The organism is Streptomyces sp. NPDC059906 (assembly GCF_042730645.1).
GTDB lineage: Bacteria > Actinomycetota > Actinomycetes > Streptomycetales > Streptomycetaceae > Streptomyces > Streptomyces rubrogriseus.
In genome coordinates, this window is sequence record NZ_JBHWKU010000001.1 from 374,909 (window position 1) to 489,413 (window position 114,505).

Annotated in this window: 100 protein-coding genes and 1 riboswitch (2 of these 101 cut by a window edge); of the genes, 61 read left to right on the plus strand and 39 right to left on the minus strand. The window is 72.9% G+C overall.

Features of this window, described 5'->3' with window-relative positions; all coding sequences use genetic code 11:
• Window positions 1-59: the end of a 30S ribosomal protein S9 gene (gene rpsI / locus ACFV9J_RS01890; protein ID WP_003974238.1), read on the plus strand. Its footprint begins 454 nt before the window's first position; only the last 59 of its 513 coding nucleotides appear in the window; its start codon lies off the left edge, out of view; it ends in the stop codon at window positions 57-59.
• A gap of 223 nt (window positions 60-282) precedes the next feature.
• Window positions 283-1,641, plus strand: a complete 1,359-nt coding sequence (glmM, locus tag ACFV9J_RS01895; protein ID WP_385348313.1) for a phosphoglucosamine mutase — start codon at window positions 283-285, stop codon at window positions 1,639-1,641.
• 85 nt (window positions 1,642-1,726) lie between these two features.
• On the opposite strand, the gene ACFV9J_RS01900 is transcribed toward glmM, so the two are convergent.
• Window positions 1,727-2,668, minus strand: a complete 942-nt coding sequence (locus ACFV9J_RS01900; RefSeq protein WP_385348316.1) for a DUF389 domain-containing protein — start codon at window positions 2,666-2,668, stop codon at window positions 1,727-1,729.
• A 71-nt stretch (window positions 2,669-2,739) separates the two neighbouring features.
• On the minus strand, window positions 2,740-3,729 hold the full coding sequence (gene coaA / locus ACFV9J_RS01905; protein ID WP_385348319.1) for a type I pantothenate kinase: 990 nt from the start codon (window positions 3,727-3,729) through the stop codon (window positions 2,740-2,742).
• Between the two features lie 234 nt (window positions 3,730-3,963).
• On the opposite strand from coaA, the gene ACFV9J_RS01910 reads away from it, so the two are divergent.
• Both ACFV9J_RS01910 and glmS read left to right on the plus strand, forming a co-directional pair.
• Window positions 3,964-4,770, plus strand: a complete 807-nt coding sequence (locus tag ACFV9J_RS01910) for a hypothetical protein (RefSeq protein WP_385348321.1) — start codon at window positions 3,964-3,966, stop codon at window positions 4,768-4,770.
• Between the two features lie 110 nt (window positions 4,771-4,880).
• The gene (gene glmS / locus ACFV9J_RS01915; protein ID WP_385348324.1) at window positions 4,881-6,728 is read left to right on the plus strand and encodes a glutamine--fructose-6-phosphate transaminase (isomerizing); all 1,848 of its coding nucleotides are present in this window, start codon (window positions 4,881-4,883) and stop codon (window positions 6,726-6,728) included.
• Window positions 6,729-6,748: 20 nt separating this feature from the next.
• Here the strand turns inward: glmS and ACFV9J_RS01920 are convergent, their stop codons facing one another.
• Complete coding sequence (locus ACFV9J_RS01920) at window positions 6,749-7,231, minus strand: ASCH domain-containing protein (protein WP_385348326.1); 483 nt, start codon at window positions 7,229-7,231, stop codon at window positions 6,749-6,751.
• Window positions 7,232-7,273: 42 nt separating this feature from the next.
• Complete coding sequence (locus tag ACFV9J_RS01925; RefSeq protein ID WP_385348329.1) at window positions 7,274-8,731, minus strand: NAD(P)H-hydrate dehydratase; 1,458 nt, start codon at window positions 8,729-8,731, stop codon at window positions 7,274-7,276.
• An 80-nt stretch (window positions 8,732-8,811) separates the two neighbouring features.
• Between ACFV9J_RS01925 and ACFV9J_RS01930 the strand changes: the two genes are divergently transcribed.
• The gene (locus ACFV9J_RS01930; RefSeq protein ID WP_385348332.1) at window positions 8,812-9,420 is read left to right on the plus strand and encodes a helix-turn-helix domain-containing protein; all 609 of its coding nucleotides are present in this window, start codon (window positions 8,812-8,814) and stop codon (window positions 9,418-9,420) included.
• A 38-nt stretch (window positions 9,421-9,458) separates the two neighbouring features.
• Here the strand turns inward: ACFV9J_RS01930 and ACFV9J_RS01935 are convergent, their stop codons facing one another.
• Complete coding sequence (locus tag ACFV9J_RS01935; protein ID WP_385348336.1) at window positions 9,459-9,830, minus strand: holo-ACP synthase; 372 nt, start codon at window positions 9,828-9,830, stop codon at window positions 9,459-9,461.
• Window positions 9,831-9,962: 132 nt separating this feature from the next.
• Here ACFV9J_RS01935 and alr point away from each other — a divergent pair, with 132 nt between their 5' ends.
• The 4 genes from alr to ACFV9J_RS01955 all read left to right on the plus strand — a co-directional run bounded on the left by alr (window position 9,963) and on the right by ACFV9J_RS01955 (window position 13,528).
• Window positions 9,963-11,138: an alanine racemase gene (gene alr / locus ACFV9J_RS01940; RefSeq protein ID WP_385348339.1), complete on the plus strand. Its 1,176-nt coding sequence runs from the start codon at window positions 9,963-9,965 to the stop codon at window positions 11,136-11,138.
• Between the two features lie 140 nt (window positions 11,139-11,278).
• The gene (locus ACFV9J_RS01945; RefSeq protein WP_385348342.1) at window positions 11,279-12,529 is read left to right on the plus strand and encodes an alpha/beta fold hydrolase; all 1,251 of its coding nucleotides are present in this window, start codon (window positions 11,279-11,281) and stop codon (window positions 12,527-12,529) included.
• Window positions 12,530-12,619: 90 nt separating this feature from the next.
• Entirely contained in the window at window positions 12,620-13,162 is a 543-nt protein-coding gene (gene tsaE / locus ACFV9J_RS01950) for a tRNA (adenosine(37)-N6)-threonylcarbamoyltransferase complex ATPase subunit type 1 TsaE (RefSeq protein WP_385348345.1), read from the plus strand.
• Window positions 13,163-13,309: 147 nt separating this feature from the next.
• Window positions 13,310-13,528 (plus strand): hypothetical protein, encoded by a 219-nt coding sequence (locus ACFV9J_RS01955; RefSeq protein ID WP_385348347.1) that lies wholly within the window; start codon window positions 13,310-13,312, stop codon window positions 13,526-13,528.
• Window positions 13,529-13,572: 44 nt separating this feature from the next.
• On the opposite strand, the gene ACFV9J_RS01960 is transcribed toward ACFV9J_RS01955, so the two are convergent.
• A complete protein-coding gene (locus tag ACFV9J_RS01960) occupies window positions 13,573-14,127 on the minus strand; it encodes a hypothetical protein (protein WP_385348350.1) in 555 nt (184 codons plus the stop codon).
• A gap of 183 nt (window positions 14,128-14,310) precedes the next feature.
• Here ACFV9J_RS01960 and tsaB point away from each other — a divergent pair, with 183 nt between their 5' ends.
• The 8 genes from tsaB (at window position 14,311) to ACFV9J_RS02000 (ending at window position 21,041) form a co-directional block, all read left to right on the plus strand.
• Window positions 14,311-14,964, plus strand: coding sequence for a tRNA (adenosine(37)-N6)-threonylcarbamoyltransferase complex dimerization subunit type 1 TsaB (tsaB, locus tag ACFV9J_RS01965; RefSeq protein ID WP_007443956.1), 654 nt, complete (start codon window positions 14,311-14,313; stop codon window positions 14,962-14,964).
• A complete protein-coding gene (gene rimI, locus ACFV9J_RS01970) occupies window positions 14,961-15,494 on the plus strand; it encodes a ribosomal protein S18-alanine N-acetyltransferase (protein ID WP_385348354.1) in 534 nt (177 codons plus the stop codon). The genes tsaB and rimI overlap by 4 nt, the downstream gene beginning before the upstream one ends.
• Window positions 15,487-16,623 (plus strand): tRNA (adenosine(37)-N6)-threonylcarbamoyltransferase complex transferase subunit TsaD, encoded by a 1,137-nt coding sequence (gene tsaD, locus ACFV9J_RS01975; protein ID WP_385348357.1) that lies wholly within the window; start codon window positions 15,487-15,489, stop codon window positions 16,621-16,623. Before rimI ends, tsaD begins: the two co-directional genes overlap by 8 nt.
• Window positions 16,620-16,928: a hypothetical protein gene (locus ACFV9J_RS01980; RefSeq protein ID WP_385348360.1), complete on the plus strand. Its 309-nt coding sequence runs from the start codon at window positions 16,620-16,622 to the stop codon at window positions 16,926-16,928. The genes tsaD and ACFV9J_RS01980 overlap by 4 nt, the downstream gene beginning before the upstream one ends.
• 84 nt (window positions 16,929-17,012) lie before the next feature.
• Window positions 17,013-18,080, plus strand: a complete 1,068-nt coding sequence (locus ACFV9J_RS01985) for a LacI family DNA-binding transcriptional regulator (protein ID WP_109034271.1) — start codon at window positions 17,013-17,015, stop codon at window positions 18,078-18,080.
• Between the two features lie 138 nt (window positions 18,081-18,218).
• Window positions 18,219-19,256: an LCP family protein gene (locus ACFV9J_RS01990; protein ID WP_385348364.1), complete on the plus strand. Its 1,038-nt coding sequence runs from the start codon at window positions 18,219-18,221 to the stop codon at window positions 19,254-19,256.
• A gap of 110 nt (window positions 19,257-19,366) precedes the next feature.
• Window positions 19,367-19,723: a YciI family protein gene (locus ACFV9J_RS01995; protein ID WP_385348366.1), complete on the plus strand. Its 357-nt coding sequence runs from the start codon at window positions 19,367-19,369 to the stop codon at window positions 19,721-19,723.
• Between the two features lie 61 nt (window positions 19,724-19,784).
• The gene (locus tag ACFV9J_RS02000) at window positions 19,785-21,041 is read left to right on the plus strand and encodes an RNA polymerase sigma factor (protein ID WP_385348369.1); all 1,257 of its coding nucleotides are present in this window, start codon (window positions 19,785-19,787) and stop codon (window positions 21,039-21,041) included.
• On the opposite strand, the gene ACFV9J_RS02005 is transcribed toward ACFV9J_RS02000, so the two are convergent.
• On the minus strand, window positions 21,038-22,219 hold the full coding sequence (locus ACFV9J_RS02005; protein ID WP_385348371.1) for a methyltransferase domain-containing protein: 1,182 nt from the start codon (window positions 22,217-22,219) through the stop codon (window positions 21,038-21,040). The two genes, ACFV9J_RS02000 and ACFV9J_RS02005, sit on opposite strands and share 4 nt — an antisense overlap.
• Window positions 22,220-22,309: 90 nt before the next feature.
• Between ACFV9J_RS02005 and ACFV9J_RS02010 the strand changes: the two genes are divergently transcribed.
• From ACFV9J_RS02010 to groL, 4 genes are all read left to right on the plus strand, one after another.
• The gene (locus ACFV9J_RS02010; protein WP_385348374.1) at window positions 22,310-23,230 is read left to right on the plus strand and encodes a polysaccharide deacetylase family protein; all 921 of its coding nucleotides are present in this window, start codon (window positions 22,310-22,312) and stop codon (window positions 23,228-23,230) included.
• Window positions 23,227-23,985, plus strand: a complete 759-nt coding sequence (locus ACFV9J_RS02015) for a polysaccharide deacetylase family protein (protein ID WP_385348377.1) — start codon at window positions 23,227-23,229, stop codon at window positions 23,983-23,985. The genes ACFV9J_RS02010 and ACFV9J_RS02015 overlap by 4 nt, the downstream gene beginning before the upstream one ends.
• A 322-nt stretch (window positions 23,986-24,307) precedes the next feature.
• Window positions 24,308-24,616, plus strand: coding sequence for a co-chaperone GroES (gene groES, locus ACFV9J_RS02020; RefSeq protein WP_003974211.1), 309 nt, complete (start codon window positions 24,308-24,310; stop codon window positions 24,614-24,616).
• A gap of 130 nt (window positions 24,617-24,746) precedes the next feature.
• A complete protein-coding gene (gene groL / locus ACFV9J_RS02025; RefSeq protein ID WP_385348381.1) occupies window positions 24,747-26,366 on the plus strand; it encodes a chaperonin GroEL in 1,620 nt (539 codons plus the stop codon).
• Between the two features lie 79 nt (window positions 26,367-26,445).
• On the opposite strand, the gene ACFV9J_RS02030 is transcribed toward groL, so the two are convergent.
• The 4 genes from ACFV9J_RS02030 to ACFV9J_RS02045 all read right to left on the minus strand — a co-directional run bounded on the left by ACFV9J_RS02030 (window position 26,446) and on the right by ACFV9J_RS02045 (window position 30,126).
• Entirely contained in the window at window positions 26,446-26,922 is a 477-nt protein-coding gene (locus ACFV9J_RS02030; protein ID WP_385348384.1) for a hypothetical protein, read from the minus strand.
• Between the two features lie 293 nt (window positions 26,923-27,215).
• Window positions 27,216-28,487, minus strand: a complete 1,272-nt coding sequence (locus tag ACFV9J_RS02035) for a hypothetical protein (protein ID WP_385348386.1) — start codon at window positions 28,485-28,487, stop codon at window positions 27,216-27,218.
• A gap of 142 nt (window positions 28,488-28,629) precedes the next feature.
• Window positions 28,630-29,403, minus strand: a complete 774-nt coding sequence (locus tag ACFV9J_RS02040) for an SDR family NAD(P)-dependent oxidoreductase (RefSeq protein ID WP_385348389.1) — start codon at window positions 29,401-29,403, stop codon at window positions 28,630-28,632.
• Window positions 29,404-29,457: 54 nt separating this feature from the next.
• Entirely contained in the window at window positions 29,458-30,126 is a 669-nt protein-coding gene (locus ACFV9J_RS02045) for an MOSC domain-containing protein (RefSeq protein ID WP_385348392.1), read from the minus strand.
• A 96-nt stretch (window positions 30,127-30,222) separates the two neighbouring features.
• Between ACFV9J_RS02045 and ACFV9J_RS02050 the strand changes: the two genes are divergently transcribed.
• Window positions 30,223-31,143, plus strand: coding sequence for a LysR family transcriptional regulator (locus ACFV9J_RS02050; RefSeq protein WP_385348395.1), 921 nt, complete (start codon window positions 30,223-30,225; stop codon window positions 31,141-31,143).
• Between the two features lie 47 nt (window positions 31,144-31,190).
• Here the strand turns inward: ACFV9J_RS02050 and ACFV9J_RS02055 are convergent, their stop codons facing one another.
• On the minus strand, window positions 31,191-31,529 hold the full coding sequence (locus ACFV9J_RS02055) for a WhiB family transcriptional regulator (protein WP_385348398.1): 339 nt from the start codon (window positions 31,527-31,529) through the stop codon (window positions 31,191-31,193).
• 381 nt (window positions 31,530-31,910) lie between these two features.
• Between ACFV9J_RS02055 and ACFV9J_RS02060 the strand changes: the two genes are divergently transcribed.
• From ACFV9J_RS02060 to ACFV9J_RS02080, 5 genes are all read left to right on the plus strand, one after another.
• Entirely contained in the window at window positions 31,911-32,522 is a 612-nt protein-coding gene (locus tag ACFV9J_RS02060; RefSeq protein WP_003948568.1) for a response regulator transcription factor, read from the plus strand.
• A 287-nt stretch (window positions 32,523-32,809) separates the two neighbouring features.
• Window positions 32,810-33,397: a sigma-70 family RNA polymerase sigma factor gene (locus ACFV9J_RS02065; RefSeq protein ID WP_003974204.1), complete on the plus strand. Its 588-nt coding sequence runs from the start codon at window positions 32,810-32,812 to the stop codon at window positions 33,395-33,397.
• A gap of 151 nt (window positions 33,398-33,548) precedes the next feature.
• Entirely contained in the window at window positions 33,549-35,054 is a 1,506-nt protein-coding gene (gene guaB / locus ACFV9J_RS02070) for an IMP dehydrogenase (RefSeq protein WP_385348402.1), read from the plus strand.
• A 135-nt stretch (window positions 35,055-35,189) separates the two neighbouring features.
• Window positions 35,190-36,314, plus strand: a complete 1,125-nt coding sequence (locus ACFV9J_RS02075) for a GuaB3 family IMP dehydrogenase-related protein (protein ID WP_052839813.1) — start codon at window positions 35,190-35,192, stop codon at window positions 36,312-36,314.
• Between the two features lie 226 nt (window positions 36,315-36,540).
• Window positions 36,541-37,791 (plus strand): RNA-guided endonuclease InsQ/TnpB family protein, encoded by a 1,251-nt coding sequence (locus ACFV9J_RS02080; RefSeq protein WP_385348407.1) that lies wholly within the window; start codon window positions 36,541-36,543, stop codon window positions 37,789-37,791.
• Window positions 37,792-37,893: 102 nt separating this feature from the next.
• On the opposite strand, the gene ACFV9J_RS02085 is transcribed toward ACFV9J_RS02080, so the two are convergent.
• Window positions 37,894-39,111 carry a nucleotide sugar dehydrogenase gene (locus ACFV9J_RS02085; RefSeq protein WP_161376401.1) on the minus strand — a complete coding sequence of 406 codons (1,218 nt, stop codon included), beginning with the start codon at window positions 39,109-39,111 and terminating at the stop codon, window positions 37,894-37,896.
• 302 nt (window positions 39,112-39,413) lie between these two features.
• On the opposite strand from ACFV9J_RS02085, the gene ACFV9J_RS02090 reads away from it, so the two are divergent.
• The 8 genes from ACFV9J_RS02090 to ACFV9J_RS02125 all read left to right on the plus strand — a co-directional run bounded on the left by ACFV9J_RS02090 (window position 39,414) and on the right by ACFV9J_RS02125 (window position 55,210).
• Window positions 39,414-41,120: a glycerol-3-phosphate dehydrogenase/oxidase gene (locus ACFV9J_RS02090; RefSeq protein ID WP_385348410.1), complete on the plus strand. Its 1,707-nt coding sequence runs from the start codon at window positions 39,414-39,416 to the stop codon at window positions 41,118-41,120.
• A 100-nt stretch (window positions 41,121-41,220) separates the two neighbouring features.
• Entirely contained in the window at window positions 41,221-43,416 is a 2,196-nt protein-coding gene (locus tag ACFV9J_RS02095) for a serine/threonine-protein kinase (RefSeq protein WP_385348871.1), read from the plus strand.
• Between the two features lie 173 nt (window positions 43,417-43,589).
• Window positions 43,590-46,559, plus strand: coding sequence for a protein kinase (locus ACFV9J_RS02100; protein ID WP_385348413.1), 2,970 nt, complete (start codon window positions 43,590-43,592; stop codon window positions 46,557-46,559).
• A gap of 145 nt (window positions 46,560-46,704) precedes the next feature.
• Window positions 46,705-48,507: a serine/threonine-protein kinase gene (locus ACFV9J_RS02105; RefSeq protein WP_385348416.1), complete on the plus strand. Its 1,803-nt coding sequence runs from the start codon at window positions 46,705-46,707 to the stop codon at window positions 48,505-48,507.
• 82 nt (window positions 48,508-48,589) lie between these two features.
• Window positions 48,590-49,744 carry a serine/threonine-protein kinase gene (locus tag ACFV9J_RS02110; protein WP_385348874.1) on the plus strand — a complete coding sequence of 385 codons (1,155 nt, stop codon included), beginning with the start codon at window positions 48,590-48,592 and terminating at the stop codon, window positions 49,742-49,744.
• A 92-nt stretch (window positions 49,745-49,836) separates the two neighbouring features.
• Window positions 49,837-51,552: a serine/threonine-protein kinase gene (locus tag ACFV9J_RS02115; RefSeq protein ID WP_385348419.1), complete on the plus strand. Its 1,716-nt coding sequence runs from the start codon at window positions 49,837-49,839 to the stop codon at window positions 51,550-51,552.
• A 139-nt stretch (window positions 51,553-51,691) separates the two neighbouring features.
• Window positions 51,692-53,305: a succinic semialdehyde dehydrogenase gene (locus tag ACFV9J_RS02120; RefSeq protein WP_385348422.1), complete on the plus strand. Its 1,614-nt coding sequence runs from the start codon at window positions 51,692-51,694 to the stop codon at window positions 53,303-53,305.
• A 99-nt stretch (window positions 53,306-53,404) separates the two neighbouring features.
• Window positions 53,405-55,210 carry a GMC oxidoreductase gene (locus tag ACFV9J_RS02125; protein ID WP_385348424.1) on the plus strand — a complete coding sequence of 602 codons (1,806 nt, stop codon included), beginning with the start codon at window positions 53,405-53,407 and terminating at the stop codon, window positions 55,208-55,210.
• A gap of 591 nt (window positions 55,211-55,801) precedes the next feature.
• Here ACFV9J_RS02125 and ACFV9J_RS02130 read toward each other — a convergent pair.
• Window positions 55,802-56,089 (minus strand): chorismate mutase, encoded by a 288-nt coding sequence (locus tag ACFV9J_RS02130; protein WP_162495231.1) that lies wholly within the window; start codon window positions 56,087-56,089, stop codon window positions 55,802-55,804.
• Between the two features lie 354 nt (window positions 56,090-56,443).
• Between ACFV9J_RS02130 and guaA the strand changes: the two genes are divergently transcribed.
• The gene (guaA, locus tag ACFV9J_RS02135) at window positions 56,444-58,024 is read left to right on the plus strand and encodes a glutamine-hydrolyzing GMP synthase (RefSeq protein ID WP_385348428.1); all 1,581 of its coding nucleotides are present in this window, start codon (window positions 56,444-56,446) and stop codon (window positions 58,022-58,024) included.
• Window positions 58,025-58,039: 15 nt separating this feature from the next.
• Here the strand turns inward: guaA and ACFV9J_RS02140 are convergent, their stop codons facing one another.
• Window positions 58,040-58,525: a pyridoxamine 5'-phosphate oxidase family protein gene (locus tag ACFV9J_RS02140; protein ID WP_385348431.1), complete on the minus strand. Its 486-nt coding sequence runs from the start codon at window positions 58,523-58,525 to the stop codon at window positions 58,040-58,042.
• Between the two features lie 127 nt (window positions 58,526-58,652).
• Between ACFV9J_RS02140 and ACFV9J_RS02145 the strand changes: the two genes are divergently transcribed.
• From ACFV9J_RS02145 to ACFV9J_RS02155, 3 genes are all read left to right on the plus strand, one after another.
• Window positions 58,653-59,456: a class II aldolase/adducin family protein gene (locus tag ACFV9J_RS02145; RefSeq protein WP_385348434.1), complete on the plus strand. Its 804-nt coding sequence runs from the start codon at window positions 58,653-58,655 to the stop codon at window positions 59,454-59,456.
• Window positions 59,457-59,666: 210 nt separating this feature from the next.
• Window positions 59,667-60,962, plus strand: a complete 1,296-nt coding sequence (locus ACFV9J_RS02150; protein ID WP_385348437.1) for a hypothetical protein — start codon at window positions 59,667-59,669, stop codon at window positions 60,960-60,962.
• Window positions 60,963-61,116: 154 nt separating this feature from the next.
• On the plus strand, window positions 61,117-61,644 hold the full coding sequence (locus ACFV9J_RS02155; protein ID WP_385348440.1) for a DoxX family membrane protein: 528 nt from the start codon (window positions 61,117-61,119) through the stop codon (window positions 61,642-61,644).
• On the opposite strand, the gene ACFV9J_RS02160 is transcribed toward ACFV9J_RS02155, so the two are convergent.
• Together ACFV9J_RS02160 and ACFV9J_RS02165 are read right to left on the minus strand one after the other, a co-directional pair.
• Window positions 61,641-61,868, minus strand: coding sequence for a hypothetical protein (locus tag ACFV9J_RS02160; protein WP_385348442.1), 228 nt, complete (start codon window positions 61,866-61,868; stop codon window positions 61,641-61,643). The two genes, ACFV9J_RS02155 and ACFV9J_RS02160, sit on opposite strands and share 4 nt — an antisense overlap.
• Window positions 61,855-63,276 carry a PspC domain-containing protein gene (locus ACFV9J_RS02165; RefSeq protein WP_385348445.1) on the minus strand — a complete coding sequence of 474 codons (1,422 nt, stop codon included), beginning with the start codon at window positions 63,274-63,276 and terminating at the stop codon, window positions 61,855-61,857. Before ACFV9J_RS02165 ends, ACFV9J_RS02160 begins: the two co-directional genes overlap by 14 nt.
• Before the next feature lie 190 nt (window positions 63,277-63,466).
• Here ACFV9J_RS02165 and ACFV9J_RS02170 point away from each other — a divergent pair, with 190 nt between their 5' ends.
• Complete coding sequence (locus ACFV9J_RS02170) at window positions 63,467-64,759, plus strand: PspC domain-containing protein (protein WP_385348448.1); 1,293 nt, start codon at window positions 63,467-63,469, stop codon at window positions 64,757-64,759.
• Window positions 64,756-65,511, plus strand: a complete 756-nt coding sequence (locus ACFV9J_RS02175) for a LuxR C-terminal-related transcriptional regulator (RefSeq protein ID WP_385348451.1) — start codon at window positions 64,756-64,758, stop codon at window positions 65,509-65,511. The genes ACFV9J_RS02170 and ACFV9J_RS02175 overlap by 4 nt, the downstream gene beginning before the upstream one ends.
• A gap of 42 nt (window positions 65,512-65,553) precedes the next feature.
• Here ACFV9J_RS02175 and ACFV9J_RS02180 read toward each other — a convergent pair whose 3' ends face one another.
• The gene (locus ACFV9J_RS02180) at window positions 65,554-66,291 is read right to left on the minus strand and encodes an SDR family oxidoreductase (RefSeq protein ID WP_385348453.1); all 738 of its coding nucleotides are present in this window, start codon (window positions 66,289-66,291) and stop codon (window positions 65,554-65,556) included.
• A gap of 93 nt (window positions 66,292-66,384) precedes the next feature.
• Between ACFV9J_RS02180 and ACFV9J_RS02185 the strand changes: the two genes are divergently transcribed.
• Window positions 66,385-67,224, plus strand: coding sequence for a LysR family transcriptional regulator (locus tag ACFV9J_RS02185; protein WP_385348456.1), 840 nt, complete (start codon window positions 66,385-66,387; stop codon window positions 67,222-67,224).
• A gap of 167 nt (window positions 67,225-67,391) precedes the next feature.
• On the opposite strand, the gene ACFV9J_RS02190 is transcribed toward ACFV9J_RS02185, so the two are convergent.
• On the minus strand, window positions 67,392-68,444 hold the full coding sequence (locus ACFV9J_RS02190) for an NlpC/P60 family protein (protein ID WP_385348458.1): 1,053 nt from the start codon (window positions 68,442-68,444) through the stop codon (window positions 67,392-67,394).
• 308 nt (window positions 68,445-68,752) lie between these two features.
• Here ACFV9J_RS02190 and ACFV9J_RS02195 point away from each other — a divergent pair, with 308 nt between their 5' ends.
• Complete coding sequence (locus ACFV9J_RS02195) at window positions 68,753-69,106, plus strand: hypothetical protein (RefSeq protein WP_385348461.1); 354 nt, start codon at window positions 68,753-68,755, stop codon at window positions 69,104-69,106.
• Here the strand turns inward: ACFV9J_RS02195 and ACFV9J_RS02200 are convergent.
• Both ACFV9J_RS02200 and ACFV9J_RS02205 read right to left on the minus strand, forming a co-directional pair.
• The gene (locus tag ACFV9J_RS02200; protein ID WP_385348464.1) at window positions 69,084-70,100 is read right to left on the minus strand and encodes a tellurite resistance/C4-dicarboxylate transporter family protein; all 1,017 of its coding nucleotides are present in this window, start codon (window positions 70,098-70,100) and stop codon (window positions 69,084-69,086) included. The genes ACFV9J_RS02195 and ACFV9J_RS02200 overlap by 23 nt on opposite strands.
• Window positions 70,101-70,127: 27 nt before the next feature.
• A complete protein-coding gene (locus ACFV9J_RS02205; RefSeq protein ID WP_385348467.1) occupies window positions 70,128-71,321 on the minus strand; it encodes an NlpC/P60 family protein in 1,194 nt (397 codons plus the stop codon).
• A 6-nt stretch (window positions 71,322-71,327) separates the two neighbouring features.
• A riboswitch (cyclic di-AMP (ydaO/yuaA leader) is annotated at window positions 71,328-71,510 on the minus strand.
• Between the two features lie 254 nt (window positions 71,511-71,764).
• Between ACFV9J_RS02205 and pcrA the strand changes: the two genes are divergently transcribed.
• Window positions 71,765-74,260, plus strand: coding sequence for a DNA helicase PcrA (gene pcrA, locus ACFV9J_RS02210; protein WP_385348469.1), 2,496 nt, complete (start codon window positions 71,765-71,767; stop codon window positions 74,258-74,260).
• 47 nt (window positions 74,261-74,307) lie between these two features.
• Here pcrA and ACFV9J_RS02215 read toward each other — a convergent pair whose 3' ends face one another.
• Window positions 74,308-75,840, minus strand: a complete 1,533-nt coding sequence (locus ACFV9J_RS02215; protein WP_385348472.1) for a M23 family metallopeptidase — start codon at window positions 75,838-75,840, stop codon at window positions 74,308-74,310.
• A gap of 196 nt (window positions 75,841-76,036) precedes the next feature.
• Window positions 76,037-77,032 (minus strand): esterase/lipase family protein, encoded by a 996-nt coding sequence (locus ACFV9J_RS02220; protein WP_385348474.1) that lies wholly within the window; start codon window positions 77,030-77,032, stop codon window positions 76,037-76,039.
• Between the two features lie 395 nt (window positions 77,033-77,427).
• Between ACFV9J_RS02220 and ACFV9J_RS02225 the strand changes: the two genes are divergently transcribed.
• Window positions 77,428-77,844 carry a cobalamin B12-binding domain-containing protein gene (locus tag ACFV9J_RS02225; protein ID WP_003974171.1) on the plus strand — a complete coding sequence of 139 codons (417 nt, stop codon included), beginning with the start codon at window positions 77,428-77,430 and terminating at the stop codon, window positions 77,842-77,844.
• 21 nt (window positions 77,845-77,865) lie between these two features.
• Here ACFV9J_RS02225 and ACFV9J_RS02230 read toward each other — a convergent pair whose 3' ends face one another.
• Both ACFV9J_RS02230 and ACFV9J_RS02235 read right to left on the minus strand, forming a co-directional pair.
• Complete coding sequence (locus tag ACFV9J_RS02230; protein ID WP_385348477.1) at window positions 77,866-79,710, minus strand: DUF5691 domain-containing protein; 1,845 nt, start codon at window positions 79,708-79,710, stop codon at window positions 77,866-77,868.
• A gap of 35 nt (window positions 79,711-79,745) precedes the next feature.
• Window positions 79,746-80,795, minus strand: coding sequence for a hypothetical protein (locus tag ACFV9J_RS02235; protein ID WP_385348479.1), 1,050 nt, complete (start codon window positions 80,793-80,795; stop codon window positions 79,746-79,748).
• Between the two features lie 182 nt (window positions 80,796-80,977).
• On the opposite strand from ACFV9J_RS02235, the gene ACFV9J_RS02240 reads away from it, so the two are divergent.
• From ACFV9J_RS02240 to sucD, 6 genes are all read left to right on the plus strand, one after another.
• Entirely contained in the window at window positions 80,978-82,099 is a 1,122-nt protein-coding gene (locus tag ACFV9J_RS02240; protein WP_385348481.1) for an AAA family ATPase, read from the plus strand.
• 102 nt (window positions 82,100-82,201) lie between these two features.
• Window positions 82,202-84,655 carry a DUF5682 family protein gene (locus ACFV9J_RS02245; RefSeq protein WP_385348484.1) on the plus strand — a complete coding sequence of 818 codons (2,454 nt, stop codon included), beginning with the start codon at window positions 82,202-82,204 and terminating at the stop codon, window positions 84,653-84,655.
• A 92-nt stretch (window positions 84,656-84,747) separates the two neighbouring features.
• Window positions 84,748-85,944, plus strand: coding sequence for a VWA domain-containing protein (locus tag ACFV9J_RS02250; RefSeq protein WP_385348487.1), 1,197 nt, complete (start codon window positions 84,748-84,750; stop codon window positions 85,942-85,944).
• Between the two features lie 170 nt (window positions 85,945-86,114).
• Entirely contained in the window at window positions 86,115-87,083 is a 969-nt protein-coding gene (locus tag ACFV9J_RS02255) for a hypothetical protein (RefSeq protein WP_385348489.1), read from the plus strand.
• A gap of 737 nt (window positions 87,084-87,820) precedes the next feature.
• Entirely contained in the window at window positions 87,821-89,005 is a 1,185-nt protein-coding gene (sucC, locus tag ACFV9J_RS02260; protein WP_087807670.1) for an ADP-forming succinate--CoA ligase subunit beta, read from the plus strand.
• A 28-nt stretch (window positions 89,006-89,033) separates the two neighbouring features.
• Entirely contained in the window at window positions 89,034-89,918 is an 885-nt protein-coding gene (gene sucD / locus ACFV9J_RS02265) for a succinate--CoA ligase subunit alpha (protein WP_007444052.1), read from the plus strand.
• Window positions 89,919-90,030: 112 nt separating this feature from the next.
• Here sucD and ACFV9J_RS02270 read toward each other — a convergent pair whose 3' ends face one another.
• Complete coding sequence (locus ACFV9J_RS02270) at window positions 90,031-91,146, minus strand: helix-turn-helix domain-containing protein (RefSeq protein WP_385348493.1); 1,116 nt, start codon at window positions 91,144-91,146, stop codon at window positions 90,031-90,033.
• A gap of 96 nt (window positions 91,147-91,242) precedes the next feature.
• Here ACFV9J_RS02270 and ACFV9J_RS02275 point away from each other — a divergent pair, with 96 nt between their 5' ends.
• Complete coding sequence (locus tag ACFV9J_RS02275) at window positions 91,243-92,940, plus strand: DUF6350 family protein (protein ID WP_385348496.1); 1,698 nt, start codon at window positions 91,243-91,245, stop codon at window positions 92,938-92,940.
• Window positions 92,941-93,069: 129 nt separating this feature from the next.
• Here the strand turns inward: ACFV9J_RS02275 and ACFV9J_RS02280 are convergent, their stop codons facing one another.
• Entirely contained in the window at window positions 93,070-93,867 is a 798-nt protein-coding gene (locus ACFV9J_RS02280; RefSeq protein ID WP_385348499.1) for a hypothetical protein, read from the minus strand.
• Window positions 93,868-94,162: 295 nt separating this feature from the next.
• Here ACFV9J_RS02280 and purN point away from each other — a divergent pair, with 295 nt between their 5' ends.
• Window positions 94,163-94,810 (plus strand): phosphoribosylglycinamide formyltransferase, encoded by a 648-nt coding sequence (gene purN / locus ACFV9J_RS02285; RefSeq protein WP_385348502.1) that lies wholly within the window; start codon window positions 94,163-94,165, stop codon window positions 94,808-94,810.
• Window positions 94,807-96,378: a bifunctional phosphoribosylaminoimidazolecarboxamide formyltransferase/IMP cyclohydrolase gene (gene purH / locus ACFV9J_RS02290; protein ID WP_385348505.1), complete on the plus strand. Its 1,572-nt coding sequence runs from the start codon at window positions 94,807-94,809 to the stop codon at window positions 96,376-96,378. Before purN ends, purH begins: the two co-directional genes overlap by 4 nt.
• Window positions 96,379-96,455: 77 nt before the next feature.
• On the opposite strand, the gene ACFV9J_RS02295 is transcribed toward purH, so the two are convergent.
• The 4 genes from ACFV9J_RS02295 to ACFV9J_RS02310 are packed head-to-tail and all read right to left on the minus strand — an operon-like array spanning window position 96,456 to window position 98,195.
• On the minus strand, window positions 96,456-96,911 hold the full coding sequence (locus ACFV9J_RS02295; protein WP_385348507.1) for a peptidoglycan-binding protein: 456 nt from the start codon (window positions 96,909-96,911) through the stop codon (window positions 96,456-96,458).
• A 25-nt stretch (window positions 96,912-96,936) separates the two neighbouring features.
• Entirely contained in the window at window positions 96,937-97,521 is a 585-nt protein-coding gene (locus ACFV9J_RS02300; protein ID WP_385348510.1) for a peptidoglycan-binding protein, read from the minus strand.
• Between the two features lie 30 nt (window positions 97,522-97,551).
• Entirely contained in the window at window positions 97,552-97,992 is a 441-nt protein-coding gene (locus ACFV9J_RS02305; protein ID WP_385348512.1) for an ATP-binding protein, read from the minus strand.
• Complete coding sequence (locus tag ACFV9J_RS02310) at window positions 97,989-98,195, minus strand: hypothetical protein (RefSeq protein WP_385348515.1); 207 nt, start codon at window positions 98,193-98,195, stop codon at window positions 97,989-97,991. The genes ACFV9J_RS02305 and ACFV9J_RS02310 overlap by 4 nt, the downstream gene beginning before the upstream one ends.
• Before the next feature lie 122 nt (window positions 98,196-98,317).
• On the opposite strand from ACFV9J_RS02310, the gene ACFV9J_RS02315 reads away from it, so the two are divergent.
• Together ACFV9J_RS02315 and ACFV9J_RS02320 are read left to right on the plus strand one after the other, a co-directional pair.
• Window positions 98,318-99,178 (plus strand): helix-turn-helix domain-containing protein, encoded by an 861-nt coding sequence (locus tag ACFV9J_RS02315; RefSeq protein WP_385348518.1) that lies wholly within the window; start codon window positions 98,318-98,320, stop codon window positions 99,176-99,178.
• On the plus strand, window positions 99,150-99,371 hold the full coding sequence (locus ACFV9J_RS02320) for a DUF397 domain-containing protein (RefSeq protein WP_385348521.1): 222 nt from the start codon (window positions 99,150-99,152) through the stop codon (window positions 99,369-99,371). The genes ACFV9J_RS02315 and ACFV9J_RS02320 overlap by 29 nt, the downstream gene beginning before the upstream one ends.
• Here the strand turns inward: ACFV9J_RS02320 and ACFV9J_RS02325 are convergent.
• The 8 genes from ACFV9J_RS02325 to ACFV9J_RS02360 all read right to left on the minus strand — a co-directional run bounded on the left by ACFV9J_RS02325 (window position 99,343) and on the right by ACFV9J_RS02360 (window position 108,446).
• Complete coding sequence (locus tag ACFV9J_RS02325; RefSeq protein WP_385348524.1) at window positions 99,343-99,990, minus strand: hypothetical protein; 648 nt, start codon at window positions 99,988-99,990, stop codon at window positions 99,343-99,345. The two genes, ACFV9J_RS02320 and ACFV9J_RS02325, sit on opposite strands and share 29 nt — an antisense overlap.
• 11 nt (window positions 99,991-100,001) lie before the next feature.
• Window positions 100,002-102,152, minus strand: a complete 2,151-nt coding sequence (locus ACFV9J_RS02330) for a glycoside hydrolase domain-containing protein (RefSeq protein ID WP_385348527.1) — start codon at window positions 102,150-102,152, stop codon at window positions 100,002-100,004.
• Between the two features lie 155 nt (window positions 102,153-102,307).
• A complete protein-coding gene (locus ACFV9J_RS02335) occupies window positions 102,308-103,642 on the minus strand; it encodes a protein kinase (RefSeq protein ID WP_385348531.1) in 1,335 nt (444 codons plus the stop codon).
• On the minus strand, window positions 103,639-104,382 hold the full coding sequence (locus tag ACFV9J_RS02340) for an FHA domain-containing protein (protein ID WP_385348534.1): 744 nt from the start codon (window positions 104,380-104,382) through the stop codon (window positions 103,639-103,641). The genes ACFV9J_RS02335 and ACFV9J_RS02340 overlap by 4 nt, the downstream gene beginning before the upstream one ends.
• A gap of 191 nt (window positions 104,383-104,573) precedes the next feature.
• Window positions 104,574-105,044, minus strand: a complete 471-nt coding sequence (locus ACFV9J_RS02345) for a hypothetical protein (protein ID WP_385348537.1) — start codon at window positions 105,042-105,044, stop codon at window positions 104,574-104,576.
• 97 nt (window positions 105,045-105,141) lie between these two features.
• A complete protein-coding gene (locus tag ACFV9J_RS02350; protein ID WP_385348540.1) occupies window positions 105,142-106,974 on the minus strand; it encodes a serine/threonine protein kinase in 1,833 nt (610 codons plus the stop codon).
• Window positions 106,971-107,717 carry an FHA domain-containing protein gene (locus ACFV9J_RS02355; protein ID WP_385348543.1) on the minus strand — a complete coding sequence of 249 codons (747 nt, stop codon included), beginning with the start codon at window positions 107,715-107,717 and terminating at the stop codon, window positions 106,971-106,973. Before ACFV9J_RS02355 ends, ACFV9J_RS02350 begins: the two co-directional genes overlap by 4 nt.
• 141 nt (window positions 107,718-107,858) lie before the next feature.
• Window positions 107,859-108,446, minus strand: a complete 588-nt coding sequence (locus ACFV9J_RS02360; RefSeq protein ID WP_385348546.1) for a hypothetical protein — start codon at window positions 108,444-108,446, stop codon at window positions 107,859-107,861.
• A gap of 295 nt (window positions 108,447-108,741) precedes the next feature.
• Here ACFV9J_RS02360 and ACFV9J_RS02365 point away from each other — a divergent pair, with 295 nt between their 5' ends.
• The 5 genes from ACFV9J_RS02365 to ACFV9J_RS02385 form a co-directional block, all read left to right on the plus strand.
• Window positions 108,742-109,596, plus strand: coding sequence for a bifunctional methylenetetrahydrofolate dehydrogenase/methenyltetrahydrofolate cyclohydrolase (locus ACFV9J_RS02365; protein WP_385348548.1), 855 nt, complete (start codon window positions 108,742-108,744; stop codon window positions 109,594-109,596).
• Window positions 109,586-110,215, plus strand: a complete 630-nt coding sequence (locus ACFV9J_RS02370) for a DUF3017 domain-containing protein (RefSeq protein WP_385348550.1) — start codon at window positions 109,586-109,588, stop codon at window positions 110,213-110,215. Before ACFV9J_RS02365 ends, ACFV9J_RS02370 begins: the two co-directional genes overlap by 11 nt.
• A 392-nt stretch (window positions 110,216-110,607) precedes the next feature.
• Entirely contained in the window at window positions 110,608-111,912 is a 1,305-nt protein-coding gene (locus tag ACFV9J_RS02375) for a DUF2690 domain-containing protein (RefSeq protein WP_385348553.1), read from the plus strand.
• Window positions 111,913-112,307: 395 nt separating this feature from the next.
• Complete coding sequence (locus ACFV9J_RS02380; RefSeq protein WP_385348555.1) at window positions 112,308-113,297, plus strand: malate dehydrogenase; 990 nt, start codon at window positions 112,308-112,310, stop codon at window positions 113,295-113,297.
• A gap of 244 nt (window positions 113,298-113,541) precedes the next feature.
• Window positions 113,542-114,505, plus strand: partial view of an aldehyde dehydrogenase family protein gene (locus tag ACFV9J_RS02385; RefSeq protein ID WP_385348558.1) — the 5' portion only. 566 nt of this gene lie beyond the right edge of the window; only the first 964 of its 1,530 coding nucleotides appear in the window; it begins with the start codon at window positions 113,542-113,544; the stop codon falls past the right edge of the window.

Genomic DNA, 114,505 nt, shown 5'->3' on the forward strand with positions numbered 1-114,505 from the left:
AGCGCAAGAAGGCCGGTCTGAAGAAGGCCCGCAAGGCCCCGCAGTACAGCAAGCGCTAAGTCGTACCGGCTGGTCCGGCTGTACTCCGAACGCCCCGGCGGCACGCCACTGTGCTGCCGGGGCATTCGTTTATCCCTGCCGTTGGGCGTATAACGGCACAAGACGTTCTAAGGCTTATGTGATCGTTGGCCGGGCGATGCGTGCCCGAGTCTTCGGGAGCCGACTGCGTGGGCCGACTCATCGGCAGCCGCTTCCGGAATTGACGTTTCCTCAGGAGGACAAGTGGGACGACTCTTCGGCACGGACGGCGTGCGCGGCGTCGCCAACGCGGATCTGACGGCCGAGCTGGCGCTGGGCCTCTCCGTCGCCGCGGCGCACGTACTGGCCGAGGCGGGCACCTTCGCCGGGCACCGGGCGACCGCGGTGGTCGGCCGGGACCCGCGCGCCTCCGGGGAGTTCCTGGAGGCCGCGGTGGTCGCGGGCCTCGCCAGCGCCGGTGTGGACGTGCTGCGGGTCGGCGTGCTGCCGACGCCCGCGGTGGCCCACCTCACCGGCGCGCTCGGCGCCGACCTCGGCGTGATGCTGTCCGCCAGCCACAACGCCATGCCCGACAACGGCATCAAGTTCTTCGCCCGCGGCGGCCACAAGCTCGCCGACGAGCTGGAGGACCGCATCGAGTCCGTCTACGCCGACCACCGCACCGGCGCCCCCTGGGACCGCCCGACCGGCGCCGGGGTCGGCCGCGTCCGGGACTACGACGAGGGGCTCGACCAGTACGTCGCCCACCTCGTCGGGGTCCTGCCGAACCGCCTCGACGGACTGAAGATCGTCCTCGACGAGGCGCACGGCGCGGCCTCCCGGGTCTCGCCGGAGGCGTTCGCGCGGGCCGGTGCCGAACTGGTCACCATCGGCGCGGTGCCCGACGGCCTCAACATCAACGACGGCTGCGGCTCCACCCACCTCGACCTGCTCAAGGCCGCCGTGGTCGAGCACGGCGCCGACCTGGGCATCGCCCACGACGGCGACGCCGACCGCTGCCTGGCCGTGGACCACACCGGTGCGGAGGTCGACGGCGACCAGATCCTCGCCGTGCTGTCCCTGGCGATGCGGGAGCGCGAGGCGCTGCGCTCGGACACCGTCGTCGCGACCGTCATGTCCAACCTTGGCTTCAAGCTCGCCATGGAGCGCGAGGGCATCCGGTTCGTGCAGACCGGGGTCGGTGACCGGTACGTGCTGGAGGAGATGAAGGAGCACGGCTACGCCCTCGGTGGCGAGCAGTCCGGCCACGTCATCATCCTCGACCACGCCACCACGGGTGACGGCACGCTGACCGGCCTGATGCTGGCGGCGCGGGTCGCGCAGACCGGGCGTACGCTGCGGGACCTCGCGTCCGTGATGGAGCGGCTGCCGCAGGTGCTGGTGAATGTGCCGGACGTGGACAAGTCGAGGGTGAGCACCTCTGCCGAGTTGGCCGCAGCGGTGTCCGAGGCGGAGCGGGAGCTTGGCAGCACCGGGCGGGTGTTGTTGCGTTCCTCCGGGACGGAGCCTCTTGTGCGGGTGATGGTGGAGGCTGCGGATATCGAGCAGGCTCGGGCTGTGGCGGGGCGGTTGGCCGACGTTGTGAAGTCCGCGCTCGGTTAGTTCTTGATGCCGGGTTCGGGGTGGGGAGTTCTGTGTGATGCGGGGTGCGGGTTCGTTGTGGCTGGTCGCGCCGTTCCCCGCGCCCCTAGGTGGGTTTGCTCATCCGGGCTCGTTGGGTTGACCAGAGTGCCTTCTGGGCCAGCAAGGTCAGGGTTCCGGCGACCACGATGCCTGCCAGGTTGAGCAGGAGTTGTTCGGTGGAGCCGACCGTCTGGTCGGTGTCGCCGAAGCTCAGGGCGACGGCGGCGTTCGCGGCCGCCGGGACCGTGGTGACCGAGATGGCGACGCCCACCAGGGCGCCGGACTTCGCCGAGGTGAGGGACAGCGTGCCCGCGATGCCGGCCAGGACCGCCACCACGAAGGAGAAGGCGTCGGGGGCGTAGACGAAGCCGGTGTTGGGCCGGTCGCCCTCCAGCTTGCCCTCGCTGAAGAGGTCGAAGCCGTCCATGATCCAGCTGAAGCCCACCGTCACCGCCATCGCCACGGCGAAGCCCACCAGCAGGGCGATCGCCGAGCGCAGGGCGAGCCGCGGGGCCCGCTGGACGATCGCCGTGCAGATCCCGGCCAGCGGGCCGAACTCCGGGCCGACCGCCATCGCGCCCACGATCAGGATCGCGTTGTCGAGGACCACACCGCAGGCCGCGATCATCGTGGCGAGCGTGATGAAGGCGACGTAGGTGATGGAGAGCGTCGACTCCTCGTGCGTCGCCTCCTCCAACTGCTCCCACAGCACCGCGTCGGCGGCCTCGCCGGGCGCGTCCCGCTCGGCCTGGTCGGCGCGCTCGGACAACGACAGGTCGATGTTCTCGGCGGTGATGGCGCCGCAGCTGTCGATGCCCAACGCCCGCAGGCCGTTGATGAGTTCGTCCCCGGCCTCGCGGGCCACGTCGCACATGACGACGTCGCCCTCGGGTTCACGGGCGGCGCCCGGCAGGACGACGAGGTGGGTGGTGCCGACCGTACGGTCGATCAGGCGGACCACCTCGTCGGTGCGGTCGGCCGGAGTGATCAGGCGCAGATGCAGCATCCGGTATTTCTATCGCGCCGACGGCCCCACCCGCGCCGACGGCCCCACCCGCGCCGCCGGCCTCGCCCGCCTCACAGCTTGCGCAGGCTCAGGCGCTGGACCTTGTGGTCGGGGCCCTTGCGCAGCACCAGGGTGGCCCGGCCCCGGGTGGGGGCCACGTTCTCCACCAGGTTGGGCTTGTTGATGGTCCGCCAGGTGGTGCGGGCGTAGTCGAGGGCCTCCTCCTCCGAGACCTGCGTGTACTTGCGGAAGTACGAGGAGGGGTTCTGGAAGGCGGTCGCGCGCAGCTTGCGGAAGCGGTTGAGGTACCAGCGCTCGATGTCCTCGGCGCGCGCGTCGACGTACACGCTGAAGTCGAAGTAGTCGGCGAGGCCGACCCTGGTGCGGCCGTCCTTGCCGGGCAGCGCGGGCTGGAGCACGTTGAGGCCCTCGACGATCAGGATGTCGGGGCGGCGGACGACGAGCCGCTGGTCCGGGACGATGTCGTAGATGAGGTGGGAGTAGACGGGGGCGGTCACCTCCGCCTTGCCCGCCTTGATGTCGGCGACGAACCGGGTGAGCGCCCGGCGGTCGTACGACTCGGGGAAACCTTTCCGCGACATCAGGCCGCGCGCCTCCAGCTCCCGCGTCGGCAGCAGGAAGCCGTCGGTGGTGACCAGCTCCACGCGCGGGTGCTCGGGCCAGCGGGACAGCAGCGCCTGGAGCAGGCGGGCGACGGTGGACTTGCCCACCGCCACCGAACCGGCGACCCCTATGACGAAGGGGGTGCCGGACTGGGAGCCCTGCTCGCCGAGGAACGTGTTCAGCGCGCCGCGCAGTCCGTCGGTGGCGCCGACGTAGAGGTTGAGGAGCCGGGACAGCGGGAGGTAGATGTCCCGCACCTCGTCGAGGTCGATGACGTCGCCGAGGCCGCGCAGCTTCTCGACCTCCTCGGCGGTCAGCGGCAGCGGCGTCTTGTCGCGCAGCGCGCTCCACTCGGGGCGGGTGAGGTCGACGTAGGGAGTCGCCTCCGGCCGCTGCCGGTGGGCGCTCCGGGGGATCGAGGGGACCGGAGAGATCACAGTCCATTGTTAACGGAGTACGAACGGGGCGGCAGGTGGGGTGCGTCACGCCCCGGCAAGATCACGGTCGGGTCTCGGCTGGCCGGTTTCGATCGTACGTGCGATTGCCGTAGGTAAGGTGCGGGCAAAGTCGACCGGATCTCATCACCGGCCCCGACGTGACTCGACAGATTCCGACGCGAGTCGACATCCCCCGAAGTGAACCGACGAAAGAGTGCCGCCGTGAGTGCCGCCGTGAGTTCGACCGCTGTCCGCCGTACCGCCCTCGCGGCCTCCGCCGCCGCCCTGGCCCTGCTCGCCACCGCCTGCGGCGGGTCGTCCGACGACGACGGCGCGGCCGGGGAGGAGACGGCCAAGACGGAGCAGTCCGCCCCGGCGGAGGGTGCCGAAGAGTCCGCACCGGCGGGCAAGGCGCTGACCGCCGCCGAGCTGGAGAAGGTCGCCCTGGCCCAGGCCGACGTCAAGAACGGCGAGGTCGCCACCGAGCTGTCGGCGGACGACCAGGTGGCAAAGGACCAGATCTCGGCGGACGACAAGGCCTGCCTGCCGCTCGTCTACGTCCAGGGCGCGGTGGCCCAGGGCGAGCCGGCGGCGGACGTCCAGCGCTCCTGGCAGGGGCAGTCGGAGTCGCCCTCCGAGAGCAAGGGCCCGGACGGCCAGGACATGACCGACATCGACGTCAACAAGATCCTGCTGAACGTCGCCTCCTACGCGGACGGCGGCGCCGAGCAGGCGGTGGCGGGTCTGAAGGCGGCCGTCGAGAAGTGCGCGGGCGGCTTCGTCGCCACCGTGGGCAGCGACAAGATGCAGGTCACTGAAGTGAAGGCGGCGGACGCCCCCAAGGGCGGCGACGAGGGGCTCACCGTCGACATCGGTGTGGCCACCGGCGGGGACAGCAGCGGGCTCATGAAGCTCGTCGTGGTCCGCAAGGGCGCCACCCTCGCCACCTTCGGCGCCGTCAACCTCTCCTCGATGATGACCGGCGCGGAATTCGAGGTCCCCGCCGAGGTCGTCGACGCGCAGGTCGCCAAGCTCGGCTGACCTCCGGCCCGCGGACGGCGTTCGTACCCCGGTGGGAATTTCCGATATCGGGCACAGGAAGCCCGCTTTGCGGCCACCGCGCGGCCGATCCTGCTCGTAGGCTGCCGCTTATGTGCGGAATCGTGGGATACGTAGGGCCTCAGCCGGCACTCGATGTCGTGATGGCCGGACTGAAGCGGCTCGAATACCGGGGATACGACTCGGCGGGCGTCGCCGTGCTCGCGGACGGCGGCCTCGCCACCGCCAAGCGGGCCGGCAAGCTCGTCAACCTCGACAAGGAACTGTCCGAACACCCGCTGCCGTCCGCCGCCACCGGCATCGGCCACACCCGCTGGGCCACCCACGGCGGCCCCACGGACGCCAACGCCCACCCGCACCTCGACAACGCGGGCCGGGTGGCCGTCGTCCACAACGGCATCATCGAGAACTTCGCACCGCTGCGGGCCGAGCTGGCCGAGCGCGGCCACGAACTGCCGTCCGAGACCGACACCGAGGTCGTCGCCCACCTGCTCGCCGAGGAGTACTCGGCCCGTGCCGACCTCGCCGAGGCGATGCGGCTGGTGTGCGGGCGGCTGGAGGGCGCGTTCACGCTGGTCGCGGTGCACGCGGACGCGCCGGACGTGGTCGTGGGCGCGCGCCGCAACTCGCCGCTCGTGGTGGGCGTGGGGGAGGGCGAGTACTTCCTCGCCTCGGACGTCGCGGCCTTCATCGCCCACACCCGCAACGCCGTCGAGCTGGGCCAGGACCAGGTCGTCGAGCTGCGCCGGGACGGCGTACGGGTCACCGGCTTCGACGGCACCCCGGCGGACGTCCGCTCCTACCACGTCGACTGGGACGCCTCGGCCGCCGAGAAGGCCGGCTACGCCTCCTTCATGCTCAAGGAGATCGCCGAGCAGCCCAAGGCCGTCGCCGACACCCTGCTCGGCCGCATCGACGGCTCGGGCACGCTGAGCCTGGACGAGGTGCGCATCCCGCCGGGGGTGCTGCGGGAGGTCGACAAGGTCGTCGTCGTCGCCTGCGGTACGGCCTTCCACGCCGGGCTGATCGCCAAGTACGCCATCGAGCACTGGACGCGGATCCCCTGCGAGGTGGAGCTGGCCAGCGAGTTCCGCTACCGGGACCCGATCCTCGACCAGCAGACCCTGGTCGTCGCCATCTCCCAGTCCGGCGAGACCATGGACACCCTGATGGCCCTGCGCCACGCCCGCGAACAGGGCGCCAGGGTCCTCGCGATCTGCAACACCAACGGCTCGACGATCCCCCGCGAGTCCGACGCCGTGCTCTACACCCACGCGGGCCCCGAGGTCGCCGTCGCCTCCACCAAGGCCTTCCTCACCCAGCTCGTGGCCTGCTACCTGGTCGCCCTCTACCTGGGTCAGGTGCGCGGCACGAAGTACGGCGACGAGATCGGCGACGTCGTCCGCGACCTGTCCGGCATCTCCGGCGCCGTCGAACGGGTCCTGGGGACCATGGACCCGGTGCGTGAACTGGCCCGCTCCCTCGCCCACAAGAACACGGTGCTCTTCCTCGGCCGGCACGTCGGCCACCCCGTCGCCCTCGAAGGCGCCCTCAAGCTCAAGGAGTTGGCGTACATGCACGCCGAGGGCTTCGCGGCGGGCGAGCTGAAGCACGGGCCGATCGCGCTGATCGAGGAGGACCTGCCGGTCGTCGTGGTCGTGCCGTCCCCGCGCGGCCGCTCGATCCTGCACGACAAGATCGTGTCCAACATCCAGGAGATCCGCGCCCGCGGCGCCCGCACCATCGTCATCGCCGAGGAGGGCGACGAGGCGGTCGTCCCCTACGCCGACCACCTCGTCCGGATCCCGGCCACCCCGACGCTGCTGCAACCCCTGGTGGCCACGGTGCCGTTGCAGGTCTTCGCCTGCGAACTGGCCACGGCCCGCGGCAACGAGGTGGACCAGCCGCGGAACCTGGCGAAGTCGGTGACGGTGGAGTAGGCGTAGGCCCGGAGGGGCCCTCAGCCGGCGGTACCGGGCAGCACGGTGACGACCCGGAAGCGTTCCAGGACCGCCGGTGTCGCGTCGTCCACCGTGAACCCCGGGTCGCCCAGTGCCGCGCGCATCTCCTCGCCGTGCCAGAACCGCTCGTGGTCCGCGCGCCACTCGGCCACGCTCGTGTGTCCCTCGCCCTCGTCGACCGCGTGGGCGAGGTCCACCTCGGCCAGCGGGACGACGCGCACCTGTGTCACCTCGATGACCGCGACCGGGCGGCCGGACGAGTCGACGACCACCTCACGGTGCCCGGGCCGCGGCAGCGGATCGCCGTCGTGCTCGTAGTCGGCGACCAGGCCCGTCGTCGCGGTCTTCGAACCGTCGAGGATCGCGGCGACGAGCCGGTCGCGCAGTGGACCGGGGAACGCGAACTCCGCCTTGGGGAGCGCGTCGAGGTCCGGGAGGGCCGGGTCCGGGAGGGCCGGGTCCGGGGCCGGTGCGGCGGTCATGTGCTCACCGTACCGGCGAGGCCCGCACCCGGCCCCGCGGTCTCATTCCCCCCGCACGTCCCGCCAGGCCCGCGGGATCGCCGCCGCCACGTCGTGCGCCCCCGCCGGGGCCCCCGCCGCGGCGAAGCGGCCCGCCAGACCGTGCAGGTACGCGCCCACGCTCCCCGCGTCCACCGCCGACAGGCCCGCCGCCAGCAGCGACCCCGCCAGGCCGGACAGCACGTCCCCGCTCCCGGCCGTGGCGAGCCACGACGTCCCCGTCGCGTTGACCCGGACGGGACCGCCCTTCGCGCTGGCCACCAGCGTCGTCGAGCCCTTCAGCAGCACCGTCGCCCCGTACCGCGCCGCCAGCTCGCGCACCGAGGCCAGCCGGGCCGCCTCGACCTCCTCCCGGCCCACCCCGAGCAGCGCCGCCGCCTCCCCGGCGTGCGGGGTCATCAGCGTCGGTGCCGTGCGCGCCCGTACCGCGTCCGCCTCGGCCAGCCGCAGGCCGTCCGCGTCGATCAGCACCGGTACCTCCGCCGCCAGCACCTGGGCCACGGTCGCCGCGTCGTCACCGGCACCCGGTCCGACCACCCAGGCCTGCACCCGCCCGGCCCGCTCGGGCCCCTGGTCGGACACGAGCGTCTCCGGGAAACGGGCGATCACCGCGTCCCCCGCCGGACCGACGTACCGCACCGCCCCGGCCCCGCCCCGCAGCGCGCCCGCGACGGCGAGTACGGCCGCGCCGGGGTAACGGGCCGACCCGGCGGCGATGCCCACCACTCCGCGCCGGTACTTGTCGCTCTCGCCCGCCGGGACCGGCAGCAGCCGGGCCACGTCCGGGTGCTGCAACGCCTCCAGCTCGGCCGCCTCGCCGGGCAGCGGCAGACCGATGCCCACCAGCCGCACCGAACCCGCGTACTCCCGCGCCGGATCGATCAGCAGCCCCGGCTTGTGCGTCCCGAACGTCACCGTCAGGTCGGCCCTGACCACGTCCCCCCGCACCCGGCCCGTGTCCGCGTCGACCCCGCTCGGCAGGTCGACGGCGACGACGGCGGCCCGGGACCGTGCGGCCGCGTCCGCCAGCGGAACGGCCTCCTTGCGCAGCCCGCCCGCGCCGCCGATCCCGACGATGCCGTCGAGGACCAGATCGGCCCGCGCGATCAACTCCTCGGCGGAACCGGAGGCCCCGCCTTCCGCGACCCGTCCGCCCGCGCGCCGCAGCGCCGCCAGCCCGCCGCCGTGCGCCCGCTCCGGCGCGAGCAGCACCGCCGTCACGCCCGCGCCCCGCCGGGCCAGCCGCGCGCCCGCGTACAGGGCGTCGCCGCCGTTGTCACCGCTGCCGACCAGCAGCACCACCCGGCTGCCGTAGACCCGCCCGGCCACCCGGGCCAGCACCCGGGCGCAGGCGGCGGCCAGCCCGGCCGCGGCCCGTTGCATCAGCGCCCCCTCCGGCAGCCGTGCCATCAGCTCCCGCTCGGCGTTCCTGACCGTTTCCACGCTGTACGCAGTCCGCATGCCGTCGAGTCTTCCCCGTACGCCGGGAACACGCACGGCCCGCCGCTCCCCGGAATCCGCGATGGGGGACAGTGGGTCCCATGAGCGGCGGCGACGACGAGACGGCACAGGTGATGACCTCGCTCGGGGCCCGCCTGCGCGCCATCCGGCAGGCCCGCGGGCTCACGCTGGCCCAGCTCGCCGCCGCCACCGGCATCTCCGTGAGCACCCTGTCCCGGCTGGAGTCGGGGCAGCGCGAGCCGGGGCTGCGGCACCTGCTGCCGCTGGCCCGCGCGCACCGGCTGCCCCTGGACGAACTCGTCGGCTCGCGCACCGGCGACCCCCGCGTCCATCCCCGCCCCTTCACCCGGCACGGGCAGACCTGGGTCCCGCTCACCCGGAACCCCAACGACGGGCTGCACGCCTACAAGCAGATCCTCCCCGCCCCGGCCACCCCGCGCACGGAGTGGACACCGCGCCCCGAGCAGGGGACGCACGAGGGCCACGAGTGGCTCTACGTGCTCTCCGGCCGCCTGCTCCTCGCCCTCGGCGAGCACGACCTCGTCCTGACGGCCGGGGAGACGGCGGAGTTCGACACCCGCGTCCCGCACGGCATCGCCAACGCCGGGGACCAGCCCGTCGAGTGGATCGCCCTGTACGGCGCGCAGGGCGAGCGCATGCACATCCGGGTCCGGCCGACCGCCGGCTGACCCCCGGGGCCGGGGCCGGGGCCGGGGCCCGCCCGCCCCTATCCCTCCGCGATCACCACCGCCGACGCGATCCCCGCGTCGTGGCTCAGCGACACGTGCCACGACGCCACGCCCAGCTCCGCGGCCCGCCCGGCCACCGTCCCCGTGACCCGCAGCCGCGGCCGCCCGCCGGCCTCGACCCACACCTCGGCGTCCGTCCACAGCAGCCCCGCCGGTGCGCCCAGCGCCTTGGCCAGCGCCTCCTTCGCCGCGAACCGGGCGGCGAGTGAGGCCACGCCCCGGCGCTCCCCGCCGGGCAGCAGCAACTCGCTCTCCAGGAACAGCCGCCCCGCCAGGGCCGGTGTGCGCTCCAGCGCTGCCCCGAACCGCTCGACCTCGGCCACATCGATCCCGACCCCGATGATGCTCATGCCGGAAACCCTAGCCACAGCCACAGCCACAGCCACAGCCACAGCCACGGCCACGGCCACGGCCACGGCCATAGCCACAGCCAGGCGCCGTGCGGCCGGGGTGGCCGGGTGCTCTGAGAGACTGGGGGCACGATGAGCGAGACAACTGCTCGGCGGGACGCGGACGCGGTACTGCGCGCCCGGGCCGAGATCGACCTGGCCGCCCTGCGGGCCAACGTACGCGCACTGCGCGAACGGGCCCCCGGGGCGGCTCTCATGGCCGTCGTCAAGGCGGACGCCTACGGCCACGGCGCGATCCCCTGCGCCCGCGCGGCCGTCGCGGCCGGTGCGACCTGGCTCGGCACCGCCACCCCGCAGGAGGCCCTCGCCCTGCGCGCGGCGGAGCCCGGACTGCCGGACGACGTACGGATCATGTGCTGGCTGTGGACGCCCGGCGGGCCCTGGCGGGAGGCGGTCGAGGCCCGTCTCGACGTGTCCGTCAGCGCGATGTGGGCCATGGAGGAGGTCACCGGGGCGGCACGGGCGGCCGGGGTGCCCGCGCGCGTGCAGCTCAAGGCCGACACCGGGCTCGGGCGGGGCGGCTGCCAGCCCGGCGCGGACTGGGAGCGGCTGGTCGGGGCCGCGCTGCGGGCCGAGGAGGAGGGGCTGCTGAGGGTCACCGGCCTCTGGTCCCACTTCGCCTGCGCCGACGAGCCCGGCCACCCCTCCATCGCCGCCCAGCTCACCCGTTTCCGGGAGATGACGGCCTACGCCGAGCAGCAGGGTCTGCGCCCCGAGGTGCGGCACATCGCCAACTCGCCGGCCACCCTCACCCTCCCCGACGCCCACTTCGACCTCGTACGGCCCGGCATCGCGATGTACGGCGTCTCACCGAGCCCCGAGATCGGCACCCCGGCCGACTTCGGGCTGCGCCCGGTGATGACGCTGGCCGCCTCGCTGGCGCTGGTCAAGCAGGTCCCCGGCGGCCACGGCGTCAGCTACGGGCACCACTACACCACCCCCGGCGAGACCACCCTCGGCCTCGTCCCGCTCGGCTACGCGGACGGCATCCCCCGGCACGCCTCCTCCACCGGCCCCGTGCTGGTCGACGGCAAGTGGCGCACGGTCGCGGGGCGGATCGCGATGGACCAGTTCGTCGTCGACCTGGGCGGGGACCGGCCCGAGCCGGGCGCCGAGGCGGTGCTGTTCGGACCGGGCGACCGCGGCGAGCCCACCGCCGAGGACTGGGCCCAGGCGGCGGGCACCATCGGGTACGAGATCGTCACCCGGATCGGAAGCCGAGTCCCGCGCGTCTACGTCAACGAATGACGGTCAACGAATGACGGTCGACGACTGGACGCATGACGGTCAACGCATAGCGGTCGACGAGTGACGCGCGCGGGCCGCGCGTTCAGGTGAATCAGTGGCCGGCGGGCGTCCGCACGGCCCGGCGAAGAGGAGCGGTGCACGTGAGCGAGAGCAACGCGGAGGCCGTCGCGGCGGCCGTCGCCTCCGCCACGGAGGCCGCCGCCGGCGGCTGGCGCCGGGCGACCGGCATCGCCGGGGTCGCGATAGGCGTGGTCGCGGCGGGCGCCGCGGCCGGCGTGGCGATAGAACGGCTCACCGTCGGCCGCGGGATGCGGCAGAGGGCCCGCCTCGCCCTCGACTCGACGGGCCCCTACGGCGGACTGCGCGGCACGCCCGGCAAGGCGTACGCCGAGGACGGCACCGAGCTGTACTACGAGGTCGACGAGGTCGACGAGGTCGACGGCCTCGGCCCGGAGGCCGGGGCCGACCCCGCCCCGCGCCGCAGGCGGCTGTTCGGCCGCAAGGCGCCCGCACCCGTCACCGTCGTCTTCAGCCACGGCTACTGCCTCAACCAGGACTCCTGGCACTTCCAGCGGGCGGCCCTCAGGGGCGTCGTCCGCACCGTCTACTGGGACCAGCGCAGCCACGGCCGGTCCGGGCGGGGCGTGGCCCAGACGCGGGACGACCGGCCGGTCAGCATCGACGAACTGGGCCGCGACCTCAAGGCCGTCATCGACGCGGCCGCGCCCGAGGGGCCGATCGTGCTGGTCGGCCACTCCATGGGCGGCATGACCGTGATGGCGCTGGCCGACGCCTTTCCGGACCTGGTCCGCGAGCGCGTCGTCGGCGTCGCTCTCGTCGGCACGTCGTCCGGGCGGCTCGGCGAGGTCAACTTCGGGCTGCCGGTGGCCGGGGTCAACGCGGTGCGGCGGGTGCTGCCGGGCGTGCTCAGGGCGCTGGGGCAGCGGGCCGAGCTGGTGGAGAAGGGGCGGCGGGCGACGGCCGACCTGTTCGCGGGGATCATCAAGCGGTACTCGTTCGCGTCCCGGGACGTCGACCCGGCCGTGGCCCGGTTCGCCGAGCGGATGATCGAGTCGACGCCGATCGACGTCGTCGCCGAGTACTACCCGGCCTTCAACGACCACGACAAGACCGAGGCCCTCGCCCACTTCGCAAGCCTCCCAGTCCTGGTGCTGGCCGGGGTGCGGGACCTGGTGACGCCGAGCGAGCACAGCGAGGCGGTCGCCGACCTCTTGCCGGGCGCCGAGTTGGTACTGGTGCCGGACGCCGGGCACCTGGTCATGCTGGAGCACCCGGAAGTCGTCACCGACCGCCTCGCTGATCTGCTCGCCCGCGCAGGGGCGTTCCCGTTCACGGCTACCGTGGACGGCTGTGACTCCGCCTCTTCCTGAGAGGAAGCGGCTTCCAGCCTTCCGGCTGCGGTCCAGCCCGGACCGGCCCCTTGCGGGGTGTGACAAGTGTACTACTGCGAGTGAGTGACGATGGAAGAGTCCGCAAAGCCGCACATCCCGGCGGAGCCCGCCGGAGCCGCCGAGCCCGCGCCCGACGTCGAGATCACCGTCACCTCGCCCGAGCGGATGCGGGAACTGGGCCGCAGGCTCGCGGGGCTCCTGCGCGCCGGTGACCTGGTGATGCTCAGCGGGGAGCTGGGCGCGGGCAAGACGACGCTGACCCGCGGTCTCGGCGAGGGGCTCGGCGTGCGGGGCGCCGTGACCTCCCCGACCTTCGTGATCGCCCGCGTGCACCCCTCGCTCGGTGACGGTCCGCCGCTCGTCCACGTGGACGCCTACCGGCTCTCCGGCGGCCTCGACGAGATGGAGGACCTCGACCTCGACGTGTCCCTGTCCGACTCGGTGATCGTGGTCGAGTGGGGCGAGGGCAAGGTCGAGGAGCTGACCGAGGACCGGCTGCGGCTCCGGATCGACCGGGCCGTCGGCGACACCACGGACGAGGTGCGGCACGTGACGGTGACCGGCCTGGGCGAGCGGTGGGCCACGGCCGACGTGAGCGTCCTCGCCGGCTGAAACCGGCCCGGCGCGGTCCTCCCGCCGGATTTTCCGACAAAGCGTCGGCAAAAGATTGCGTTCCGGGTCTTGCGCGTGGTCACATGGTACTCGGCTCGTAGTTAGGCATGCCTTACTGCGCCCGCCCCCGAGCTTCAGGAGGCGCCCATGTCGTCCGTGTCCCAGGCCCAGCCGCAGGGCCGTCCGAGCCACCAGCCGCCCGCGCCCGCCAGGGTGTCGATGCGTGACCTGCTCGCCTCCTGTGCCGCCGCGACGGCGGTCTCGACGCCGCCCCGCGCCCCCGAGCCGGAGGCGCGCGGACCGGTCCGCGACCGGCAGAGCGGGCAGGGCCGGCAGGACCGTCGGAGCCACCGCGAGGCCGCCTGACGCCCGCGCGGAACCGTACGTACCGCACGTACCGCGCGGCGTCGTCAGGGGACGACGACGACCTGCCGTCCGATCGTCGCGAACTTCCACATCGCGTCGCCGTCCGCGCGCGACTCGCGGATGCCGCCGGTGGGCCGGTCCGGGTCGGGCGCGGCCGTCGAGCCGTCGACCGCCGCGCTGAACCCGATGGCCACGCCCTCGGCGCCGGTGAAGCGCACCACGTGCTCGACCGGGATGCCGTCGGACCCGGTGACCCGGTTGGACCGGGACGTGACCGTGTAGGCGCCCGGTGCCGGATCGACCGTGCTGGGCGTGACCTCGAAGGTGCGCCGCACCTTGTTCCCCGGGCCGACCAGCCACACGCGGTCGTCGTCCACCGAGTACACCACCCGTTCACCCTGTCCGGACATGGCGGGCAGCGCGTCCGGATGCCGCCGGTCGCGCGGTGCCTTGGCGGCGCCCGGGGCGGGGCTGGTGGTCGCGTGGGTCCGGCCGAGGCCGGCGGGGACGCTGACGGAGGCCTGGTGGGCCAGGACGCCGATGGTCACGAGGGCCGCCGTGGTGAGGCCGGTGACGATACCGGCGCTTCTGCTTGCCACTGGCGACCACCTCGTCGTCGTACTCGTGCGTCCTGCGTGCCGTACCCCGCCGGGCGACGGTAGCAGTACGTGAGCGTATGGCTGCGTTGTGCGACACGGAGTGGCCGTTCCGGGCCCGGTGGGTGTCCCCGGGTTGTCCACAGGGCGTCCGACGCGGGCCCCGCGGCGCCGTAGGCTGTTTGCGTGCTCTTGCTCGCTCTGGATACCGCCACGCCCGCCGTGACCGTCGCGCTGCACGACGGTACGGACGTCATCGCCTCGTCGAGCCAGGTCGACGCACGCCGCCACGGTGAGCTGCTGCTGCCCGCCGTGGACCGGGTGCTCGCGGAGGCCGGTCTGCGGCTCGACGCCGTCACCGCCGTCGTCGCCGGGACCGGCCCCGGCCCGTATACGGGGCTGCGGGTCGGCCTGATGACCGCGGACGCCTTCGGGCTCGCGCTCGGCGTGCCCGTGCACGGCGTGTGCACACTGGACGGCCTCGCGTTCGCCGCCGACCTGGAGGGCCCCTTCGTGGTGGCGACCGACGCCCGCCGCAAGGAGGTCTACTGGGCGCGGTACGCCGACTCCCGCACCCGGCTCACCGACCCGGCCGTCGACCGGCCCGCCGACATCGCCGGCCAGGTGGCCGGGCTCCCGGCCGTCGGCGCGGGCGCGCTGCTCTACCCGGACACCTTCCCGCGGGCGCACGAGCCGGAGCACGTGTCCGCCGCCGCCCTGGCCCGGCTGGCCGCCGAGAAGCTGGCGGCGGGGGAGGAGCTGCCCGCGCCCCGGCCGCTGTATCTGCGCCGCCCGGACGCCCAGGTCCCCAAGAATTACAAGGTGGTCACCCCGAAGTGACCGAGCCAGCCACTGCCGAGTCCGCATCCGCCGCGCTGCGCGAGATGCGCTGGTGGGACATCGACCCCGTGCTGCGCATGGAGCGGGAGCTGTTCCCCGAGGACGCCTGGTCGCGGGGGATGTTCTGGTCCGAGCTGGCGCACGCGCGCGGGCCCGGGGCGACCCGGCGCTACCTGGTCGCCGAGGAGGACGCCCACGTCGTCGGCTACGCGGGCCTGGTCACCTCCGGCGAGCAGGCCGACGTGCAGACCATCGCCGTCGCCCGCGACCACTGGGGCACCGGCCTCGGGGCGCGGCTGCTGACCGAGCTGCTGCACGCGGCGACCGACTTCGAGTGCACCGAGGTGCTCCTGGAGTGCCGGGTGGACAACACCCGCGCCCAGCGGCTGTACGAGCGCTTCGGCTTCGAGCCCATCGGCTTCAGACGCGGCTACTACCAGCCGGGCAACGTGGACGCCCTGGTGATGCGCCTGACCGACCCGTCCACCTCCGTACCGGGAACCGAACGAGGAACCGACAACCATGGCTGACTCACGCGACGAGCCTCTCGTCCTGGGGATCGAGACCTCCTGCGACGAGACCGGCGTCGGTGTCGTGCGCGGCACCACCCTGCTGGCCGACGCCGTCGCGTCCAGCGTCGACGAGCACGCCCGCTTCGGCGGCGTCGTTCCGGAGGTGGCCAGCCGCGCCCACCTGGAGGCGATGGCGCCGACGATCGACCGCGCCCTGAAGGAGGCGGGGGTGAGCGCGCGCGACCTCGACGGCATCGCCGTCACCGCCGGGCCCGGCCTCGCGGGTGCCCTGCTGGTCGGCGTCTCGGCGGCGAAGGCGTACGCCTACGCGCTCGGCAAGCCCCTGTACGGCGTCAACCACCTCGCCTCGCACATCTGCGTCGACCAGCTCGAACACGGCGCGCTGCCCGAGCCGACGATGGCCCTGCTGGTCTCCGGCGGGCACTCCTCGCTGCTCCTGTCCGCGGACATCACCTCGGACGTCCGCCCCCTCGGCGCCACCATCGACGACGCGGCCGGCGAGGCCTTCGACAAGATCGCCCGCGTGCTCAACCTGGGCTTCCCCGGCGGTCCGGTCATCGACCGGTACGCGCGCGAGGGCGACCCGAACGCGATCGCCTTCCCGCGCGGGCTGACCGGCCCGCGCGACGCGGCGTACGACTTCTCCTTCTCCGGACTCAAGACGGCCGTGGCCCGCTGGATCGAGGCGAAGCGGGCGGCGGGGGAGGAGGTGCCGGTGCGCGACGTGTCGGCGTCCTTCCAGGAGGCGGTCGTGGACGTGCTGACCCGCAAGGCGGTGCGGGCCTGCAAGGACGAGGGCGTCGACCACCTGATGATCGGCGGCGGCGTGGCCGCCAACTCGCGCCTGCGGGCGCTGGCCCAAGAGCGCTGCGAGGCGGCCGGGATCCGGCTGCGGGTACCGCGCCCCAAGCTGTGCACGGACAACGGCGCGATGGTCGCCGCGCTCGGCGCCGAGATGGTCGCCCGGAACCGGGCCGCCTCCGACTGGGACCTCTCCGCGGACTCCTCCCTGCCGGTGACGGAGCCGCACGTGCCGGGCCAGGGCCACCCGCACGGCCACGGCCACGGCCACGGTCACGACCACGACCACGTGCATGAGGTCAGCAAGGAGAACCTCTACTCGTGACCGTCGCGCTGATGTGGGAGGCGCGGGCCGTGCCCGGCCGGGGCGGGGAGCTGCTGGCCTGGGCGCGGCGGCAGGAGCTGCCCCGGCGGCCGCTGCGCCGGGAGACCCTGCGCGCCCCGCAGGACCGTGTCCTCGTCATCACCTGGTGGGAGGCCGCATACGACGCCGCACTCCCGGAACTGCCCGAACCGGACGGGAATCTGGTGACGCGGGCGGTGCACCGCTGGCGATTCGAGTCGGTGGAGTCGGTGGGGCCGGTCGTGTCGGGCCGGAGCGACGATGACGGCGGCCGCCGGATCGAATGATTCGGCGTCAACGTCGAATGTTCCGAGGGGTCTCGGTTCGTCGGCCCCTTCGCCAGGCGGCCTCATGGGGTTACGATCGCCGCCATGACATCCCCGCAGCCCGCTGAAACCCGGACGCAAAAGCGGTCCGCCCAGACCGCGACCCTCGCCGAGATCGCGCGCGAGGCCGGTGTGTCGGCGCCGACTGTTTCGAAGGTGCTCAACGGCCGCGCCGACGTCGCCCCGTCGACCCGTGCCCGCGTCGAGGAGCTGCTGCGCGCCCACGGCTACCGGCGCAGGCGGGCCGAGTCCACCCGCTCGCCCCTGATCGACCTGGTCTTCCACGAGCTGGAGAGCGCCTGGGCGATGGAGGTCATCCGCGGCGTGGAGAACGTGGCCAGGGACGCCGGGCTCAGCGTCGTGCTCTCCGAGAGCGCGGGCCGCCTCACGCCCGGCCGGACCTGGGCCGACCAGGTCGCCGCCCGCCGCCCGCACGGCGTGATCCTGGTCCTGTCCGGCCTCGACGAGTCCCAGCGTGCCCTGCTCACCAGCCGCTCCATCCCGTTCGTGGTGATGGACCCGGCCGGCGACCCGGGCGCCGACGTGCCGTCCATCGGCGCCACCAACTGGCAGGGCGGCCTCGCCGCCACCCGGCACCTGGTCGACCTCGGACACACCCGCATCGGCGCCATCAGCGGACCCACCCGCATGATGTGCAGCCGCGCCCGCGTCGACGGCTACCGGGCCGCCCTGGAGACGGCGGGGCTGCCGGTCGACCCCGGCCTGATCGTGACCGGCGACTTCCACCACGAGGCCGGCTACCGGCAGGGCCTGGAACTGCTGCGCCGCCCGGACCGCCCGACCGCCGTCTTCGCCGGCAACGACCTCCAGGCGCTCGGCCTGTACGAGGCGGCGCGTGAGCTGGGGCTGCGCATCCCGCACGACCTGAGCGTGGTCGGGTTCGACGACCTGCCGGTCGCCCGGTGGGTGGGGCCGCCGCTGACGACCGTACGGCAGCCGCTGATGGAGATGGCCGAGGCGGCGGCGCGGCTGGTCCTGGACCTCGGGCGGGAGGACCGCTCCTCGACGGCGACCCGCGTGGAGCTGGCCACCAGCCTGGAGGTGCGCAGCAGCACGGCGCCGCCCCGGGAGGGCCAGGCCGTCGCGGGATGAGCGGATAAGCCCCCAGTCTGAGAATTTCCGCAGAAGCCCGACCCACCTGTTCCAGTTTCAATAATTCGGACTTATGTTCCTTCCGGCGGGGCATTCGGGTGGGGACCCGAACGAGACGGGCAGGGCGGGGGCTGACGCATGGCGGCGCGGGGCGGGCAGGACGGCCGGGACGGCCGCCGGAAGGGGCTCAGGGCGGCCGGCCTGGCCCTGACCGGCGCCCTGCTGCTCGGCGCCGGGGCGGCGGGCTGGGCCTACCTGCACCTGAACGGCAACATCAAGAGCGTCGACATCAACGGCGCGCTCGGCGACGACCGCCCCGCCCGCCCCGTCACCGTCCCCTCCGCCTCGCCGTCCGCCTCCCCGGTGCCCACCGGCGCCCTGAACCTCCTCGTCCTCGGCTCCGACTCGCGCACCGGCGAGGAGAACCAGGAGCTGGGCGGCGGCGACAGCGGCGGAGCCCGCTCGGACACGGCCATGGTCGTCCACCTCGACGCGGGCCGCACCGCCGCCACCGTCGTCAGCATCCCGCGCGACACCCTCGTAGAGCGGCCCTCCTGCCCGCTGCCGTCCGGCGGTACGACCAGGGCGGCGAGCGGCGCGATGTTCAACACCGCCTACGAACTGGGCGGGCCGGTCTGTGCCGTGAAGACCGTCGAGTCGCTCACCGGCGTGCGCATGGACCACTACGTCGAGGTCGACTTCTCCGGCTTCGCCGACCTGGTGGACGCGCTCGGCGGGGTCACCGTCACCACGGACGTCGACATCGACGACGACAAGAGCCACCTGCACCTGGACGCCGGCACCCACCACCTGGACGGCACCGAGGCCCTCGGCCTGGCCCGCACCCGCTACGGACTGGCGGGCGGCAGCGACCTCGCCCGGATCGAGCTCCAGCACAAGCTCGTCAAGGCGCTCCTCGAGCAGGTTTCCGCCACCGACCTGCTCACCGACCCCGCCAGGCTCTACCAGGTCGCCGACGCGCTCACCGGCAGCCTCACCACCGACACCGGCCTGGACTCGCTGGGCGAGCTGACGGACCTGGGCCGCAGCCTCGGGGGCCTCGCCGCGGACGACGTACGCACACTGACGATGCCGGTGCTGCCCGCGCCCTCGGACCCCAACCGGGTGGTGGCCGACCAGCCGGACGCCGCCGACCTGTGGGAATCGCTGCGCTGAGAGAGATCCCGGAAATCTTCCCGGCGTGTGTCGATCCGCGGCCGGCCCGTTCGACGCAAGGGTGAGAGGCCGGGAGAAGCCCGGCAGCGGAATCAACCCGAGGAGCCACCATGCCCCGCTACCTGTCCCTCATCCGCATCGAGGAGTCCGACGCCCTCGCCGGCGGCCCCAGCCCCGAGCTGATCCAGCGGATGGAGCAGCTGATGGAGGAGATGACCAAGGCCGGCGTCCTGCTGGACACGGCCGGACTGACCCCGACCGCCCAGGGCACCCGCGTCCACTACGAGGGCGGGCAGCTCTCCGTCACCGACGGGCCCTTCACCGAGACCAAGGAGGTCATCGGCGGCTACTCCCTCCTCCAGGCCAAGGACCTGGCCGAGGCGGTCGAGTGGACCAAGCGGTTCCTGAAGGTGCACGAGGACTACTGGACGGTGACCTGCGAGGTCCGCGAGCTGATGGAGGGCTGAGCCGACGCGGGGCACCGGTTCCGCTTTGTCCCGGCGCCCCGAGGGTGTTGCATGGTGGGCTGTGGAAGCACAGCCCGCCGCGGCCTTCGAAACCGTCTTCCGGCTCGAGTCGCCCCGCGTGATCGCCGGCGTCGCCCGACTCGTCCGGGACGTCGGCATCGCCGAGGAACTCACCCAGGACGCCCTGGTCGCCGCCCTGGAGCAGTGGCCGAGGGACGGCGTGCCCGACAACCCGGGCGCCTGGCTCATGACCACCGCCCGCCGCCGCGCCGTCGACCTGATCCGGCGCCGGGAGACCTACGCCCGCAAGCTCGCCGAGATCGGCCGGGACCTGCCCGTCTCGGCGCCCCCGCCCGAGGAGCCCGCCGACCCCGAGGACATCGACGACGACCTGCTGCGGCTGGTCTTCACCGCCTGCCACCCGGTGCTGTCCGCCGAGGCCCGCATCGCCCTCACCCTGCGCCTGCTCGGCGGCCTGACCACACCGGAGATCGCCCGCGCCCGCCTCGTACCCGAACCCACGGTCGCGCAGCGCATCGTCCGCGCCAAACGCACCCTGGCCAGGAAGAACGTCGCCTTCGAGGTGCCGTACGGACCGGACCGCGCGGCCCGCCTCGGCTCGGTCCTGGAGGTCATCTACCTGATCTTCAACGAGGGCTACGCGGCCACCGCGGGCGACGACTGGCTCCGCCCCGCCCTGTGCGAGGACGCCCTGCGCCTGGCCCGCGTCCTGTCCGCGCTGATGCCGAAGGAGCCCGAGGTCCACGGCCTGACCGCGCTGCTGGAGTTCCAGTCCTCCCGCACCGCCGCCCGCACCGCCCCCGACGGCGAGCCGGTGCTGCTGCGGGACCAGAACCGCCACCGCTGGAACCGCCTGCTCATCACCCGCGGCGTCACCGCCCTCGGCCACGCCCACGCCACCACCGGCGCCGGAGGGCCGGGCCCGTACGCCCTCCAGGCCGCGATCGCCGCCTGCCACGCGACGGCCCGCACCTACGAGGAGACCGACTGGCCGCGCATCGCCACGCTCTACGGCCTGCTCGCGGCCCGCACCCCGTCCCCGGTCGTCGAACTCAACCGCGCCGTCGCCGTCTCGATGGCCGAGGGCCCGGCCCCCGCCCTGGCCCTCGTCGACGCCCTCGCCGCGGAACCGGCCCTGCGCGACTACCACCTGCTCCCCAGCGTCCGGGGCGACCTCCTGCTCCGCCTGGACCGCACGGCGGAGGCCCGCGAGGAGTTCGAACGGGCCGCCTCCCTGACCCGCAACGCCCGCGAACGCGCCCTCCTGCGGCGCCGGGCGCGGGAGGCGACCGGTTAACGCGCCGGGCGCCCGATCAGCATCGTCGGCGCCCCCGCGACCCGCGTCAGGAACACGGTCGCGGCGTTCGGCCCCTGGGGTTTGACCTTCTTCCGCAGCTCCTCCGGCCCGACCGCCGAGCCCCGCTTCTTCACCGTCAGCGTGCCGACCCCGCGCTCCCGCAGCAGCGCCTTCAGCTTCTTGACGTTGAACGGGAGCTGGTCGGTGATCTCGTAGGCGGTGGCGTACGGCGTGCGGTGCGCTTCGTCGGCGGTGACGTAGGCGATGGTCGGGTCGATCAGCCCGCCGTCCAGGTCCTCGGCCACCTCGGCGACCAGGTGGGCCCGGATGACGGCGCCGTCCGGCTCGTACAGGTACCTCCCGACCGGGCGGGCTTCGGGGTCCGGCAGCATGGTCGCGGGCGTCGCGTAGATCCCCGCCCCGGCGGGCAGCAGCGTCGCCCGCCGCGCCCCCGGCGTCACGTCCGGGCCGAACCACAGCACGGCCTCCTTGACGTCCCCGCCGTCCGAGACCCACTCGGCCGTCGCCTCCGGGGGGATCGCCTCGTGGGGAATGCCGGGCGCGATCTTCAGCAGGCCGAGCGGCGCCCCGAGGGCGGCGGACACGGCCCAGGACAGGGGCGGGGAGTACGCCTCCGGGTCGAAGATCCGGCCGCGCTTGGAGGAACGCCGGGCGGGGTCGACGAACACGGCGTCGTACCCGGCCGTGTCCACCTCCGTCACGTCGGCCTCGCGCACCTCGATCAGGTTGGTGAGCCCGAGCGCGTCGGCGTTGGCGCGGGCCGCCGCGGCGGTGACCGGATCGTGGTCGACGGCGAGGACCCGGATCCCGGCACGGGCGAACGCGAGCGCGTCGCCGCCGATCCCGCAGCACAGGTCGGCGACGGACCGCACCCCGAGCGCCCGGAGGCACTCCGCCCGGTACGCCGCCACGCTCGCGCGCGTGGACTGCTCGACCCCGTTGGGTGTGAAGAACATCCGCCCGGCGTCCTCGGCCCCGAACTTCGCCACCGCGCGCTGCCGCAGCCGCGCCTGCCCGAGCGCCGCCGACACCAGCTCGGCGGGATGCGCGCGCCGCAGCCGGGTGGCGACCGCCAACTCCCGGGCGGGGTCGGTGTCGCGCACCTCGTCGAGGAGCGCGCGGCCTTCGGGGGTGAGGAGGAAGTCGAGGTCGTTCACCGGGTCATTGTGGGCCAGTCGGTGGATGGTGTGCCTCCGGCGCGGTGTCGGGCCGGGTTCGGCCGCGGGGGACTGCGAGGATCCGGCACCATGCGAGCAGTCGTACAAAATGACAAAAGTCGGGCATCGCGTCGCGTGTCCCGTGCCTCTCGTGCCACCGCCGTCCTCGCCGTCGCCGCCCTCGCCGCCGGCTGTGCGCAGGCAGCGGACCAGAGCGTGCGGGGCGCCCCCGGCCAGCAGGCACCCCCGGCCCGCGCGGCCGACGCCGCGGCGAAGGCTCGCGAGGCCCGGGCGGCCCTGGCCGCCGCCGCCAAGCGCTGGGACCTGAAGAAGGTCCCGCTGACGGCCCCCGCGCCCCCCGAGAAGAAGCCGGAGATCAAGGCGCGCGAGGGCTTCGAGGTCGACGGCCAGGAGGAGGACGGCCTCCCGCCGGTCTTCACCACGGTCCCCACCAAGGAGAAGGTCGTCTTCCTCACCATCGACGACGGCGCCGAGAAGGACCCGGCGTTCCTGAAGATGATGAGCGAGCTGAAGATCCCGTACACCGTCTTCCTCACCGACGAGGAGATCAAGGACGACTACGGCTACTTCAAGAAGATGCAGGCCCGCGGCATCACCCTCAACAACCACACCCTGAGCCACCCCTACCTTCCCGCGCTCTCCTACGCGGAGCAGAAGCACGAGATCTGCGGCATGCAGGACGTGATGGAGAAGCGCTACGGCAAGCGCCCCGTCCTCTTCCGCCCGCCCTTCGGCAACTACAACCGCGACACCCTGCGCGCCGCCAAGTCCTGCGGGATCAAGTACGCCCCGATCTGGAGCGAGGAGGTGTACGTCGACCACTGGGAGTACCGCGAGTGGGACCAGGACCTGCACCCCGGCGACATCGTCCTCACCCACTTCCGGGGCGAGAACGACTGGGACGGCACCATGACCGACATGGTCCGCCGCTTCCTGGACCGGATCACCGCCGACGGATACGCGGTGGCCCGCCTGGAGGACTACCTGTGAGGCGAGGGCGGTCCCGCCTGCCCGGCGCCGCCCCGGCCGCCCTCCTGCTCCCGCTGTTCCTGCTGCTCCTGCTGTTCCCGCTCACCGCCTGCGACCGGCTCGCCGCAGCCCCCGCCGAGCACGCTGCGGCGGCCGGGGACCCCGCCCAGGACGCCGACCGGGGCCGTCGCCTGCCGCCCGTCGTGGACCACGTCCGCACCGACGACCCGGTCGTCTTCCTCACCTACGACGACAGCGCCGAGCGCGACCCCGCCTTCGCCGGCCTGATCCGGGAACGGCGGCTCCCGGTCACCCTGTTCCTCACCGACACCGTCGCCGGACCGGCCTACGGCGACCTCGCCCGGCTGCGCCCGTTCGGCGCGAGCCTGCAGAACCACACCCTCGACCACCGCACCCTGCGCGGCCTGCCGTACGCCGGCCAGCGCGCCGAGATCTGCGGCCAGCAGACCAAGCTCAGGTCCCGCTTCGGCGTCCGCGCCCACCTCTTCCGCCCGCCGCACGGCGCGTACGACACCACGACCCTGCGCGCCGCCGCCGACTGCGGCATCACGGCCCTGGTCCTGTGGCGCGCCACCCTCGACGCCGACGGCACCCTCACCTACACGCGCGGCGACCACCGCCTCCACCCCGGCGACATCGTGGCCGTGGACCCGGACCACCCGACGGCCACGAACCTGACGCCCCGCACGGAACGTTTGCTGGAGACGATCGAGGAGCAGGGGCTGAGGGTGGGCAACTTGGAGGACTACCTGTAGTCGCAGCCCGTCCGGCGTTTGAGGACGAGGCCCGTTCAGGGCCGAAGCGGGGGCCTGGGGGCGGCAGCCCCCAGCGAGCCCGGCACCGACGCTGGGTGCCTTCCGCCAACCGGCGTTCACCCGAAATCCCCGCCGACGCGCCGCCGGCATTGGCACTCCGCTTGACCGAGTGCTAATCGCAGTCATAGTCTCGGGTCTGGCACTCCCCACTGGAGAGTGCCAACTACGCGACGGGCAGGTCCGGCACCCGCGACGACGGATCCACCTGGTCGCCACCTCAGACAGTTAACCCCGTGAGATCTCCGAAGGGGGAGGTCGGATCGTGACGACCACCAGCTCCAAGGTTGCCATCAAGCCGCTCGAGGACCGCATCGTGGTCCAGCCGCTCGACGCCGAGCAGACCACGGCTTCGGGCCTGGTCATTCCGGACACCGCCAAGGAGAAGCCCCAGGAGGGCGTCGTCCTGGCCGTCGGCCCGGGCCGCTTCGAGGACGGCAACCGCCTTCCGCTCGACGTCAGCGTCGGCGACGTCGTGCTCTACAGCAAGTACGGCGGCACCGAGGTGAAGTACAACGGCGAGGAGTACCTCGTCCTCTCGGCCCGCGACGTGCTCGCGATCGTCGAGAAGTAGAAGTACCACTTCACTTCGAAGCACCTTGCTTTCCAGCTGCGCCCCTGGCTCCCGCGACCATAAAAAGCCGGGCGTCGGGGGCGCAGTTGCCGTATAACCCCAAGATTTCCGGAAGAGGGCTCACGCTCCCATGGCGAAGATCCTGAAGTTCGACGAGGACGCCCGTCGCGCCCTCGAGCGCGGCGTCAACAAGCTCGCCGACACCGTGAAGGTGACGATCGGCCCCAAGGGCCGCAACGTCGTCATCGACAAGAAGTTCGGCGCTCCCACCATCACCAACGACGGCGTCACCATCGCCCGCGAGGTCGAGGTCGAGGACCCGTACGAGAACCTCGGCGCCCAGCTGGTGAAGGAGGTGGCGACCAAGACCAACGACATCGCGGGTGACGGCACCACCACCGCCACCGTGCTCGCCCAGGCGCTCGTGCGCGAGGGCCTGAAGAACGTCGCCGCCGGTGCCTCCCCGGCGCTGCTGAAGAAGGGCATCGACGCGGCCGTCGCCGCCGTGTCGGAAGACCTTCTCGCCACCGCCCGCCCGATCGACGAGAAGTCCGACATCGCCGCCGTGGCCGCGCTGTCCGCCCAGGACCAGCAGGTCGGCGAGCTGATCGCCGAGGCGATGGACAAGGTCGGCAAGGACGGTGTCATCACCGTCGAGGAGTCCAACACCTTCGGTCTGGAGCTGGACTTCACCGAGGGCATGGCCTTCGACAAGGGCTACCTGTCGCCGTACTTCGTGACGGACCAGGAGCGCATGGAGGCCGTCCTCGACGACCCGTACATCCTGATCAACCAGGGCAAGATCTCCTCCATCGCGGACCTGCTGCCGCTGCTGGAGAAGGTCATCCAGGCCAACGCCTCCAAGCCGCTGCTGATCATCGCCGAGGACCTGGAGGGCGAGGCGCTCTCCACCCTCGTCGTCAACAAGATCCGCGGCACGTTCAACGCGGTGGCCGTCAAGGCCCCCGGGTTCGGCGACCGCCGCAAGGCGATGCTGCAGGACATGGCCGTCCTCACCGGCGCCACGGTCATCTCCGAGGAGGTCGGCCTCAAGCTCGACCAGGTCGGCCTCGAGGTGCTCGGCACCGCCCGCCGCATCACCGTCACCAAGGACGACACCACGATCGTCGACGGTGCCGGCAAGCGCGACGAGGTCCAGGGCCGCATCGCCCAGATCAAGGCCGAGATCGAGAACACGGACTCCGACTGGGACCGCGAGAAGCTCCAGGAGCGCCTCGCGAAGCTGGCCGGCGGCGTGTGCGTGATCAAGGTCGGCGCCGCCACCGAGGTGGAGCTGAAGGAGCGCAAGCACCGTCTGGAGGACGCCATCTCCGCGACCCGCGCCGCGGTCGAGGAGGGCATCGTCTCCGGTGGTGGCTCCGCGCTGGTCCACGCCGTCAAGGTGCTCGAGGGCAACCTCGGCAAGACCGGCGACGAGGCCACCGGTGTCGCGGTCGTCCGCCGCGCCGCCGTCGAGCCGCTGCGCTGGATCGCCGAGAACGCCGGCCTGGAGGGCTACGTCATCACCTCCAAGGTCGCCGAGCTCGACAAGGGCCAGGGCTTCAACGCCGCCACCGGTGAGTACGGCGACCTGGTCAAGGCCGGCGTCATCGACCCGGTGAAGGTCACCCGCTCCGCCCTGGAGAACGCCGCCTCCATCGCCTCCCTCCTGCTGACGACCGAGACCCTGGTCGTCGAGAAGAAGGAAGAGGAAGAGCCGGCCGCGGCGGGCCACGGCCACGCCCACTGAGCGCTGCGCTGAGCTGAGCTGAGCGAACGGTGCCCGGTCCCCTGCGGGGGGCCGGGCACCGCGCGTTCACCCACCCCGGTCAGTAGGCCTTGGCCCGCTCGAACCCGGTGATGTTGATCTTCACGTCCGGCGTGCGCAGTGTGGTCGGGGACTCGCCCGTCGCCGTCTGACCGGGTTGTACGTCGGTGACGTACTCGGTCGAGTTGTAGAGGCGCTTTCCGTCCGGGTCGACGGCTTCCCACTCCCAGCTGTAGTTCGACTTCTCCGAGCTCTGGTTCTTGATCGTCCACGTGACCCAGATGTCCCGGAAGCCGGCCTGCGACCGGTCGTCGACCTCGAACGCAAGAAGGTCGTCGCGCTCGCCCTGCCCGGTCTCCGTCCGGCCACCCTGCGGGTCCGCGCCCCCGTCCTCTTCCGCCTGCTGCTGCCCTTCGGTCCGGGACTCCTGGGACGGGGCCGAGGTAGAGCTGTCGTCCGCGGTCGAGCAGCCGGCCAGGGCCGGACCGACCACTGCGGCCACTGCCGCGAGGGCGGCGACCACGCCATGTCGTCTCATGATGCGCCCCTTCGAACTGATATGGCATGTATACCCCCATTTGGGGCAACATGCAGATCGCCGCCCGGCGGCACAATCGATCCGAAGGGCGCGACGTACTCGCGTCCGATGCCCTTCCGGAACGGGTGCGGGCACACTTCTCGGCCGTCAAGACCGTAGGCTTCCGCGCCGACCAGGCGTTCCGGCCCTACGGCGGCAGCTGTAGCGGTCGGTACGGCTGCTGTCGGGGTGGTCGGACCGTAGGCGGCCGGGCTGCTCCGGCGACATGAAGGTGTCGCGTCACCCGGGGGCGGTCACAGCAGCCCGCTCAGCGGCAGCACCCGCTCGGCGAGCCGTCCCCGCAGCCGCTCCCCGGCTGTGTCGACTTCCTCCGCGAGCCAGCCCGCGGCGACCAGCAGTCCGGCGTGCTCGGCGACGTCCTCGGGCCGCAGGCCGCAGAAAGCGGCCACCGTGTCCAGCGCGAGCCCGTCACCGTCCTCGCCGGCGCCTCCGAGGCGCCCGTCGGGACGGCTGTGGGCCGCGGTGTACACCGCGAGGAGCCTGGTGGGGGTCCCCGCCTTCTTCTTCCGCAGCTTGCGGTCGCCCACCACCTTCTGCGCCCACCCCGAGAGCCGGGCCCGGGTGACCTTGCCGAAGAAGAACGGGCGGGGCTGGGTGGGAATCAGCGTGGGCACCGTGATCTGGGCGGGTTCCTCGGGCCGGGACATCAGCGCGTCGTCGGCGGTGACGTCCTCCGGCAGCAGCAGCCAGCCCACGTCGACGAGCTCCTGGAGCACCCGCTCGGCGTCGCCCTGCAACCAGCCGCCGAGATCCTGCCCGGTCACGTTCCCGGTACCGGCGCGCGCGGCCCGCAGGGTGAGCATCAGCACCGCGAGCCGCGCCTCGGCCTCGGGGAGCGGGGAGCCGACCCGGACGTGCTCCAGCACATCGCGGAGGTGGACGCCCTGACCTCGGGTCAGCAACCGCTCCACCAGCGGTCCGTCTTCGCCCACCGGGACACCGTGCCGGTTGGCGTCCATCTCACGGGTGGTCTGCGCGGCCGCCGCAGCCCGGTCCGCCTCCTCCTGCAGGGACGTGTCGCCGGTGACGTCGGCCCACCGGGCGAAGGCGCGGGCCTTGCGGTCGTGCAGTTCGGCGAGGACGGCGAGGTCCGGTTCCGGGCGCCGCTGGTACGCCCGGAACGCGTCCCCGAGCTCGGTCAGCTCCACGCGCAGCACCTCGGGCTGGAGGTCGTCCGGCACGATCCGCTGCGCGACCTTCGCCCACTGCCCCGCCTTCCGCGCCTTCCGGGACTTGGCAGGGACGCCGTCGGGCCCGGGGCGCGGGGTGGGCCGAGCGCGAGGGACGGAGGCAGCCCTGGCACCGGCGGCGTCGGAGGCGGCACCGGGACGGCGGCCCCCGGCCGGGACCGCCGGGGCCGGCCCACTCCCACCGCCGGGAGCGTCGGAAAACATCACCGTCCCCCCGCCGGTCGCCGCCCCCCGGCCCGCCTTCACCCTGTCCGTGCGCCCCCTGTCGGAACCGTCGACGAACAGCTCGTCCCCGTCACCAGTGCCCGCGTTCACGCGATGCCGCCCTCTCCCTCACGAAACCTGCGACCTCCCGCCCGCTGCGGGCGCAGCCACCCGACGCTAAGTCGCACCAGCGCCTCGCCAGGAGCAGACGGGGATAGACCACACGTTCGGGTGACGAGCCGGTCGGCGTCCCCTACTGCGGCCCGTACTTGCGCCCCGTCCGCGACGTGATCCCGCCCAGCAGCCCCCGCGGTACCAGCTTCGCCGCGCCCATCAGGGTCTTGTAGCGGGGGTCGGGGATCGACAGGGACTTGCCGCGGGACAGGTCGGCGAGGGCCGCCGCGACGACGTTGTCCGCGTCCAGCCACATCCAGTTCGGGATGTTGTCCGTGCCCATGCCGGCCCGCTCGTGGAACTCCGTGCGCACGAAACCGGGGGCCAGGGCCATCAGGCGGACGCCGCTGCCGGCCAGGTCCTTGGCCACGCCCTGGGTGAACTGGACGACCCACGCCTTGGAGGCGCCGTAGGTGCCGCGCGGGACGAAGGCGGCGACCGAGGCCACGTTGACGACGCCGCCGCGGCCGCGCTCCCGCATGCCCGCCACCGCCGCCGAGGTCAGCCGGAGCACCGCCTCGCAGTGCACCTTGAGCATGGTCAGCTCGTCGGCCATGGAGACGTCGAGGAAACGGCCCTTGTTGCCGAAACCGGCATTGTTGATCAGGAGGTCGACGGGGTTCCTGGGGTCCGACAGCCGGGCGGCCACCGCTTCGATGCCGGCGTCCGCCGACAGGTCCGCCGTCAGCACCTCCGCCTCGATGCCGTGCCGGTCGTGCAGCTCCGTGGCCTGCCCGCGCAGCCGCTCGGTGTCACGGGCCACCAGCACCAGGTCGTGTCCGTCGGCCGCCAGCCGCCGCGCGAACGCGGCGCCGAGGCCCGCCGTCGAGCCCGTAATCAATGCCGTTGTCATGGCGCAAGGTTAGGGCGCGCGACCACCGGTGCGGACCGAGCACGTCCGCTTCGCTCAGGCGCCGTACTGCGCCACGTACTTCCGCGCCGTCGCGAGCGCCTCCGGGTGCAGCGCCTCGCCCGCCGCGAGCAGCCGGGGGAGCAGGTCCCGCTGGGTGGTCACCGCGCGGAACTGCAGCGCCACCGTCACCTCGTGGGAGGGGCGGTGCACGATCCGCACCGGGTCGCCCGCGAGGATCTCACCGGGCTCCAGGACGCGGAAGTAGGCGCCCGGCGCGCCCTTCTGCGTGAAGCGCTTCACCCAGCGCTGTTCACCCATGTGGCCCTGGAAGGTGCGGCAGGGGATGCGCCCGGACGTCACCTCGAGGAGTACCTCGGGACCGACCCGCCAGCGCTCGCCGATCAGGGCCCCGGCGAGGTCCAGGCCCGTGGTGGTGAGGTTCTCGCCGAACGAGCCGTTCGGCAGCTCGCGGCCCAGCGTGCGCTCCCAGTCGTCCAGGTCCTCGCGCGCCATCGCGTAGACCGCCTGTTCGTCGCCGCCGTGGTGCCGCGTGTCGCAGACGGTGTCGCCGGCCAGGCCGCTCGCCCCGAAGCCCTCCGACCCGGGCACCGCCACCCGCACCGGCCCGTCGGCCGGCCGCTTGTCGATGCCGGTGACGCCCTCGGGCTGGTCCGTGTACGGCACCGCCTTCGCGCGTCCCAGGTTGACGGACAGGAGCCTCATGGCGGAAGGGTGCATGCCGGAACGGTAGGTCATGCGCGATCAAAGCGGCTACGCGTTATTCGGCGTCCGGTCAAAGGGTCGCTTATCCTCGGCGGTGTGATCGAGGCCCGTCATCTCCGCGTGCTGCGCGCCGTGGCATCCACCGGTTCCTTCTCCGCCGCGGGGCGCGAGCTGGGCTGCACCCAGCCCGCCGTCAGCCAGCAGATGAAGGCCCTGGAGTCCTCCGTCGGCACCCCGCTGCTCGTGCGCACCGGGCGCGAGATGCGGCTCACCCAGGCCGGAGAGGCACTGGTGCGGCACGCCGCCGGGATCATCGCCGGGCTCACCGCGGCCGAGGAGGAGGTCGCCGCGATCGCGGGGCTGCGCGCCGGGCGGGTCCGGCTGGTCTCCTTCCCCAGCGGCAGCTCCACCCTCGTACCGACCGCCCTGGCCGCGCTGCGCGCCGCGCACCCCGGCACCCGGGTGTTCCTGGAGGAGGCCGAGCCGCCGAAGTCCGTGGAGCTGCTGCGCGAGGGCGACTGCGACGTGGCGCTCGCCTTCCGCTACGAGGGCGCGGCCGGTGCCGAGGAGTGGGACGACCTCGTCGTACGGCCGCTGCTGACCGACCGGCTGGTGGCGCTGGTCCCCGAGGGGCACCGGCTCGCCCGGGCGGAAGGGGTCGGATCCGTGGCGATCGGGGAGCTGGCCCGGGAGTCCTGGATCGCGGGCTGTCCGCGCTGTCGCGGCCAGTTGGTCGAGGTGTGCGAGGGGGCCGGATTCACCCCGCGCATCGACTTCGCGACCGACGACTACCCGGCGGTGGTCGGCCTGGTCGGCGCGGGCCTCGGTGTGGCCGTGCTGCCCCAGCTCGCCGTCGAGTCCGTACGGCCGCGGGGCGTGCGTACGGTCACGCTGGAGCCGGTCGTGCGGCGGGAGATCGTCGCGCTCACGCTGCCCGACCTGGCGCAGGTGCCGGCGGTGACGGCCACCCTGGACCAGCTCGCCCGGGCGGGGGCGCGCCAGTCGGCGACGCGCTGACCGCGTCGGGGAGCCTTTGCTTCGCGTTCGTCCAGAGAAACGTTCCTTCAGTGAGGTGCGGCCGCCTCCCCGCCGGCCGACGCCGAGGCCGTCGCCGCCATCAGGCGGTTGCGGGCCCGTCCCATGAGTTCTTCGCGCTCGTCCTCGGTCAGCCCGCCCCAGACGCCGTACGGCTCACGCACCGCCAGCGCGTGCGCCGCGCACTCGGCGCGGACCGGGCACCTCATGCAGACCTCCTTGGCCGAGTTCTCGCGAGCACTCCGTGCCGCACCGCGTTCGCCTTCCGGATGGAAGAAGAGCGAGCTGTCCACCCCGCGGCACGCAGCCAGGAGCTGCCAGTCCCACAGGTCCGCGTTCGGTCCGGGAAGGCGGGAGAAATCTGCCATTGCGTGACCCCTTGTAGCCGTTCTGGGTGGATACGGTGTCCACGACCGTACAACTACGATCTAAGGAGATGAAAATATGACTCATTGCGAATCTAGCCGCAGACACCAGCGAAGTGGAAGAAAAGCGGCTGAATGGGGCACCGCTTGTGATGAAACGGCGCGGGTCCCACCCGCATGTCTGCTGCGTGGCCGCCCCCTCACGTAGAGTGCCGAAGACGACACACAGCCCCGTAACTCTTTCGAGTGACCATCGTTGAGAGTGCGGAGGCGGTTGAAGGAACAAGTGCTCGGGCGGGCGTCCGGGACGGTCGACCGCACAGGTGACGATTTCGTACCAGCCTGGAGGCTCAACGTGACGCGCATCAGCTGCGGAGGACGGCCATGACTTCCGTCCTCGTCTGCGACGACTCCCCGCTTGCCCGAGAGGCGCTGCGCCGCGCGGTCGCGACCGTGCCCGGCGTCGAGCGCGTGACGACGGCCGCCAACGGCGAGGAAGTCCTCCGCCGCTGGGGTGCCGACCGCTCGGACCTGATTCTGATGGACGTGCGCATGCCCGGCCTGGGCGGCGTCGAGACGGTACGGCGGCTGCTGTCCGCCGACCCCGGCGCGCGCATCATCATGCTCACCGTCGCCGAGGACCTGGACGGCGTGGCCCTCGCGGTCGCCGCCGGCGCACGCGGCTATCTGCACAAGGACGCCTCGCGCGCCGAGCTGCGCGCCACCGTGACCCAGGCACTCGCCGACCCGACCTGGCGGCTCGCCCCGCGCCGGCTGCGCTCGGCCGAGATGGGCGCCGCGCCCACGCTCACCGCGCGGGAGATCCAGGTCCTGGAGGGCATGAGCCACGGCCGCTCCAACGCGGAGATCGGCCGCGAGCTGTTCCTCTCCGAGGACACCGTCAAGACCCACGCCCGTCGGCTCTTCAAGAAGCTCGGCGCCTCGGACCGGGCGCACGCCGTGGCGCTCGGCTTCCGGTGGGGCCTGGTCCGCTAGGTCCTGGGGAGCCCCCGTGCGTGGGAGTCCGAGAGGGCCCGTCGGGAAGTCGGCGATCCCCGCTTATCGCGAGGTGAGCGGGGGTGACAAGGCGACCCGCCGGGTGCCCGCTGCTCGTTTCGCCGCGGATGACGCATCCTTGAGGTGTGGAGTTCCTCGGGGACGAGTCGGTCGAGCGGAAGGGGAGGGCGCAGGGGATGAGTTCCGGCGCACCTGCTCATAACGCTTCGGTGCACAACAACGGGCACGGAGCCACGGATCGGACGGCCGCAAGGCACCATGGACCGATGCGTGACGACGATGCGCCCCCGGACCAGGGGACGGTCGGTGGGCTCGTCCACCGCGCCGTGGACGGGGACGAGCAGGCCACGCATGACCTGCTCGCCCATGTCCACCCCCTGGCGCTGCGCTACTGCCGCACGCGCCTGTCCCGGCTGCCCGGCGACGCCCGGCACTTCGTCGAGGACCTCGCCCAGGAGGTCTGCGTCGCGGTGCTGCTCGCGCTGCCCCGCTACAAGGACACCGGACGCCCCTTCGAGGCGTTCGTCTTCGCCATCGCCGCCCACAAGGTCGCCGACCTCCAGCGCGCCGCGATGCGCCACCCCGGCTCGACGGCCGTCCCGTCCGACGAGATGCCCGAGCGGCCGGACGACTCGCTGGGCCCCGAGGAGCGGGCGCTGCTCAACAGCGACGCCGCCTGGGCCAAGAAACTGCTGGCCAACCTCCCCGAGAACCAGCGCGAGCTGCTCCTGCTGCGCATCGCGGTCGGGCTCACGGCCGAGGAGACCGGACAGATGTTGGGAATGTCACCGGGGGCCGTGCGGGTGGCCCAGCACCGGGCGCTGAGCCGGCTGCGGGCGCTGGCGGAGCAGTAGTCCGGGCGGCGACCCGCGCGGCGACCCGCGCGGCGGCCCCTCTCGTACGAAAGCACGAAGGTCGCACGCTTCCTTGATCGTGGAATGAGCCACGTCCACTTCCCGTTAGCATGGACATCCGCACCGATCAAGGCCATTTGGGGAAGGTGTCATGACTGCCAACGTCGACGGAGTGCCCGAGAAATTCGCGACACTCGGGCTGACCTACGACGACGTGCTGCTGCTGCCGGGCGCCTCCGCGGTGCTTCCGAACGCGGTCGACACCTCGTCCCGCATCTCCCGCAACGTGCGGGTCAACATCCCGCTGCTCTCCGCGGCCATGGACAAGGTGACCGAGTCCCGGATGGCCATCTCCATGGCCCGCCAGGGCGGCGTCGGCGTCCTGCACCGCAACCTGTCCATCGAGGACCAGGCCAACCAGGTCGACCTGGTGAAGCGCTCCGAGTCCGGCATGGTGGCCAACCCCATCACCATCCATCCGGACGCCACCCTCGGCGAGGCCGACGCCCTGTGCGCCAAGTTCCGCATCAGCGGCGTCCCGGTCACCGACGACGCGGGCAAGCTGCTCGGCATCGTCACCAACCGCGACATGGCCTTCGAGACCGACCGCACCCGGCAGGTGCGCGAGGTCATGACGCCGATGCCGCTGGTCACCGGTCAGGTCGGCATCTCCGGCGTGGACGCCATGGAGCTGCTGCGCCGCCACAAGATCGAGAAGCTTCCGCTGGTCGACGGCGACGGCATCCTCAAGGGCCTGATCACGGTCAAGGACTTCGTCAAGGCCGAGCAGTACCCGCACGCCGCCAAGGACGCCAAGGGCCGCCTGCTCGTCGGCGCCGCCGTCGGTGCCAGCCCCGAGGCGCTCGACCGCGCCCAGGCGCTCGCCGAGGCCGGGGTGGACTTCCTCGTCGTCGACACCTCGCACGGCCACAACAGCAACGCGCTGAGCTGGATGTCGAAGATCAAGTCGAGCGTCGGCGTCGACGTCGTCGGCGGCAACGTCGCCACCCGCGACGGCGCCCAGGCCCTGATCGACGCCGGTGTCGACGGCATCAAGGTCGGCGTCGGCCCCGGCTCCATCTGCACCACCCGCGTCGTCGCCGGCATCGGCGTCCCGCAGGTCACCGCGATCTACGAGGCCTCCCTCGCCGCCCGCGCCGCCGGGGTGCCCCTCATCGGCGACGGCGGCCTGCAGTACTCCGGCGACATCGGCAAGGCGCTCGCCGCCGGCGCCGACACCGTGATGCTGGGCAGCCTGCTGGCGGGCTGCGAGGAGTCGCCGGGCGAGCTGCAGTTCATCAACGGCAAGCAGTTCAAGTCGTACCGCGGCATGGGCTCGCTGGGCGCCATGCAGTCCCGCGGCCAGGGCCGGTCGTACTCGAAGGACCGGTACTTCCAGGCCGAGGTCGCCTCCGACGACAAGCTCGTCCCCGAGGGCATCGAGGGCCAGGTCCCCTACCGGGGTCCGCTGGCCAACGTCCTGCACCAGCTCGTCGGCGGCCTGCGCCAGACCATGGGCTACGTGGGCGCCGCCACCATCGAGGAGATGGAGTCCAAGGGCCGCTTCGTCCGGATCACCTCCGCGGGCCTCAAGGAGAGCCACCCGCACGACATCCAGATGACGGTCGAGGCGCCGAACTACAGCCGCAGCAAGTAAGCACACGGGTAGAAACACGGGCAGCAGCCTCCCGAGGGCGGCTCCGGAGCATCCGGGGCCGCCCTCTGCGGTGCCCCGGCGCACCCGTCGGGGATACTGGAAGGCGCTGCAACGCATCAGGGAAAGGCCACAGACGTGACTGAGATCGAGATCGGGCGCGGCAAGCGCGGCCGCCGGGCGTACGCCTTCGACGACATCGCCGTCGTCCCCAGCCGCCGCACCCGGGACCCGAAGGAGGTCTCGATCGCCTGGCAGATCGACGCCTACCGCTTCGAGCTGCCGTTCCTGGCCGCTCCCATGGACTCGGTCGTCTCCCCGGCCACCGCCATCCGCATCGGCGAACTGGGCGGCCTCGGCGTCCTCAACCTGGAAGGGCTCTGGACCCGGCACGAGGACCCGCAGCCGCTGCTCGACGAGATCGCGGAGCTGGACACCGACAACGCGACCCGCCGCCTCCAGGAGATCTACGCCGCTCCCATCAAGGAGGAGCTGATCGGGCAGCGCATCAAGGAGGTGCGCGACTCGGGCGTGGTCACCGCCGCCGCGCTCTCCCCGCAGCGCACCGCCCAGTTCTCCAAGGCCGTCGTGGACGCGGGCGTCGACATCTTCGTCATCCGCGGCACCACCGTCTCCGCGGAGCACGTCTCCGGCTCGCACGAGCCGCTGAACCTGAAGCAGTTCATCTACGAGCTCGACGTCCCGGTGATCGTCGGCGGCTGCGCCACCTACACCGCCGCCCTGCACCTGATGCGCACCGGCGCCGCGGGCGTCCTCGTCGGCTTCGGCGGCGGCGCCGCCCACACCACGCGCAACGTGCTGGGCATCCAGGTGCCCATGGCCACCGCGGTCGCCGACGTGGCGGCGGCCCGCCGGGACTACATGGACGAGTCCGGCGGCCGGTACGTCCACGTCATCGCCGACGGCGGCGTCGGCTGGTCCGGCGACCTGCCCAAGGCCATCGCCTGCGGCGCCGACTCCGTGATGATGGGCTCCCCGCTGGCCCGCGCCACCGACGCGCCGGGCAAGGGCAACCACTGGGGCATGGAGGCCGTCAACGAGGAACTGCCGCGCGGCAAGAAGGTCGACCTCGGCACGGTCGGCACCATCGAGGAGATCCTCACCGGCCCGTCCCGCAACCCCGACGGCTCGATGAACTTCTTCGGCGCCCTGCGCCGCGCCATGGCCACCACCGGCTACAGCGAGCTGAAGGAGTTCCAGCGCGTCGAGGTCACGGTCGCGGACTCGCAGCACCGGCGGTAGTCGCCACGGCATGTGAAGGGGCCGGGCACCTGATGGGTGGCCGGCCCCTTTGGCGTGCTCGGGGGACTCCCACGGGAACCGTTCGAAGCGAACACGTGTACTTGTGATCACTGGCCGGGGTGACGGTTGCGGGATCATCGGGTGCGTGTGCGGCTGTCGTACGTATGGTCCTTCGCAGGGTTCGGGACGGCACGGTGTCCGGGCCAGGCCGTGAAGGGGGGGCGAGATGACGCAGTCGGGGACGGGTGAAAAGGGCGGTCATGCCCGGTACACCTACCGGTTGCGGGTGTCGTCCGCGGCTCGCGTCCTGCTGGCGGCGGAGTGGGGGCGGTGCCGCTGGGTGTGGAACGAGTGCGTCGCCAAGTCGAGGGCGGTGCATCTGCGCAACAGGGCAACCGGCCAGAAGGCCACGTGCGGACCGGCGCAGTTGGACAGGATGCTGACCGAGGCCCGCGCCCGTACGCCGTGGCTGCGGGAGGGCTCCTCGGTTCCCCAGCAGCAGATCATCCGCGACTTCGGTCGCTCCCGTGCGAAAGCGCACAAGGACATCGCGGAGCGGTTGCCCGTGGGGCGCCGGGCCGGGATGCCGACGTGGAAGACCCGGCGTGAGTCGCCGGCGACCCTGAACTACACGCGGCGCGGGTTCCGGCTGAAGGGCGGCCGGCTGCACTTGGCGGGCGGGATCGTCGTGAACGTGGTGTGGTCGCGGGAGCTGTCGGCCGAGCCGTCCTCGGTACGCGTGTACCGGGACAGCCTCGGGCACTGGTACTGCTCTTTCGTCGTCCCCGCCCAGGTCCAGGCCCTGCCTGCGACGGGCCGGGTTCTCGGTGTCGACTGGGGTGTGCGGGAGACGGCGACCACCACGTCCGACGCGCACGACCTGCCGCACCCCGCACACGGTGGGAAGGCGAAGGAGAAACTCACCCGGTACGACCGGATGATGGCCCGCCGCAGGCCGAAGAGGGGGACGGCCGGATCGAGGGGCTACCGTGCGGCGAAGAAGTTGCGGGGGAAGGCGTACAAGAAGGTCGCCCGGCAGCGTGCGGACACCGGCCGCAAGTGGGCGAAGAAGGTGGTCCGCGACCATGACGCCGTCGCGGTGGAGGACTTCCGGCCGAAGTTCCTGGCCCGGTCGACGATGGCCCGCAAGGCCGCGGACGCCGCCATCGGCGTCACCAAGGCCGCTCTGATCGAGATGGGGCGCAAGCACGGGCGGGACATCCGTCTGGTCCACCCCGCGTACACCACGATGGACTGCGCGCAGTGCGGAGCGAGAGCCAAGCACTCCCCCACTGCCTTAAGGGCGTGGGGGGACCCCCAGCCGCTGGGTGAACGCACCCACACCTGCACCGCCTGCGGAACCGTCTCCCCACGGGACAAGAACTCCGCACGCGTCATGCTCGTCCGGGCTGGTCTCAACCCGGCTGGTGCCGAAGGCGGAAGACCTCCTGGAGCGCCGCTCCAGGAGGCAGCCTGAGCCAGGAATCCCCTCCCCCTTCAGGGAGGGGAGGATTCAATTCTCTGGAGCCTGCCTTAACAAAACGGCTCCGTGGCACGGTCACCCCCGTGCGCCCCCGTCTCACAACCGGTGCGCCGCCCCCGTGGGTGTGGCGCCCCGCGTGTCCAGGAGGAGCTGGGCCTTGACCGACAGGCCCTGGAGGTCGTACGTGCGGTGCTGCTGGAGGAGGATCGTGAGGTCGGCGTCGGCGGCGGCCTCGTAGAGGGAGTCGGCGCGGGGGACGGGGCGGTCGGCGACGTTCCAGGACGGGATGTGCGGGTCGTGATAGCTCACGGCGGCGCCCATCGACATCAGGCGGGTCGCGATCTCCTCGGCCGGGGTGGCCTGCTGGTCGGCGAGGTCGGCCTTGTAGGTGACGCCGAGGAGGAGGATGCGGGCGCCGCGCGCGGACTTGCCGTGCTCGTTGAGGAGGGCGGCGGCGCGCTGGACGACGTAGCGGGGCATCTGGGCGTTGACCTGCTGGGCCAGCTCCACCATGCGCAGGCTGTGCGGGGCCCGGCCGGTCAGGTCCTGGGGGACGGAGTGGCCGCCGACACCGGGGCCGGGGCGGAAGGCATGGAAGCCGAAGGGCTTGGTCTCGGCGCAGCGCAGGACGTCCCAGAGGTCGACGCCGAGGTCGTCGCAGAGCACGGCCATCTCGTTGACCAGGGCGATGTTCACGTGCCGGAAGTTGGTCTCCAGGAGCTGGACCGTCTCCGCCTCCCGCGGGCCCCGCGCGCGGACCACCTTGTCGGTGAGGCGGCTGTAGAAGGCCGCGGCCGACTCGGTGCAGGCGGGGGTGAGGCCGCCGATGACCTTGGGGGTGTTGGCCGGGGTGAAGTCGCGGTTGCCGGGGTCGACGCGGCTGGGGGAGTAGGCGAGGTGGAAGTCGCGCCCGGCGCGCAGCCCCGAGCCCTGCTCCAGGAGCGGGCGCAGGAAGTCCTCCGTCGTCCCGGGCCGCACCGGCGACTCCAGGATGACGGTGGTGTGCGGGCGCATGTGGGCGGCGAGGGTGCGGGCCGCGGCCTCCACCTGGGTGAGGTCCAGGCCGCCGTCCGCGCCCGGCGGGGTGGGCGCGCAGATGACGGCGGTGCGGACCCGGCCCAGCTCGGCCGGTCCGGCCGGTCCGGCCGGGGTGCGGAAGCCCGTGGCGAGCATCCGGCGCACCTCGGCGGGGGTGAGCGGGTCGGCCTCGGGGCCGGTGCGGTAGCCGAGGGTGGGGATGCCGGCGGCGACGGCGGCCTGGGCCAGCGGCAGGCCGTACGGGCCGAGTCCGATGACGGCGAGATCTGCGGGCATGGCGTGGGCCGTCCTTCCCAGTAGCCGAAGCGGGACAGGTGCGCAAGCCCGGTGGACAGGACGGGCGAGCACAACGTCAGACTAGGAGTAAATATGACCGATTTGCGGTATTGATCTGCGGAGTTTCGGCGAGTGTCGACGGCGCGGTGCCTGCCGGTACCGGCAGGTGGGGAAGTTGTCCACAGGTTCGGGCCCGCGGCTGCCGAAGTCGGGCAGGCTGGTCAGAACCTGGGCATGGTGGGTACCAGGAACGGGGCTCGCCCGACGGGTGCGGCCGACGCGACCGACAGCGGGAGGCAGCAGTGAGGACAGCGACCCTTGGACCGGCGCAGCGCGCCGAGTCGCTCGCGGCCATGGCCGAGCGGGAGCTCGACGTGCTGGTGGTGGGCGCCGGCGTGGTCGGTGCGGGCACCGCCCTCGACGCCGTGACGCGCGGCCTGTCCGTCGGCCTGGTGGAGGCGCGGGACTGGGCCTCGGGCACCTCCAGCAGGTCCAGCAAGCTGATCCACGGCGGCCTGCGCTATCTGGAGATGCTCGACTTCGTGCTCGTGCGGGAGGCGCTGAAGGAGCGCGGACTGCTGCTCGAACGGCTGGCGCCGCACCTGGTGAAGCCGGTGCCGTTCCTGTACCCGCTCCAGCACAAGGGGTGGGAGCGGCTGTACGCGGGCTCGGGCGTCGCGCTCTACGACGCCATGTCCATGGCCCGCGGTCACGGCCGCGGCCTGCCGCTGCACCGGCACCTGAGCCGACGTCACGCCCTGCGCGTGGCGCCCGCGCTGAAGAAGGACGCGCTGGTCGGCGCGTTGCAGTACTACGACGCCCAGATGGACGACGCCCGTTACGTCGCCACGCTGGTGCGCACCGCGGCGGCGTACGGCGCCAAGGTGGCCAACCGCACGCGGGTCACCTCCTTCCTGCGCGAGGGCGAACGGGTGGTCGGCGCGCGGGTGCAGGACGTCGAGGCGGGCGGCGAGTACGAGGTCCGCGCCAAGCAGGTGGTGAACGCGACCGGGGTGTGGACCGACGACACCCAGGCGATGGTGGGCGAGCGCGGCCAGTTCCACGTCCGGGCCTCCAAGGGCATCCACCTGGTCGTGCCCAAGGACCGCATCCACTCCAGCACCGGCCTGATCCTGCGCACCGAGAAGTCCGTGCTGTTCGTCATCCCCTGGGGCCGGCACTGGATCATCGGCACCACGGACACCGACTGGGACCTCGACAAGGCCCACCCGGCCGCGTCCAGCGCCGACATCGACTACCTGCTGGAACACGTCAACTCGGTGCTGTCGGTGCCCCTCACCCGCGACGACGTCGAGGGCGTGTACGCCGGGCTGCGCCCGCTGCTGGCCGGCGAGTCGGACGCCACCAGCAAGCTGTCGCGCGAGCACACCGTCGCCCACCCGGTGCCCGGCCTGGTCGTGGTGGCAGGCGGCAAGTACACGACGTACCGGGTGATGGCCAAGGACGCCGTGGACGAGGCCGTGCACGGGCTGGACCTGCGGGTCGCCGACTGCGTCACCGAGGAGACCCCGCTGCTCGGCGCCGAGGGCTACCAGGCGCTGTGGAACGCGCGGGCCCGGATCGCCGCCCGCACCGGACTGCACGTCGTGCGCGTCGAGCATCTGCTGAACCGGTACGGCGCCCTGACGGAGGAACTGCTCGAACTCGTCGCCGCCGACCCCTCCCTGGGCGAGCCGCTCACCGGCGCCGACGACTACCTGCGCGCCGAAGTCGTCTACGCCGCCTCGCACGAGGGCGCGCGGCACCTGGACGACGTACTCACCCGGCGCACCCGCATCTCCATCGAGACCTTCGACCGGGGCACGCGCTGCGCCCGCGAGGCCGCCGAGCTGATGGCGCCGGTGCTCGGCTGGGACAAGGGCCAGGTCGACCGGGAGATCCAGCACTACGAGAAGCGGGTCGAGGCCGAGCGCGAGTCGCAGCGCCAGCCGGACGACCTGACGGCCGACGCGGCGCGGCTGGGGGCGCCGGACATCGCGGCGCGGTAAGGAGGGCGGGGAGGGAACCCTGCGGGCACCCTGGGCGTAGAGCACTTGTCGGGTGAGGGACAATGAAGGCTCTGTCAGGGCGGGTTGCATGAGGGGACGCATGTCGGAGGCGGAGCGGGCGGGGACATCCCGTACGGACAAGAGCGCACGTCTCCTCGCCGGGCGGTACCGGCTGGGAGACGTGCTCGGCCGCGGCGGCATGGGGACGGTGTGGCGGGCGGAGGACGAGACCCTCGGACGCACGGTCGCCGTCAAGGAGCTGCGGTTCCCGGGGAACATCGACGAGGAGGAGAAGCGGCGCCTGATCACGCGCACGCTGCGCGAGGCCAAGGCGATCGCGCGGATCCGCAACAACAGCGCCGTCACGGTCTACGACGTGGTCGAGGAGGACGACCGGCCGTGGATCGTGATGGAACTCGTCGAGGGCAAGTCGCTCGCCGAGGCCATCCGTGAGGACGGACTGCTGGAGCCCCGGCGCGCCGCCGAGGTCGGCCTCGCGGTCCTGGACGTGCTGCGCTCGGCGCACCGCGAGGGCATCCTGCACCGCGACGTGAAGCCGTCCAACGTGCTGATCGCGGAGGACGGCCGGGTCGTGCTCACCGACTTCGGCATCGCCCAGGTCGAGGGCGACCCCTCCATCACCTCCACCGGCATGCTCGTCGGCGCCCCCTCCTACATCTCCCCCGAGCGCGCCCGCGGCCACAAGCCCGGACCGGCCGCCGACCTCTGGTCGCTGGGCGGACTGCTGTACGCCGCCGTCGAGGGCACCCCGCCCTACGACCGGGGCTCGGCGATCGCGACGCTCACCGCGGTGATGACGGAGAACCTGGAGGAGCCGAAGAACGCCGGCCCGCTGCGGGACGTCATCTACGGGCTGCTCACCAAGGACCCCGACCAGCGGCTCGACGACGCGGGCGCCCGCGCGATGCTGAACAAGGTCATCCACGCCCCCGAGCAGGCGGCGGGGACCGAGCCGGTCGACGCCACCAAGGTCGTGCCGCTGCCCCCGCAGCCGGACGGGCGCAGGCGCCGCGGCGGTGCCCAGGGCTCCGGCGGCAAGCTGGGCGAGGAGGCCGGGGAGAAGCTCCGCGGAGCGCTGCGTTCCGTGCGCAAGGCCGCGGTCGGGGCCGGTGCGGCGGGCGCTGCGGCCGCCTCGCGGGCCAAGCCCGGCGACGGCGGCCGGAGCGCGGCGGGAGCCGCAGGGACGCCCACCGCTCACGGATCCCCCGGCCACGGATCCCCCGGCCACGGATCTCCCGCCCACGGGGCCACAGCTCAAGGGGCCACCGCCCACGGGACCGCAGCCCACGGTTCGGCCGCCCACGGATCCGCCGGGACGGCCGCCGCCCCGCCGGCGCCGAGGGCGGGATCGGCCTCGGGACCTGGCGTGGGCGCGGGTGCGGGCGCGGGTGCGGGCACGCGTCCCGGTGCCGTCGGCCCGGGAGCCGGTGCGGCGAACGCGGCCGGGGGAGCGCGCAGCTCCGGCTGGCCCGTCGTACCGCCGCCGGACCTGCCCGCCCGGCCCGTGCCCCGGGCCCCGCTCACCGACGTGGTGCCGCGCCGGACGTTGATCATCATCGCCGTGGTCGTGGCGCTGGCCGTGCTCGGCACCGTGCTGGCGCTCACGCTCGGCGGTGGCGACGACGACAAGGGCGCCGAGGGCGGCAGCGGCGGCAAGGCCGTCGCCTCGGCTGGCGCGAGCGGCGACCCCAAGCAGGACGAGGAGAGCGGCACCGGTACCGACGGCGCCGCCTCCGACCCGGCGGCGAGCGGGGACGCGACCGGCGCCCCGGACGCCGGGGCGAGCGCGTCCGGCAAGACCGACGGCGAGTCGGACGACGCCGGGAAGTCCGACGACGACGAGGACGTGTCCGCCACCCACCAGGGCGGCCAGGGCTACCGCATCGGCTTGCCCGAGGGCTGGAAGTTCGCCTCCACGGGCTCCTCGGGCGACCGGTTCACCGGGCCCCGCGGGCAGAAGCTGCTGGTCGCCTGGACCTCCACACCCAAGGGCGACCCCGTCGCGGACTGGAAGAGCCAGGAGCGGTACATGGTCCGCGCGAACTACCAGAAGGTCCGCATAGAGAAGGTGGGCTACCGCAGCTGGAACGCGGCCGACTGGGAGTTCACCTACACCGACGACGGCACCAAGTTCCGCACCGTGGACCGGGGGTTCGTCGTCAACGACCACCAGGGCTACGCGCTCATGTACACCGCGAAGGCCGCCGACTGGGGAGACGACCTGCGCCGCGACACCTGGCGGACCCTGTCGAAGACCTTCGAACCCAAGTCCTGAGCGCAGGGGCCCGGACCCCGGGACGACGGGGCCCGGGTTTGAGCCGCCCGAGATCTGGCATCAGCTCATTGCGGGTTGCCTCCGGCACGTATCGTGAGTGGTTGCGGACCGTACGCAGCCGGAACGGCCCGCCGGACGAACGGAATTGACCGACGGCTGCCGGGGGTGGCGACGTGGACGACTACGCGGGACGGGTACTCGCCGACCGCTACCGCCTGCCCCTGCCGCCGTCCGACGAGTACGAACTCACCGAGACCCGGGCCTTCGACACCTACAGCGGCCAGGAAGTCCTGGTCCGCCAGGTGCCGTTGCCGGAGGTCGTCGAGGCCGAGGTGCTCGACGCGGACGGCCTGCCCGACGGCTTCACCGCCCGGGACGGCGGTGTCCGGCACCCCGGCAGGAGGCCCCCGGCCACGGGCGGCGGGCCCAGGCGTCCGGCCGACCCGGTGGTGCGGCGTGCCGTCGAGGCCGCGCAGGCCGCGGCGGCGGTGCCCGACCATCCGCGCCTGGACCAGGTCTTCGACGTCTTCGCCGAGGGCGGCTCGCTGTGGATCGTCAGCGAGCTGGTGGCCGCGAGGCCGCTGGCCGCGCTGCTCACCGAACAGAGCCTGACGCCGTACCGGGCGGCCGAGGTGGCCTCCGACGTCCTCCTGGCCCTGCGGGTGCTGCACTCGTACGGCTGGGTGCACCGCAACATCACCGCGCGCACCGTGCTCGTCTGCGACGACGGGCGGGTCATGCTGACCGGCCTGGCGGTCGGGGCGGCGGAGGAGGCACTGTGCGGATACGACCCGGTGCCCCCGCCGCCCGACGGGGAACCGGACGCCGCGCCCGAGCCCGGCACAATCCCCGGTGCGGGCGGCGGCGTCCCCCGCGCCGGGGTGTTCGGTCCGGGGGACGCCGACCCCGAGGCCGCCCGGCGGGCCGCCATCGAGGCGCGGGGCGTCGGCGGGCTCCCGGTACCCGGGACCCCGATGCCCGGGACCCCGGTGCCGGGCACCGCCCCCGCCGGACTCGCGCCCGCCTCGCTCGACGCCGCTGCGGACGCCCGCGCCGCCCGGGCCGGCGCGATCGCCGCCTACCGCGCCGGAGCCAGGGCCGCGGCCCGCGTCCAGGAGGCCCAGAACGGCCGCGCGGCCCTGCCGGGCGCCCGCCCCGCCCCCGACGGCGCCACGCAGGCCGGGGGCCCCGGCGCGAGCGGCGGGCGCCCGGGCCTCGCCAGCGGTGCCGGCTCCTCGTCCGGTGGCGGCGGCGACGGCTGGTCGCCGCACGGCACCGCACCCGGCGGGGCCCGGCCCGGCCACGGCGTCGAGGCGGGCGGTGGCGCGCCGGGCGCCCGGCCCGGCCCGGGAAGCGGCCGGGCCGCCTTCGCCGCCGGTTCCGGCCAGGCGCCGTATGCGATAGGGCCCGACGCCGAGTCCGGCGCACCCTGGGACGAGGAGCGCGTCGGCGACCCCGCCGCGTCCGGTGCCGCCGTGCCGCCGGGGCAGATCACGGACCCCTACGGAGTACGCACCACCGCCTGGCACGGCGCCGCGCCCCGTACCCCCGGTGATCCGGCGTCCTCCGCCGCACGTCCCACGGGCGACCCGGCGTTCCCCGCCGCACGTCCCACGGGCGACCCGGCGTTCCCCGCCCCCCGCCCGGCCGGTGAACCGGCGGCGGGGCGGGCCCTGCCCGGCGCGCGGCCGGAGGACACCGCGGGGCCCGCCGCCCCGTGGCGGGAGACCGCCTCCGGGCCCGCCGCACGGTCGCGGGAGACCGCGTCCGAGGCCGCCGCCGGGCCGTGGCGGGCAGCACCCTCCGGGACGGCCGACCCGGTACGCGAGGGCGGGTCCGGGCCCGCCGCGGGCTGGGACGACCTGGCCGGACGTGCGCCGGGGCGGCGAAATCCGGCCACCGCGCTCGCCGCCGAGCGGGCCCGGCAGACCCGGATGGCCGTGGTCGGGCCCGTGACCGAGCGCTGGGCGCCGGAACAGGCCGGACCCGTGCACGAGAACTGGCAGCTGGCCGCGCCCATCGGCCCCGCCACCGACCTGTGGGCCCTCGGCGCGCTGCTCTTCCGTGCCGTACAGGGGCACGCGCCCTACCCGGAGGAGTCGACCGCCGAGCTGGTGCAGATCGTGTGCGCGGAGCCGCCCGCGTTCGCCGAGGAGTGCGGACCGCTCCGGCCGGTCGTGGAGTCGCTGCTGCGTCAGGACCCCACCGAGCGCATCGACTTCGAGGAGCTGAGCGGCTGGCTGCGCTCCCTCGTCCGGTCCGCGCCCGAGCCGGAGGCCGGTCTGCACGTCATCTCGGCGCCCCCCGTCGAGACCGGCCGGCTGCCCATCGTGCGCCGCCGCGGCGAGCTGGTACGCAGGCGGCGCGCCGGACTGCCCGCGCACCACGGACGGCACAAGCGGGGCAGGGCGGAGACCGACCGCTCGCCACGCAGCCTCGGCCGCACCCTGCTCCTGCTGATACTGCTCGCGATGGCCGGAGCGGTCGCCTACGCCATGTTCTTCATGCCGAAGAGCGACACGAGCGGGGCCGGGGCCACCGACCGCACCGGCGCCGCCGGCGAGGCGAGCCAGGCGCCGCCCGCGAAGTCACCGGACGCCGGCGGCGAGCCCCGGCCGGACCGCAGCTCCCCGGCACCCGACCCCGACGCCTCGCGCACGGCGGGCGGTTCCACCGAGCCCCAGTCCAACGTCGCCGAGGGCTTCACCCTGCGCAAGGACGCCGAGGGCTTCCGCGTCGCCGTCGCCGAGGGCTGGAACCGCACGCCCCGCAACGGCAGCGGTCAGGTCGTCTACGGCAAGGGCGACTTCGAACTGATCGTCGTGCCGGGCCGCGACCGCGCCTCGGAGTTCGGCGACGACCCGATGACCTACCAGCGCGACAGCGAACCCGAGTTGGCCTCGTACCGCGCCTCCAGCTGGGCCACCTCCAGCGGCCTGAAGACCATCGAGGTCGGCGGACGGACCATGGCGGAGGGGCAGTTCACCTGGACCGGCGCCGGCGGTGAGCTGTACGTGCGCAACGTCGCCATCCTCATCGACGGCCGCTACCACGTGGTCCAGGTCCGCGGTCCGGAGGCGGAGCGCGACGAGGTGACCCGGCTGTTCGAGCAGGCCTCGGCCACCTACCAGTACACACGCTGAACGCAGTTCGGCCCGATGGTTGCCTCCCGTCACGGAAAGCGACAACCGTCACAGACCGGTTTCCATGCCACCCCACCCGTTCCCCGGGCGGGGGCCGGTCCCTAGTCTGACCCTGACAAGACCATTGCGGGGCAACGTGAATCAGATGCAGGGCCGGCTCGTCGCGGGACGCTACCGGCTCGGGGAAGCCATCGGCAGCGGCGGCATGGGCCGGGTGTGGCGCGCACACGACGAGGTGCTGCACCGGACCGTCGCCATCAAGGAGTTGACCGCCGCGCTCTACGTCTCCGAGAGCGACCAGGCCATCCTCCTGGCGCGCACCCGGGGCGAGGCGCGCGCGGCGGCACGGATCAACCACTCGGCCGTCGTCACCGTGCACGACGTACTCGAACACGACGGCCGGCCGTGGATCGTGATGGAGTTGGTCGAGGGCCGCTCGCTGGCCGACGCCGTCAAGGAGGAGGAGCGGGTCGACCCGCGGGAGGCGGCCCGCATCGGTCTGTGGGTGCTGCGCGCCCTGCGCGCCGCGCACACCGCCGGGGTACTGCACCGCGACGTCAAGCCGGGCAACGTGCTGCTCGCCGACGACGGCCGGGTGCTGCTCACCGACTTCGGCATCGCGCAGATCGAGGGCGACTCCACCATCACCCGGACCGGCGAGGTCGTCGGCTCCGTCGACTACCTCGCGCCCGAGCGCGTCCGCGGCCACGATCCCGGGCCCTCCTCCGACCTGTGGGCGCTCGGCGCGACGCTGTACACGGCGGTGGAGGGCAGGTCGCCGTTCCGCCGCACCTCACCGCTGACCACCATGCAGGCGGTCGTCGAGGAGGAGGCCACCGAGCCCCGGTACGCCGGTGCGCTCGCGCCCGTCATCAGCGCCCTGCTGTGCAAGGACCCGGCCGAGCGGCCCGACGTGACCGAGGCCGAGCACCTGCTCGCCCAGGCGGCCGAGGGCCGACGCCCGGACGCGGCCCAGGCCTACGTGCCGACCACCCAGTACGCGGGGCCGCCGCGCGCGGGCGACACGGCCGTCCAGGGGACGCAGGCCGGCGGGACCGGCGGCCTGCCGTACCCGCAGGGCGGTGCGACCGGCGCCACGCCGTACCCGCATGGCAGCGGGAGCGGCGCCACGCCCTATCCGCCGACGACCGGCCCCACGGCGACCGGACACACTCATGGCGGGCACACCCACGGCGGTCAGACCGCGCCGGGCTACGCGTCGGCCCCGGCGGCGGGCGGCGCCGCTCCCGTACCTCCCGTACGGGCAAGGCGGGTCCGCATGCGCACGCTCGCCCTGGTCGTCGCCGTCGCCGCGCTGATCGGCGCGGGTACCGCCGTGGTGCTGCAACAGCGCGACGAGGGCGGCTCGTCGGCCGGCGCCGACCCCACCCAGGGCCCGACCGGTTCGGCCGCTCCCTCCACCTCCCCCTCCGCCTCCGCCACGACCGGCAAGGGCCCCGGTGGATCCGTCCCGGCCGACTGGACGCGCCGCGACGACCCGCTGGGTTTCAGCCTCTACCTGCCCGAGAACTGGCAGCGCAGGGACTTCGACGGCGACAGCGGCGAACTCCGGCAGATCGACTACACCCCCGACGGTGGCAACCACGTCCTGCGCATATCCGTCGACACCGCTCCCGACTACAACGACCCGTACGCGCACCAGCAGGACCTGGACGCGCAACTGCTCCAGCGGCTCGTCGACTACCAGCGCGTCAAGCTCGAACGCGTCGGCTACCGCGACCGCGACAGCGCCCGGTGGGAGTACACCTGGACCGCGCTGGCGAAGGACACCGAGTTCCCCGGCCCGCGCCGCGCCGTGTCGCAGACGTACATGTCCCGCGACGGCGTCGAGTACGCCCTCAACATGACGGGACCGGCGGACGACTGGCCGACCACGCAAACGCGGTTCAAGGCGGTGCTGCAGGGCTGGCAGGAGAAGACCGGCTGAGCCGCGCCCCCGTCCGCACTCCCGTCGGTTGTCGGCCACCCGTGTGACAGCGGCCCGGAGCCGGTGCGTCCGGTGGGGCATGATGGGACGCATGGTGACCGAGGGGGCGGGCGGGCGTGTCATCGCGGGCCGTTACCGGCTCCACGAGCGGCTCGGCAGCGGCGGCATGGGCATCGTGTGGCGGGCCACCGACCAACTGCTCGTCCGCGAAGTGGCCGTGAAGGCCCTCCCCCTCGACGAGACCCTCTCCGCGGCCGAGGCCCGACGGCGCCGTGAGCGCACCCTGCGCGAGGCCCGCGCGGTCGCGCAGTTGCGGCATCCGCACGTCATCGTCGTGCACGACGTGGTCGAGGACGACGAACGCGCGTACATGGTCATGGAACTGGTCGACGGCGGCTCGCTCGCCGACCGCGTCCTCGCGCGCGGTCCGGTCGACGCCGTCGAGGCGGCCCGCATCGGTGTCGCCCTGCTCGACGCCCTGGGCACGGCCCACACGGCAGGGATCCTGCACCGGGACGTGAAGCCGTCGAACGTGCTGGTCGCCGACGACGGGCGGGTCGTCCTCACCGACTTCGGTGTGGCCCAGGTCGCGGGCGCCACCACGCTCACCGAGAGCGGTTCCTTCGTCGGTTCCCCCGAGTACACCGCGCCGGAGCGGATGTCCGGGGCCGGGACGGGCCCCGAGTCCGACCTGTGGTCGCTGGGCGTGCTGCTGTGCGCGGTCCTCAGCGGCGCGTCCCCCTTCCACCGCGACTCGCTGGGCGGTGTCCTGCACGCCGTGGTCACCGAGGAGATCCGCCCGCCCGCGCAGGCCGGGCCGCTCCTCCCGGTCGTACGGGGCCTGCTGGAACGCGACCCGCGACGGCGGCTGGACGCGGCGTCGGCCCAGCGGATGCTGCGCGCCTTCCTGAGCACGGGCCGCACGCCCGCGACACCACAGGAGGCCGGCACCGGCCGGCCCCTGCGCGCGCGGCGGAGCGTGAAGCGGAGCGTGCTCCTGGCGGTGCTGCTGGTCGTCGCGGCGGCCGGCGCGGGCGTGACCGCGGCCGCGCTGTTCGCCGACGGAGGCGACGACGGGGGCGGTACGCCGACCAGCTCGGTACCCGCCACGCCGACGCCGACGCCGACGCCGACGCCGACACCGCCGACGCCGACACCGCCGCCGACGACACCGACGGCGCCGACGACGACGGATCCCGGGTCCCCGGCCGCCACCGGTTCCGGCAACGGCACCTAAACGGGAGATAAGCGGCATCGTGCGTCACGGGTCTGTGACCACCGGGCATCCGCGGTGGAAAGGGGCACGCCCGGCGCGATATGGATGGACGCATGAGCAGCAACGGGGGGCCCCGCAGCGGGGCGGACGAGCCGACGAGTTTTGACCTGCAACCGCCGAACCGGCCGGCCGCGGTGCCGCATCCCGGCAATCCGTACGCGACACCGACCCAGGTCGTACCGCCGCGGTCGCAGACCCCGGCGTCCACCCCTCCGGCGGCTCCTTCGGCGGCTCCGTCGTCCACTCCTCCGGCCGCGGTCCCGGACCCGGGTGCCGGGCGGCTGATCGCCGGCCGCTACCGGCTGATCGCGAAGCTCGGGCACGGCGGCATGGGCACCGTCTGGCGGGCCAAGGACGAGACCGTCGACCGCGAGGTCGCCGTCAAGGAGCCCCGCGTCCCCGATCACCTTCCCGAACGCGAACGGCACAACGCCTTCGAGCGGATGCGCCGCGAGGCGCGCGCCGCCGCCCGGCTCGACCACCCCGCGGTGGTCGACGTGCACGACGTGGCGGTCGTGGACGACCAGCCGTGGATCGTGATGGAACTCGTGCGCGGCCGCTCGCTCGGCGACGCCCTCCAGGAGGGCACCCTGAGCGCCCGCGAGGCTGCCCGGATCGGCCTGGAGGTGCTCGGCGCGCTGGAGGCCGCGCACGCCGCCGGTGTCCTGCACCGGGACGTGAAGCCGGACAACGTCCTGCTCGGCCGGCACGACCGGGTCGTCCTCACCGACTTCGGCATCGCCCAGATCGAGGGCGAGACCAGCCTGACCGACACCGGCGGCTTCGTCGGCTCGCCCGAGTACATCGCCCCGGAGCGGGTGCTGGGCCAGCGCCCCGGACCGGCGAGCGACCTGTGGTCGCTGGGCGTGGTGCTGTACGCGGCGACGGAGGGCGTCTCGCCGTTCCGCCGCAGCAACACCCCCGCCACGCTCCAGTCGGTGCTCAATGCCGCGCCCGCGCCGCCCGCCTCCGCGCAGGGCCCGCTGGCCGAGGTGATCACGGGCCTGCTGGACAAGGACCCGGCGCGCCGCCCGGACGCCGCCCGGGTCCGCGCCCTGCTGGACGCCGCGGTGAACCCGCCCGCGCCGCCGCCCACCCAGGTGGTCCGGCTCGACCGCCCCGAGGAGCCGGGCGCGGCGCCCGCGTCCCGCTGGAGCGTCCGGCTGGGCCGCAACGCGTGGCTCACCCTCGGTTCGGTGGTCGTCGCGGCGGCGGTGGCCTCGTACCTGCTGCTCGCGGACCCCTTCGCGGGGCCGCTGCCCGACGGTTGGGACACTCCGCACGAGAAGCGGCTCGCCGCGACCCTGGCGGTGCCCGAGGACTACAAGCGCACCGTTCCCGACGAGGCCGACCAGCACTGGGTCACCTACACCGACGAGAGCGGCGCCGTCTCGATCGGCCTGACCCTGGACAAGAAGGCGGAGGACACCGCCGGCGACATCGCCGGGTCCGCCGCGGCCGAGATGTACGACGACGACGGGAAGTTCAAGGCGAGCGGGGCATACGACCTCTCCATGCCCGAGAACCCGAAGACCGACCCCAGGGAGACCGAGTACCGGGGCGGGAAGTCCGCCGAGAACACGGTCGTCTACACCACCACCGACAGCCAGAACCCCCGCCCGCGCGAAGTGCGGATCTTCTACTACCGCACGTCCGCGGGCGACATGTACAAGCTCACCGTCAGCTATCCGGGCAAGGGCGACTTCACCGCGCGGGGGCGCGAGGTGGCCAGTACGGCCGTCGCCAATCTCGACATCGACGGCACCTGAGCGCTCCGCTCGCACAACGCCCTGATCAGCGGGTTTGTTGCCAGCGATCACTGGCGGTGTGTGAGCACTCGGTGAATCACCGTGAATCCCCATTACCGACGGGTACACAAAGCCCGCCCGGCGTCATACCCTGCGGCTCATGACGGACGCGCAGGCCCCGGAACTCACCGGCACGAACCCTCTCGCCCCCACCCCGGAGGGCGCCCGCACCGCTGCCGACGTGGTCACGCCCGAGCTGGTCGCCCAGCTCACCAAGGGCGTGGCCGGGTCCGGCCGCACCGCCAACCACACGCCGTTCACCGGCGAGAAGCTGGCCGACCTGCCCGAGGCGACGCCCGAGGACGTGGCCGCGGCCTTCGAGCGGGCCCGCGCCGCCCAGGCCGTGTGGGCGCGGGTGCCGGTGCGGCAGCGGGCCGCGGTCCTGCTGCGCTTCCACGACCTGGTCCTGGAACGGCAGGCCGAGGTCCTCGACCTCATCCAGCTGGAGACCGGCAAGGCCCGCCTGCACGCCCACGAGGAGGTCCAGGCCGTCGCCGTCGCCGCCCGGCACTACGGCCGCAAGGCCCCGGCGTACCTGCGCCCCAAGCGGCACACCGGCGCCGTACCGACCCTCACCAAGGTCACCGAACTGCGCCACCCGCGCGGCGTCGTCGGCCAGATAGCCCCCTGGAACTACCCGCTGGAGCTGTCCGTCGGCGACGCTCTCCCCGCCTTCGTCGCGGGCAACGCCGTCGTGATGAAGCCCGACACCGAGACCTGTCTGACCGCCCTGTGGGCCCGTGACCTGCTCATCGAGGCCGGGCTGCCCGCCGAGGTCTTCCAGGTCGTCCTCGGCGACGGCCCGGTCGTCGGCCCCGAGGTCGTCAAGCACGCCGACTACGTCTCCTTCACCGGCTCCACCCGCACCGGCCGCGAGGTCGCCCAGGGGGCCGCCGCCCGCCTGGTCGGCGTCTCCCTGGAACTCGGCGGCAAGAACGCCATGCTGGTCCTGGCGGACGCCGACATCGAGAAGGCTGCGGCGGGCGCCGTCCGCGCCTGCTTCTCCTCGGCCGGTCAGCTGTGCATCTCCATCGAGCGGCTCTACGTCCACGCGTCGGTCGCCGACGCCTTCCTGGAGCGCTTCGCCGCCCGCACCAGGGCCATGCGGCTCGGCACCTCCCTCTCCTACGGCGCCGACATGGGCTCGCTGGTGGGGGAGCGGCAGCTGGAGACCGTGAAGGCGCACGTGGCGGACGCGGTGGAGCGGGGCGCGAAGCTGGTCGCGGGCGGGGTCGCCCGCCCCGACATCGGCCCGTACTTCTACGAGCCGACCATCCTCGACGGCGTCGTGGCCCCCATGACCGTGTGCACCGAGGAGACCTTCGGCCCGGTCGTCTCCGTCTACCGCTTCACGACCGAGGACGAGGCCGTCGAGCACGCCAACTCCACGCCGTACGGCCTGAACTCCTCGGTGTGGACGAAGAACGCCCGGCGCGGCCACGAGGTCGCCGCGCGGATGCGCACCGGGACCGTCAACATCAACGAGGGATACGCGCCCGCCTACGGCAGCGCCCAGTCCCCGATGGGCGGCATGAAGGACTCCGGCCTCGGCCGCCGGCACGGCTCCGAGGGCATCCTCAAGTACACCGAGGCCCAGACCGTCGCCCACCAGCGCCTGCTGCCGATGGCACCGTCGCTGGGAATGGACGACGAGAAGTACGCGGCCTTCATGAGCCGCAGCCTGCGCCTGATGAAGAATCTCCGGTTCCGGTAACCGGCCAAGGGGCGCGGGGCTGTATCGACATGCGGCTCCGCCGCCAGGGCGCGAGAAACCACAGACGGTCCGCAGACGAAACTCACAGAGGAGCCCCCCGTGCCCCAGGATGCATACGACTACGACGTCCTCGTCGTGGGATCCGGCTTCGGCGGCTCCGTCTCCGCCCTCCGTCTCACCGAGAAGGGCTACCGCGTCGGCGTCCTGGAGGCCGGCCGCCGTTTCACCCGGGAGTCCCTGCCCCGGAACTCCTGGGACCTGAAGAACTACCTCTGGGCGCCGAAGCTCGGCATGTTCGGCATCCAGCGCATCCACCTGCTCGGGAATGTCATGGTCCTGGCAGGCGCCGGGGTCGGCGGCGGCTCCCTCAACTACGCCAACACCCTGTACGTGCCGCCGAAGCCCTTCTTCGACGACCCCCAGTGGCGCGGCATCACCGACTGGCACGAGGAACTGACGCCGTACTACGACCAGGCCCGGCGCATGCTCGGGGTCCGTCTCAACCCGACGATGACCCCCTCCGACGTGCACCTGAAGGCCGCCGCCGAGCGGATGGGCTGCGGCGACACCTTCCACATGGCCCCGGTCGGCGTCTTCTTCGGCGACGGCGAGGACGCCGACGGCACGGCGAAGGCCGGGCCGGGTGAGCAGGTGCCCGACCCGTACTTCGGCGGCGCGGGCCCCGACCGCAAGGCCTGCAACGAGTGCGGCGAGTGCATGACCGGCTGCCGGCACGGCGCGAAGAACACCCTCAACGAGAACTACCTCTACCTCGCCGAGAAGGCCGGTGCCGTCGTCCACCCGATGACCACGGCCGTGTCCGTCACGGACGACTCGCGCGGCGGATTCGCGATCGCCACGCTCCCCACCGACCGCAAAAAGCGCGGGGGCGGCAAGAAGGACGCGGGCCGCACCTTCACCGCCCGCCGCGTCGTCCTGGCCGCCGGCACCTACGGCACCCAGACCCTGCTGCACCGCATGAAGGCGGGCGGCCAGCTCCCCTACCTGTCGGACGCGCTCGGCGAGCTGACCCGCACCAACTCCGAGGCACTGGTCGGCGCCCAGACCGACGACCGGCGCTACCGCGGCGCCACCGGCGAGCCGCGGGCCGACTTCACGCGCGGCGTCGCCATCACGTCCTCCATCCACCCGGACGCCAACACCCACATCGAGCCGGTCCGTTACGGCAAGGGCTCCAACTCGATGGGCGGCCTGTCCATCCTCCAGGTCCCCTACGCCGGGCAGACCGCCTCGGGCGCCTCGCGCGTCCTGGGCTTCCTCGGCCACGCGGCCAAGCACCCGCTGCTGATCCTGCGTTCGCTCTCCAACCGCAAGTGGTCGGAGCGGACCATCATCGGCCTGGTCATGCAGTCCCTGGACAACTCCCTGACCACGCACCTGAAACCGACGGGCGTCGGCAAGGGCCTGCTCACCGCACGCCAGGGCCACGGCTCGCCCAACCCCAAGCAGATCAAGGCCGCCACCGAGGGCGCCTCCGCACTCGCCGCCGAGATCAACGGCTTCGCCGGCTCCAACGTCGGCGAGCTGATGGGCACCCCGCTCACCGCCCACTTCCTCGGCGGCTGCCCGATAGGCGCCTCCCGCGAGACCGGCGTCATAGACCCCTACCACCGCCTCTACGGCCACCCCGGCATCTCGGTCGTCGACGGCGCCGCGGTCTCGGCCAACCTCGGCGTCAACCCGTCCCTGACCATCACCGCGCAGGCCGAGCGCGCCATGTCGTACTGGCCCAACAAGGGCGAGAGCGACCCGCGCCCCGCGCAGGGCGCCGGGTACGAGCGGGTGGCCGCCGTCGCGCCCCGGTCGCCGGCCGTCCCGGAGCAGGCCTTCGGCGCGCTGCGCCTGCCGTTCGTGGAGCTGCCGACGGTGCCGCCGAAGAAGTAGCGGCCGCGGAGGAGCAGCCGCTCCTCGGGCAGGAGAAGGCGAAGAGGACCCGCACCCCCCTCCGAGCGCGGGTCCTCACTCGATGCCTGTTCTGATCGGCGAAGCCTGTGAATGGTTGTCCCCGCATTCACAGAAACCTTATGTGGCCTGTGTCACTCGGAGGGGTGCGGGAAGCAGGAGGCGGAGGCGGGCGTCGCCATCGGAGACAGGCTCGTGTCGAACGAGGGACTCACTCGTTCCGTCGGCCGGCCCCGGGCGTCCCCGGAGCCGGCCGTTCTCTTGGGTGACCGGGCTGCTGTCCCCTGCCGTCCGGTCACTTCCTGGAGCGAGGTCCCACGACGCACGGCACGATCCGTACGTCTCATCGCTCCAGCGAGCCACGCGTGGTTCTTTCGGGCCCGCCCCTGGCTGACACGGACACCGGGACCAACGAAGCCGCTCGCGTGCCGGTCACGCGCCGTACGGGTGAGAAGGGGCCCGAACTCAGATACGACCCCCACGGCCACGACCCCCACGGCCACGACCCCCACGGCCACGACCCCCACGGCCACGACCCCCACGGCCGCGCCCCCGACGGCCGCGCCGCGACCCTCAGACGCGCCCGCGGCACAGCTCCAGCATCGTCATCGCCAGCGCCGTGCCCGGCTTGCCCAGCGCCTCCCGGTAGTGGTCCAGCACCTCCATCTCGCGGGAGAGGTTCACGCGCCGGCCGCCGGAGGTGATCCGCGCCTCCTGGATGACCGCGGAGACGGCCATCCGTTCCTGGATCAGCCCGATGATCCGGTCGTCCAGGGCGTCGATGCGCTCCCGGGCGCCGGTGATCACGTCGGCGGCCTCGGGGGTGCGGGCGCCGGTCTTGTCTGCTGCGGTGACGGTCATGTCGGTGGCTCCTCGCCGAAGGGTGGCGGCACCCCGGACCGGCACGGTCCGCAAACGCCAGGCGCCCCGGACCTTGTCGGCCCGGGGCGCCTGGGAAGTCGCTTGTCAGTTGCTCAAGCAGCACGACCATGGCAGCCGGTGGGCCGGTTGCCATAGGTAAACAGGAACGCCTGGTGCTTGAGCATGGGCCCAGTATGCCCCGGCGGCGGCCGGTGTCCAAGCCGCTGTCCAAGCCGGTCCGCATGGTGGGACGCCCGGTGGACGGGAGCGGGGCGACGGCGGGGTCCGGGGTACCTGCCCAGCTCGGTAGAATCGGGGGCACAAGCCCCCCGCCCGACCGCCGGAAGGCACCCCGTGTCATCAGCGACTCCCGCTGCCGCCGCCCCCGACACCGTCCTGGTCGTCGACTTCGGCGCGCAGTACGCCCAGCTCATCGCCCGCCGTGTCCGCGAGGCGCGGGTCTACAGCGAGATCGTGCCGAGCTCCATGCCGGTCGAGGAGATCCTCGCCAAGAACCCGGCGGCCATCATCCTCTCCGGCGGCCCCTCGTCGGTGTACGAGGCGGGCGCCCCCACCCTCGACCGCGCCCTGTTCGAGGCCGGCGTCCCCGTCTTCGGCATGTGCTACGGCTTCCAGCTGATGGCGCAGACCCTCGGCGGCACCGTCGACAACTCCGGAGCCCGCGAGTACGGCCGCACCGAGCTGGCCGTCTCCAAGCCCTCCTCCACCCTCTTCGAGGGCACCCCGGCCGAGCAGTCGGTGTGGATGTCGCACGGCGACGCCTGCTCCGCCGCCCCCGAGGGCTTCACCGTCACCGGCTCCACGGACGTCGTCCCGGTCGCCGCCTTCGAGAACGACGAGAAGAAGCTCTACGGCGTCCAGTACCACCCCGAGGTCATGCACTCCACGCACGGGCAGCAGGTGCTGGAGCACTTCCTGTACCGGGGCGCGGGCCTGAGCCCCGACTGGACCACGGGCAACGTCATCGAGGAGCAGGTCGCGGCCATCCGCGCGCAGGTCGGCGACAAGCGCGCCATCTGCGGGCTGTCCGGCGGCGTGGACTCCGCGGTCGCCGCCGCCCTCGTCCAGAAGGCCATCGGCTCCCAGCTGACCTGCGTCTACGTCGACCACGGCCTGATGCGCAAGGGCGAGACCGAGCAGGTCGAGAAGGACTTCGTCGCCGCGACCGGCGTGCAGCTGAAGGTCGTGGACGCCAGTGAGCGGTTCCTGGGCGCGCTGGCCGGGGTCTCCGACCCCGAGCAGAAGCGGAAGATCATCGGCCGCGAGTTCATCCGGGTCTTCGAGCAGGCCCAGCTGGAGATCATGCGGGAGGACGGCCCGGAGGTCGCCTTCCTGGTGCAGGGCACGCTCTACCCGGACGTCGTCGAGTCCGGCGGCGGCACCGGCACCGCCAACATCAAGTCCCACCACAACGTGGGCGGGCTCCCGGACGACATCGAGTTCGAGCTGGTCGAGCCGCTGCGCCAGTTGTTCAAGGACGAGGTCCGGATGGTCGGCCAGGAGCTTGGCCTGCCGGACGAGATCGTCCAGCGCCAGCCCTTCCCCGGCCCCGGCCTCGGCATCCGCATCGTCGGCGACGTCACGCGCGAACGCCTCGACCTGCTGCGCGAGGCCGACGCCATCGCCCGCGAGGAGCTGACCGCGGCCGGTCTCGACCGCGACATCTGGCAGTGCCCGGTGGTGCTCCTCGCGGACGTCCGCTCCGTCGGCGTCCAGGGCGACGGCCGCACCTACGGCCACCCGATCGTCCTCAGGCCGGTCTCGTCCGAGGACGCCATGACGGCCGACTGGTCCCGGCTGCCGTACGACGTGCTCTCCAAGATCTCGACCCGGATCACCAACGAGGTCACGGACGTCAACCGCGTCGTTCTCGACGTGACCTCGAAGCCCCCGGGGACGATCGAGTGGGAGTGACCCCGGCGGCGCTCCCTAGGCGCGCCTGACGGTGCGCAGGGGCTTTCCGGGCTGCCAGATCTCGACGACGAGGTACTTGTCGTCCTCGACGCGGGTGCGCACGACCTCCGTCAGCTCGGTGCGGAAGAGGTGGAACGGCTCCGGCGGTTCCACCTCTTCCGCGTATCCGGCCCTGGTCTCCGCGTCCTCGACCTCGACTGCCCGGCCGGCGATCCGCACGTCCCCGCCGCCCATGCCGGTGCCGTCCCCCGGGTTCGCCTGCAGCGCGAAGCGCGGGTCGCGGCGCAGGTCGAGCGCCTTCAGCGAGTCCGGCATCATGCCCAGCCACAGCTCGCCGGTGAGGAACCGCACCTCCAGTCCGGTGGTGCGGGGCGAGCCGTCCTTGCGGAGGGTGGCGAGCACGTGGTGCCGGTACGCGCCGAAGCGCGCCTCGACGGTGTCGGCCAGGCCGGGTTCGGCGGCGGCGAAACCGGCCCAGTTCACAGGGGTGCCTGAAGTCATACGCCGAGTGTGAACGCCAAAACCGACATCCTCTGTCGCGTATTGGCCCCCGAACCTGTCCTCCCGGCCGCACCGCCGGTAACTTCCGGCACGTAGGGCACATCCGGCGCCGAAGGACAGAGAACACATGCACGGGACGCCCGGGGCCGCCGAGCCCCCGCCGCTGCCCACCGACCGGCTGCGGTTCGCGATGCCGCCCAGGCACGACTCGGTCGAGGACGAACGCCGGCACCGCAAGGAGCGGCTCGCGGGCGCGCTGCGCCTCTTCGGGCGCCACGGCTTCGAGGACGGGGTCTCCGGTCACATCACGGTCCGCGACCCCGAGTACACCGACTGCTTCTGGGTCAACCCCTTCGGCGTGCCCTTCGCACACATCACGGTGAGCGATCTGGTGCTGGTCAACTCCGAGGGGCAGGTGGTGGAGGGCGGCCACCACGTCAACCAGGCCGCCTTCACGGTGCACTCCCAGGTCCACGCCGCCCGTCCGGACGTGGTCGCGGTCGCCCACTGCCACTCGGTGCACGGGCGCGCGCTGTCGGCCCTCGGCGAGCCGCTCGAACCGATCACCCAGGAGAGCTGCGCCTTCTACGAGGACCACGCCCTGTACGACTCCTACTCGGGCGTCGCCGTCGACGCCGAGGAGGGGCGGCGCATCGCACGGGTGCTCGGCTCCGGCAAGGCGCTCGTGCTGCGCAACCACGGGCTGCTGACGGTCGGCGACTCCGTGGACGCGGCGGCCTGGTGGTTCCTGTCGCTGGAGCGGTCCTGCCAGGTGCAGCTGCTGGCGAAGGCGGCGGGGCGGCCGGTGCCGATTGGCCACCGGCAGGCCGTGGCGACCCGGGAACAGCTCGGCGGCGACCTGGTGGCGTGGATCAACTACCAGCCCTTGTGGCAGGAGGTCACCCGCCGCGAACCGGACCTGTTCGACTGACCCGGCCCGGGACGGCCCTGGGCGGCACGGGGCGGCACGGGGCGGCACGGGGCGGCCCGGGGCGGCTCGGGGCGGCGTCAACACGGCGATCCGCGCATCACCCGCGCTGAGCAGACGTTGGGCGGGGCAGCGCGCGGGCGCGGGGCGGGATACGGCACAATTCGCTGTCGTTCCAAGGGACTTAGCGGTGCGGGAAGGCGGGCGTCGGGCGTGGCGGTGCAGGAGGCGAGACGCGGGAGCGGCTCGGACAGGGACGCGTACGAGGCGGCGCACGGCGGTGGCTGCACCTGCGGGGACTGCCCGCACGGCGCCCGCGAGGGGCACCGCCGGGCGGTCGCCGCCTTCCTGCTGCGCAGGGACGAGTTCGCGGCCGGTCAGGGGCTGCCCGCCGCGGTGGCCCACTCGGCCTCCGCCTCCCGCCAGTGGGTCTCGGAGGAGCTGACCCAGTCCGCGGAGGCCGTCGCCGAACGCGGCCGTGCCGAGGGCGACGCGTGGCTCGCGGCGCTGGGCCGGCGTACGGCGGCCGTCGTGTGGGCGGCGGTCGTCCTGCTGCTGCTCGGGCAGTCGCTCACCGCGGTCGGCACCGGCTGGTCCGCCGCGCGCACCGCAGGACTCGCGGCGGCGCTGGTGGTGGCCGGCGCGCTGACGGCGGCGTCCTGGTTCCACCGGGCCCGGGGCGGGGCGCTGGCCCCGGTCATCGGCGAGGACAACCGCCTGTCCACCTCCCGTGCCGTGGCGGCCGCCTGGGTCCTCCTCGTCGCCTACGCCGTACTGGTGCTCGCCGGGCAACTGGCCGTCGCCTCGGGGCACGACCGGCGGGACGCGCTGATCTCCGGTCTCGAACTCGGCCGCGGCACCGGTGCGGTGACCGTGCTCGCGGTGGTCTGCGGGATCGCGGTCCTGGTACGGCGGGTGGTCGGCCTCAGGGTGCGGGGACAGCGGCTGCAGAAGGTACGGGCCGACCGGCCGCGCGCCTGCGACCTGCTCACCGACGACGCGGGCCGCGGGACCTTCGCCGACATCCAGTACGTCGTGATCAGCACCGTGGCCCTGGTGTTCGCGGCGGTACGGCTGGCCCGGCGCCCGGAGCAGCTGCCGGACCTGCCCTGGGGCCTCGCGGTGGTGGTGCTGGTGTCGGCGGCGACCTACGTGGCCGGGAAGTACGCCGAGGGCGGCCGGCCGGTGATCCTCTCCGTGGTCCGGGCGCGCGAGGCCGGTGACCTGGACGCGCCGATCCGCACGGGCGACGACATCGAGATCCGCGGGGCGGGCTTCGTGCCGCCGGGTGCCCAGCGGGCGGACCGGCTGTCCCGCATGGTCGTCCGCATCGGCGCGGTCAACGTCCACGTCCCCCTGGTGCCGGTGACGGGCGGCTTCAGCAACCCCGCGGACGACCTGCTGACGGTGCCCGTCCCCGCGGACGTGGAACCGGGCCGGGTGGACGTCCAGGTGGTCACGGGCGCGGGCGCGGAGACCAACCGGTACGCGATCGACGTGACGGACTGACACCCCCCTGACACCCCGCCCGCCCCCACCGGGTCGCCGACCGGTCGGGGCCGGTGTCGAGAATCCGGCCGCCGAGCGTTGAGCCGGGCCGCCGTGCCGTACGTATGGTCTGGTGGGGGGTCTGGGCACGCGCGGCGAGAGGCGGCTGGCAGTGATGACGCACGGTATGCGGACGGATGTGCACATCTCACCCGGGAGCGGGGGCGACTGGCGGGACCACGCCGCCCGGTACGCCCTCCTGCCCCTGCGGATCTTCCTCGGTGTCACCTTCGTCTACGCCGGTCTGGACAAGCTCACCGACAGCGCCTTCATGAAGGACTCCGGCGCCGGTTCCATCGGCGACATGATGCGGACCGTCCGCGACTCCTCGGCCGTCCCCGCCCTGGTCGACCTCGCCCTGAAGAACCCGCCCGGCTTCGGCTACGCCATCGCCCTGGGCGAGCTGGCCGTCGGCATCGGCACCCTGCTCGGGCTGCTCACCCGCCTGGCGGCGCTGGGCGGTGCGCTGATCTCGCTCAGCCTGTGGCTGACCGTCAGCTGGGCCTCCGACCCCTACTACTACGGCAACGACCTCGCCTACCTGATGGCCTGGCTCCCCCTCGTCCTCGCGGGCGCCCCGCTGCTGTCCCTGGACGCGCTGCTCCGTTCCCGACGCAGGCGACGGACGGGCGGGTACCGCTAGGGCCTGTCCGGCGGCGCCGTGTGGAGTTCCGCGCGGCGTCGGTGCGCGGAGCGGGCCACCATGCCGACCACGGCAGCCAGGCAGAGCCCGCCATTGACGACGGGGATCACCACGAACCACGGCGTCTGCCAGAGACCGCCCGCGTCGCCCGCGTAGAGGACGCCGGCCAGCATCAGGAAGACACCGGCCACCAGACGTCCGGGCTGGAACCTATGACGCAGCACGGGACACCTCCGCCTGGCCGACGCCGACCTGGAGGTCGAGGTCGAGCGTGCCGGAGTTCCTGCCGCCCCCGGTGGGGGGCAGGGTGATCTCCTTGCGCTTGCCCGGAGCCACGTCCACGTCCTTCTTGTCGTCGCCGGGCAGCTGGATGTCGCCCACTCCCACCTCGACGTACAGCCGCACGGTCACGTCCGGCGGCACGACGACCCGTATTCGGCCCATGCCCACGTCGGCCCGGGTGGTCACCGTCTGCCCCTCGGCCAGGTCGAGGCGGGACAGGTCGAGAGTGCCGCTGCCCGTGCCGAGGTCGTACTGGTCGCGGACGTCGGCCGCCGCCACGGGCTTCCAGGTGGTCCGGACCCATTCGGTGCCGACGTTCTCCGGGACGGCGGCCGACCCGGCCAGCAGGCCCGCCGTGATGACGGCCAGGAAGATCGAACCGGCTCCCGTGCGCCCGAGGAAGGCACTGACCGCGATACCGAGGCCGAAGACCGCCAGCGCGCACGCCAGGCCGGTCTGCAGACTCGTGCCGAGCGGGTGGTCGTCCCAGGTCAGCCGGGTCCCGAGGAAACCGGCGAGCAGGGCCAGGAGGAACACCCAGCCGCCGATGCCGCGGGGGCCGCGGGTCTGCGGGGACCAGGAGTGCCGGTCGCCCGCGGCGGCGCGGTCGCGGCGCCCCGGGATGCCGCGGCCGATGTTGACGGCCGCCGCGATGTCGCGCTCCGCGGAGTCCGGCGGGCCCCACATGTAGCCCGTCCCGCCGTCGTGGGTGCCGTCCTTGACGATGGGGTCGCGCCACCAGGAGGGCCAGGTGTACATGATCGGCGGTGCCTTGGCCTCCGGCGGGGCGTCCGCGACGGCCTGCGCCGACAGCGGGTCCGGTTCGGGGGCCCTGCGGTGCCGCGACCAGTACCCGGCGCCCGCGAGGAGCAGGGAGAGGACGACGGCGAAGGTCAGCACCCCGCCGTTGCGCAGCATGGTGAGGAAGACGCCGCAGCCGACCAGGGCGAAGAGCACCGCCGCCAGCGCGTGGCCGTCCACCCGGCCGGTCAGCAGCTTGCGCACCTCGTTCTCCTCCTCGTCCTCGTAGGGGACGAAGAGCCAGGCGAAGCCGTAGAAGATCAGGCCGATGCCGCCGGTCGCGGAGAGGACCGCGAGGGTGATCCGGAAGATCACCGGGTCCAGGTCGCACTGCCGCCCGAGGCCGGCGCACACACCGGCCAGCGACTTGTGCCGCCGGTCGCGCCGGAACCGGTGCGGCGGCCCGGGGGCATCCGTGCCGCCGACGGCGCCCGGGCCGGCCGCACCGGCATCCGCGGCGGGCGCGGCATCCTGCGGCCCGGCGCCCTGCGGGGCGCGCGGGCCGGAGCCGGGTCCCGGACCCGTCGCGGCGTGCTCGTGATCGGTCATGAGTCCATGGTGACGGGCGCGGCGCCGTGACGGCAGCCGGTTCGACCCTGGTCGGACCCTGATATCGGCCCTGACTCCGGGCCCGGGGAGTGTTCGAGCCCCGCGCCGCCTTCCGCGGCCCGAAGATCAGGGGCGAGTGGGGGAACGACCCTGATGCCCCGGCTCCCGCACCCGTGTGAATATCGGTGTCATGCCGGAAGCCGCAGCAGCACCCGTCGTCGAACCGCGGCCGCCGCGCAAGCTCTACCGCAGCAGCGACGGACGCTGGCTCGGCGGGGTGGCGCGGGGGCTCGCCGGGCATCTCGGGCTGCCCGTCGTCTGGGTCCGGTTCGCCTTCGTCGGCCTGTTCATGGCCGACGGCCTCGGCGCGCTGCTGTACGCCGCCTTCTGGTTCTTCGTGCCGCTGGGCGTCGGGGGAGTGGAGGCACAGAAGCCGCCGTCCCTCGTGACCTCCGAGGCCGGGCCGGACGGCCGCCGCAGACTCGTCGCCCGCAAGCCGGACAAGGGGCAGATGGTCGCCCTGCTCCTCATGGTCGTCGTCGCCCTGGTCTTCGTGGGCAACGTCGACCTGGGCGGCGGCGCCAAGGCCTACCTCTGGCCGACCGTGCTCGTCGGCGCCGGCGTCGCCCTCGTCTGGCGCCAGGCGGACAACGCGCGCCGGGCCCGCTGGGCCGAGGTGGGACGCCATCGCCGCACGGTCACCCTGCTGCGCTCGGTGGGGGGCGTCCTGCTGGTGACGGCCGGTGTCACCGGCATCTTCGTCCTCCAGGGATCCGCCGCCCACCTCGGCTCCGTCCTCCAGGCGGCCCTGGCCGTCCTCGTCGGCATAACCCTCCTCGCCGGGCCCTACCTGGTGCGGATGACGCAGGACCTCTCCGAGGAGCGGCTGATGCGCATCCGCGCGCAGGAGCGCGCCGAGGTCGCCGCGCACGTCCACGACTCGGTGCTGCACACCCTGACCCTGATCCAGCGCAACGCGGAGAACGCGGGCGAGGTGCGCCGCCTGGCCCGGGCCCAGGAGCGGGACCTGCGCTCCTGGCTCTACAAGCCCGAGGGCAACGGCAAGGACGAGGACGACGAGCCCACCACCCTCGCCGAGGCCGTGAAGCGCAACGCCGCGGAGATCGAGGACAAGCACGGCGTTCCCCTGGAGGTGGTCGTCGTCGGCGACTGCCCGCTCGACGAGCGCATCAGCGCACAGATGCAGGCCGCGCGCGAAGCGATGGTGAACGCGGCCAAGTACGGTGGCGAGGGCGGCGCCGTACAGGTCTACGCCGAAGTCGAGGGCAGGACGGTCTTCGTGTCCGTCCGGGACCGGGGCCCCGGCTTCGACCTCGACTCGATACCCGCCGACCGCATGGGCGTCAGAGAATCGATCATCGGCCGCATGGAGCGCAACGGCGGCACGGCGCGGCTGCGCGCGGTGCCGGACGGCGGCACGGAGGTCGAACTGGAAATGGAGAGGGCGGAGAAGACGTCATGAGCGACCCGACCGAGGGGAACGGAACGGCGGGCACGGCGGGGGCGGACGAGGCGGCCCAGCCCGCGCAGCCGGCCGGTGACGGCGCGGGGGAGCGCCGCGTACGGGTGGTGCTCGTCGACGACCACCGCATGTTCCGCACCGGCGTCCAGGCCGAGATCGGCCAGACCGCCGTGACCGGGGTCGAGGTCGTCGGCGAGGCCGCCGACGTCGACCAGGCCGTCACCGTCATCACCGCGACCCGCCCCGAGGTCGTGCTCCTCGACGTCCACCTCCCCGGCGGCGGCGGAGTCGAGGTACTGCGCCGCTGTGCGCCCCTGATGAGCGACGCCGAGCGGCCCGTCCGCTTCCTCGCCCTGTCCGTCTCGGACGCGGCGGAGGACGTGATCGGTGTCATCCGCGGCGGCGCCCGGGGCTACGTCACCAAGACCATCACCGGCACCGACCTGGTCAACTCCGTCTTCCGGGTCCAGGAGGGCGACGCCGTCTTCTCCCCGCGCCTGGCCGGCTTCGTCCTCGACGCCTTCGCCTCCACCGACGCCCCGCCGGTCGACGAGGACCTCGACCGGCTCACCCAGCGCGAGCGCGAGGTGCTGCGCCTGATCGCCCGCGGCTACGCGTACAAGGAGATCGCCAAGCAGCTCTACATCTCGGTCAAGACCGTCGAGTCCCACGTCTCCGCGGTCCTGCGCAAACTCCAGCTGTCCAACCGGCACGAGCTGACCCGCTGGGCGACGGCGCGGCGACTGGTCTGACCCGGCCGGCGGGGCTCCGGCCCACCGCACCCCCGACGAGCTTCACCAGGGCACGACTCCGTTGTCGTCGAACATCTGACCGGTGGGGCCGTCGTCGGGGAGAGTCGCTAACCTGACGGCGATCGCCGCGCCCTGCTCAGGGGTCTGAGTACCGCTGAACCCGTTGAGGTCGGTGGCCACGTAGCCGGGACAGGCGTTGTTGATCAGAATGCGGGTGCCGCTCAGCTCCTTGGCGTACTGGATGGTGACGGCGTTGAGGAAGGTCTTCGTCGGCGCGTACGCCCCGCTGATCCCTCCGAGGTCGACGCCGGGCGTCGTCTGCAGGGCCAGCGAGCCGACATGACTGGACTGGTTGACGATCCGCGGGTGCGCCGAGTGGCGCAGCAACGGCAGCATCGCGTTCGTGACCCGGATGACGCCGATGACGTTGGTCTCCACCAGCCGTCGCACGGTCTCCGGGCCGAGGGCGGTCGGCTCCTCCGGCCGGCCGCCCGCCACGCCGGCGTTGTTGACCAGCACGTCGAGGCCCCCCGCTCGCTCCTCGATCAGCCGCGCAGCGGCGGTCACGCTTGCGTCGTCGGTCACGTCCAGGGGCACGCCGAACGCGTCGGCACCCGCGGCGCGCAGTTTCGCCACGGCGTCCAGCCTGCGCCGCTCGTCCCGAGCGCCGACACCGACACTCCAGCCCAACGCGCCCAGCGCGGCCGCGATCTCGTACCCGATTCCCTTGTTCGCGCCGGTGACCAGCGCGATCGTCTTCTCACTCATGACAGCGAGCATGGCCGCGCTTCGACCCTGCACCAACACCACCTCGGTCATGCACCCATACCCGCGCGACATGGGCCGTCCGTCCGCCGCGGCTACTGTGCGGGCATGGAGATACGCGAGTTGCGGTACTTCGTCGCCCTCGCCGAGGAACTGCACTTCGGCAGGGCCGCCCAGCGTCTGGAGATGGCCCAGCCGCCTCTGTCCCGGGCGATCGCCCGGCTCGAGCGACAATTGGGCGTCTGCCTGTTGGAGCGCACCAGCCGTAAGGTCACGCTCACCGAGGCCGGGGCCGTACTGCTGTCAGAAGGCCGCGCGATCCTCAGCGCGGTAGCCGCAGCCGAGCGGCGTACCCGGCAGACCGCGTCAAGGCGCCCCCGCCTCGTTCTCGCCGTCAAATCCGGCACCGCTGACACGTTGTTGGCGAAACTGCTCGACCTTTACCGCGTGGAGCCCGGCGCGGTCCCCGTCGACCTCTTGCTCTGCGAGGCGCATCAGCAGCAGAAACTGCTGCAGAACGGGCAAGCAGACGTGGCTCTGCTGCATCTGCCCTTCGACTCGGCGGTCGGACTCGACACGGAGATTCTGCGCACCGAGGGACAGGCGGCGATCCTGCCCGCCTCCCACCCACTGGCCGGGCGCTCACAGATTCGGATGGCCGAGGTCACCACCCTGCCGGAACTCCCGATGGCGCGCTGGCCCGGCCCCGGCGGCAGCTATCCGGAAGGACCGGGCGCAGAGGTGCGGAACCTGACGCAGCTCTTCCAACTGATCGCGCTCGGCCGTACCACCGCGATCCTGCCCGAGTCCGTCGGCACCGACCTGCGCCGGGATCTCACCGCCGTGCCGGTCCTCGACGCACCACCCGTGACGACCGTGATCGCGTGGCCTCCCCAGAGCCGGCTTCGCGCAGCCGCCGACCTCGTCCGCACGGCAACACGTCTTTGAAGCGCGAGCCAAGCGCTGACCGGCATCCGGGTCACTTCGAACCAGCAGCGCGAGGCCTCGGCCCGACTCGTCGTCCGGACAAGCCGCGGCCGGCCGGTGCCGGAAGGGTGGAGCCCGCGTCCGTGACGCTCGGCAAGTCGCCGCGACGGCGGTGGGGGCCCGGAGCGTCACACCACCCGCGTGGCTCCGGCGAACGGCATCTCGTCGACCGGGGCGACGCGCACCGGCGCCGATGGGTTCGGGGCGTGGATCATCTGGCCCTTGCCGACGTAGATGCCGACGTGGCTGATGCCCGAGTAGAAGAAGACCAGGTCGCCGGGGAGGAGTTCGGACCGTGGGACGCGGCGGCCCGCGTCGATCTGGGCGTAGGTGGTGCGGGGGAGGGAGACGCCGGCGGCGCGGTAGGCGGCCTGGGTGAGGCCCGAGCAGTCGAAGGCGTTCGGGCCCGTCGCGCCCCACACGTAGGGGCTGCCTAGCTTCTGGTAGGCGTAGGCGACGGCCGCGACGGCCGCGGCGGCCCGGGAGTTGGGGGCCTGGGACGAGGGGGACAGGCCCGCCCGGGTGCCCGGCGCCGAGCGGGAGGCCCGGTCGCCGACGTCGGCGCGTTCCTCGGCGGTCAGCCGGGACAGCAGGCGGCGGGCCGCCTCCAGCTTGCCGGTGACGGTCTCGCGGTGACGTTTCAGCTCGGCCCGGCGCGACTTCAGCGAGGCCGCCTCGACGCGGGCGGCGCCGCGCAGTTGCTCGATGTCGCGGAGTTCCTTGCGTACGCGGCCCACGGTGGCCTGCTGCCGGCTGCCCGCGCGCTCGGCGAACGCGGCGCCGTCCAGGTACCGGTCCGGGTCGGCGGAGAGCGCGAGTTGCAGGGCCGGGTCGAGGCCGCCGCTGCGGTACTGCGCCGCCGCGACCGAACCCAGCGCCTCCCTTGCCGAGTTCAGCCGGTCCTCCTTGCGGGCGGCCTCGTCGCGCAGGTCCTCCAGGCGCTGTTCGGCGGCGTCCGCCTTCTCCTTCGCGCCGTTGTACTTCTCCGTGGCCACCTCGGCCTCCTGGTAGAGCTTGTCCACCTTGGCCCTGACCTGGGCCGCCGTCGGCTGCGGGTCGGCGTGTCCGGTCCCGCCGCCCAGGCCCGTCGCGGTGGCCGCCCCCGCGAGGGTGATCGTGGCCGCCGTACGGGCCCTGCTCCCGCCCTTCGCGCGCTGTCGCGGCCTGCGGTGCGCTCCCACCTGCGATCCACGTCCTTCCGTACGACTCGACTCCGGCCGGCGCCGGGTCGGCTCCGGTCCGTTCCGGCTGCCTGGGCCAGGACGCTAGGCGCGTCGGTAACGGGCCGGTGACGGGATGCACGGAAGTGGCGGCAGCGGATCAGGCGGCGACCGCATGTGATCGCCACGCCCTCCGAGGCCCGGCGTCTTCACGCAGGGTGATGACCGATATGCCGGACCGGGGGCGGGTGGGGGACGTGAGCTGTTATGGGAGCGCCGGGGCGGGCCGGTGTCCGGGCGCGTCGGGTCCCTCATTAGGCTCCGGCCTCATGGACGTACTCATCCACCTCTTCGTCGGCCTGCACATCATCGGCATCGCCGCGCTCCTCGGCGGCTTCCTCACCCAGATGAAGGCGATGGGCCAGGACGCGGCCCGGTTCACCCCCGCGATGCTGCACGGCGCGCTGACGATGCTGGTCACCGGTGCCGTCCTGATCGGCCTCAACCAGGCCCAGGACACTGCCGTGGACAACGTCAAGATGGGCGTGAAGCTCGCCGTGCTCATCGTGATCCTCGGCCTGGTCTACGTGAAGCGCGACGAGGAGAAGGTGGAGAAGCCGCTGTTCGGCCTGGTGGGCGGGCTGACCCTGGTGAACGTCTTCATCGCGGTGCTGTGGACCTGACCGCCGCCCCGGAGTCCGCCGCCGCGGACCGCAGCCCGGCCCGGGCCCGGCCGACCGCCCCCGCCGCGACCGCCAGCCACCCGGCCACCGCGATCCACAGCAGCGCCCGGCCCGGCGCGTCCAGCCACGGGACGTCGACGACGGCGGACACCGACAGCGTCGCCGCCGCCGTCATGCCGAGCGGGAAGACGGTCGACCAGCGGCGCACGTCGTAGCGCAGGCGGGGCCAGGCGATCTCGGCGGCCAGGAGCACGGCGTACCAGGCGAGGTCGAGCGTGAGCAGGAAGACGGTCACGTCGTGCAGGACGGCCTGGTCGTCGGCGTTCCACAGGTACATGCCGGTCCCGGCCGCCGCGAGCAGCTTGGCACCGGCGAGCGCCGAGATGGCGAGCGCGCCGCCCGCCACCCAGTGGTCCCCGGAGCCCCGGGCCACCTGCCGCAGGTCGAAGCGGAACAGCGCGATCAGGTAGAGCACGATCCCCAGCCAGAACGGCACCAGCGCCGCGTGCGCCAGCCACGGCGTCGAGGTGGCCGCGGCCAGCGTGGCGGCGAGCACGGCGAGCCCCTCCGTGGCCACGCAGCTCAGGAACACCGCCCCGGGCATCCGCCGCCCCCAGTGCTGCACCACCAGGAACAGCAGCCACGGCCACAGCAGGGCCGCCAGCGCCAGCAGCACCGCCGCCAGGAGCGTCCAGCCGAGCAGGGAGAAACGCGTGCCGAGCACGGTCGTCGCGGCGACGGCGGTGAGCGCCCCCGGTGTCCCGGCCCGCCGCACCCACTGGGCGTGGTCGGCCAGCAGCAGGTAGACGAAGTTCGCCGCCAGTATCAGCCAGGCGGCGCAGGCCAGGGCGAGGGCGATCCGGGACAGGACCTCGCGGCCCGTCAGATGCAGGGCGACCGACACGATGCCGGTCGCCATCACCGCGGCCCCGGCCGCCGGTGGACGCTGCGCCCACCAGGTGCGCAGCGCTGAGGGATGGGTGGCCGGTGGCATGGGCACGATGGTAAGGAACCGTGCTGGTCAGGCGGGGCGCACCACGCTGTAGATCGACGACTCGCCGTCGTAGAAGATCGACTCCTCGCGGACGTACGCGCCCGGCTTCGGGGCGTGGATCATCATGCCGTCGCCGATGTACAGGCCGACGTGGCTGATGTCGTCGTAGAAGAAGACCAGGTCACCGGGTTGCGCCTGGGAGACGGAGACGGTGGTGCCGGCGTTGACCTGGTCGTAGGTGACGCGCGGCAGCGTCACGCCGGCGGCCTTCCAGGCGGCCTGGGTCAGACCCGAGCAGTCGTAGGAGCCGGGGCCCGTCGCGCCCCAGACGTACGGCTTGCCGATCTGGGCGCGGGCGAAGGCGATCGCCTTGTCGGCCTTGGTGCCGGTCGAGGTGCCCGGCGTCGACGAGCCCGAGGAGTCCGACGAACCGGTGCCGCCGGAGCCTCCCGAGGATCCGGAGCCGCTCTCCTGCTGGGCGGCCTCCTCCCGGCGCTTGCGCTCGGCCTCCTCCTGCGCGGCCTGCTGCTTCGCCAGCTCGGCGGCCTTGCGGGCGGCCTCCTGCTGCTTCTTCTTCTCGATCGCCGCCAGCCGGGCCTTCTCCTCGGCGGTCAGCTCCGAAAGCAGCTCCCGCGCGGTGGCGAGTTTCTTCTGGACGGTCGACTTGGCCGTCTTGAGGTCCTTCTGCGAGTCGGTGAGCGTTTCGAGGCTCTCGGTGGCCTCCCGGCGCTTCTTCATCGTCTCGGACTGCTGGGTGACGTAGTCGTCGACGGCGGTCTTCTGCCGGCCGGTGAGCCGGTTCATCAGCTGGTTCTGGTCGAAGTAGTCCTGCGGCGAGTCCGCGAGCAGCAGCGTCGCGGTCTCCGGGACCGAGGCACCCGTGCGGTACTGGGCGGAGGCGAAGGAACCCAGCTCCTCGCGCGCGTCGTTGAGCTTCTGGGTGCGCTGGGCGACGTCGTCGAGGAGGGTGTCGACCTTCTTGCGCTGCTTGGTGGTCTTCTCCTTGGCCGCGTTGTACTTCTCGGTCGCCGACCCGGCCTGGCGGTACAGGTCGTCGACCTTCTTCTCGACCTCCTCCAGGGTCGGCCGGTCGTCCGACGGCGTGGCGCTGGCCGTCTGGGACAGCAGGGCGACGGAGGTGAGGGCCGCGGTGGCGAGGGCCGGGGTCCGTATGCCCGCGACGCGGGTACCGGTGGGACGCGACTTGCGGTGCGACGCCAAGGAGGCGACTCCTTCCAGTGCTCCGCCTACCGGGTTAGCTGTCGGGTTCGGGCGGTGTGGCATGGAAGGGTTGCCCTACGGCGCCTCCGTCCCTCATGGAGGGCGGTGTCGCCGATTCACCCCGAAGTTCTCGGTTGGGTCCCCGGCTCCGGCTGCCGTGCGGCGCACCGGACTCGGCGGAGGCCGCGCGGACCGGCGAGGTTCGCCGGAGGGGGTCGAGCGGCCTGCCCCGCACCGTAGCCAACTCGTGTGGCCGCTGTGAAGGTTGGTGGGTGATATGCCCGATACATTTTCGTGACCTTTTGTTCGGGCGCCCCCGGGGCGGTAATGGCCGTCACTCTTCGTGGTCCCGCTGGTCGCAGGGCGTGCCCGCGCCCGGGAGCGGTGGGCATTTTCCGGGGTGGCACCGGGTTGTCGGTGGGGCGCCCTAGACTCGGAGAGCGATGAGCAGCCTCTTTGACGACAGCTTCCTGGCGAGCCTCCAGACCCCCCGGGGTCACGAGGAGGAACCTCCGCCGCCGCCCGAGGACGATCACGGACCGGAGCCGGTTCCGCACGATCTGTTCGGCGGGAAGTTCGACGCGCCCCCGGAGCGGGACACCCACTACCGGGACGGCGCCCCGCGCCCCGCCCTGGACGCCGCGGCGCTCCTGGAGGGGCTGAACGAGAACCAGCGCGCCGCCGTCGTCCACTCCGGCTCCCCGCTGCTCATCGTGGCCGGTGCTGGCTCCGGCAAGACCCGTGTGCTCACCCACCGCATCGCCCACCTGCTGGCCGAGCGGAACGTCCACCCGGGCCAGATCCTCGCGATCACCTTCACCAACAAGGCCGCGGGCGAGATGAAGGAGCGCGTCGAGCAGCTCGTCGGCCCGCGCGCCAACGCGATGTGGGTGATGACCTTCCACAGCGCGTGCGTGCGCATCCTGCGCCGCGAGTCGAAGAAGCTCGGCTTCACCTCGTCGTTCTCGATCTACGACGCCGCCGACTCCAAGCGGCTCATGGCGCTGGTCTGCCGCGACCTGGACCTCGACCCCAAGCGCTTCCCGCCGAAGTCGTTCAGCGCGAAGATCAGCAACCTGAAGAACGAGCTGATCGACGAGGAGGATTTCGCCGCCCAGGCCGCCGACGGTTTCGAGAAGACCCTCTCCCAGGCCTACGCGATGTACCAGTCGCGGCTGCGCGAGGCGAACGCCCTCGACTTCGACGACCTGATCATGACCACGGTCAATCTGCTGCGCGCCTTCCCGGACGTCGCCGAGCACTACCGCCGCCGTTTCCGGCACGTCCTGGTCGACGAGTACCAGGACACCAACCACGCCCAGTACGCGCTGGTGCGCGAGCTGGTCGGCGTGCCCTCGGAGCACCCCGTGGACGTGCCGCCCGAGGCCGAGGTGCCGCCCGCCGAGCTGTGCGTGGTGGGCGACGCCGACCAGTCGATCTACGCCTTCCGTGGCGCCACCATCCGCAACATCCTCCAGTTCGAGGAGGACTACCCGGACGCGACGACGATCCTGCTGGAGCAGAACTACCGCTCCACGCAGACCATCCTCAGCGCCGCCAACGCGGTCATCGAGCGCAACGAGTCCCGCCGTCCCAAGAACCTGTGGACCAACCAGGGCAGCGGCGCGCAGATCACCGGGTACGTCGCCGACACCGAGCACGACGAGGCGCAGTTCGTCGCCGACGAGATAGACCACCTCACCGACGCGGGCGAGGCCAAGGCCGGCGACGTCGCCGTCTTCTACCGGACCAACGCCCAGTCCCGTGTCTTCGAAGAGGTCTTCATCCGCACCGGCCTGCCCTACAAGGTCGTCGGCGGCGTCCGCTTCTACGAGCGCAAGGAGGTCCGGGACGTCCTGGCCTACCTGCGGGTGCTGGCCAACCCGGAGGACTCGGTGCCGCTGCGCCGCATCCTCAACGTCCCCAAGCGCGGCATCGGCGACCGCGCGGAGGCGATGATCGACGCCCTCTCCCAGCGCGAGAAGATCAGCTTCCCGCAGGCGCTGCGGCGCGTCGACGAGGCGTACGGCATGGCCGCGCGCTCCGCGAACGCCGTCAAGCGGTTCAACACGCTCATGGAGGACCTCCGTACGGTCGTCGAGTCCGGCGCCGGACCGGCGACCGTCCTGGAGGCCATCCTCGAACGCACCGGGTACCTCGCCGAGTTGCAGGCCTCCACCGACCCCCAGGACGAGACCCGCATCGAGAACCTCCAGGAACTCGCGGCCGTCGCCCTGGAGTTCGAGCAGGAGCAGGCCGAGGGCGAGGAGTCCGGGACCCTGGCCGACTTCCTGGAGAAGGTCGCGCTCGTCGCGGACTCCGACCAGATCCCCGACGAAGAGGACGGCGACGGCGTCGTCACCCTGATGACCCTGCACACCGCCAAGGGCCTGGAGTTCCCGGTCGTCTTCCTCACCGGCATGGAGGACGGCGTCTTCCCGCACATGCGCGCCCTCGGCCAGGCCAAGGAGCTGGAGGAGGAGCGGCGCCTCGCCTACGTCGGCATCACGCGCGCCCGCGAGCGGCTCTACCTGACCCGGTCGACGCTGCGCAGCGCCTGGGGCCAGCCGTCGTACAACCCGCCCTCGCGGTTCCTGGAGGAGATCCCGGCCCCGCACCTGGAATGGAAGCGGACCGGGGTGAACGGTCCCGCGCCCTCCGCTCCGGTCTCGGGCGTGGCGGCGTCGCTGTCGTCGTCCCGGTCGCGGTCCCGGTCCTCGGCGTCGGGGGCCTCCGGCTTCGCCACGGGCAGGTCGGCCGGTGCCGAGCAGCCCACGGTCTCGCTGGCGGTCGGCGACCGCGTCACGCACGACCAGTTCGGGCTCGGCACGGTGGTCGGCGTCAAGGGCACCGGGTCCAACGCCGAGGCGACGATCGACTTCGGGGACACCAAGCCGAAGCGGCTGCTGCTGCGGTATGCGCCGGTGGAGAAGCTCTGACGGCGACCGTGACGGCCGACCCGCCGGTCCGCTGAGACGTTACGGCGTCACGTCGGGCTGATGCCGTGGCTGCGCAGCCAGGGAAGCGGGTCGATCGACGAACCGCCCGCGGGGCGCACCTCGAAGTGCAGGTGCGGACCGGTCGAGTTGCCCGAGTTGCCGGAGAAGGCGATCGCGTCGCCCGCCTTCACGGTCGTACCGGAGGGGACCTGGTAGCTGGAGAGGTGGCAGTACCACGTCTCCGTGCCGTCCTTCGCGGTCACGATCATCATGTTGCCGTAGGCGCTGTTGTACTGCGTCCGCACGGTGCCGTCGGTCGCCGCCATCACCTTCGTCCCGTACGACACGGGGAAGTCGATGCCGGTGTGGACGGACATCCAGTTGATGCCGGCCTGACCGTAGTACGCGCTGAGGCCGTGCTGCGCCACCGGGAGCGCGAACTTGGGGCGCAGCCGTTCCTTGCGGGCCGCTTCCTGCGCCGCGCGCTTCTTCTCGGCGTCCTGCTGGGCCTTGAGGTCGATGCGCTCCTGCGTCCGGCTGGCCCGGTCGGCGAAGTCGTCGGCCCCGGCGGCCAGGCTGGTGAGCTGGGTGTCCAGCTTGTTGTTGGCGGCGGACGGTTTCACCGGCGCGGCCTCGGCGTTGCCCGGGTCCGGCGCGGACGCCGCGGTCTCCGTGCCCTCGTCGCCGGTCAGGCTGCCGACGGAGGCGGCCGCGATACCGGCGACGCTCATCACGCAGGCCGACGGCACGGCGATGGTCAGCAGTGCGGAGCGCTTGGCGGGCTGACGGCGACGGGAGCGCGCCCCGGCGCGGGAGCCGGTGCGCGAGCCGGCGCGGGCGGCCGGGATCCGCGCGGCCGGCGTGACCTCTTCCTGGTCGTCCAGCAGGGCGGTCACGGCGGGGAGTTCGCCGGTGGCGGCCAACTCGACGTCGTACGCGCCGGGTTCGGTGCTGTGGTCGACGGGCGCGGCGCCGTCCGGTACGGGGTGCTCGGCCGGGCCGGCCGGGTCCTCGACCACTTCGGTGGCCGCGGGGCCCGTGTTCCACTGCGTGGCGTCGTAGGCGCCGGTGTCGAAGGTCTGCGTGCCCCAAGCCCACTGCTGGGTCGCGTCGGCCGGAGCGCCGGACTGGTCCGGGTGGCTCCAGGCGCCGGTGTCCCACTGGCCGGTGGCCTCGGTGCCCGTACCGTGCGGCGGTACGGCTTCGTGCTGCTGGTAACCGGCCGTCCACGTCGTCGTGTCGTAGGCGCCGGTGTCGAAGGCGGCGTGGTGCTGGGCCGCGTACGCGTCGTAGTGCGGGGACTGCTCGCCGCCGGTGGACCACTGGGCGGTGCCGTACGAACCCGTCGTCTCGGGGGTCCCCGCGTAGTGGCCGGGCATGCTGCCGAAGAGGGGGTCCGCGTCGAAGGCCGAGCTGTCGGCAGCGCCGGGGGAGAAACCGGTGGAGGCGTAGCCGCCGCCGTACGTGGTGAGGTCGCCGTACTGGGCTTCCCCCGTGCCGTACGACGCGTAGTGCGCCGATGCGGCGTCGGAAGCCGAAGCCGGGGCGGTCCTTGTCCCCGACGGGTGACGGTCGTTCACCAACTTCTCTTTCGCCTCGACAACAGGGGCTGCCAGAGCAGTGCGGCGACTGTACCCGGCGGTATACGGGCACGACAATCTTCGTCAGGTTTCGCGAGCGAAGGAAACGGGCAATCGGCCGTGTTTTGGGGGACGGCGGGCACGAGTTTGGCTTTGTGTTCGAGAATTGTTCGAGTCCGAACGGGTTGCTTCGTTCTCAGGCGACGGTCAGCCCGCCGGAGCGTTTGCCCGGTTCCACGTCCGTTTGCCCGGCTGTCTCCGGTCCGGCGGTGTCGAGTGCCTGCCGGATCCCGGTGGCCACGGCGGGGTGCACGGGCAGGGCGAGGTGGCCGATGCCGCTCACCCGTACGTTCTGCACGCTCAGGTCGGGGTGGTCGAGGCAGGCCGTCTCCAGCGGGTCCATCACGCGGTCCAGATCGCTCCAGAAGCTGACGAACCGGGTGCGGCAGCCGGGTGCCGGGCGGGTCAGCTCCTCGATCACGGCCGATCCGGGGCGCATCTGGCGCACGATCGGGTGCGCGTTCGCCAGCGGGACCACCTTGGTGCCGGTGTGCGGGGTGCCGAGCGTCACCAGCGTGCGCACGCGGAGGTCTCCGCCGAGGCGCTGCACGTAGTAGCGCGCGATCAGCCCGCCCAGGCTGTGCCCGACGACGTCGACCCGCTCGCTGCCCGTCCGCTCGCAGATCTCCTCGATGTGCCGTCCGAGCAGCTCGGCCGCGGTGCGGATGTCGCAGGTCAGGGGGGAGTAGTTCAGCGACTCGATCTCGTGCCTGCCGTGCTGGGCCAGGCTGCGGCGCAGCAGCAGGAAGACCGAGCGGTTGTCGATGAAGCCGTGCAGCAGGACGACCGGGGGGCTGGCCGGGGCCGGGAGCCTCGGGGGCGGAGGCGACGGCTGGGGGTCCTGGGCGCCCGTCGGGCGCAGGGCCTGGGCCGGGTGGCGCTCCTGGACGATCCCCGAGGGGTAGAGGAGGAGGTGACCGGCGAGGATCGCGGCCTCCAGGGCGCTGGCCTTGAGCAGGGTCAGGGAGAGGCCGGTCAGCCGGCCCGGGAGACTTGCCAGCTCCGGCAGTCCTGGGACCGCGGGGAGCCCTGGAAGGCTGGGGAGCCCTTGCAGACCGGGAAGTCCCGGGAGCCCGGGCAGGAGACGCTGGAAGAGCGGGAGAAGGGGCAGTGCTGCCGTGGTGACCTTCATGGGCCGACCTCCTGTCGGCACGCGCAGGGACGCCTCTGTCCCCCGTGTGCCCTCGTGGAGCGCCGTGACACCAGTGACTGGTGCTGTTTGCGAGGTTTATGCCTACCCGTGATACGGCATGCCGTATCAGAGACCGGTGGGTCTGATGAAGTCCGAGTGGCTCACGGCTCCCCGTGCGCGTGTCGCCGCCGCGCCCTGGGTTGGCGCCCGGCGAACGTGTCCCACCGTGTGATTTCCCCCTCTGTATCCACCGCGAAACTGCCGGTTGCGGGATGCTGGCGATAACGTTCGTTCACTTCCCCCGGACGCTGTGGTGCGGGGATCCGCGCCGCGAGGACGTGAAGTGTGCGGTACTTGTCGGTACGGATGGATGTAGTCGCTTCATGGAGGCAGTGATGGGTGTGGCAGCCGGTCCGATCCGCGTGGTGGTGGCCAAGCCGGGGCTCGACGGCCACGATCGCGGGGCCAAGGTGATCGCGCGGGCCCTGCGTGACGCCGGTATGGAGGTGATCTACACCGGGCTCCACCAGACGCCCGAGCAGATCGTCGACACCGCGATCCAGGAGGACGCCGACGCGATCGGTTTGTCCATCCTCTCCGGTGCGCACAACACGCTCTTCGCCGCCGTGATCGAGCTGCTCCGGGAGCGGGACGCCGCGGACATCCTGGTCTTCGGCGGCGGGATCATCCCCGAGGCGGACATCGCCCCGCTGAAGGAGAAGGGCGTCGCGGAGATCTTCACGCCCGGTGCCACCACGGCGTCCATCGTGGACTGGGTCCGGGCGAACGTGCGGGAGCCCGCGGGAGCGTAGCCCTCGGTTGCCGGGCGGGGCTCACGACCCCGCCCCGAGTTCCCCGGCCATCGCCGCGCGCAGGCGCAACGTGGTGACGAGCCGCTGGAACGCCTCCGCCCAGTACCCGCCGGCCCCCGGCGACGCGTCCTCCGGCTCGTCCGGTATCGCCAGCAGGCCGTCGAGCCGGCCCGCCTCCGAGGGGTCGAGGCAGCGTTCGGCCAGGCCCATGACGCCGCTGAAGCTCCACGGGTAGCTCCCGGCGTCCCGGGCGATGTTGAGCGCGTCGACCACCGCCCGGCCGAGCGGCGTGGCCCACGGCACGCCGCACATGCCGAGCAGCTGGAACGCCTCGGACAGCCCGTGCGTCGCGATGAACCCGGCGACCCACTCGGCGCGCTCACCGGCGCTCAGCGTGCCGAGCAGTTTGGCCCGCTCGGCCAGGGAGACCGCGCCCGGACCGCCTGCCTCCGGTGCCGTGGGCGCGCCGAGCAGCGCCCTCGCCCACACGCCGTCGCGCTGTCGTACGGCCGCGCGGCACCAGGCCGCGTGCAGTTCGTTCCGCCATCCGTCGGACACCGGCAGGGCGACGATCTCCTCGGCCGTGCGTCCCGCCAGCCGGGCCGGCCAGGTGGCCAGCGGGGCCGCCTCCACCAACTGGCCGAACCACCACGACCGTTCCCCCCGCCCGGCCGGCGGCTTGGCCACCACGCCGTCCCGCTCCATGCCCGCGTCGCACTCGTGCGGCGCCTCGACGGCGATCGCCGGCGGGGTGAGGGTGCGGTCGGGGGACACGCACGTCGCGGCCCGCGCCGCCATCCGCGCGGCCAGCGCCGAGTGCGGCAGCGCCGACAGCAACTCCGCCGCCGTGGCCCGTACGTTGCGGCTGCGGTCGGCCAGCGCCTGTTCCAGGAACGGCTCGTCCGCCGCCGCCAGCCCCGTCCGCAGCGAGTCGAGGAACATCAGCCGGTCCTCGGCCCGCTCGGTCGCCCAAGTCGACGCCAGCAGCTCGCGGGCGCCGGCCGGGTCGCGGGCGCGCAGGGACGCCAGGAGGGCGACCCGTTCGGCGAACAGGCCCTCGTCCCAGAGCCCGCGCACCCGCTCCGTCGCCTCGGCCCCCGGGAGTGCGGTCCCTCCGCCGGGCGTCGCGCGCAGGGCGAACCGCCAGTCCGGATTCAGCCGGGCCAGCCACAGGGCTCGGGGCCCCGCGAACCTCAGTGCCGCGGGCCGCAGGTCCGTCCGGCCCCGGGCCGCGTCCAGCAGCGCCGGAAGCGCCTGGGGCGGTGCCGCGAAACCGCGGGCGTTCGCCGTCGCCAGCCACTGGGGCAGCAGCTCCATCAGATCGGGCGCGCTGCCTCTGCGGCCACTGCCCGCCGCGCCGGGCCGGTCGGCGAGCAGCGCCGTGAGCCGACGGGCGGCGGGGGCCGGCAACGGCGGGCGGGGGTCCTTGGGCGCGGGCTCGGGGCGCCGGGCCGCGCGGGCCGCTCGCAGTCCGGCGCGGCGGCGGACGGTCTCGGCGGCCGCCGCGTCCAGCAACGCGGCCGCGGTACCAGGCCCGCGCTCGCCACCCGGTGGCGGACGCCGGTCCGTACCGAGCAGCGCCGAGGTGACCAGTCCCTCCCACACATCGGGACCGGGACCGGGACCGGGACCGGTAACGGTACCGATTTCGGGATCGGGTCCGGTGGTCGCGGTTGCCCGGGAGGTGGCGCCGGGTTCGGCATCGATCTGGGGGCCGGTGTCCGACTCGGGTGCCGTTGCGTGCGTGGGCGCGGTGGCCGGCGGGGAGAACCCGGGCTCGGCGGTCGGCCCCGGCACGGTGGTCGGCCCCGGCACGGTGACCGGCGCCGGTGCGGACGGGTCCGTGGGGGCGGGCGTCCTGGTCATGTCGTTCGCCTCCGATTCGAAACGCTCGCGACGGGTCAGCACAGCGGCACCGCGGGACCCGGCCCGGCCGGCCAGGCCGTCAGCGGCGTCAAGCCCCGGTGGCCGCACTCGCCGAAGACCGTGACGGGCGCACCGCCCGCCAACGCGACGAGCCGCCACAGCCCCGGTTGGTTCCGGCCGGCACCGGCGAGCGGCAGCGCCGTGTCACCGTCGGCGTCCGCCAGTTGCCAGCCGTCGCCGTCCGGTACGGGGACCACCCGCTCCAGGGTCACCGGCACCGAGTCCAGCCACGGATCCTCGCGGAGGGCCGCGCCGTACCGGACGGCCGCCTGCGACGTCGACACCCCGGGCGGGCGAGTCCGCGCGGGTTCGGGCGGTGCGAACCGGCGGCCGAGGGCCGCCCGTTGCTGCCCCGCACCCGGATAGGCGGAGATCTCGGCGTCCAGTGCCGTCCCCACCGGCAGCGTCAGCTCGGGCGCCCGGCCCGCGGCGCCGTAGGAGAGGAGTAGCGCCGTGCGGTCCGACTCCGCGCCGTACAGCCAGACGCGACGGGTCGTCAGCCGGGCGTCCGCGGTGTCGTACTGGGCGAGGACCAGCCAGTGGTCCCGCACCGGAGGGCCGTCCGCGGACGTGGGCAGACCCATGCGTGAACGGACCGTCGCCGCCAGGCCGGCCGGCAGTCGCTCGCGTCCCAGCCAGCCCCGGTCGAGCAGGTGGAGCAGAGCGCACTCCTCGAGCAGCCGCACCGGCCAGCCCGGACCCGACGACGGTATGGCGCCCAAATCCCGCACGCGCGAGGCCAGCCCCGGCGCCTGCGCGTCGACCATGCGGGCCGCCGTCTCCTCCCACAGCCCGTACCCCGCCTGTTCGGCGCCGGCCAGGCCGGTGCGCAGGAGGTCCGCGAGCCGCTGCTCCAGCTCCGTCGCGCCCGCGGTGACCCGCTCGGCCCGCTCGGCCCGCCGCTCCGCCCGGCGCCGCGCCGCCCCGGGATCGGATGTGGCCGCGGGGGCGGACGGACCCGCGGTCCCCTCCTCCGCGCACCCGCGCCCGCCCTCCCCGCCCGGCCCTCGCACTGCTGTCCCCACACCGCCCCCTCGTCACAAGTCCCCACCCCGGCGCACCCCGTGCCGAGCCATGCCATCGAAGGTAGATCCCCCCACTGACAATGGCCTGTGCGAGATCATTTCCGCAGGTCAGAGCGATTGTCAGTGGCGTGGTGCACCGTGGAGTGCAGATCGGACCGGCCTAGCTGGAGGGGGAATCGGCCATGCCTGCATTCGTCGAACGGACGCCCGGGGCCGAAGTGCCGCGACAGGTGTTGCGGCCGCACGCGGAGCACGCGTTCGCGGCCGAGCTGGCCTCGCTGGCCGGGCAGGACGACCGTCCGCGACCGGCCCGCTGGAAGCTGTCGCCGTGGGCCGTCGCCACCTACCTGCTCGGCGGCACCCTGCCCGACGGCACGGTGATCACCCCGAAGTACGTGGGCCCGCGCCGCGTCGTCGAGGTCGCCGTCACCACGCTCGCCACCGACCGCGCCCTGCTCCTGCTCGGCGTGCCCGGCACCGCGAAGACCTGGGTGTCCGAGCACCTCGCCGCGGCCGTCAGCGGCGACTCGACCCTGCTGGTGCAGGGCACGGCCGGTACCCCGGAGGAAGCGATCCGCTACGGCTGGAACTACGCGCGGCTCCTCGCCCACGGCCCCAGCCGGGACGCCCTCGTGCCCAGTCCGGTCATGCGGGCGATGACGGAGGGCGCGACCGTCCGGGTCGAGGAGCTGACCCGTATCCCGGCCGACGTGCAGGACTCCCTGATCACGCTCCTGTCGGAGAAGACCCTGCCGATACCGGAGCTCGGCGAGGAGGTGCAGGCGGTGCGCGGCTTCAACCTGATCGCCACCGCCAACGACCGCGACCGCGGGGTCAACGACCTGTCCAGCGCCCTGCGCCGCCGCTTCAACACCGTCGTACTGCCGCTGCCGGAGAGCGCCGAGGCCGAGGTCGACATCGTCACGCGCCGCGTCGACCAGATCGGCCGCTCCCTCGACCTGCCGTCGGCGCCCGACGGCACCGACGAGATCCGACGCGTGGTCACCGTCTTCCGCGAGCTGCGCGACGGGCTGACGAGCGACGGCCGTACGAAGGTCAAGTCGCCCAGCGGCACGCTGTCCACGGCCGAGGCCATCTCCGTCGTCACCGGAGGTCTTGCGCTGTCCGCCCACTTCGGCGACGGGGTACTGCGGCCCGGCGACCTCGCCGCCGGCGTCCTCGGCGCGGTCGTCCGCGACCCGGGCACCGACCGCGTCGTCTGGCAGGAGTACCTCGAGACGGTCGTGCGCGAGCGCGAGGGCTGGCAGGACTTCTACCGGGCCTGCCGGGAGGTGACCGCGTGAACGGCAGGGGGAAGCGGACGCGAGGCCGGGCGGATGCCGCGGTGACCGGCACCACGGGTGACGACGGGGACTCGAGCTGGACCCGCAGGCGAGGGGGACGGTGTGAAGGGTACTGACCGGGCCGGGGGCGGCGGGCCGGGTGGGCAGGGCGGCGCCGGTGAGCCCGGCGGCCGGCCGCTGCTGCTCGGGGTACGCCACCACGGGCCGGGGTCGGCCCGGGCGGTGCGGGCCGCGCTGGAGGCGACCCGGCCGGGGGTGGTGCTGATCGAGGGGCCGCCGGAGGCCGACGCCCTGATCCCGCTGGCCGCCGACGAGGACATGCGGCCGCCGGTCGCGCTCCTCGCCCACGCCGTGGACGAGCCGGGCCGCTCGGCGTTCTGGCCGCTGGCCGAGTTCTCCCCGGAGTGGGTGGCCGTCCGCTGGGCCCTGGAGCACGACGTCCCGGCCCGCTTCATCGACCTCCCGGCCACGCACACGCTGGCGTGGCGGGCGGCGGACGGCCACGCGGACGTCGATGCGGACGATCACGCGGACGACCAGGATCAGGACCAGGCCGGCCGGCCAGGTACCGCACCCGCCGAAGTCCGGGGCGATCCGCTCGCCGCCCTCGCCGCGGCCGCCGGGCACGACGACCCCGAGCGCTGGTGGGAGGACGTGATCGAGCACCGGGGCCGGAGAGCGGGGGACGCGCTCGCAGCGTTCACGGCGCTGGAGGAGGCCATGACGGCGCTGCGCGAGACGGAGGAGGACGGCGGGACGGAGGGCGGGGAGGATCGCGAGGGGGGTGGCGGTGACGTACGGGACCTCGTGCGGGAGGCCCACATGCGGCTCCAGGTCCGGGCGGCGCGACGGGAGTTCGCCGAGGGCGTGGCCGTGGTCTGCGGGGCGTGGCACGTGCCCGCGCTGCGCCGCAAGGCCACCGTCGCCGCCGACCGGGCCCTGCTGAAGGGGCTGCCCAGGACCAAGGTGGACATGACCTGGGTGCCCTGGACCCATCGGAGACTGTCCCGGGCGGGTGGGTACGGGGCGGGGATCGAGTCCCCCGGCTGGTACGGGCACCTGTTCGCCGCGGTCGACCGGCCCGTCGAGCGCTGGCTGACCAAGGTGGCCGGTCTGCTGCGGGCGGAGGACAGGATCGTCTCCCCGGCCCACGTCATCGAGGCGACGCGGCTGGCCGACACGCTCGCGGTGATCCGCGGACGCCCGCTGCCCGGGCTGACCGAGGCGACGGACGCGGTGCGGGCGGTGATGTGCGACGGCTCGGACGTGCCACTGGCGCTGGTGCACCACCGCCTGGTGGTCGGCGACGTGCTGGGGGAGGTGCCGGCGGGGGCGCCCGCGGTGCCGTTGCAGCGGGACCTCACCCGGGCCCAGCGGCGGCTGCGGCTGCGGCCCGAAGCGCCGGAGCGGGAGCTGGAGCTGGACCTGCGCAAGGAGACCGACGCCGGGCGCAGCAGACTGCTGCACCGGCTGCGGCTGCTCGGTGTCGGCTGGGGCGAGCCGGCCGCGTCGCGCAGCACGGGCACGTTCCGGGAGACCTGGCGGCTGCGGTGGGAGCCGGAGCTGTCGGTGCGGGTGGCCGAGGCCGGGGTGTGGGGCACGACCGTGCTGTCCGCCGCGACCGCCAGGGCCCGGGCGGACGCCGTCACCGCACGGGACCTCGCCGAGGTCACCGCGCTCGCCGAACGCTGCCTGCTGGCCGAACTGCCGGACGCGCTCGCGCCGGTGATGCGGATACTCGCCGACCGGGCCGCGCTCGACACGGACGTCGGCCACCTCGCCCAGGCCCTGCCCGCCCTCGTCCGCTCGTTGCGCTACGGCGACGTGCGCGGCACGGACACCGGCGCCCTGGCGGAGGTCGCCGCGGGGCTCGCCGAGCGCGTCTTCGTCGGCCTGCCCGCGGCCTGCGCCGCACTGGACGCCGACGCGGCCGAGGAGATGCGCCGGCACGTGGACGCCGTGCACACGGCCGTGGGCCTGCTCGGTGACGCCCCCGCGCCGGGCCGCGGCGACCTGCGCTCCCGCTGGCGAGCCGTGCTGCACACTCTTTCCGCGCGGGACACGGTCCCCGGCGTCGTCCGCGGGCGCGCCGTACGGCTCCTGCTGGACGACGGCGAGCTGGCACCGGACGAGGCGGCGCGGCTCATGGGCCTGGTGCTGTCACCGGGGACGCCACCGGCGGACGCGGCGGCCTGGATCGAGGGCTTCGTCGGCGGCGGCCCGGGCGGCGGCATACTCCTCCTGCACGACGAGCGGCTGCTGGCCCTGGTCGACGACTGGCTGACCGGCGTGCCCGCGGACGCGTTCACGGACGTACTGCCCCTGCTGCGCCGTACCTTCTCCGCCTACGAGCCGGGAGTGCGCCGCGGCCTCGGCGAGCTGGTCAGACGCGGACCGGAGGCGCGGGGGAGGGTGACGACGGCCGGTTCCGGCGTACCGGGCTTCGCGGCGGGCCTCGACCCCGAGCGGGCCGACGCGGTGCTGCCGGTGGTCCGGCTGCTGCTGGGCCGGCACCCGGCGCCGGACGACAACGACCTGGTGGGGGCGGACACATGACCGGACACGAGACGGGAGACAGCACGGGAGACAAGACGGGAGACAAGACGGGAGACAGGACCGGAGACGTGACCGGCCGCACGACCGGGCCCATGACGGGGCCCACGACCGGACGCGGGGCGGTGAGCGAGCCGGTGGACGCCGAGGCGGCGCGGGAGCGGCTGCGGCGCTGGCGCCTCGTACTCGGCGGTGACCCGGCCGACGGCACCGGCCACGTGCTCTCCGGACGGGACGCCGGCATGGACGGGGCACTCACCGCGCTGTACGGAAGAGGGGGCGCCCCACGGGCGGGCCGGGACCGCGCGGCGGGGCTCGGTGCCTCCGCACCGGCGGTGGCGCGCTGGCTGGGGGACATCCGGACCTACTTCCCGTCCCCCGTGGTCCAGGTGATGCAGCGGGACGCGATCGACCGGCTCGGGCTCGCCACGCTCCTGCTGGAGCCGGAGATGCTCGAGGCCGTGGAGGCCGACGTACACCTCGTCGGCACCCTGCTGTCCCTGAACGAGGCGATGCCGGACACGACGAAGGAGACGGCACGGGCCGTCGTGCGCAAGGTCGTCGAGGACCTGGAGAGGCGCCTCGTCACCCGCACCCGCGCCACCCTGTCCGGCGCCCTGGACCGCAGCGCCCGCACCGCCCGCCCCCGCCCGCACGACATCGACTGGAACCGCACGATCGGGGCCAACCTCAAGCACTACCTGCCGGAGCACCGCACGGTCGTGCCGGAGCGGCTCGTCGGTTACGGGCGGGCGTCCCGTTCGGTCAAGAAGGAGATCGTCCTGTGCGTCGACCAGTCCGGGTCGATGGCGGCTTCCCTCGTGTACGCCGCCGTGTTCGGCGCGGTGCTGGCGTCCATGCGCACGATCGACACCCGGCTCGTCGTCTTCGACACGGCGGTCGCCGACCTCACCGACCAGCTCGACGACCCGGTCGACGTGCTCTTCGGCACGCGACTCGGCGGCGGTACGGACATCAACCGCGCGCTGGCGTACTGCGAGTCGCGGATCACCCGGCCCGCGGACACGGTGGTCGTGCTGATCAGCGACCTCTACGAGGGCGGCATACGCGCGGAGATGCTCAAGCGGGTCGCGGCGATGCAGGCCGCGGGGGTGCGGTTCGTGACGCTGCTGGCCCTGTCCGACGAGGGCACGCCCGCGTACGACCGGGAACACGCGGCGGCCCTCGCGGCGCTCGGCGCACCGGCCTTCGCCTGCACGCCCGATCACTTCCCGGAGGTGATGGCGGCGGCGATCGAGGGGCGGCCCCTGCCGATACCGGATGCCGGGTGACGATTTGTCGATCCGGGGTGACCCGATTCCTGCGTACAAAACGGATATGACGGACCGTCGAGGAGGTTGGGCTTGCGCGAGCTCCGGATCCCCGTGCGAGTATCGCGCGGCGTGTCGATGCGTTGTTCGACGCGCGGTCCGTTCCGCCGCACGGGAGGAAGCTCCCCCTCTTGATCTGGTCAGCAGTCCTGCCCGGAGCCGCTCTGCGCGTCCTGCGCACGGCGGCCGGGCGGCGTGTGCTGCAGGTGGCGCTGCTGGCGGGCGGGCTGTTCCTCCTCGGCCTGCTCTGCGGAGGGCGGGCACAGGCGGCCGACGGAGCGACGGGAACTTCCAAGGACACGGTCGGCCGAGTGCTCGACGTCCCCGCGCGAGCGGAGGGACGCCCCGACGCGGTGCTTGCGGACCTGCACCCCGACTCCGAGAAAGTCGTCCGGGCCGTGCGGGACCGGGTGGCGCGACCGGTCGGTGCCGCGGTGGAGACGGTGACCGAGGGGGTCGAGGGCGCCGAAGCGACCCTGCGGACTGAGGTGCCGCCGTTGCGGGCGCTCCCCGACCTGACGGACCTGTCCGACCTGACAGACCCGTCGGACCCGTCGGACCTGTCAGCCCCGAGCGACGTCGTGCCGGCTCTCACCGATGTCCCGGACCTGACAGAACTGACCGGTCTGACCGGCCTGACCGACACCGACCCGGCCGATGGCTCCGGTCGTTCGTCGGCGTCGGCCGTGCCGGAGCCGCGGGCCGAGCCCGCCCCGCCGATGGCGGACTCCTCCGGCGGCGAGACCCCGTCCGAGACCACCGACTCCCGAGTCGTCGAGGGAGCCGGAAGTCAGGTACGCGTCGTCGGCTACGGCCCGGAGCCCGGCGCCGGAGGGGCGCCCGACGCGCACGCGCGCACGCACCCGGCCGGGACCGCGCACACCGAGTACGCCCCCGCCCGCCCCGCGCCCACCGGCGACCCCGACGGCGCGCTCGGTACCGCGTCCGGCGCCGACCAGGGAACGTCGCGGCATGGCGACACCCGCGCGGTCACCCCGCTGCACCGGATCACGTTCCGGCTGGTGCCCGGCGCCCCGGAGCGGACCGACGCGGCTGGGGTCCGGGAGCCGTTCCGGGACATTCCCATCTCGCCCGCCTAGAGCGGCCACTTCCTTCGTCGCGCATCCGCCGCGCCCCCGCCGAACCGTCGCGGCCCCGGCGGACGCACGAGTCGCCTGCGGTCGCCCACCCCGTCGCATCCGCCCCACCGGGCGACGGGCCCCGCTCGCCGTCCTGACGCCCCGACCGACCCGGACCCCGCGAGCCGAACGCGCCGGTCCGGTTCCCACGGGACGGCTCCCGCCGGACGGCGCCGAGGCGGGCCGCTCCGTGTCGGGCGCCCGGCACCGGCACCTCGTGGCCCCGTTGCGCGGCGGGTACGGACTCCGCGGGGCGGCAGGCCCCGGACGGCCGAAAGCCGTCGGCCTCCGTCCGGCCGAAACCCCGCGGTCCGGTCCGGCTGGTCCCCATTGGGGTGGGGATCAGCCGGGCCGCACCCCGGCGGACCGCATCCGTGCGGCCCGCCGGGAGCCCATGGGCCTCACCGGGTCAACCCCAGCCCGGTGAGGCCCTTCACCGGTGTGCGGAACGCCCGTATCCGCCTCACGCACGGCACCGCGTGCCAGTGAGCGCGGCATCATGTGACAGGCATCACCGCTCAGGTGTGACCCACGATTTAGAGACCCCCGGGAAGCGGCGATAACCTGCGAGACGGACATGCCGCGCGCTCGGACACCGTGTGCGCCCCCCTTGTGACTCACAGCGGACGTCACGTTGCCCTTCGCGGCACGCCCACGCATCCAACGAACCGCGAGATCACTGATAGGGACGGAAGCGCGTGGACCTGTTCGAGTACCAGGCGAGGGACCTCTTCGCCAAGCACGATGTACCGGTGCTGGCCGGTGAAGTCATCGACACGCCTGAGGCGGCGCGCGAGATCACCGAGCGTCTGGGCGGCAAGTCCGTCGTCAAGGCCCAGGTGAAGGTCGGTGGCCGCGGCAAGGCCGGTGGCGTGAAGCTGGCCGCCTCGGCGGACGAGGCCGTCGCCCGCGCGACGGACATCCTCGGGATGGACATCAAGGGCCACACGGTCCACAAGGTGATGATCGCCGAGACGGCCCCCGAGATCGTCGAGGAGTACTACGTCTCCTTCCTCCTCGACCGTGCCAACCGCACCTTCCTCTCCATCGCCTCCGTCGAGGGCGGCATGGAGATCGAGGAGGTGGCGGCCACCCGTCCGGAGGCCGTCGCCAAGACCCCGATCGACGCGATCGACGGCGTGACGCCCGAGAAGGCGCGCGAGATCGTCGAGGCCGCGAAGTTCCCGGCCGAGGTCGCCGACCAGGTCGCCGACATCCTGGTCAAGCTGTGGGACACCTTCATCAAGGAGGACGCCCTCCTGGTCGAGGTCAACCCGCTGGCCAAGGTCGTCTCCGGGGACGTCATCGCCCTGGACGGCAAGGTGTCGCTGGACGACAACGCCGAGTTCCGGCACCCCGACTTCGAGGCCCTCCACGACAAGGCCGCGGCCAACCCGCTCGAGGCCGCCGCCAAGGAGAAGAACCTCAACTACGTCAAGCTCGACGGCGAGGTCGGCATCATCGGCAACGGCGCGGGTCTCGTCATGAGCACCCTGGACGTCGTCGCCTACGCCGGTGAGGCGCACGGCAACGTCAAGCCCGCCAACTTCCTGGACATCGGTGGCGGCGCCTCCGCCCAGGTCATGGCGAACGGCCTGGAGATCATCCTCGGCGACCCGGACGTCCGCTCCGTGTTCGTCAACGTCTTCGGCGGCATCACCGCCTGCGACGAGGTCGCCAACGGCATCGTCCAGGCGCTGAAGCTCCTGGAGGACCGCGGCGAGAAGGTCGAGAAGCCGCTCGTCGTCCGTCTCGACGGCAACAACGCCGAGCTGGGCCGCAAGATCCTCACCGACGCCAACCACCCGCTGGTCCAGCGCGTCGACACCATGGACGGCGCGGCCGACAAGGCCGCCGAGCTGGCTCACGCCGCCGCCAAGTAAGCACTCAGGACGAGGACACCAACACACCATGGCTATCTGGCTCAACAAGGACAGCAAGGTCATCGTCCAGGGCATGACCGGTGCCACCGGCATGAAGCACACCAAGCTCATGCTGGGTGACGGCACCGAGGTCGTGGGCGGCGTGAACCCGCGCAAGGCGGGCACCTCCGTGGACTTCGACGGCAACGAGGTACCGGTCTTCGGCACCGTCAAGGAGGCCATCGAGAAGACCGGCGCCAACGTCTCCGTCATCTTCGTGCCGGAGAAGTTCACCAAGGACGCCGTCGTCGAGGCCATCGACGCCGAGATCCCGCTGGCCGTCGTCATCACCGAGGGCATCGCCGTGCACGACTCGGCCGCCTTCTGGTCGTACGCCGGCAAGAAGGGCAACAAGACCCGGATCATCGGCCCGAACTGCCCCGGCATCATCACCCCGGGCCAGTCCAACGTCGGCATCATCCCGGGCGACATCACCAAGCCGGGCCGCATCGGCCTGGTCTCGAAGTCCGGCACGCTGACGTACCAGATGATGTACGAGCTGCGCGACATCGGCTTCTCGACCGCCGTCGGCATCGGTGGCGACCCGATCATCGGCACCACGCACATCGACGCGCTCGCCGCGTTCGAGGCCGACCCCGACACCGACCTGATCGTCATGATCGGCGAGATCGGCGGCGACGCCGAGGAGCGTGCGGCCGAGTACATCTCGAAGAACGTGACCAAGCCGGTCGTCGGCTACGTCGCGGGCTTCACCGCGCCCGAGGGCAAGACCATGGGCCACGCCGGCGCCATCGTCTCCGGTTCGTCCGGCACCGCCCAGGCGAAGAAGGAGGCCCTGGAGGCCGCCGGCGTCAAGGTCGGCAAGACGCCGACCGAGACGGCGAAGCTCGCCCGCGCCATCCTGGCCGGCTGACACCGCCTCGCACCGAAGGCCCGGCGCCTGTCGCACGCCGAGTGGCCCGCCCGCTGTTCCCAGGGGGCGGGCCACTCGGCGTTCCGGGCGCCGGGCCGCCGGGCAGGCCCTCTCATTCGAGCCTCGGCAGCAGCCGTTCCGGACCGTCCTGCACCTGGTCCCGCAGCTTCTGCCGCAGCTCCAGCTCCTCGTCCGACAGCGCTCCCGGCGCCACCCGGTGCGGCACACCGCGCACCGCCTGCCCGGGTGACACGGGCGGTTCGTAGTGCGTGGGCGCCGTGCGCACGGTCAGGGCCGTGGTCCCGATGAGGGCGACCGTGAACGCGATAGCGGCCCGGGTCCGCAACCGCGCCCGGCGTTCGCCGCCCCTGCGCACGGTCGGCGGCTCGGCCGCCCGCAGCCGCTCGTTGGACGCCAGCTCGGCCAGCCTCCGATGCAGCACCTGCGGATCGGCCAGCGCGGGCAGCCGGGCGGCGACGGCCTCGCGGGCGTGCAGCAGCCGGTTCGCCGCCGCGGGGGTGCTCGCCTCCGTCTCCGCCGCCGTCTCGGGCAGGTCCAGGCCCACACCGTCGTACAGCACGAGCGTGCGGCGGTGCCTCGCGGGGAGCCTGAGCAGGGTGTTCAGCAGGGTGCGGTCGCCGGGGTCGGCGGGCGGCGGCTCAGGGTGCCGGTGCCGCGGCCGGAACCGCTGCCAGGGCGACAGCGCGTACTCGTACGCCGTCGCCCGCACCCAGCCCACCGGGTCCCGGTCGCGGGCCACCTCGGGCCAGTGCTCCCAGGCGGCCTGGAAGGCCCGCTCCACCGACTCGCGCGCCTGCTCGCGCCTGCCGGTCAGCAGGAAGGTCTGCCGTACGAGGGCGGGGGCGCCGAAGGCGTACAGCGCGTCGAAGGCCTGAGCGGGGGTCAGCGCCGCGGGCCCGGGCGCCGCGGGCCCGGGCGCCGCGACGGGCTGCGGCTGCGGCTGCGGCTCCGGCTCCGGCTCCGGCGCAAGTGTCGGCTCCGGCTCCGGTGCCCGTGCCGCCTCTTCCTCGGCCAGCGTCTTCAGCAACTTCGCGTACGCCTCCCGTTTCCGGCCTCGCGGAGTCGTGCGGCCGCTCTCCCACGCACGGACCGTCGCCGGGGCGACGCCCACCCGTGTCGCGAGCTGAGGCTGTGTCAGTGCGGCGGACTCACGCAGACGTCGGCGTTCCCTGGGAGGGGGGAGGGGAGTTGCGGGGCCGCGCGTCACAGGACACCCCTTCGTACGAAAAAGTACATAAACATATATTGAGCGACACAACGGAGCTTGGCCCGTTACGTTCGGAAAGCGCGTGTCGTTGGGAGCATGGCGGGCGTGATCCAGACGACCGCTCGCCCAGCCCCGCTCTCCCTGCTGCGCACCCGGTGGCGGGACCGGTCGCCCGGGCTGGCCGCCGGCCTCCTGGGCGGTGTGGTCGCCGCCGTGCTGGGTCTGGCGGCGTGCGCCGCGCTCGTGACGCTGCTCTGGATCAGCTCGCCGTACCCCGACAGCGGGCCCGGCGGCGCCCTGCACGTCGCCGCGGCGCTGTGGGTGCTGGCGCACGGGGCCGAACTGGTGCGCGTCGACACGCTCTCCGGCGCCCCCGCGCCCGTCGGCGTCACCCCGTTGCTGTTCCTCCTCCTGCCGGTGTGGCTGCTGCACCGCGCCGCCCGGGACGCCACGGACCCCGGGGACGGCGTGGGCGTGGCCGTCGGGGCGGCTCCGAAGGCGGGGCCCGGGGCGCGCCCGGCGTGGATGGCGGGCGCCCCCGACACCGGGCCGCCGCCCGTCTCCGCGCGCGTGGCCTGGACGGGGGTCGTGCTCGGCTACCTCGCCGTCGCCGCGCCCGTCGTCCTGTACGCGCAGGGCGGCGCGCTGCGGCCCTCGGCGTGGTGGGCGGCGGTGTGCCTGCCGCTGGTCGCCATGGGAGCGGCGGGCGCCGGGGTGTGGACGGCGTTCGGCCGGCCGGGCGGGCCCGTGGGACGGGCGCTACGCGTGCTGCCGCGCAAGCTGCGGGAGCTGATGGTGGAGCCGGACGCGCGCCTGGGCGCCGCGACGCGCGCCGCGGGCGCCGGTGCGGCGGTGCTCGTCGGGGGCGGCGCGCTGCTGCTCGCGGTGTCGCTGGTGTGGCACTCGCACGCCGCGGGCGAGGCGTTCCTGCGGCTGACCGAGGGCTGGTCGGGGAGGCTCGCCGTACTGCTGCTCTGTCTGACGCTGGTCCCGAACGCGGCGGTGTGGGCGGCGGTGTACGCCCTCGGCCCCGGCTTCGTACTCGGGTCGGGGCATGTCGTGGCCCCGACCGCCTCCGCTCCCGCGCCGCTGCTGCCGCCGTTCCCGCTGCTGGCGGCGGTGCCGGACGCGGGGCCCGGTACGCCGCTGCACTGGGCGGCCGGGGCGGTGCCGTTGCTGGCGGGGGCGGTGGTGGGATGGTTCACGGCGCGGGCGGCCACGGCGGGTGAGCCGAAGGAGCGGGGAGCGGGCCCGGCCGCCGGGGTGTGGTCGTGGCGGCGGACCGCCGCCGCCGCCGTCGTGGCCGCCGTTCTGTGCGCGGTCCTCGTCGCCCTGCTGGCCGCGTTCGCCGGCGGGCCGCTGGGCAGCGCCGCGCTCGCCCGGTTCGGGCCGGTCTGGTGGCAGGCCGGGGGCGCGACGCTGGCGTGGATGGGGGTGGTGGCGGTGCCGGTGGCCGTGGCGGCGCGGGCGTGGCGGGGACGGAGGGCTGCCGCGCGGGAGGCGGTGGTGGAGGCGTCCGGGGTCGGGGCAGCGGCCGGGGCCGAGGAGGCGGCCGGGGCCGAGGTGGCGGCCGGCGGAGGTGGGCGTCGGCGCCGGTGGGTGCGGGTGCGGGTGCCGGCTGTGGGGCGGTGGTGGCGGCGGAGGGCGAAGGGCGCCGAAGCCGGGACGGGGGCGGGGGCGGAGGGGGATGCCGACGCGGTGCCGTTCGGGTTGTACGACGGCGACGGTGGGGGTGCGTACGACCTGCTGCCGGCCGACGGACCTGGGGAGTCGTCGCCTCGCGGTGGGGAGTGACGTCGGTGCCGACGGGGTCTTTTCGCCCCCGCCGCCCCTTCCAGTTCCCGTCCCTGGGGGCTGCCGCCCCCAGACCCCCGCTTCGGCCTGGACGGCCTCGTCCTCAATCGCCGGACGGGCTGGAAGTGCTCAGTCCTCCGAGCCCAGCAGCGGGCGGAGCTGTTCCGGCAGGTGGCGTTCGCAGGACTGTTCCGCCGCGTTGGTCAGGGCGTCCTCGCGGCAGGTGTAGTAGTCGCTGTAGATCAGCTGGGCGCCGAAGGACGCGGCGACCAGGAGGACGGCCAGGGACGACGTGACCAGGCCGCTGATCGCGGCGGTGCGCTGCGGGCGGCCGGTCTGCTCGGCGGGCGGGGCGGGAGTGTCCGGGTCGGCGGCGGACCGCGGCTTGGCGCGCAGCGCGCTGATGCCCCAGTACAGGGCCAGGGCGCCGAGCAGCAGGGCCACGTACGGCCAGGTGAAGAGGGCGAAGAACAGCGCCCACATGCCGCTCAGCAGGGCGTAGCGGGCACGCCGCTGGGCGGGGTCCGTCGGGTCCCAGCGCGGGCCCTGACCGCCGCCCGACCCCTCGGGGCCGCCGCTGCCGCTGGGCCGCTCGCCGAAGCCGCCGGGGGACCGGCCGGGCTGCCGGTCGCTCCACCGACCGCCCCACGGGGAACGGCCGCCCTCGCCCTGGGAGCCGGACGCGCCCTGGGAGTCGCCGTCGCCCGACGGGTGCCGCGGCTGCCACGGGCTGTCCGGCGTGCCCTCCGGGGGCGGCGCGAACGGATTGTCCTGGTCGGTGGAGCCGTCCCGCTCGCCGCCGTCCCTCCGGTCCGAGGGCGTGTCGGGCGGTGACGAGGGGCGCTCCCGCAGCAACACGGTGCTGCGCTCCCCTGGCTGCGCCGACTGCTGGGGGAGCGTGAGCAGTCGCAGGCTGCGGTCCGGCATCAACTGAGCGTCTTCCCCTTGGCGACGGTGAACGGGCGGCTGGTGGAACGGGCGAGCTGGTGGAACGGGCGAACGGGTCGGTACGTCTGGTGAACGCCCGACGCGCAGGCCGCGTTCCCGCTCCCGCTCCACGCAGACGCTACCTTCCGGCCACGCCCCCGTCCCGAGGGGGCCGTCCGGTGTGCCGGTATCGTTGCTGACGGTCGGCCGCTTCGTAGACTTCCCCGTATCCCGGGGCACGAAGCATTCGTACGACCGTACAAACAGATTCGCTTTCCCGAGAAAGGCCCCCACCGTGGCCGCCAAGCCCGTGGACCGGCGAGCCAAGCGCCTCGTCGTGCTGGTCTCCGGATCCGGCACCAACCTCCAGGCGCTCCTCGACGAGATCGCCGCCACCGGGGCCGAGGCCTACGGTGCCGAGATCGTCGCGGTCGGCGCCGACCGCGACGGCATCGAGGGGCTCGCCCGCGCCGAGCGGGCCGGCGTGACGACCTTCGTCCGCAGGGTCAAGGACTACGGGACCCGCGAGGAGTGGGACGCGGCGCTCGCCGGGGCCGTCGCGGCCCACGAGCCGGACCTCGTCGTCTCGGCCGGGTTCATGAAGATCGTGGGGAAGGAGTTCCTCGCGCGCTTCGGCGGGCGGTTCGTCAACACCCACCCCGCCCTCCTCCCCAGCTTTCCCGGGGCCCACGGCGTGCGGGACGCGCTCGCGTACGGCGCCAGGGTCACCGGCTGCACCGTCCACTTCGTCGACGACGGCGTCGACACCGGGCCGATCATCGCGCAGGGCGTGGTGGAGGTCCGGGACGAGGACTACGAAGACGAAGGTGTCGCTCTGCACGAGCGCATCAAGGAAGTCGAGCGAAGGCTGCTCGTCGATGTCGTGGGGCGGCTCGCCCGCAACGGCTATCGCATTGAGGGACGAAAGGTAGTTATCCAGTGACCGCCACCGCCGGAAGCAACAAGCGGGCCATCCGTCGCGCACTCGTCAGCGTCTACGACAAGACCGGGCTGGAAGAGCTCGCGCGCGGGCTGCACGAGGCCGGCGTCGAGCTGGTCTCCACCGGGTCCACCGCCGGGCGGATCGCCGCCGCCGGCGTCCCCGTCACCAAGGTCGAGGAGCTGACCGGCTTCCCCGAGTGCCTGGACGGCCGCGTCAAGACCCTGCACCCCAAGGTCCACGCGGGCATCCTCGCCGACCTGCGCCTGGAGAGCCACCGGCAGCAGCTCGACGAGCTGGGCGTGGCCCCGTTCGACCTGGTCGTCAGCAACCTGTACCCGTTCCGCGAGACCGTCGCCTCCGGCGCCACCCCGGACGAGTGCGTCGAGCAGATCGACATCGGCGGCCCCTCGATGGTGCGCGCCGCCGCCAAGAACCACCCGTCGGTCGCCATCGTCACCAGCCCCGCCCGCTACGCCGACGTGCTCTCCGCGGTCAAGGACGGCGGCTTCGACCTGGCCGCCCGCAAGCGGCTGGCCGCCGAGGCGTTCCAGCACACCGCCGCGTACGACGTGGCCGTCGCCTCCTGGTTCGCCGCCGAGTACGCCCCCGTCGACGAGTCCGGCTTCCCGGACTTCCTCGGCGCCACCTACGAGCGCGCCCACACCCTGCGCTACGGCGAGAACCCGCACCAGCCGGCCGCGCTCTACACCTCCCCCGAAGGCGGCGGCCTCGCGCAGGCCGAGCAGCTGCACGGCAAGGAGATGTCGTACAACAACTACACGGACACGGACGCCGCCCGCCGTGCCGCGTACGACCACACCGAGCCCTGCGTCGCGATCATCAAGCACGCCAACCCGTGCGGCATCGCGGTCGGCGCGGACGTCGCCGAGGCGCACCGCAAGGCACACGACTGCGACCCGCTCTCCGCGTTCGGCGGCGTGATCGCGGTCAACCGGCCGGTCAGCAAGGAGATGGCGGAGCAGGTCGCCGAGATCTTCACCGAGGTCATCGTCGCGCCGGACTACGAGGACGGCGCCCTCGAAGCCCTCACCAAGAAGAAGAACATCCGCGTCCTGCGCGCCCCCGAGGCCCCCGCCGCCCCCGTCGAGGTCAAGCCGATCGACGGCGGCGCCCTCCTCCAGGTCACCGACCGTCTCCAGGCCGAGGGCGACGACCCCGCCACCTGGACCCTGGCCACCGGCGAGGCGCTGTCCGAGGCGGAGCTGGCCGAGCTGGCCTTCGCCTGGAAGGCCTGCCGGGCCGTCAAGTCCAACGCGATCCTCCTCGCCAAGGACGGCGCCTCCGTCGGCGTCGGCATGGGCCAGGTCAACCGCGTCGACTCCGCGAAGCTCGCGGTGGAGCGCGCCGGCGCCGAGCGGGCGCAGGGGGCGTACGCGGCCTCCGACGCCTTCTTCCCCTTCCCGGACGGCCTGGAGATCCTCACCGCGGCCGGTGTGAAGGCCGTGGTCCAGCCCGGCGGCTCGGTCCGCGACGAACTGGTCGTCGAGGCGGCGAAGAAGGCCGGCGTCACGATGTACTTCACGGGGACGCGGCACTTCTTCCACTGACGCGGCGTCAAGGCCCGGCGTGTCGCGGATGCGCCGGGCCTTGCATTGCGGTCACCTGTCAGTGCGACCGAGGCCGCTCAGAGCCTGCTGCACTCGTCGTAACCCGGAGTGACGGGCTTGTAGTACCACCCCAGCGCGTCCCTGGTCTCCGGACCGTAGATCCCGTCAGCGCCAATCTTCTCCTCGCGTTGCGCCCGGACCAGAGCCCAGTAGGTGGCATTGCCGAAAATGCCGTCCGGGTCGAGGTTCTCCCCGTAGCACTCGTTGAGCGATGTCTGCAGGGCCTTGACGTGCGAACCGGTGGAACCCTTGCTCATCTGGCAGGTACGAGTCGTCGTCGATCCGCTCCGGTAGACCGGGATCCGCGCCTCGCCCCGCCACTCGATGAAGTTCTTGCTGCTGGTGTTCGTTGAGTTGCACCAGCTCACCGCCGCAGCCGGTGTGGCGGTCACGACCGTGGTCCCCATCCCCGCCAGCACCAGGACACCGGCTGCGAGTCCGGTCTTGGCACGGGTCATTCGGATGCTCTTCATCTGATCTCCGTGGGTGTGGTGATGGTCAGAGGGTGGTCAGGGAGCGGAACTGGATCCGCGAGCCGCGCATCGACTTGACCCCGTCGTACAGGTAGACCTCGTCGAGTTTGTAGGCCCCGCTGTCCGTGTTCTTCGACGTGCTGCCGCGGTGGAAGATCACCGCGCCGGAGTTGTACTTCCCGGTGTAGGACACATCGATGTTGGACAGCCACCGGAGCCGGTCGTCGGCCTTGCTCCAGGTGTTGTCGCCGACCATGCCGTCGTCGTCGAGGCCGTAGCGCTGCTGCCACTTGATGGTGGCGTTCCTCGTCGTGGGGCCGAACTGGCCGTCGATGTCGCTGAAGCCGAGCAGCTCCTCGGCCACGAGGATGCTCTGCCAGAGGACGACGATGTCGGTGTTCGAGGATTCTCCGCAGCCGTAGCAGAGGGAATTGCCGAGTTCGTTGAAGTGGTCACCGAAGTCGTCGGTGAGCGAGCCGGCACCGTCCACGAACGAGGTGCTGTACGCCCCGGAGTTCTGTGAGTACGCGGCATGCGCGGGGCTGACGGCGAGAACTGTGGCCATCCCAGAGGCCAGCGCGGCGAGGCCGATCTTCCATCGCTTGTTCAACACAGGTCCTTTCCGGCGGAAGTCGTGTGCTCAATGTGGCGGATCTGCGGGAGCAGGTGTACCTGCAAAGTTCGAGGGCGTGGCCGCTCGTACCGCCGACGCGTCCGTGGGGACCTCGCACCACACGGTCTTGCCGGCGGCTGTCAGCCACACGCCCCAGCGTCGTGCGACCGCTCCGAGCAGCAGGAGGCCGCGGCCGGTCTCGTCGTCATCACCCGGGTGGCGTGCGACGAGCCAGGCCCGCGGATCGGGGTCCGTGACCTCCACCCGTACGCAGTTGTCCCGGCCGGGGACCAGCCGAACGGTCACCGGCGTGCCCTCGCCGACATGGGCGATCACATTGGCGAGCAACTCGGTGACGCAGAGCTGGGCTTCCGGGCAGGGCAGGCCACATTGCTCGCGCACGGCGCGGCGGACCTCGGGTACGGCCTTCGGGTACGCGAGCAGTTCGAGCGTGAGCGCTTGGATCACTGGCCTGCCGCCTTGCGCAGGACGGCGGCCAGGGCACGGGCGGTCTCCTCGTTGCAGTTGCCGAGGGCGATGAGGGGCGCCGTGCCGTACGTGCCCGCGAAGGTCGGCAGGTCGGTCCCGAGGGAGGGGAGCGTGATGCCGTTCGCGGCCAGCGCGGTGCGGAGTTGGCCGACGCAGGTAGCGGCGTCGTCGTGGGGGTGCATGGGGTACGCCTTTCCGGGGCCTGTGCGTTCTGTGACGAATCACTCACAGAGTGGTGCGGGGTGGCGTACCGTGAAAGCCCCTTCGGTTGCGCACGGTAACTGGCGAACGGCGGTGGTGGGTTGTGCCTCCTCGTAAGGACACTGACGCTTCGGTGAGCGTCCCCTGCTTCTACGGCGCGGAGTTGCGCTACAAGCGGGAGCAAGCGGGACTGACGCTGGAGCAGTTGGCGGACGGCAGCTTCCGGGGAATCTCGTTCCTGAGCCAGATCGAGCGGGGCGAGCGAGGGATGCCGATGGATCTGGCCCGGCATGTGGACGGGCGGCTGGGGACGGACGGGTTCTTCCAGCGGCGCTGTGAAGACGCGGCGAAGGCGCGGCGGGTGGGTATCGCCGAGTACTTCGCGGACGCCGCCGACCAGGAGAAGCTGGCGCGGTCCATCGAGGACTGGGCGCCTATGTTCGTGCCCGGGTTGCTTCAGACCAAGGCGTACGCAAAGGCGATCACGCGGTCGGCGATGCCACGAGCCACGGACGCCACGGTTGAGGCGATCGTGAAGGCGCGCCTGAACCGGGCGAAGCTCTTCGCGGGCGCGTCTCCGCCGAAGTTCTGGGCGGTTCTCGACGAGTCGGTCATCCGGCGACGTGTGCTGCCGCCCGTGGCGATGGCTGAGCTGCTGGAACACATCGTCGAGGTGGTCAGGACCACTCGGTCCATTGTGCAGATCGTCCCGGAAACGTCCGCGACTCACCCGTTCATGATGGGGATGACCCGGATCATGACTTTCCTCGACGCACCGCCGCTGGTGTACACAGAAGGTCTGCACAGCAGCCAAGTCATCGACTATCCGGCCCTCGTGATGGACTACCGCGAGTCGTACGATCTGCTCAGGGCCGCCGCACTGCCGCCGGAGGCGTCCCTGGCCATGATCGAGGCAGCAGCGGAGGAACGCCGGAATGAAGCCCAACAGCAACGTCGACCTTAGCTCCGTGCAGTGGCGCAAGAGCAGCTACAGCAACGGGACCGGCGGTGAGTGCGTCGAGGTGACCGATGATCTCCCCGGCCTCGTCCCCGTCCGCGACTCCAAGAGTCCGGCAGGCCCCGTCCTCCTCTTCGGGGGCGGGGCCTGGACCGGGTTCGTCGGTGGGTTCAGCCTCGGCGGGCCGAGGATGCGCTGATGGCACCGGCCCCGGCTCCGAGTCGGTTGGCGCGCTCCTCGAACTTCGGGGCGACGCGCAGTAGCTCTCCGCTGTCCGGACCGGCCGTCAGGTAGTAGAGGGACTCGTCCACGGAGTCGTCTTCGCCGCCCCAGCGGACCGTTCCCGCACAGTCCGCGACGATGTCACGGATGCGCTCGACCTGCTGCGGGAAATAGCTGCCGCTGGATCTGGCGCCGGGAAAGATCCGCAGGGCCGTGCCCGACGAGAGGTTGGAGGCGGGGTCCGTACTCGGCGTGCGGCCGATGGCGCACCAGCCCAGCAGCTCGCCGGCGCGGAGTTCCTGGACCTCGTAGTGGAAGCGGCGTGCTACGTGGAGGAGCAGGAGTTCCGGGAGTCCGATCCGTATGTCGACGCGGAGCCCGGTTCCGGACACGGATCGGGTCAGGACCGTCGAGACGTGGTTGGCCTGAGTCTGGATCGCCCAGCCGTTCTGTGAGAGCGGGATGCCCGTCGGCCGGGGGCGAGGTGTCGGCGTGGTGCGGTCGGCAGCCCTGGCCGCGCCGATCGGCAGGAGAACCGCGGCCGTGGCCGCCGTGCCGACGGCAAGGACGGACCGTCGGTTCAGGTGTGCGCTCATGTCGAAGCCCTTCAGCTCGTCCGGATCATCCCGTTGTACTGCTCCAGGACCTGGTACAGGCCGATCAGTTCGCGCCCGTACTTCTCCGCTCCGTCGCCCGTGCCGTTGTAGCGGGCGAGGATGGCCTGCGAGTCGCTGTCGCTCGTGTCGAGGCCGGGGCGCGCGACGCCGATCTCGGCCGCGTCCCAGAGGGTGACGTAGGCGGCGGTGGTGATGTTGTAGATCGTGTCTTCGTGCAGGCGGTTCCACACGGACGCCATGTCCGCGTCGGTGAGGAGGGAGCCGTTGATGATGCCCTGGCCGATGCAGTAATTACGGGCCTTGATGGCCGTGGCCGCGAAGATCTGCCCCCAGCCAGTGCTGGAGTCGTCCCGGTCGCCGTTCTTGACCGCGTCGTCGGCGAACTTGTCCAAGGGGTTCCACTTGCGCAGCTCCCACAGGACGGGGGCCTGCACGAGAGCCTTGCGTACGCGCAGCAGCCTGGCGAGGTCGGTGAACAGCGGGTCCATCCTGATGACGGAATCGAACGCCTCCGTGGTCGAGATGCCGCCGATGGTGGCCCAGTCGTCGTCGTTCCATTCGTCGCCGCCGGTCTCGGGAACCCCGATCGACACCAGGTAGTCCTGGACATCCTTCAGAGCGGCGTCGTGGTAGGAGTCGTCGAAGTCGGTGTCGAGGCCGGTAGGGTCCAGCGGCGGGTCGAAGGAGTCCTGGCCCTCGTCGCGGCCGGACACGATGTCGACGTCGATCTCGATCCTGCCGTCACCGGAGCCGACCCACTTGGTGACGATCTGGTCGAAGGCCCAGTTCCTGGGCAAGGGGTAGCCGAGGTTTCCGGAGAACCCGCTGGACATGTCGGACACGAAACTGGTGACGGCGTACCCCTGGTTGTGGACCCGCTGACACACGTTGCGCGGACCGTAAATGCCCACGTTGTAGCCGGAGTTCTCGCCGATCGCCCGGAAGATGCCCTTGAAGTGGGGGATGATGTACTCGGTGACCTCCCAGTCGACGGCGTCGTAGTCGACGGCGAAGTAGATGGTGGTGCCGTTCTTGAAGCCGTAGAACTTCGCCCAGTCGATGGCCGCGAGCGCGGCGTGCACGCCGGCACCGTAGTAGAAGTCGTCCGCAGAACGGTTCCACGTCTGGTATATCGGGAAACAGCGCAGGCCGTTGGAAGCGATGGTGTCCAGTTCGCCGCTCTGGATCTGCTTCTCCGGCAGGGAGCTTCCTCCCGGGGTGAGGTAGCGGCCGACGATCCCGATGCCCTCGGCCTTGAGGGTCGTGGCGCGGGCGTTGGTGATCCTGGTGACGCCGTCGCACGCGCCGCCCTTGCGGTCCTGGTCGCCGTAGGAGACCAGCAGTGACGCCCAGGTCTGGACGTCTCCCTTCCCGCTCTCCTCAAGCGCCGCGAACCGTTGGAAGGAGCTGACGGCCTTGGACAGGGTGCTGTCGAAGGCCGCGGTGAACGCGCTGAATCGCTGGTTGAAGATCATCGCTGCGGAGAAGAGGCGCACCCAGTTCCCCGAGGCCCCGACGGCCAGGATGTGATCGCTCAGTCCAGCCTTCGTCTTGTCGCCGAACCATCCGGTCGCGATGTCGTCGGACATGCCCATCTCGTACTGGATGGCAAGGATCATGGACTTGGCGACATCACGGGAGTGATGACCGTCACACGGCATGATGGAGAAGTCTCGGCGGTGGATGTACCGGCCGTTGAGCCACTGCTGGATCGAACGGACGGTTTCCGACCCGTTGTTCACGACGATGTAGGCGTCCATCGTCAGCAGTGCCTTGAAGACCTTGGGAACGAGGTCCGACCCCGGGTATGCGGAGGCGACGCCCATCCGCTGCATCATGAGGGTGACCGCGTCGGCCGTGCGTTCGTCGTAGATCCCGTTGATGCCGCTTCCGTCGTACCCCTTCGCGTAGAGCGCGGACTGGATGATCATGGTGACGTTGGCGGGGGTGTCGCGGAAGCCGATGCTCGGCCAGGTCGCCTGCAGGGTGGACAGGGTCTTCGGCCCGAAGTTGTTCGACAGATCGGTGATACCGAGTTCGTACTGGAGGGCGCGGGTCAGGGCGTACATCAGCTGCCAGCCGGTCTTGCCGTCCTCCTCGACCTCCATGCCGATCTTGGCTTCGCCATAGACGCTGTTCACGAATCTCTGGGCACTGCGGACCATCTCGTCTGCCACGTGACGTCCCTTTCCGGAGGGGTAGGGGTCCACCGTGGCCGGGGTCCGAGTGCAGGGGTACCTCTAAAGTTGCAGGGCGGCAGTGGCCGGACAGGTCCCCTCGGAACCGCTCTCGACCGTCAGGGCTTCCCGCCCTTCCGCAGCGCCCGCCAAGTCGCCGGCCCCACCATCCCGTCCGGGTCCAGCCCCGCCCGCTTCTGGAAGATGACGACCGCGCTCTGGGTCTTCGGGCCGAAGTCGCCGTCCACCTCGCCGACCTCCGTGATTCCGTGGAGGTGGCGGAGCAGGCACTGCAACTCCCTGACCTGGCTGCCGCCGTCGCCGCGCTTGATGGTGAAGTCCCAGGTGCCGCTGTGGCCCGCCATGTAGCCGCGGCCGTCGGCGTTCTCGTACACGACGGGTTTCTCGCAGGTGGGAGGCGCGGCGGCGGCGGGGGCCGACTCCCAGGGGGTGGTGTAGGCGAGGCTCGCCGCTCCCAGGATCGCTGACGCGAGCGCCGCCGCCAGGGCCGGGCGGCGCCACCGCCGGGGGCGGAGCCTCGGGAGCCGGGCGGACCGGGAGGCGCCCGCCGCCTCCTCCACGCGGCGCAGCAGCGCGGCGGTGTCGGTGGTGCGTAGCGCGTGGGTCGGGGCCAGGCAGTCCTGGAGGATGTCGTGCCAGGCCGCTGGCAGGCCGGGGGACAGGCGCAGTTCCTCACGGCCGCGCGCATAGCGCGTCGCCGCGTCGGAGCGTGCCTCCGAGGTGCCGCCGGGCAGCGGGAACTCGCCGGTCAGGACCACGTGGGCGAGGACGCCGAAGGCCCACACGTCGGCGGACGGGCGGATACGGGTGCCGCGCTCGTCGACCTCGGGCCACAGAAGTTCCGGCGGCGTGTAGTCCGGGGTGGCGAAGACCGGGGCATAGGCGTGGGTGCCTTCCAGCTCCGCGGCGAGGTTGAAGTCGGCGAGCCGGGCCGAACCGTCCGCCATCAGCAGAACATTGGCCGGTTTCAGATCCCCGTGCACCCAGCCCGCGTGGTGCAGCTGGTGCAGGCCCTCGCAGATCTGGGCCAGCAGGGCCGGACCGGCGTCCGGGCGCGGGGTCCGGGACAGTGCGGCGTCCAGGGAGCCCTCGGCGCGCTCCAGCACCAGGACGGTCGAGCCGTCCAGCTCGGGACGGTCCGGGTCGTCGACCGTCAGGGTGTCGTACATCCGGATCAGCCGGGGGGAGCGGAGCCGCCGTAGCAGCTGCACCTCGCGTTCGGCGAGGTCGCGCAGGTGGTGCAGTTGGCGCGGGGTACGGGTACCGGTGGGCAGGAACTTCAGCGCCACCCGGCGCGGCAGCTCGCCGTCGCCGGCGGCGCGGGTCGCGTCGTAGACCGTGGCGAACGCGCCGGAGGCGACCGGCTCGCGCACCTCCCACGGCCCGATCCGGTAGCCCTTCGGCACCGGCACCGCGTACGGCCGCCCGGTCACCGTGCCGCTCCGCTCGGGGCCGGGGCGAGGACGACGAGGTCGTCCTCGCGGACCAGGTCGAAGCGGAGGGCGAGGGAGGCCAGGGACTCCTTCTTGCCGTGGGTGCGGCGGCCCGGTTCCGCCGTCTCCGGGCCGGGTCTCAACCGCAGTTTGACGGCGAGGTAGTCGATGTTCCAGTACACGGCGGAACGGCTGACCTTGGGCCAGCTGGGCCGCAGCCGCTCCACGATCTCCTCGACGGCGGGCAGCGGGGCGCGGGGCTCACCGCGCAGGCGGCGCTCGCACAGGGCGACCAGGACCGCGAAGTACCGCTTGGTGCGGTCCAGGGCGAACGCCGGGACGGTGCCGGCCCCCTCAAGGCCGCGGCGTTCGATGCTGCGGAAGGCCTGCCGCGGTGCCCAGACGTCGAAGGTGAGCAGGTCACCCGCGGCGGGCAGGGTCACTCGTGCCAGCTCGAACGGCACCGGTGCCTCCACGCGGCCCGGCGCGACCTTGATGTGCTCGCCGGCCCCCTCCGGGTTCTCCACGACGTAGGTCTGGTCCTCGCTGAGGTTGCTCAGCAGCCAGAACGTCCGGTGCGCCGCGATCTCCCCGGCCACCCGGGGCACCCCCGCGTGTGCGATGGCGAGTCCCCCCGGTTTTGATTCCGCCCTGCCGAACTCGATGCGTTCACCCGCGCTGATCCTCAACTGTTCGGCCACGCTGCCGCACGACGGCGGTACGACGATGACGCTGTACATGGAGTCGTCCCCCTCCCCCGATCCCCTCGGGGTCACCCTTCCCCAGTCCAACAAGGGGCAGAGTACGGGAGGCGGGTGAGGGCAGCCTAAGCATTCGGACGCCCGGCGGGTCGGGGGTGGTGTCCGGACGGCGCGGAACGGCCCCCGTCCCTCCGCAGGGGGAGGGACGGGGGCCGCCGGACCCGGGCGGGTCAGCAGGGGCGCAGGTACCAGACCGGGCTCCAGTTCGCCCGGCCCGCCTCGTAGGCCGTGGACCTCCAGCGGACGCTGCGGTCCTTGTTGTAGAACTTGGCGACCGTGCCCGGGGTCTGGTTGTTGGTGAACGGGCCCTTGCCCGTCCAGTTGGAGAGCTTCCACATCTGGCACTTGTAGAAGTCGAACTTCGTGCCCTTGACGACCATGCAGAGGTGGCCGTAGTCGCAGGCCAGGTCCTGGGCGCCCTTGGTCACGGGCGCGTCCGTCACGGTGAGGCCCTCGTACTCGACCGCGTCGGCGGTCACGCGCAGGGGCTTCGGGCTGTCGGCCAGGACCTGGTCGGCCGTCCGCTCCAGGCCGGTCACCCGGGTGCCGCCCGGGCTGTCGGCGGCCGTGGCCGCGGCCGTGGAGCCGGCGGCCAGGGCCGTGGCCGCGAGAAGGAGTGCTGCGGGCTTGACGATGTTCATTGTCGTTCCCCCGTGAACGTCGGTGTCGTACCGCCGAGGCGGTGTGCTCACACCGTGCCCCCCGGGCCCGCCGTGCGGAACCTGGGAACTCCCAGGGTCACTTCCCCCGCCGGGGCGTGTACTCCTTGAGGTGGTGAGCGACGCGGTCGGCGTAGTCGCGGTACTTCGGGGGAACACCGCCCGCGTCGTTCACCTTCCGGTACGACGTCCGGTACGCCACGGCGACCAGCACGCTGCGGTCGCCCGGCAGGCCGGCGTCGAGACGGGGCGTGATCCAGCACAGGTAACGGCCCATCGCGGGAACGGACTCGGCGGGCGGGAACGGCGGCTGCGGCACGGTCTCGCCCGGTGTGCCGTCCTCGTTCATCCACCAGCGCAGCACGCTCGGCGTCCAGCGGGCGATGCCGTACTCGTCCTTGGCCGGGTCGGCGAGATCCGGGTCGAAGTCGCTCTCCACCTTCAGCATGGCCGCGATCAGGGCCGGGCTGACCTCCTCGCGGTCGCAGTCGTGCGCCGTCTCCACGATCAGCAGGCGGTACGCCGGCGGCACGTCCCGGTCGGTGCGCAGTTCGGCCGCCCCGTAGGAGGCGGCGGCGACGCTCGCGGTGCCGCCGGGGCGCGGGCCCGCGACGGGGTCCCGGCCGTCACCGGCCCAGCGGGCGGCGCCGTAGCCGAGCGCGGCGAGGGCGAGGAGGCCCGCGGCCACGGCCGCCAGGACCCTGCGCCGGGGGCGTGCGCGGGCCCGCAGCGAGAACCTCGCCCTGCCGCTCACGCCCCCCGTCGTACCCGTCACCCGGCGCAACAGGGCGTCGGTGCCGATCCGGTCGGCGTGCGTACGGGTCAGGCACGCCCGCACGATGTCCCGCCACCCCGGAGGCAGTTCGGGCGACAGGCGCAGCTCGTGGCCGCCGCGGGCGTACGCGACGGCGGCGTCGCGGCGGGCCGTGGGGGTGCCGCCGGGCAGCGGGAAGGAACCCGTGAGCACCAGGTGGGCCAGGACGCCGAAGGCCCACACGTCGGCGGAGGGGCGGATCCGGCGGCCCCGTTCGCCGATCTCGGACCACAGCAGCTCGGGGGGCGTGTAGTCCGGGGTGGAGAAGGCGGGCGTGTAGGCGTGGGTGCCCTCCAGCTCGGCGGCCATGTTGAAGTCGGCCAGCCGGGCCGAACCGTCCGCCATCAGCAGCACGTTGGCCGGTTTGAGGTCGCCGTGCACCCAGCCCGCACGGTGCAGTTGCTGCAGACCCTCGCAGACCTGCGCGAGCAGCGCGGGCCCGGCCGGCGGGCGGGGCGTGGCGGCGAGCAGGGCGGACAGCGAGCCCTCGGCCCGCTCCAGGACGAGGACGGTGGCGCCGTCGAGCCGGGGGTGGGCGGGGTCGTCGACGGTGAGGGTCTCGTACATCCGGATCAGCCGGGGCTGCCGCAGCCGGCGCAACAACTCGACCTCGCGCTCGACCAGGTCCCGCAGGTGGGACAGCTGCCGCGGGGTGCCGGTGCCGGTGGGCAGGAACTTCAGCGCGACGGTGTCGGGGACCTCCCCGCCCACACCGCCACCGCGACCGGTGCCGTCCCCGCCGGGTCGACCCGGGCGTCGCGGCGTGCGGGTCCCGCCTGTGCGCTCCGGGTCGTCCGTGTCGTCCGTGTCGTCCGTGTCGTCCTCGGCCGGGTGGGCCTTGCCGGTGTGTGGGCGGGTCGGGTTGTGGGTCCCGTGGCTGCCGTCGGTGCCGTCGGTGGCGGTCGTTCCGGGTCGGCTCGGGCGGTGTCCCGTACCTTCTCCGGCGGGCCGCGTCGGCGCGGCCTTCGTGTCGTCGTCGCCGTCGGTGCGGCGTGCCGCGTACACGCTTCCGAAGGCGCCGGTCGCGATCGGGGCGTGCACCTCCCAGACGCCCACCCGGTACCCCTTGGGGACCGGGACCGCGTACGGCTCGGTCATCGCAGGGCCTGGCCGGACGGTGCCGCGAGGACCACCAGGTCGTCCTCGCGGACCAGGTCGAAGCGGAGCGCCAGCGAGACCAGCGACTCCTTCTTGCCGTTCAGCCGTGGGCCCGGCTCGGCGGTCTCCGGGCCCGGCTTCAGCCGCAGCTTCACCGCGAGGTAGTCGATGTTCCACTGCACCGACGTACGGGAGGCGGCCGGCCAGGCCGGGCGGAGCCGTTCGACGACCTGGTCCATGGTGGGCAGCGGAGCGTGCGGCGCCCCGCGCAGCCGCGGCTCGCACAGCGCGGCCAGCACCGCGAAGTACCGCTTGGTGCGGTCGACGGAGAAGGCCGGGGCGGTCGGCTCGCCGTCGGTGCCGTCCTCGCCGCGCAGGTAGTCGTGGCGCGGCGCCCACACCTCGACCGGCAGCAGGTCACCGGCGGCGGGCAGCACGATCCGCGAGAACTCGAACGGCACCGGGGCGTCCAGGCGGCCGGGCGCCACCTTGATGTGCTCGCCCGCGCCCTCCGGGTTCTCCACCACGTAGGTCTGATGGGCGGAGAGGTTGCTCAGGGTCCAGAAGGTGCCGTGCGCCGCGATCTCACCGGCTCTGCGGGACACCCCGTCGTGCCCGATCCGCAGCCCGCCCCCGGGCACGGACCGCCCGAAGACGAGCCGTTCGCCGGGCGCGAGCCGGTGCTGGGTGGCGGTGTCTTCGTCCTCCGTGGTCGGCGGAGGTACCACGATGATGCTGTACAAGGTGCGTCTCCCCGTGCCTGACGGCTACCCGAGCCAGCCTAGGGCGACGCACCAGGGCCGTGCCCCCCTCGTACGGGTGAGACACGGCCCTGCGTGGTGATTGGCGCGAACTGTTCAGTCGCGGTACCCGGCGCCCGGTGCTCAGTAGCGGGGGCGCTTGTACCAGGCCGAGCCGTTCGAGTTCCCGACGAACACGGCGACCAGGACGGCGAGCACCGTGTGGACCAGACCCACCAGGATGAACGGGTACAGGCCGAGGATCGCGGTGATGATGGCGAAGATCATGGTCGCTATCCGGACGCCGTTGCCACCACTGCCGACCTTGATCGCGAAGACGAGCGCGATCACACCCCACACCAGCGCGAACGCCACGAGGCCCCACAGCATGCCGGACGAGTAGTCGGCCAGCTGCTGGAAAGCGGCATCGTCCTTCAGCTGCTCGTCGTTCTTCGCGGCGTCCACGCTCGCGGCGCTGATGGCGAACAGGGCCACACCGACGAGCTGGAGGCCGAAGATGACCCACAGCATGACGCGCGCAGCGCTGACCGTGCCGGGCATCGAGGTCGGGGCGGCCGGGTAGCCGTAGCCGGCCGACACCGGGGGAGCCTGGGGGTAGCCGTAACCGGGCTGGCCGGGCTGGCCCTGGGGCTGCTGCTGCGGGTAGCCGTAGTTCGGCTGCTGGCCGCCCTGCGGGGGGCCGTAGGGGTTGTTCGGGTCGCCGAAACTCATGGCGGGTCTTCCTCCGTCGCTGTCAAGTGCGGGGACGGCGCGCGGCTCGGCTCGGAGGAGGTTCATCTTGAGCGGTTCGTCCCCCCGGTACGGCCCCGCGGCACTGTGCAGCCCAATCGTTCTTGACCGAACTCTTACTTGTCCAGCCCGTTCGCAAGGCGTTGTGCAAGTGCAACAACGTCGATCATGAGCGGATAGGGCGGGACGTGTCCCGTGGCGTCCCGAAGGTTCCCGCGCGGTGCCCGCATGCCGACCTGATTGGAACCGGGGGCCGGTCATCCGCGAGGATGGGGGCATGACCGCCCAGATTCTCGATGGCAAGGCCACCGCAGCCGCGATCAAGTCCGAACTGACCGCCCGCGTGGCGGCGCTGAAGGAGAGGGGTGTCACGCCCGGCCTCGGCACCGTCCTGGTCGGCGACGATCCAGGCAGCCAGAAGTACGTCGCCGGCAAGCACCGCGACTGCGCCCAGGTCGGCATCGCCTCCATCCAGCGCGAACTGCCGGCCACGGCCACGCAGGAGGAGATCGAGGCGGTCGTCCGCGAGCTGAACGAGGACCCGGCCTGTACGGGGTACATCGTCCAGCTGCCGCTGCCCCGCGGCATCGACGAGAACCGCATCCTCGAACTGATGGACCCGGACAAGGACGCGGACGGCCTGCACCCGATGAACCTGGGCCGCCTCGTCCTGAACGAGCCGGCACCGCTGCCCTGCACCCCCAACGGCATCCTCACCCTCCTGCGCCGCTACGGCGTCGAGATCAAGGGCGCCGAGGTGGTGGTCGTCGGCCGCGGCGTCACCATCGGCCGCCCGATGCCGCTGCTGCTCACCCGGCGCAGCGAGAACGCCACGGTGACCCAGTGCCACACCGGCACCCGGGACCTGGCCGCCCACCTCAAGCGCGCGGACATCGTGATCGCCGCGGCCGGTTCCCCGCACCTGGTCCGGCCCGAGGACGTCAAGCCGGGCGCGGCCGTTCTCGACGTCGGCGTCTCCCGCAACGCCGAGGGCAAGATCATGGGCGACGTGCACCCCGGCGTGGCCGAGGTGGCCGCCTGGATCTCCCCGAACCCCGGCGGCGTCGGCCCGATGACCCGGGCCCAGCTGCTCGTCAACGTGGTGGAGGCGGCGGAGCGCAGTGCCCGCTGAGGACACCAACGCCGAGCGTCCGGGCGACGCGCGGGTCCCACAGGACGGGACCCCGGAGGACGAGACCCCGGAGGACGAGACCCCGGAGGACGGGGCCCCGCGGGACGGGACCCCGCAGGACGGGGCCCCGCGGGACGGGGCCCCGCAGGCGGCACAGGCCGCCGGGGAGGAGGCGGACGGCATCACCGTCCGCGATCCCGTCAGCGCGCCCGACGACGAGGGGCGGCCGCGGCGCACCACGCGCCGGTTCCCGCTCTTCACCCGTGACACCGCCCGGCCCGAGGGCGGCGGCCGGGCCGCGGCCGGCGACGCCCCGGCGCCCGCCCGGCAGTGGCCGGTGCTCACCGTGACACTGCTGGTCGGCCTGGGGCTCCTGCTGACCGCACTGGACGTGTTCCGCTGGGGGCTGGTCCTCGTCGGCGCCGCCTTGCTGCTCGGCGCCGCGCTCCGCTGGACGATGCCCCGCGTCGGCATGCTCGCCGTGCGCTCGCGCTTCACGGACATCGCGACCTACGGCGTCCTCGGCCTCTCCATCGCCCTGCTGGCGCTGATGGCCCAGCCGAACCCGGTGCTGGAGATTCCGTTCCTCAAGGACACCCTGCACTTCACGGTCAGCTGACCGCGACGCGGGACGGCGGCCCGTCCTCACCCCCGTGAAAGGACGGGCCGCCGCCGGGAACAACCTTCCTGCACTTCGAACGCGCTGTTCAACGCCTGGCCGGGCGCTGTGGCACGGAAGTGACCGTTCCGCTACTCCGCTACGCGCCTCCTTCTCGGGGGTTCCGTTCCGGTCACGGCACCGCCGGTGGGACACTGGACCCCGGGTCGGTGGGCGTGCGACGGTGCACGTTCGCGGCCTCTGTGCTCCTGTGCGCCCCCACCCCGGGAACTGAGATCCTGACCGGGCGCATCCCTGTGGGTAGCCAGAAACGGGTGCCGCGCGGGGGGACGCCGCGCGCGGGGACCAGCGGGGAAACGATCAGCACGTCACCGGGGGAAGAGGGGGAAGCAGTGCCTCGTTGGAAGGCCTTGCCGGAGGAACTCGATCCGCAGATCAGGGAGTTCGCCAGTCAGCTGCGCCGGCTCGTGGACCGCAGCGAGCTGAGTGTGGCGTCGGTGGCCGACGCCACGGGCTACAGCAAGACGTCCTGGGAGCGCTATCTGAACGGCCGCCTGCTGGCGCCGAAGGGCGCCATCGTGGCCCTGGCGGAGGTGACGGGGACCAACCCCGTCCACCTGACCACCATGTGGGAGCTGGCCGAGCGCGCCTGGAGCCGCTCGGAGATGCGCCACGACATGACCATGGAGGCCATCCGGATCTCCCAGGCCCGTGCGGCGCTCGGCGAACCGGGCACGCCCGCGGCCAGGTCGGGCGGCTCCGCGGCCAGGTCGGCCCACGGCGGCAGGACCGGCAAGGGGAGCCGGACCGGCCGTCACGGCGGGGGCGCGTCGGCCGCGTCCGGGGTCGCCGGGCCCGCGGGTGTGTCGCCCACGCTGCCGCCGACGGTGCCGGCCCAGCCGACGGCCGCCGACAGCCCCGACTCGGCCCTCGGCGCGGTCCGGGACGACGGCGGACCCGGTGCGTCCTCCGTCCCGTCCCCCGGCGGAGCGACCGACGGCAACTCGTGGGGTCTCGCCGGGTACCGCGGCCCCGCGCCGACCGGTGACCGCGCGGCCCGCTCCGGCGTCCGGACCGGCACCGGGGAGCCCACGGGGCCGACCGGCCCCGCCGAGCCGCACGGCCCCGGCCCTGCCGGCGCGTACGGCGAGCCCCCGCACGGCGGCCCCCGTGCGTCCCGCCGGACACCTCCGGGCGGCGGCGGCAACAAGCGGATGACGACCGTCGTCGCGGGCGTCGTCGGTGTCCTCGTCGTGATCGCGGGCGCCTTCTTCCTCCTGAGGGACGGCGGCGACAAGAAGAACGAGGGCACCAAGCCCTCTCCGTCCCCCACCGTGAGCAGCAAGCCGAAGCTGCCGCCGGGCGTGAAGTGCAGCGGCGACGCCTGCACCGGCAAGGACCCGGAGGCCATGGGCTGCGGCGGCGACCTGGTGACCACCGGCGCGACCGCCGTGGTCGGCACCGCCGCCGTCGAGGTCCGCTACAGCGAGGTCTGCGGTGCCGCGTGGGCCCGCGTCACCCAGGCCGCACAGGGCGACGAGGTCCAGGTGAGCGCCGGTGGCGCGGGCGAGCAGCGGGCGACGGTCGGCACCGCCGGCAGCACCGTCGCGTACACCCCGATGGTCGCCGTGAAGTCCGCGGCCGACGCCACGGCGTGCGCGACGCTGGCGACGGGGACGCAGGGCTGCACGAAGTAGCGGCGCGCGGGCCGCAGCGGGCGTACGGCGGGCATACGGCGGCCGACGACGGGCGTACGGCGGCCGACGGCGGGCCGGTGAAGAAAGTTCGTCCCGGGCAGGCATGCCCCGCGGCGTGACGGGCACGCGAGAAGTACCCCCACGGGAGTCCGGCAACGGTATCCCCGAACGGCGGTCGCCTTCGTCCTCCCTCTCCCGGACAGGCGGCCGCCTTCTTTTGCGCGCCCTTCGGCCGTTCCGCGGCCCGGTCCTGTGGGCCGGGCCACACCGACCCGGACGTGCCGGACACCACGGGCGCGATAGCCTGACGGCTGGATCGATCTCTTGATACCAAGAGATCGATCAAACGCCCGGGGCCGGGACGCCCCACCGCCAGCTGTCATACGGAGAACGCCATGACTCGCACTCCCGTGAACGTCACCGTCACCGGCGCGGCCGGCCAGATCGGTTACGCCCTGCTCTTCCGCATCGCCTCCGGCCAGCTGCTCGGCGCGGACGTGCCGGTCAGGCTGCGCCTCCTGGAGATCACTCCGGCGCTCAAGGCCGCCGAGGGCACCGCGATGGAGCTGGACGACTGCGCGTTCCCGCTCCTTCAGGGCATCGAGATCACCGACGACCCGAACGTGGCCTTCGACGGCACCAACGTCGCCCTCCTCGTCGGCGCCCGCCCCCGCACCAAGGGCATGGAGCGCGGCGACCTCCTGGAGGCCAACGGCGGCATCTTCAAGCCGCAGGGCAAGGCCATCAACGACCACGCCGCGGACGACATCAAGGTCCTCGTCGTCGGCAACCCGGCCAACACCAACGCCCTGATCGCCCAGGCCGCCGCCCCGGACGTACCGGCCGAGCGCTTCACCGCGATGACCCGCCTCGACCACAACCGCGCGCTGACCCAGCTCGCGAAGAAGACGGGCTCGACGGTCGCCGACATCAAGCGCCTGACCATCTGGGGCAACCACTCGGCCACCCAGTACCCGGACATCTTCCACGCCACCGTCGCGGGCAAGAACGCCGCCGAGGCCGTGAACGACGAGAAGTGGCTGGCCGACGAGTTCATCCCGACCGTCGCCAAGCGCGGCGCCGCCATCATCGAGGCCCGCGGCGCCTCCTCGGCCGCCTCCGCCGCCAACGCCGCCATCGACCACGTGCACACGTGGGTCAACGGCACCGCCGAGGGCGACTGGACCTCCATGGGCATCCCGTCGGACGGCTCCTACGGCGTCCCGGAGGGCATCATCTCCTCCTTCCCGGTCACCACGAAGGACGGCTCGTACGAGATCGTCCAGGGCCTGGACATCAACGAGTTCTCCCGCGCCCGCATCGACGCCTCCGTCAAGGAGCTGTCGGAGGAGCGCGAGGCGGTCCGCGGTCTCGGCCTCATCTGAGCCCGCCCCGACGCCCGCACGGGCCCCGTTCCGGTTCAGACCGGGACGGGGCCCGTGTCCGTTTCTGTGCACCCATATTCTGTGCACCCATAAGACCCTTTTGTCGCTTTCCTTCGTGATGCGCCGCACTTTCGGCTGTCGAATCGGCATGCAAACGGGGTCGCGGGGCAGGGGCTCACGGTCCCCGAGAGCGACACCCGGGTGACGCAGGGGGACCGATCAGGAACGGAAGGCAACACCGACCATGGCGAACAGCACGCACACTCCGGCGGAGCGGGCGCACCGGACCATCCACGCGGGAGGCGAGTGGCTCGCGGCGTCCTCCGGCGCCACGCGCGAGATCCTCGACCCCGCGGACGCCGTGGCGTTCGCCGTGGTCGCGGAGGGCGACGAGAAGGACACCGACCTCGCGGTGGCCGCCGCCCGCCGCGCCTTCGACGCGGGCGACTGGCCGCACACCCCGGTCGCCGAGCGTGCCGCCCTGCTGCGCCGCGTCGCCGGCCTCCTGGTGCGCGACCGCGAGAAGCTGGGCCTGCTGGAGAGCCGCGACGCGGGCAAGACCGTCGAGGAGGGGCGCGTCGACATCGACTGCGTCGCCGACGCCTTCCGCTACTTCGCCGACCTGGTCGCGGGCGAGGCCCCCGGCCGCGTCGTCGACGCGGGCTCGCCCGAGGTGCACAGCGTCGTCGTGCACGAGCCGGTCGGCGTCTGCGCGATGATCACGCCCTGGAACTACCCGCTTCTCCAGGCCAGTTGGAAGATCGCCCCGGCGCTGGCCGCCGGCAACACCTTCGTGATCAAGCCCAGCGAGATCACCCCCCTCACCACGGTCGCCCTGATCGACCTGCTCGTCGAGGCCGGTCTCCCCACCGGCGTCGCGAACATCGTCACCGGCCCCGGGCACACCGTCGGCGCCCGGCTCGCCGAGCACCCCGACGTCGACCTGGTCTCCTTCACCGGCGGCCTGACCAGCGGCATCAAGGTCGCCCAGGCCGCCGCCGTCACCGTCAAGAAGGTCGCCCTCGAACTCGGCGGCAAGAACCCCAACGTGGTCTTCGCCGACGCCTGCGAGACCGAGGAGGGCTTCGACACCGCCGTCGACCAGGCCCTCAACGCCGCCTTCATCCACAGCGGGCAGGTCTGCTCCGCCGGCGGCCGCCTCATCGTCGAGGAGTCGGTCCGCGAACGCTTCGTCGCCGAACTCGCCC

Coding starts and splice junctions, on each gene's coding strand:
- ACFV9J_RS01900 (WP_385348316.1), bottom strand. CDS start 2,668: ATGCTGCATCTGCGCCTGATCACTCCGGCCGACCGCACCGACGAGGTG.
- glmS (WP_385348324.1), top strand. CDS start 4,881: ATGTGCGGAATCGTGGGATACGTAGGGCCTCAGCCGGCACTCGATGTC.
- ACFV9J_RS01920 (WP_385348326.1), bottom strand. CDS start 7,231: ATGACCGCCGCACCGGCCCCGGACCCGGCCCTCCCGGACCCGGCCCTC.
- ACFV9J_RS01925 (WP_385348329.1), bottom strand. CDS start 8,731: ATGCGGACTGCGTACAGCGTGGAAACGGTCAGGAACGCCGAGCGGGAG.
- ACFV9J_RS01930 (WP_385348332.1), top strand. CDS start 8,812: ATGAGCGGCGGCGACGACGAGACGGCACAGGTGATGACCTCGCTCGGG.
- ACFV9J_RS01935 (WP_385348336.1), bottom strand. CDS start 9,830: ATGAGCATCATCGGGGTCGGGATCGATGTGGCCGAGGTCGAGCGGTTC.
- alr (WP_385348339.1), top strand. CDS start 9,963: ATGAGCGAGACAACTGCTCGGCGGGACGCGGACGCGGTACTGCGCGCC.
- tsaE (WP_385348345.1), top strand. CDS start 12,620: ATGGAAGAGTCCGCAAAGCCGCACATCCCGGCGGAGCCCGCCGGAGCC.
- ACFV9J_RS01955 (WP_385348347.1), top strand. CDS start 13,310: ATGTCGTCCGTGTCCCAGGCCCAGCCGCAGGGCCGTCCGAGCCACCAG.
- tsaD (WP_385348357.1), top strand. CDS start 15,487: ATGGCTGACTCACGCGACGAGCCTCTCGTCCTGGGGATCGAGACCTCC.
- ACFV9J_RS01985 (WP_109034271.1), top strand. CDS start 17,013: ATGACATCCCCGCAGCCCGCTGAAACCCGGACGCAAAAGCGGTCCGCC.
- ACFV9J_RS01990 (WP_385348364.1), top strand. CDS start 18,219: ATGGCGGCGCGGGGCGGGCAGGACGGCCGGGACGGCCGCCGGAAGGGG.
- ACFV9J_RS01995 (WP_385348366.1), top strand. CDS start 19,367: ATGCCCCGCTACCTGTCCCTCATCCGCATCGAGGAGTCCGACGCCCTC.
- ACFV9J_RS02010 (WP_385348374.1), top strand. CDS start 22,310: ATGCGAGCAGTCGTACAAAATGACAAAAGTCGGGCATCGCGTCGCGTG.
- groL (WP_385348381.1), top strand. CDS start 24,747: ATGGCGAAGATCCTGAAGTTCGACGAGGACGCCCGTCGCGCCCTCGAG.
- ACFV9J_RS02030 (WP_385348384.1), bottom strand. CDS start 26,922: ATGAGACGACATGGCGTGGTCGCCGCCCTCGCGGCAGTGGCCGCAGTG.
- ACFV9J_RS02040 (WP_385348389.1), bottom strand. CDS start 29,403: ATGACAACGGCATTGATTACGGGCTCGACGGCGGGCCTCGGCGCCGCG.
- ACFV9J_RS02045 (WP_385348392.1), bottom strand. CDS start 30,126: ATGAGGCTCCTGTCCGTCAACCTGGGACGCGCGAAGGCGGTGCCGTAC.
- ACFV9J_RS02055 (WP_385348398.1), bottom strand. CDS start 31,529: ATGGCAGATTTCTCCCGCCTTCCCGGACCGAACGCGGACCTGTGGGAC.
- ACFV9J_RS02060 (WP_003948568.1), top strand. CDS start 31,911: ATGACTTCCGTCCTCGTCTGCGACGACTCCCCGCTTGCCCGAGAGGCG.
- ACFV9J_RS02065 (WP_003974204.1), top strand. CDS start 32,810: ATGCGTGACGACGATGCGCCCCCGGACCAGGGGACGGTCGGTGGGCTC.
- guaB (WP_385348402.1), top strand. CDS start 33,549: ATGACTGCCAACGTCGACGGAGTGCCCGAGAAATTCGCGACACTCGGG.
- ACFV9J_RS02080 (WP_385348407.1), top strand. CDS start 36,541: ATGACGCAGTCGGGGACGGGTGAAAAGGGCGGTCATGCCCGGTACACC.
- ACFV9J_RS02085 (WP_161376401.1), bottom strand. CDS start 39,111: ATGCCCGCAGATCTCGCCGTCATCGGACTCGGCCCGTACGGCCTGCCG.
- ACFV9J_RS02095 (WP_385348871.1), top strand. CDS start 41,221: ATGTCGGAGGCGGAGCGGGCGGGGACATCCCGTACGGACAAGAGCGCA.
- ACFV9J_RS02105 (WP_385348416.1), top strand. CDS start 46,705: ATGCAGGGCCGGCTCGTCGCGGGACGCTACCGGCTCGGGGAAGCCATC.
- ACFV9J_RS02110 (WP_385348874.1), top strand. CDS start 48,590: ATGGGACGCATGGTGACCGAGGGGGCGGGCGGGCGTGTCATCGCGGGC.
- ACFV9J_RS02115 (WP_385348419.1), top strand. CDS start 49,837: ATGAGCAGCAACGGGGGGCCCCGCAGCGGGGCGGACGAGCCGACGAGT.
- ACFV9J_RS02120 (WP_385348422.1), top strand. CDS start 51,692: ATGACGGACGCGCAGGCCCCGGAACTCACCGGCACGAACCCTCTCGCC.
- ACFV9J_RS02130 (WP_162495231.1), bottom strand. CDS start 56,089: ATGACCGTCACCGCAGCAGACAAGACCGGCGCCCGCACCCCCGAGGCC.
- ACFV9J_RS02140 (WP_385348431.1), bottom strand. CDS start 58,525: ATGACTTCAGGCACCCCTGTGAACTGGGCCGGTTTCGCCGCCGCCGAA.
- ACFV9J_RS02145 (WP_385348434.1), top strand. CDS start 58,653: ATGCACGGGACGCCCGGGGCCGCCGAGCCCCCGCCGCTGCCCACCGAC.
- ACFV9J_RS02155 (WP_385348440.1), top strand. CDS start 61,117: ATGACGCACGGTATGCGGACGGATGTGCACATCTCACCCGGGAGCGGG.
- ACFV9J_RS02165 (WP_385348445.1), bottom strand. CDS start 63,276: ATGACCGATCACGAGCACGCCGCGACGGGTCCGGGACCCGGCTCCGGC.
- ACFV9J_RS02170 (WP_385348448.1), top strand. CDS start 63,467: ATGCCGGAAGCCGCAGCAGCACCCGTCGTCGAACCGCGGCCGCCGCGC.
- ACFV9J_RS02175 (WP_385348451.1), top strand. CDS start 64,756: ATGAGCGACCCGACCGAGGGGAACGGAACGGCGGGCACGGCGGGGGCG.
- ACFV9J_RS02180 (WP_385348453.1), bottom strand. CDS start 66,291: ATGCTCGCTGTCATGAGTGAGAAGACGATCGCGCTGGTCACCGGCGCG.
- ACFV9J_RS02185 (WP_385348456.1), top strand. CDS start 66,385: ATGGAGATACGCGAGTTGCGGTACTTCGTCGCCCTCGCCGAGGAACTG.
- ACFV9J_RS02195 (WP_385348461.1), top strand. CDS start 68,753: ATGGACGTACTCATCCACCTCTTCGTCGGCCTGCACATCATCGGCATC.
- ACFV9J_RS02200 (WP_385348464.1), bottom strand. CDS start 70,100: ATGCCACCGGCCACCCATCCCTCAGCGCTGCGCACCTGGTGGGCGCAG.
- pcrA (WP_385348469.1), top strand. CDS start 71,765: ATGAGCAGCCTCTTTGACGACAGCTTCCTGGCGAGCCTCCAGACCCCC.
- ACFV9J_RS02220 (WP_385348474.1), bottom strand. CDS start 77,032: ATGAAGGTCACCACGGCAGCACTGCCCCTTCTCCCGCTCTTCCAGCGT.
- ACFV9J_RS02225 (WP_003974171.1), top strand. CDS start 77,428: ATGGGTGTGGCAGCCGGTCCGATCCGCGTGGTGGTGGCCAAGCCGGGG.
- ACFV9J_RS02230 (WP_385348477.1), bottom strand. CDS start 79,710: ATGACCAGGACGCCCGCCCCCACGGACCCGTCCGCACCGGCGCCGGTC.
- ACFV9J_RS02240 (WP_385348481.1), top strand. CDS start 80,978: ATGCCTGCATTCGTCGAACGGACGCCCGGGGCCGAAGTGCCGCGACAG.
- ACFV9J_RS02250 (WP_385348487.1), top strand. CDS start 84,748: ATGACGGGGCCCACGACCGGACGCGGGGCGGTGAGCGAGCCGGTGGAC.
- sucD (WP_007444052.1), top strand. CDS start 89,034: ATGGCTATCTGGCTCAACAAGGACAGCAAGGTCATCGTCCAGGGCATG.
- ACFV9J_RS02275 (WP_385348496.1), top strand. CDS start 91,243: ATGGCGGGCGTGATCCAGACGACCGCTCGCCCAGCCCCGCTCTCCCTG.
- ACFV9J_RS02280 (WP_385348499.1), bottom strand. CDS start 93,867: ATGCCGGACCGCAGCCTGCGACTGCTCACGCTCCCCCAGCAGTCGGCG.
- ACFV9J_RS02295 (WP_385348507.1), bottom strand. CDS start 96,911: ATGAAGAGCATCCGAATGACCCGTGCCAAGACCGGACTCGCAGCCGGT.
- ACFV9J_RS02310 (WP_385348515.1), bottom strand. CDS start 98,195: ATGCACCCCCACGACGACGCCGCTACCTGCGTCGGCCAACTCCGCACC.
- ACFV9J_RS02320 (WP_385348521.1), top strand. CDS start 99,150: ATGAAGCCCAACAGCAACGTCGACCTTAGCTCCGTGCAGTGGCGCAAG.
- ACFV9J_RS02325 (WP_385348524.1), bottom strand. CDS start 99,990: ATGAGCGCACACCTGAACCGACGGTCCGTCCTTGCCGTCGGCACGGCG.
- ACFV9J_RS02340 (WP_385348534.1), bottom strand. CDS start 104,382: ATGTACAGCGTCATCGTCGTACCGCCGTCGTGCGGCAGCGTGGCCGAA.
- ACFV9J_RS02345 (WP_385348537.1), bottom strand. CDS start 105,044: ATGAACATCGTCAAGCCCGCAGCACTCCTTCTCGCGGCCACGGCCCTG.
- ACFV9J_RS02350 (WP_385348540.1), bottom strand. CDS start 106,974: ATGACCGAGCCGTACGCGGTCCCGGTCCCCAAGGGGTACCGGGTGGGC.
- ACFV9J_RS02360 (WP_385348546.1), bottom strand. CDS start 108,446: ATGAGTTTCGGCGACCCGAACAACCCCTACGGCCCCCCGCAGGGCGGC.
- ACFV9J_RS02365 (WP_385348548.1), top strand. CDS start 108,742: ATGACCGCCCAGATTCTCGATGGCAAGGCCACCGCAGCCGCGATCAAG.
- ACFV9J_RS02380 (WP_385348555.1), top strand. CDS start 112,308: ATGACTCGCACTCCCGTGAACGTCACCGTCACCGGCGCGGCCGGCCAG.